This is a genomic window from Paenibacillus sp. V4I5, assembly GCF_030817255.1.
Classification (GTDB): domain Bacteria; phylum Bacillota; class Bacilli; order Paenibacillales; family NBRC-103111; genus Paenibacillus_E.
The window spans coordinates 230,686-346,028 of record NZ_JAUSZB010000001.1; the positions used below are offsets into that span (position 1 = coordinate 230,686).

The 115,343-nt window shown below is 40.8% G+C and carries 113 protein-coding genes and 2 pseudogenes (1 of these 115 running past the window's edge); 104 read left to right on the forward strand and 11 right to left on the reverse strand.

Annotated features, from left to right (window positions below):
- The first annotated feature begins 203 nt into the window (after positions 1 to 203).
- The 4 genes from QFZ78_RS01135 (at position 204) to QFZ78_RS01150 (ending at position 10,519) form a co-directional block, all read left to right on the forward strand.
- Entirely contained in the window at positions 204 to 1,409 is a 1,206-nt protein-coding gene (locus tag QFZ78_RS01135; RefSeq protein WP_307544650.1) for an S-layer homology domain-containing protein, read from the forward strand.
- A gap of 30 nt (positions 1,410 to 1,439) precedes the next feature.
- On the forward strand, positions 1,440 to 8,774 hold the full coding sequence (locus tag QFZ78_RS01140; protein ID WP_307544652.1) for a CARDB domain-containing protein: 7,335 nt from the start codon (positions 1,440 to 1,442) through the stop codon (positions 8,772 to 8,774).
- Between the two features lie 323 nt (positions 8,775 to 9,097).
- Entirely contained in the window at positions 9,098 to 9,799 is a 702-nt protein-coding gene (locus QFZ78_RS01145; protein WP_307544654.1) for a metallophosphoesterase family protein, read from the forward strand.
- A gap of 237 nt (positions 9,800 to 10,036) precedes the next feature.
- Complete coding sequence (locus QFZ78_RS01150; RefSeq protein WP_307544656.1) at positions 10,037 to 10,519, forward strand: GNAT family N-acetyltransferase; 483 nt, start codon at positions 10,037 to 10,039, stop codon at positions 10,517 to 10,519.
- A gap of 103 nt (positions 10,520 to 10,622) precedes the next feature.
- On the opposite strand, the gene QFZ78_RS01155 is transcribed toward QFZ78_RS01150, so the two are convergent.
- Entirely contained in the window at positions 10,623 to 11,840 is a 1,218-nt protein-coding gene (locus QFZ78_RS01155) for an IS110 family RNA-guided transposase (protein WP_307544658.1), read from the reverse strand.
- A gap of 418 nt (positions 11,841 to 12,258) precedes the next feature.
- Here QFZ78_RS01155 and QFZ78_RS01160 point away from each other — a divergent pair, with 418 nt between their 5' ends.
- From QFZ78_RS01160 to QFZ78_RS01220, 13 genes are all read left to right on the forward strand, one after another.
- The gene (locus QFZ78_RS01160) at positions 12,259 to 12,543 is read left to right on the forward strand and encodes a hypothetical protein (RefSeq protein ID WP_307544660.1); all 285 of its coding nucleotides are present in this window, start codon (positions 12,259 to 12,261) and stop codon (positions 12,541 to 12,543) included.
- 64 nt (positions 12,544 to 12,607) lie between these two features.
- Entirely contained in the window at positions 12,608 to 13,153 is a 546-nt protein-coding gene (locus QFZ78_RS01165; RefSeq protein ID WP_307544662.1) for a GNAT family N-acetyltransferase, read from the forward strand.
- A 250-nt stretch (positions 13,154 to 13,403) separates the two neighbouring features.
- On the forward strand, positions 13,404 to 13,895 hold the full coding sequence (locus QFZ78_RS01170) for a hypothetical protein (protein ID WP_307544664.1): 492 nt from the start codon (positions 13,404 to 13,406) through the stop codon (positions 13,893 to 13,895).
- A gap of 187 nt (positions 13,896 to 14,082) precedes the next feature.
- Complete coding sequence (locus QFZ78_RS01175) at positions 14,083 to 14,715, forward strand: stalk domain-containing protein (RefSeq protein ID WP_307544666.1); 633 nt, start codon at positions 14,083 to 14,085, stop codon at positions 14,713 to 14,715.
- A 191-nt stretch (positions 14,716 to 14,906) separates the two neighbouring features.
- Entirely contained in the window at positions 14,907 to 15,302 is a 396-nt protein-coding gene (locus QFZ78_RS01180) for a hypothetical protein (RefSeq protein WP_307448668.1), read from the forward strand.
- 174 nt (positions 15,303 to 15,476) lie between these two features.
- Positions 15,477 to 16,004, forward strand: coding sequence for a hypothetical protein (locus QFZ78_RS01185; protein ID WP_307544668.1), 528 nt, complete (start codon positions 15,477 to 15,479; stop codon positions 16,002 to 16,004).
- Between the two features lie 266 nt (positions 16,005 to 16,270).
- Entirely contained in the window at positions 16,271 to 17,035 is a 765-nt protein-coding gene (locus QFZ78_RS01190; RefSeq protein ID WP_307544670.1) for a hypothetical protein, read from the forward strand.
- Positions 17,036 to 17,374: 339 nt separating this feature from the next.
- Positions 17,375 to 17,779: a hypothetical protein gene (locus QFZ78_RS01195; RefSeq protein WP_307544672.1), complete on the forward strand. Its 405-nt coding sequence runs from the start codon at positions 17,375 to 17,377 to the stop codon at positions 17,777 to 17,779.
- 108 nt (positions 17,780 to 17,887) lie between these two features.
- Positions 17,888 to 18,385, forward strand: coding sequence for a 2,4'-dihydroxyacetophenone dioxygenase family protein (locus QFZ78_RS01200; RefSeq protein WP_307544674.1), 498 nt, complete (start codon positions 17,888 to 17,890; stop codon positions 18,383 to 18,385).
- Positions 18,386 to 18,523: 138 nt separating this feature from the next.
- Positions 18,524 to 19,333: a phosphotransferase family protein gene (locus QFZ78_RS01205; protein ID WP_307544676.1), complete on the forward strand. Its 810-nt coding sequence runs from the start codon at positions 18,524 to 18,526 to the stop codon at positions 19,331 to 19,333.
- A gap of 327 nt (positions 19,334 to 19,660) precedes the next feature.
- Positions 19,661 to 20,410 (forward strand): class I SAM-dependent methyltransferase, encoded by a 750-nt coding sequence (locus tag QFZ78_RS01210; protein ID WP_307544678.1) that lies wholly within the window; start codon positions 19,661 to 19,663, stop codon positions 20,408 to 20,410.
- Between the two features lie 207 nt (positions 20,411 to 20,617).
- Complete coding sequence (locus QFZ78_RS01215) at positions 20,618 to 20,977, forward strand: hypothetical protein (RefSeq protein WP_307544679.1); 360 nt, start codon at positions 20,618 to 20,620, stop codon at positions 20,975 to 20,977.
- 268 nt (positions 20,978 to 21,245) lie between these two features.
- Positions 21,246 to 21,743 (forward strand): GNAT family N-acetyltransferase, encoded by a 498-nt coding sequence (locus QFZ78_RS01220; RefSeq protein ID WP_307544681.1) that lies wholly within the window; start codon positions 21,246 to 21,248, stop codon positions 21,741 to 21,743.
- Between the two features lie 247 nt (positions 21,744 to 21,990).
- On the opposite strand, the gene QFZ78_RS01225 is transcribed toward QFZ78_RS01220, so the two are convergent.
- On the reverse strand, positions 21,991 to 23,517 hold the full coding sequence (locus QFZ78_RS01225) for an FAD-dependent oxidoreductase (protein WP_307544684.1): 1,527 nt from the start codon (positions 23,515 to 23,517) through the stop codon (positions 21,991 to 21,993).
- 330 nt (positions 23,518 to 23,847) lie between these two features.
- On the opposite strand from QFZ78_RS01225, the gene QFZ78_RS01230 reads away from it, so the two are divergent.
- From QFZ78_RS01230 to QFZ78_RS01265, 8 genes and pseudogenes are all read left to right on the forward strand, one after another.
- Positions 23,848 to 24,654 (forward strand): stalk domain-containing protein, encoded by an 807-nt coding sequence (locus QFZ78_RS01230; protein WP_307544686.1) that lies wholly within the window; start codon positions 23,848 to 23,850, stop codon positions 24,652 to 24,654.
- Positions 24,655 to 24,828: 174 nt separating this feature from the next.
- Positions 24,829 to 25,380 (forward strand): hypothetical protein, encoded by a 552-nt coding sequence (locus QFZ78_RS01235; protein ID WP_307544688.1) that lies wholly within the window; start codon positions 24,829 to 24,831, stop codon positions 25,378 to 25,380.
- 166 nt (positions 25,381 to 25,546) lie between these two features.
- Positions 25,547 to 26,092 (forward strand): GrpB family protein, encoded by a 546-nt coding sequence (locus tag QFZ78_RS01240; RefSeq protein ID WP_307544690.1) that lies wholly within the window; start codon positions 25,547 to 25,549, stop codon positions 26,090 to 26,092.
- Between the two features lie 33 nt (positions 26,093 to 26,125).
- Entirely contained in the window at positions 26,126 to 26,704 is a 579-nt protein-coding gene (locus QFZ78_RS01245; protein ID WP_307544692.1) for a GDSL-type esterase/lipase family protein, read from the forward strand.
- Positions 26,705 to 26,880: 176 nt separating this feature from the next.
- The gene (locus tag QFZ78_RS01250) at positions 26,881 to 27,444 is read left to right on the forward strand and encodes a hypothetical protein (RefSeq protein ID WP_307544694.1); all 564 of its coding nucleotides are present in this window, start codon (positions 26,881 to 26,883) and stop codon (positions 27,442 to 27,444) included.
- Between the two features lie 168 nt (positions 27,445 to 27,612).
- A pseudogene (locus QFZ78_RS01255) lies at positions 27,613 to 28,050 on the forward strand (IS1595 family transposase); the annotation flags it as partial.
- Between the two features lie 21 nt (positions 28,051 to 28,071).
- Positions 28,072 to 28,422 carry a hypothetical protein gene (locus QFZ78_RS01260; RefSeq protein WP_307544696.1) on the forward strand — a complete coding sequence of 117 codons (351 nt, stop codon included), beginning with the start codon at positions 28,072 to 28,074 and terminating at the stop codon, positions 28,420 to 28,422.
- Positions 28,423 to 28,758: 336 nt separating this feature from the next.
- Positions 28,759 to 29,226 carry a hypothetical protein gene (locus QFZ78_RS01265; protein WP_307544698.1) on the forward strand — a complete coding sequence of 156 codons (468 nt, stop codon included), beginning with the start codon at positions 28,759 to 28,761 and terminating at the stop codon, positions 29,224 to 29,226.
- A 208-nt stretch (positions 29,227 to 29,434) separates the two neighbouring features.
- Here the strand turns inward: QFZ78_RS01265 and QFZ78_RS01270 are convergent, their stop codons facing one another.
- A complete protein-coding gene (locus QFZ78_RS01270) occupies positions 29,435 to 29,836 on the reverse strand; it encodes a hypothetical protein (protein ID WP_307544701.1) in 402 nt (133 codons plus the stop codon).
- A 210-nt stretch (positions 29,837 to 30,046) separates the two neighbouring features.
- On the reverse strand, positions 30,047 to 30,439 hold the full coding sequence (locus QFZ78_RS01275; protein ID WP_307544703.1) for a hypothetical protein: 393 nt from the start codon (positions 30,437 to 30,439) through the stop codon (positions 30,047 to 30,049).
- A 300-nt stretch (positions 30,440 to 30,739) separates the two neighbouring features.
- Between QFZ78_RS01275 and QFZ78_RS01280 the strand changes: the two genes are divergently transcribed.
- From QFZ78_RS01280 to QFZ78_RS01325, 10 genes are all read left to right on the forward strand, one after another.
- Complete coding sequence (locus tag QFZ78_RS01280; protein ID WP_307544705.1) at positions 30,740 to 31,381, forward strand: hypothetical protein; 642 nt, start codon at positions 30,740 to 30,742, stop codon at positions 31,379 to 31,381.
- 303 nt (positions 31,382 to 31,684) lie between these two features.
- Complete coding sequence (locus QFZ78_RS01285; protein WP_307544707.1) at positions 31,685 to 32,122, forward strand: HIT family protein; 438 nt, start codon at positions 31,685 to 31,687, stop codon at positions 32,120 to 32,122.
- A gap of 173 nt (positions 32,123 to 32,295) precedes the next feature.
- Complete coding sequence (locus QFZ78_RS01290) at positions 32,296 to 32,715, forward strand: hypothetical protein (RefSeq protein ID WP_307544709.1); 420 nt, start codon at positions 32,296 to 32,298, stop codon at positions 32,713 to 32,715.
- Positions 32,716 to 32,992: 277 nt separating this feature from the next.
- Positions 32,993 to 34,066, forward strand: coding sequence for an S-layer homology domain-containing protein (locus QFZ78_RS01295; RefSeq protein ID WP_307544711.1), 1,074 nt, complete (start codon positions 32,993 to 32,995; stop codon positions 34,064 to 34,066).
- An 833-nt stretch (positions 34,067 to 34,899) separates the two neighbouring features.
- Positions 34,900 to 35,490 (forward strand): RNA polymerase sigma factor, encoded by a 591-nt coding sequence (locus tag QFZ78_RS01300; protein WP_307544713.1) that lies wholly within the window; start codon positions 34,900 to 34,902, stop codon positions 35,488 to 35,490.
- The gene (locus QFZ78_RS01305) at positions 35,468 to 37,168 is read left to right on the forward strand and encodes a DUF4179 domain-containing protein (RefSeq protein WP_307544715.1); all 1,701 of its coding nucleotides are present in this window, start codon (positions 35,468 to 35,470) and stop codon (positions 37,166 to 37,168) included. The genes QFZ78_RS01300 and QFZ78_RS01305 overlap by 23 nt, the downstream gene beginning before the upstream one ends.
- A gap of 261 nt (positions 37,169 to 37,429) precedes the next feature.
- The gene (locus QFZ78_RS01310) at positions 37,430 to 38,368 is read left to right on the forward strand and encodes a DUF3221 domain-containing protein (protein ID WP_307544716.1); all 939 of its coding nucleotides are present in this window, start codon (positions 37,430 to 37,432) and stop codon (positions 38,366 to 38,368) included.
- A 176-nt stretch (positions 38,369 to 38,544) separates the two neighbouring features.
- Complete coding sequence (locus QFZ78_RS01315; protein WP_307544718.1) at positions 38,545 to 39,084, forward strand: hypothetical protein; 540 nt, start codon at positions 38,545 to 38,547, stop codon at positions 39,082 to 39,084.
- Between the two features lie 222 nt (positions 39,085 to 39,306).
- Positions 39,307 to 40,677 (forward strand): UDP-N-acetylmuramoyl-tripeptide--D-alanyl-D-alanine ligase, encoded by a 1,371-nt coding sequence (locus tag QFZ78_RS01320; RefSeq protein ID WP_307544913.1) that lies wholly within the window; start codon positions 39,307 to 39,309, stop codon positions 40,675 to 40,677.
- 131 nt (positions 40,678 to 40,808) lie between these two features.
- Complete coding sequence (locus QFZ78_RS01325) at positions 40,809 to 41,222, forward strand: DUF3888 domain-containing protein (RefSeq protein WP_307544720.1); 414 nt, start codon at positions 40,809 to 40,811, stop codon at positions 41,220 to 41,222.
- 145 nt (positions 41,223 to 41,367) lie between these two features.
- Here QFZ78_RS01325 and QFZ78_RS01330 read toward each other — a convergent pair whose 3' ends face one another.
- Both QFZ78_RS01330 and QFZ78_RS01335 read right to left on the reverse strand, forming a co-directional pair.
- Entirely contained in the window at positions 41,368 to 41,769 is a 402-nt protein-coding gene (locus QFZ78_RS01330; protein WP_307544722.1) for a hypothetical protein, read from the reverse strand.
- A gap of 210 nt (positions 41,770 to 41,979) precedes the next feature.
- Positions 41,980 to 42,372 (reverse strand): hypothetical protein, encoded by a 393-nt coding sequence (locus tag QFZ78_RS01335; protein ID WP_307544723.1) that lies wholly within the window; start codon positions 42,370 to 42,372, stop codon positions 41,980 to 41,982.
- 184 nt (positions 42,373 to 42,556) lie between these two features.
- Here QFZ78_RS01335 and QFZ78_RS01340 point away from each other — a divergent pair, with 184 nt between their 5' ends.
- From QFZ78_RS01340 to QFZ78_RS01440, 21 genes are all read left to right on the forward strand, one after another.
- Positions 42,557 to 42,952 carry a hypothetical protein gene (locus QFZ78_RS01340; RefSeq protein ID WP_307443021.1) on the forward strand — a complete coding sequence of 132 codons (396 nt, stop codon included), beginning with the start codon at positions 42,557 to 42,559 and terminating at the stop codon, positions 42,950 to 42,952.
- 304 nt (positions 42,953 to 43,256) lie between these two features.
- Positions 43,257 to 43,808 carry a hypothetical protein gene (locus QFZ78_RS01345; protein ID WP_307544725.1) on the forward strand — a complete coding sequence of 184 codons (552 nt, stop codon included), beginning with the start codon at positions 43,257 to 43,259 and terminating at the stop codon, positions 43,806 to 43,808.
- 262 nt (positions 43,809 to 44,070) lie between these two features.
- On the forward strand, positions 44,071 to 44,712 hold the full coding sequence (locus QFZ78_RS01350) for a stalk domain-containing protein (RefSeq protein WP_307544727.1): 642 nt from the start codon (positions 44,071 to 44,073) through the stop codon (positions 44,710 to 44,712).
- A 382-nt stretch (positions 44,713 to 45,094) separates the two neighbouring features.
- Positions 45,095 to 45,859 (forward strand): hypothetical protein, encoded by a 765-nt coding sequence (locus QFZ78_RS01355; RefSeq protein WP_307544729.1) that lies wholly within the window; start codon positions 45,095 to 45,097, stop codon positions 45,857 to 45,859.
- A gap of 202 nt (positions 45,860 to 46,061) precedes the next feature.
- The gene (locus QFZ78_RS01360; protein ID WP_307544731.1) at positions 46,062 to 46,682 is read left to right on the forward strand and encodes a stalk domain-containing protein; all 621 of its coding nucleotides are present in this window, start codon (positions 46,062 to 46,064) and stop codon (positions 46,680 to 46,682) included.
- A gap of 313 nt (positions 46,683 to 46,995) precedes the next feature.
- Entirely contained in the window at positions 46,996 to 47,481 is a 486-nt protein-coding gene (locus tag QFZ78_RS01365) for a hypothetical protein (protein ID WP_307544733.1), read from the forward strand.
- 131 nt (positions 47,482 to 47,612) lie between these two features.
- Complete coding sequence (locus tag QFZ78_RS01370) at positions 47,613 to 48,455, forward strand: tyrosine-type recombinase/integrase (protein WP_307544735.1); 843 nt, start codon at positions 47,613 to 47,615, stop codon at positions 48,453 to 48,455.
- A gap of 570 nt (positions 48,456 to 49,025) precedes the next feature.
- Positions 49,026 to 49,661: a stalk domain-containing protein gene (locus QFZ78_RS01375; RefSeq protein ID WP_307544738.1), complete on the forward strand. Its 636-nt coding sequence runs from the start codon at positions 49,026 to 49,028 to the stop codon at positions 49,659 to 49,661.
- A 393-nt stretch (positions 49,662 to 50,054) separates the two neighbouring features.
- Positions 50,055 to 50,825 (forward strand): hypothetical protein, encoded by a 771-nt coding sequence (locus QFZ78_RS01380; protein ID WP_307544740.1) that lies wholly within the window; start codon positions 50,055 to 50,057, stop codon positions 50,823 to 50,825.
- Between the two features lie 174 nt (positions 50,826 to 50,999).
- Entirely contained in the window at positions 51,000 to 52,451 is a 1,452-nt protein-coding gene (locus QFZ78_RS01385) for an IS1182 family transposase (RefSeq protein ID WP_307544742.1), read from the forward strand.
- 201 nt (positions 52,452 to 52,652) lie between these two features.
- The gene (locus QFZ78_RS01390; RefSeq protein WP_307544744.1) at positions 52,653 to 53,153 is read left to right on the forward strand and encodes a DUF4367 domain-containing protein; all 501 of its coding nucleotides are present in this window, start codon (positions 52,653 to 52,655) and stop codon (positions 53,151 to 53,153) included.
- A 573-nt stretch (positions 53,154 to 53,726) separates the two neighbouring features.
- A complete protein-coding gene (locus QFZ78_RS01395; RefSeq protein ID WP_307544746.1) occupies positions 53,727 to 54,374 on the forward strand; it encodes a stalk domain-containing protein in 648 nt (215 codons plus the stop codon).
- Positions 54,375 to 54,848: 474 nt separating this feature from the next.
- Entirely contained in the window at positions 54,849 to 55,082 is a 234-nt protein-coding gene (locus QFZ78_RS01400) for a hypothetical protein (protein ID WP_307544748.1), read from the forward strand.
- Positions 55,070 to 56,110, forward strand: coding sequence for a DUF6094 domain-containing protein (locus QFZ78_RS01405; protein WP_307544750.1), 1,041 nt, complete (start codon positions 55,070 to 55,072; stop codon positions 56,108 to 56,110). Before QFZ78_RS01400 ends, QFZ78_RS01405 begins: the two co-directional genes overlap by 13 nt.
- Before the next feature lie 104 nt (positions 56,111 to 56,214).
- Positions 56,215 to 56,361 carry a hypothetical protein gene (locus QFZ78_RS01410; protein ID WP_307544753.1) on the forward strand — a complete coding sequence of 49 codons (147 nt, stop codon included), beginning with the start codon at positions 56,215 to 56,217 and terminating at the stop codon, positions 56,359 to 56,361.
- On the forward strand, positions 56,348 to 59,623 hold the full coding sequence (locus QFZ78_RS01415) for a DEAD/DEAH box helicase (protein WP_307544755.1): 3,276 nt from the start codon (positions 56,348 to 56,350) through the stop codon (positions 59,621 to 59,623). Before QFZ78_RS01410 ends, QFZ78_RS01415 begins: the two co-directional genes overlap by 14 nt.
- 75 nt (positions 59,624 to 59,698) lie before the next feature.
- Positions 59,699 to 60,535, forward strand: coding sequence for a phosphoadenosine phosphosulfate reductase domain-containing protein (locus QFZ78_RS01420; protein ID WP_307544757.1), 837 nt, complete (start codon positions 59,699 to 59,701; stop codon positions 60,533 to 60,535).
- A 494-nt stretch (positions 60,536 to 61,029) separates the two neighbouring features.
- The gene (locus QFZ78_RS01425) at positions 61,030 to 62,085 is read left to right on the forward strand and encodes a toll/interleukin-1 receptor domain-containing protein (protein WP_307544759.1); all 1,056 of its coding nucleotides are present in this window, start codon (positions 61,030 to 61,032) and stop codon (positions 62,083 to 62,085) included.
- A gap of 576 nt (positions 62,086 to 62,661) precedes the next feature.
- Entirely contained in the window at positions 62,662 to 62,925 is a 264-nt protein-coding gene (locus tag QFZ78_RS01430; protein ID WP_307544761.1) for a hypothetical protein, read from the forward strand.
- A 187-nt stretch (positions 62,926 to 63,112) separates the two neighbouring features.
- On the forward strand, positions 63,113 to 63,334 hold the full coding sequence (locus tag QFZ78_RS01435) for a hypothetical protein (protein ID WP_307544763.1): 222 nt from the start codon (positions 63,113 to 63,115) through the stop codon (positions 63,332 to 63,334).
- 5 nt (positions 63,335 to 63,339) lie between these two features.
- Positions 63,340 to 63,648, forward strand: a complete 309-nt coding sequence (locus tag QFZ78_RS01440; protein WP_307544765.1) for a hypothetical protein — start codon at positions 63,340 to 63,342, stop codon at positions 63,646 to 63,648.
- A 737-nt stretch (positions 63,649 to 64,385) separates the two neighbouring features.
- On the opposite strand, the gene QFZ78_RS01445 is transcribed toward QFZ78_RS01440, so the two are convergent.
- Entirely contained in the window at positions 64,386 to 64,649 is a 264-nt protein-coding gene (locus tag QFZ78_RS01445) for a hypothetical protein (protein WP_307544767.1), read from the reverse strand.
- A gap of 371 nt (positions 64,650 to 65,020) precedes the next feature.
- Here QFZ78_RS01445 and QFZ78_RS01450 point away from each other — a divergent pair, with 371 nt between their 5' ends.
- The 9 genes from QFZ78_RS01450 to QFZ78_RS01490 all read left to right on the forward strand — a co-directional run bounded on the left by QFZ78_RS01450 (position 65,021) and on the right by QFZ78_RS01490 (position 72,525).
- On the forward strand, positions 65,021 to 65,365 hold the full coding sequence (locus QFZ78_RS01450) for a hypothetical protein (RefSeq protein WP_307544769.1): 345 nt from the start codon (positions 65,021 to 65,023) through the stop codon (positions 65,363 to 65,365).
- On the forward strand, positions 65,365 to 65,892 hold the full coding sequence (locus QFZ78_RS01455; protein ID WP_307544770.1) for a hypothetical protein: 528 nt from the start codon (positions 65,365 to 65,367) through the stop codon (positions 65,890 to 65,892). The genes QFZ78_RS01450 and QFZ78_RS01455 overlap by 1 nt, the downstream gene beginning before the upstream one ends.
- A 31-nt stretch (positions 65,893 to 65,923) precedes the next feature.
- Complete coding sequence (locus QFZ78_RS01460) at positions 65,924 to 67,054, forward strand: hypothetical protein (protein ID WP_307544772.1); 1,131 nt, start codon at positions 65,924 to 65,926, stop codon at positions 67,052 to 67,054.
- Between the two features lie 116 nt (positions 67,055 to 67,170).
- The gene (locus QFZ78_RS01465; protein ID WP_307544774.1) at positions 67,171 to 68,508 is read left to right on the forward strand and encodes a Mov34/MPN/PAD-1 family protein; all 1,338 of its coding nucleotides are present in this window, start codon (positions 67,171 to 67,173) and stop codon (positions 68,506 to 68,508) included.
- A 62-nt stretch (positions 68,509 to 68,570) separates the two neighbouring features.
- Positions 68,571 to 69,596 carry a ThiF family adenylyltransferase gene (locus QFZ78_RS01470; protein WP_307544776.1) on the forward strand — a complete coding sequence of 342 codons (1,026 nt, stop codon included), beginning with the start codon at positions 68,571 to 68,573 and terminating at the stop codon, positions 69,594 to 69,596.
- On the forward strand, positions 69,593 to 69,937 hold the full coding sequence (locus QFZ78_RS01475; protein WP_307544778.1) for a hypothetical protein: 345 nt from the start codon (positions 69,593 to 69,595) through the stop codon (positions 69,935 to 69,937). The genes QFZ78_RS01470 and QFZ78_RS01475 overlap by 4 nt, the downstream gene beginning before the upstream one ends.
- Before the next feature lie 413 nt (positions 69,938 to 70,350).
- Positions 70,351 to 71,190: a hypothetical protein gene (locus QFZ78_RS01480; protein WP_307544780.1), complete on the forward strand. Its 840-nt coding sequence runs from the start codon at positions 70,351 to 70,353 to the stop codon at positions 71,188 to 71,190.
- 32 nt (positions 71,191 to 71,222) lie between these two features.
- Positions 71,223 to 72,362 (forward strand): GAF domain-containing protein, encoded by a 1,140-nt coding sequence (locus tag QFZ78_RS01485; RefSeq protein WP_307544782.1) that lies wholly within the window; start codon positions 71,223 to 71,225, stop codon positions 72,360 to 72,362.
- The gene (locus QFZ78_RS01490; RefSeq protein WP_307544784.1) at positions 72,319 to 72,525 is read left to right on the forward strand and encodes a hypothetical protein; all 207 of its coding nucleotides are present in this window, start codon (positions 72,319 to 72,321) and stop codon (positions 72,523 to 72,525) included. Before QFZ78_RS01485 ends, QFZ78_RS01490 begins: the two co-directional genes overlap by 44 nt.
- A 42-nt stretch (positions 72,526 to 72,567) precedes the next feature.
- On the opposite strand, the gene QFZ78_RS01495 is transcribed toward QFZ78_RS01490, so the two are convergent.
- Entirely contained in the window at positions 72,568 to 73,167 is a 600-nt protein-coding gene (locus QFZ78_RS01495; protein WP_307544786.1) for an AbrB/MazE/SpoVT family DNA-binding domain-containing protein, read from the reverse strand.
- Positions 73,168 to 73,297: 130 nt separating this feature from the next.
- On the opposite strand from QFZ78_RS01495, the gene QFZ78_RS01500 reads away from it, so the two are divergent.
- The 20 genes from QFZ78_RS01500 to QFZ78_RS01595 all read left to right on the forward strand — a co-directional run bounded on the left by QFZ78_RS01500 (position 73,298) and on the right by QFZ78_RS01595 (position 88,763).
- Positions 73,298 to 73,438 carry a hypothetical protein gene (locus tag QFZ78_RS01500; RefSeq protein WP_307544788.1) on the forward strand — a complete coding sequence of 47 codons (141 nt, stop codon included), beginning with the start codon at positions 73,298 to 73,300 and terminating at the stop codon, positions 73,436 to 73,438.
- A gap of 215 nt (positions 73,439 to 73,653) precedes the next feature.
- Positions 73,654 to 74,232 (forward strand): hypothetical protein, encoded by a 579-nt coding sequence (locus QFZ78_RS01505; protein WP_307544790.1) that lies wholly within the window; start codon positions 73,654 to 73,656, stop codon positions 74,230 to 74,232.
- A 33-nt stretch (positions 74,233 to 74,265) separates the two neighbouring features.
- Positions 74,266 to 74,571 (forward strand): hypothetical protein, encoded by a 306-nt coding sequence (locus QFZ78_RS01510; protein WP_307544792.1) that lies wholly within the window; start codon positions 74,266 to 74,268, stop codon positions 74,569 to 74,571.
- A 36-nt stretch (positions 74,572 to 74,607) separates the two neighbouring features.
- Positions 74,608 to 75,120 carry a hypothetical protein gene (locus QFZ78_RS01515; protein ID WP_307544795.1) on the forward strand — a complete coding sequence of 171 codons (513 nt, stop codon included), beginning with the start codon at positions 74,608 to 74,610 and terminating at the stop codon, positions 75,118 to 75,120.
- A gap of 635 nt (positions 75,121 to 75,755) precedes the next feature.
- Positions 75,756 to 77,156 carry an MFS transporter gene (locus tag QFZ78_RS01520; RefSeq protein ID WP_307544797.1) on the forward strand — a complete coding sequence of 467 codons (1,401 nt, stop codon included), beginning with the start codon at positions 75,756 to 75,758 and terminating at the stop codon, positions 77,154 to 77,156.
- A gap of 61 nt (positions 77,157 to 77,217) precedes the next feature.
- Positions 77,218 to 78,018 carry an SDR family NAD(P)-dependent oxidoreductase gene (locus tag QFZ78_RS01525; protein WP_307544799.1) on the forward strand — a complete coding sequence of 267 codons (801 nt, stop codon included), beginning with the start codon at positions 77,218 to 77,220 and terminating at the stop codon, positions 78,016 to 78,018.
- A 216-nt stretch (positions 78,019 to 78,234) separates the two neighbouring features.
- Positions 78,235 to 78,897: a TetR/AcrR family transcriptional regulator gene (locus QFZ78_RS01530; protein ID WP_307544801.1), complete on the forward strand. Its 663-nt coding sequence runs from the start codon at positions 78,235 to 78,237 to the stop codon at positions 78,895 to 78,897.
- Between the two features lie 385 nt (positions 78,898 to 79,282).
- Positions 79,283 to 79,585: a helix-turn-helix domain-containing protein gene (locus tag QFZ78_RS01535; RefSeq protein ID WP_307544803.1), complete on the forward strand. Its 303-nt coding sequence runs from the start codon at positions 79,283 to 79,285 to the stop codon at positions 79,583 to 79,585.
- 420 nt (positions 79,586 to 80,005) lie between these two features.
- Complete coding sequence (locus QFZ78_RS01540; RefSeq protein WP_307544805.1) at positions 80,006 to 80,464, forward strand: hypothetical protein; 459 nt, start codon at positions 80,006 to 80,008, stop codon at positions 80,462 to 80,464.
- Between the two features lie 279 nt (positions 80,465 to 80,743).
- Positions 80,744 to 81,871 (forward strand): hypothetical protein, encoded by a 1,128-nt coding sequence (locus tag QFZ78_RS01545; RefSeq protein ID WP_307544807.1) that lies wholly within the window; start codon positions 80,744 to 80,746, stop codon positions 81,869 to 81,871.
- A 34-nt stretch (positions 81,872 to 81,905) separates the two neighbouring features.
- Positions 81,906 to 82,862, forward strand: a complete 957-nt coding sequence (locus tag QFZ78_RS01550) for a hypothetical protein (RefSeq protein WP_307544809.1) — start codon at positions 81,906 to 81,908, stop codon at positions 82,860 to 82,862.
- Between the two features lie 210 nt (positions 82,863 to 83,072).
- A complete protein-coding gene (locus QFZ78_RS01555; RefSeq protein WP_307544811.1) occupies positions 83,073 to 83,351 on the forward strand; it encodes a hypothetical protein in 279 nt (92 codons plus the stop codon).
- Positions 83,352 to 83,372: 21 nt separating this feature from the next.
- Positions 83,373 to 83,918, forward strand: coding sequence for a hypothetical protein (locus QFZ78_RS01560; RefSeq protein WP_307544813.1), 546 nt, complete (start codon positions 83,373 to 83,375; stop codon positions 83,916 to 83,918).
- On the forward strand, positions 83,915 to 84,460 hold the full coding sequence (locus QFZ78_RS01565; RefSeq protein ID WP_307544815.1) for a DUF5381 family protein: 546 nt from the start codon (positions 83,915 to 83,917) through the stop codon (positions 84,458 to 84,460). The genes QFZ78_RS01560 and QFZ78_RS01565 overlap by 4 nt, the downstream gene beginning before the upstream one ends.
- A gap of 27 nt (positions 84,461 to 84,487) precedes the next feature.
- The gene (locus tag QFZ78_RS01570) at positions 84,488 to 85,366 is read left to right on the forward strand and encodes a hypothetical protein (RefSeq protein WP_307544817.1); all 879 of its coding nucleotides are present in this window, start codon (positions 84,488 to 84,490) and stop codon (positions 85,364 to 85,366) included.
- 21 nt (positions 85,367 to 85,387) lie between these two features.
- Positions 85,388 to 86,209: a stalk domain-containing protein gene (locus QFZ78_RS01575; RefSeq protein WP_307544819.1), complete on the forward strand. Its 822-nt coding sequence runs from the start codon at positions 85,388 to 85,390 to the stop codon at positions 86,207 to 86,209.
- A gap of 143 nt (positions 86,210 to 86,352) precedes the next feature.
- Entirely contained in the window at positions 86,353 to 86,568 is a 216-nt protein-coding gene (locus tag QFZ78_RS01580; protein WP_307544821.1) for a hypothetical protein, read from the forward strand.
- A 365-nt stretch (positions 86,569 to 86,933) separates the two neighbouring features.
- A complete protein-coding gene (locus QFZ78_RS01585) occupies positions 86,934 to 87,398 on the forward strand; it encodes a YiaA/YiaB family inner membrane protein (protein WP_307544823.1) in 465 nt (154 codons plus the stop codon).
- Between the two features lie 221 nt (positions 87,399 to 87,619).
- Complete coding sequence (locus QFZ78_RS01590; RefSeq protein WP_307544825.1) at positions 87,620 to 87,775, forward strand: hypothetical protein; 156 nt, start codon at positions 87,620 to 87,622, stop codon at positions 87,773 to 87,775.
- Positions 87,776 to 88,403: 628 nt separating this feature from the next.
- Positions 88,404 to 88,763, forward strand: coding sequence for a helix-turn-helix domain-containing protein (locus QFZ78_RS01595; RefSeq protein ID WP_307544915.1), 360 nt, complete (start codon positions 88,404 to 88,406; stop codon positions 88,761 to 88,763).
- A 259-nt stretch (positions 88,764 to 89,022) separates the two neighbouring features.
- Here the strand turns inward: QFZ78_RS01595 and QFZ78_RS01600 are convergent, their stop codons facing one another.
- Both QFZ78_RS01600 and QFZ78_RS01605 read right to left on the reverse strand, forming a co-directional pair.
- On the reverse strand, positions 89,023 to 90,597 hold the full coding sequence (locus QFZ78_RS01600) for a hypothetical protein (protein WP_307544827.1): 1,575 nt from the start codon (positions 90,595 to 90,597) through the stop codon (positions 89,023 to 89,025).
- A 393-nt stretch (positions 90,598 to 90,990) separates the two neighbouring features.
- A complete protein-coding gene (locus tag QFZ78_RS01605; RefSeq protein WP_307544829.1) occupies positions 90,991 to 91,869 on the reverse strand; it encodes a stalk domain-containing protein in 879 nt (292 codons plus the stop codon).
- A gap of 104 nt (positions 91,870 to 91,973) precedes the next feature.
- Between QFZ78_RS01605 and QFZ78_RS01610 the strand changes: the two genes are divergently transcribed.
- On the forward strand, positions 91,974 to 92,123 hold the full coding sequence (locus QFZ78_RS01610; RefSeq protein WP_307544831.1) for a hypothetical protein: 150 nt from the start codon (positions 91,974 to 91,976) through the stop codon (positions 92,121 to 92,123).
- Positions 92,124 to 92,193: 70 nt separating this feature from the next.
- On the opposite strand, the gene QFZ78_RS01615 is transcribed toward QFZ78_RS01610, so the two are convergent.
- Positions 92,194 to 92,643 carry an RDD family protein gene (locus QFZ78_RS01615; RefSeq protein ID WP_307544833.1) on the reverse strand — a complete coding sequence of 150 codons (450 nt, stop codon included), beginning with the start codon at positions 92,641 to 92,643 and terminating at the stop codon, positions 92,194 to 92,196.
- Positions 92,644 to 94,494: 1,851 nt separating this feature from the next.
- On the opposite strand from QFZ78_RS01615, the gene QFZ78_RS01620 reads away from it, so the two are divergent.
- From QFZ78_RS01620 to QFZ78_RS01705, 18 genes and pseudogenes are all read left to right on the forward strand, one after another.
- A complete protein-coding gene (locus QFZ78_RS01620; protein ID WP_307544834.1) occupies positions 94,495 to 97,200 on the forward strand; it encodes a DUF6603 domain-containing protein in 2,706 nt (901 codons plus the stop codon).
- Positions 97,197 to 99,335 (forward strand): NADPH-dependent FMN reductase family protein, encoded by a 2,139-nt coding sequence (locus QFZ78_RS01625; protein ID WP_307544836.1) that lies wholly within the window; start codon positions 97,197 to 97,199, stop codon positions 99,333 to 99,335. Before QFZ78_RS01620 ends, QFZ78_RS01625 begins: the two co-directional genes overlap by 4 nt.
- Positions 99,336 to 99,370: 35 nt before the next feature.
- Positions 99,371 to 102,583, forward strand: coding sequence for a hypothetical protein (locus QFZ78_RS01630; protein WP_307544838.1), 3,213 nt, complete (start codon positions 99,371 to 99,373; stop codon positions 102,581 to 102,583).
- 1,010 nt (positions 102,584 to 103,593) lie between these two features.
- Positions 103,594 to 104,154, forward strand: a complete 561-nt coding sequence (locus QFZ78_RS01635; RefSeq protein ID WP_307544840.1) for a hypothetical protein — start codon at positions 103,594 to 103,596, stop codon at positions 104,152 to 104,154.
- 12 nt (positions 104,155 to 104,166) lie between these two features.
- Positions 104,167 to 104,379 carry a hypothetical protein gene (locus QFZ78_RS01640; RefSeq protein ID WP_307544842.1) on the forward strand — a complete coding sequence of 71 codons (213 nt, stop codon included), beginning with the start codon at positions 104,167 to 104,169 and terminating at the stop codon, positions 104,377 to 104,379.
- Positions 104,380 to 104,391: 12 nt separating this feature from the next.
- Entirely contained in the window at positions 104,392 to 104,898 is a 507-nt protein-coding gene (locus QFZ78_RS01645) for a hypothetical protein (protein ID WP_307544845.1), read from the forward strand.
- 17 nt (positions 104,899 to 104,915) lie between these two features.
- A pseudogene (locus QFZ78_RS01650) lies at positions 104,916 to 106,425 on the forward strand (AAA family ATPase).
- A complete protein-coding gene (locus QFZ78_RS01655; RefSeq protein WP_307544847.1) occupies positions 106,412 to 106,825 on the forward strand; it encodes a PadR family transcriptional regulator in 414 nt (137 codons plus the stop codon). The pseudogene QFZ78_RS01650 and the gene QFZ78_RS01655 overlap by 14 nt, the downstream one beginning before the upstream one ends.
- Positions 106,826 to 106,861: 36 nt before the next feature.
- Positions 106,862 to 107,077 carry a hypothetical protein gene (locus QFZ78_RS01660; RefSeq protein WP_307544849.1) on the forward strand — a complete coding sequence of 72 codons (216 nt, stop codon included), beginning with the start codon at positions 106,862 to 106,864 and terminating at the stop codon, positions 107,075 to 107,077.
- A 71-nt stretch (positions 107,078 to 107,148) separates the two neighbouring features.
- Positions 107,149 to 107,658 carry a hypothetical protein gene (locus tag QFZ78_RS01665; protein ID WP_307544851.1) on the forward strand — a complete coding sequence of 170 codons (510 nt, stop codon included), beginning with the start codon at positions 107,149 to 107,151 and terminating at the stop codon, positions 107,656 to 107,658.
- A gap of 375 nt (positions 107,659 to 108,033) precedes the next feature.
- Positions 108,034 to 108,864, forward strand: a complete 831-nt coding sequence (locus tag QFZ78_RS01670; RefSeq protein WP_307544853.1) for a hypothetical protein — start codon at positions 108,034 to 108,036, stop codon at positions 108,862 to 108,864.
- Positions 108,865 to 109,193: 329 nt separating this feature from the next.
- Positions 109,194 to 109,862 (forward strand): Sak single strand annealing protein, encoded by a 669-nt coding sequence (locus QFZ78_RS01675; RefSeq protein ID WP_307544855.1) that lies wholly within the window; start codon positions 109,194 to 109,196, stop codon positions 109,860 to 109,862.
- Positions 109,863 to 109,919: 57 nt separating this feature from the next.
- On the forward strand, positions 109,920 to 110,627 hold the full coding sequence (locus tag QFZ78_RS01680) for a single-stranded DNA-binding protein (protein ID WP_307544857.1): 708 nt from the start codon (positions 109,920 to 109,922) through the stop codon (positions 110,625 to 110,627).
- A gap of 88 nt (positions 110,628 to 110,715) precedes the next feature.
- Positions 110,716 to 111,648 (forward strand): hypothetical protein, encoded by a 933-nt coding sequence (locus QFZ78_RS01685; protein ID WP_307544859.1) that lies wholly within the window; start codon positions 110,716 to 110,718, stop codon positions 111,646 to 111,648.
- Positions 111,645 to 112,472 (forward strand): hypothetical protein, encoded by an 828-nt coding sequence (locus QFZ78_RS01690; protein WP_307544862.1) that lies wholly within the window; start codon positions 111,645 to 111,647, stop codon positions 112,470 to 112,472. The genes QFZ78_RS01685 and QFZ78_RS01690 overlap by 4 nt, the downstream gene beginning before the upstream one ends.
- 65 nt (positions 112,473 to 112,537) lie before the next feature.
- Positions 112,538 to 113,053, forward strand: a complete 516-nt coding sequence (locus QFZ78_RS01695; protein ID WP_307544864.1) for a hypothetical protein — start codon at positions 112,538 to 112,540, stop codon at positions 113,051 to 113,053.
- An 87-nt stretch (positions 113,054 to 113,140) separates the two neighbouring features.
- The gene (locus tag QFZ78_RS01700) at positions 113,141 to 114,298 is read left to right on the forward strand and encodes a hypothetical protein (protein ID WP_307544866.1); all 1,158 of its coding nucleotides are present in this window, start codon (positions 113,141 to 113,143) and stop codon (positions 114,296 to 114,298) included.
- A gap of 218 nt (positions 114,299 to 114,516) precedes the next feature.
- Positions 114,517 to 115,343: the 5' portion of a hypothetical protein gene (locus tag QFZ78_RS01705; protein WP_307544868.1), read on the forward strand. Its footprint extends 505 nt past the window's final position; the window shows 827 of its 1,332 coding nt (coding positions 1-827); it begins with the start codon at positions 114,517 to 114,519; its stop codon lies beyond the right edge, outside the window.

Consider the following 115,343-nt stretch of genomic DNA (forward strand, 5'->3'; position numbering starts at 1 on the left):
TGGTAGGCAGATCAGAACTACCTTCCGCAAGCAAGCGACCCTATGGGTGCAGCGTATGACATGACAGTGTTTTTTTCTGTCATGTCGGTGACGTGCCTCATAGGGTTTTTTTCTTTTCCGGAAGACGATCACCTCTCAGTAACCCTTTATGCCTCAAGAGGTATGGTTTGAACTATCTTATCTTAAAAAAAGGAGAAATGATCATGGGAAAACTCATTTTGAAAAGGAAACTTGCTCTATCTGCTTCGTTAATGCTTTTATCTTTGATGAATGCAGTGCCTACAATGGCAGATGATAACCCAACTGGATTTGCAGACATGCGAGATCATTGGGCTAAAAAAGCCGTAGCAACGGCTATTGCTAAAAAATATGTTGATGGTTACAGTGATGGCTCGTTTCGTCCAGAGAACTATGTGACGGGCGCCGAGTTCATTAAAATGATTGTAACCGCAAGTGAGCTGAAAGTGTCTGGCTCAACTGAAGGAAGTCAATGGTTCGTGCCTTACATCAAGGCAGCTGTTGAAAAAGGTTTGGTTCGTGAAGAAGCAATTACGGCCTCTTTCTTGGAAAACCCGATCACGCGGCTTGAAATGTCTAAAGTTGCCGTTCGTTCAACTGACCCATCTTTGCAACAAAAGCATGTTAGTCTTAATGATCAAGGTGTGATGTATACTGCAGTAAACAAAGGTCTTATCCAAGGTTTATCTGGTGGGGAACTAGCGCCTGAAGGTAAAACAACACGTGCTCAGTCTGTTACAATCGTTGAACGTGTTCTTACACTAAACAATGGTGAAAAACTTCCTGTTGACAAGGTGGCTATTGGACAAGCTGAGTTGCAACTCAAACGCACTAATATGTTCTCTATGATTCCTATGTTTACAGCACAACAAAACGAGGGTCTAACTTGGTTGCCTGAGAAGTTAACTTACGCAACACCAGATGGTAAGTACAAAGGTGAAATTGATCAAGTCGTTGCTATTGACATGGAAGATGCAAATGACCCTAACCGTCATCTGCTGGGTGATATCAATGAGTTACATTGGTTCGATCAAACAGAGCGTTCTGGTAAGGAAATGCCGTTAGTAAAAGACTACCCTAAAAGCTATGTAATTTTGGTTAAGTCACATACTGTGTTTAATAATGACACCGAGTCTTACCCAGGTCGCTATGGTTTGGGGATGAGTTTTACTGGATTTAAGATACCGGATGAAAAAGCATTTCATAACGGAACTTTAAATACCTTGACTTCGGTATTTAAAAACAGATTCGGAGACATGGGGGCTTTTATTTTACCAAAAGATGGTGCTGAAGCTCCTAGAGGGATCGACATTCAAATTTTTGTTCCGGCCAAACCACCTGTTAAGGATATGACTCACACAATAACATCGTTGCAAACATATCAACCGTAATGGTGCTTATCGTGAGAGGGGTGGTCTAACTTGAATTTAGGATTATTAAAGAAACGTGTTAGGATGGTCAGCATTGCGCTTCTCGCTATGATGGCTTTGGAATCAAACATTACGCAGTATTTGGGCGAGGAGCTAAGAGCATTGGCCGCCTCGCCCGGCACTGTGACCTCATCTATAGCTTTCACTGCTGGTGGTGCTGAGAAGATTGGTACCAAGTACTATGCCTCCAGCAACTACTTATCGGGTGGCACTGTCAACATTACAAATGTGCCTGCAGGTAATGTCATCAAGAGGATTCTACATAATGGGGAAGACATAACACCACCTGCTGCCATTGGGGTGAAAGATTATTCTGGGGCAGTAAATGATACTCATAGCGGGACGCAGATCACTGTAGCTTCAACAGATAATAGTTCCGCGAAAGGGTATTATGCTTGGTATCGTTACATCCCAGGAGGTTCACAAGGCTCTAACTGGTATGCCGACGTTTTCGATAAGAGTGGGAATTCGGTTAAGATAAGTTGTGGTCCCTCCAACTTTGGTCCTGCAACACACCATAGGGGGTCTTCCGCACCAACGGAGTCAATTGGTGGTTATTTTATGCCAAAATTCCCAGGCTGTGATTCCACGGACTTTCCGGAGCTACAAACGCTTAGTTTGAGCGCCACAAGGGATTCTTCCAAACCGTATAAGACAGATGCAGGGGTTTCGATTGTTGATTCCGTTGTGTCAAACGTTACTGCAACTAAAGCAACTGTAAACACTGCTGTTACCCCAATTATCGGGCCAAATGGGCAGACAGGGCTACCGAGATCCTCAGCCATAACAGTAGTTGATGTTACATCAAATGCTAGTGATGCTGGCGAATACCGTGTCCTGTTCCAGCAGAAATTCACCAACTTTGTGGATGGTTTTGATTCTGAGTATGAGATCAACTCTCCAGCAAATGGTGCGAAAGTTGTTACCTACTACACCGCATTTCTCGTGGATCTACAAGGTTTCACCTATGAGTACGATGGTAATGTAACAGTTGAGTATGAAACACCACCTAATGCACCTAACATCAGCAGTGTTTCCATTACCGCACCTTCTTGTGTGCAAGCAGGCAGCTCAACATCGTTCAGTTTCAGTTTCTCTAATACGGGTGGCACAGACATCACCACAGCTTTCTCTGCCAGGGTTGTTATTGATGGCGCAACTTACCAAACATTCAACTATACAGGGTTAGCTTCGGGCACGCCTAAAACAGAAACATTCACCAAGAACTTTGCAGGTACTTCCATGTATAACGTGGCTATATTTGTAGATACCGTTTCAGGTGAGAGTAATACTGGTGACAACAGCAAGTCCGTTACCGTTACACCAGTTTTAAGTTGTGCTGCCTTACCTGTGCCAGAATCAATCACCGGTACATTCACCTTGGATAAAACAAGTATGACTTACGGTGACGACAACTGGGCAACACCTGTTGGTGTGGCTGTCACAGGAACTGACGGTAGTGGTAATGCTTGTGTCATGAACAAGTTCGGATTCATCTTCGAACAAAATGGTTTGATTGCTGATGGTGTCAGCAACACAAGTTCACCGTCTACTGGTAGCTTTGCTGGACCGCCCTATCCTAGAGGTATGGGTGAGGGTGTGGTCAATGTTACTATGAAGATTTTTTCAAGTTGCGGAGGTTCCAAAGTAGTCGGGCCACAGACCTTTACGATCAGCATTGACACTGATAACGCTGCACCATTCTTTACTCCTGGTTGGTTCGCCAACAGAAACACCAACAACTACCCAACAATTGATGAAATCGTTGTAGGCAACTTTGTTGACTTAGGTGTCGTGCTAGACAAATCCAGAACACCTAATGAGCCATACGATCCTGATGGCGATGGATTCTATTTCAACTGGGATTTCAAGGGAAGTACTGACCCTTGGATTAAAAGTTTCGCGGACACTTCTACAGGATACGGGTTTAGTGAGTTGGCATACGATGGTGACACCTATCGTAACATCAAAGCTGATGTGCTAGGTTACCACACTGTTTATGCCACAGCAACAGATAATCGCGGGGCAAAATCAGGCAGACGCTCAGCGACAATCAATGTCGTAAAACCGAATCCAATTGCTGCATGTACTGCGCCTTCTGAGGTGAAAGCAAATCACCCACTAGCTGCTAATGCAATCAATGCTGACAAGAGCCGAAGCCCAATGGGTCGTACAATCGATCATTCTAGAGATGTCTGGACTAATAAGTTACCTGTTTATTCCAACAATACCATGTCGGATATCACTGTCGCAGTTACATTGGAAAGGGTTTACGATTCATCCGGATTGGAGTCCGAGAACATCAGTTCATGTAATATTATCGTCCACCCTGATTACCCACCAATTGCCAAAATCAATGCACCTTCACTGGGTATTCGTGGTGATGGCTATGATATTTTAAATGAGTCCTACAGCACTGATGGTGACAACATCACGCAAGTGTTGTGGTATATCAAGTATGATGCTGACAATGATGGCAATCTGGATGAAGAATCTTGGACATCAATCACTGGTGATCTTAATAAGTATTCATTCAGTCCAACCAAAGTCGGTAAATACAAATTCAAACTTCGTGCAGTAGAAGAATTTGGTGCTTTTGCTGAAGCCGAGTCAGGTATCATGGATGTTATCAACCAAGCGCCTGAAGTATCGTTCGATCTTTCAGGCAATGGTCCGAACCCAGACCCGAATCCACCAACAGTTTACAAAGCTTCTGACATCCTTGCTACTTGGCCATTGGTTGCGACCAACACCAACAGTGTGTTAAGCAAGCTACCGACTTACAATTGGCAGAATGATAATGAAACTTTGGCAACTGGGGCAGGTAAAGGTAAAGAATCTCAGATATTCGGTGTCAATCGAATAAGTACTCCGGCAGGTCTCGGAGATGTTGATTCTTTCAGTGCTCCATTGAATGACAATGGTTTGGGCCGGAATGGGTTATCCATCTACAAAGCCATGACCTCCCCAACTTTTGGGTACTCACAACCTTTGTTCTATCCTGGACCAGATGGGCAACCAGCTGGTTGGGTAAGCGGAGCAACACCCGTTTCGTCCGACAAAGTGCATCTTTACTTCACAGGGTCTTCCAGTTATTCGGACCCGTCTTATAAATTCTATGCGTTAAACAAAAACAAAATTGGTCGTTATGAGGGCAAGTATGTTCAGGACACCACTTCTTGCACTTCCTGCTTCGCAACCTTTTCGTACAAGCATTACTGGTTAGATGGTAACCCATACGATTACACCTTAGACATTAATAATGTGCCGAGAAGTCAGTTGACTTCTATGAAGGATGTCCCGTACTACGTCAATTCCTCTAACACAGGAACAACTAGACAGGTGTCAGAATCAATCAGTAATGCTGCTGCGCCGTACCTTGCTGAGAAAACGGTATATCTGATATTCACAAAGATAACACCGGTCAAGTATACTCGCGACACGTCAGGCGATAGCGATCAAGATTATATCACTAGTGTTAACAGCACCATGGCGTGTAGTTTCAAGGCTTTGGATGGCACTAGAATAGCTTGTTTCGATATCCCAGGTTCTACAGGGCAATGGGGAAGTGCAACCGTTAAGGCTACACTAACTAGTGGTGACCACCTCCTAATCCTTATGGATTCTGCTGGCTATTACAGCCCTAACGGATATTTCGGAGACAGTTATTATGAGGTTGACCTTTATGGTAATATCCTAAAAGCTGGGACGATTCCTAATAACAACCCACCTGTACCAACTGTATACGAGAAAAAGTATGCACAATGGCCTTATACCGACACACCAAGAAGCTATACACCTGCTCAGTACGACACTGCATCTTGTTCTTACGCACAATATCAACAGCCTTTCCGCGATAACATGGGCAATACCTATTTCTACGAAACCAAAACATGTGTTGATTCTGCTGGTAATGCCATCAACAGCTCTGACCGAAATCTTAGGTTCTTTCCAGAACTCGGTCTTGGTGTTTATGTTGCTAAGTATGACAAGAATTTCAAAGTTGTTTGGCGCGCTAGAACTGGTGGTAACAATCTTTATTTCAGTGCTGCTTGGACTTATGACTGGCGTGACAACCTCAACACCATGATCGTCAATCCAGCCAATAACACCATCATATCAAAAACGTTGTATACTGTTGGTGGTTCATGGGGCGATAGCCGTTCCATTGTCAATAATGTGATTGACATGACAACGGGTGGCGTCTGGGGATGGGGTGGTCCGCAGGTCTCAGGTATGTCTGCTAATCTTCACGTAGACGCTTGGGGTAATTACCAAGGTGGTAAATGTGCTGCCAATATCTTCAATCAGTGCAGTAACATCAGCACAGGTGGGAATAGCGCTACATTACAAGGTAGTCTAGGATTCATGTCCAGTGCAACCCAAACAGTCAGCAAAATGTCCTTTAGCGAATATATGGGCGACGGATTACTTCTGTCAGCTTACATGTATCATTCGTGGGTCACCGGCTACAACAGCCCACCATATGGCGACACTGTGTACTGGATTGATAAGGGTCCGATAGCTGAAGCTGCTGCTGTAAACATTCAGCGGTACCAATATGGTCAATTCATCTCACCAAATGTTTTGAATGACGCGGATATCGCCTACAACTTCAAAACAGAACAAAACAAAATAGACACTAACTTATTCGGATATTCATTCCGTATGCAAGACGGTGCAAATCGCTATGCTTTGGAGTTTGATGGCACAAGCATGTATCTGTCTAAATATGTGAGCGGTGGCAGGACAGTTCTCGCTTCCGCACCATATAACATTCAGGACAGTAAAAGCTACAGCGTCAAAATCAGAACATCTGGAAATGTATTGAATGTGTGGGTCAACAAGGTTAATTACTTTAGCGATATTGTCGATAACAGTTTCCCAACCAGTGGTAAGTTCGGTGCGTTCTCTGATAAGTCATTTGTACAATACAGTGCCATGACCTCTAAGCCATACGCTGAAGCTGATTTATGGTCAGCCGACTATGCCATCTTGGACGAGGATTCCGGTAAGGCTGAGTTGAAGTATGACAACATCAAGTTCGAAGATCCTGAACTTGACCCAATTGCTGGTTCATTCGCTTGGACCTACACCCACATACCAATGTTTAGGAACAATGGGGGATTGTCTCCATTGAGCGGTCAAAGCTTTGCGTCAGGGCAACCTACTTTCGATCGAGTTGGTAAATGGGATATAGCCTTGCGAGCAAAAGATGATCCTTATCCAGCGGCGATCTTCAAGTATCCAAACATGCTATTCGACTCTTACCGGAAGAACTCCAACACCTTCAAGAAGAGTATCACAGTGCATCGTAGACCGGTAGCTGTATTCACTGCTGCTATGCAACCAAACGGTGTGGTTAACTATACCGCTAATAGCTACGACCCAGACCGTTACGATATAGGTACTGGAGGCATGGACGCAGGCTACGAAGCAAATCATGGTATCTTCGAAGAAAAATGGTATTACATCACCCCTGATGGTAATGTCATCAATTCAAAACTGGACCGCGTACAAGATTCAGGAACCTACACAATTGTCTTGCAAGTTAAAGATGAGTATGGTGCCTGGTCATGGCCAGCCACTGAAATAATTGATGTGGGTCTTCGTCCTAATAATCCACCTACGGTAATATTAACTTATCCTGGTGGTTCTGTGGATAAACCAGACTTCTTTTGTGTCGGTTGTAACCCAACCATTTCGTGGAGCCAGAATGATATAGACCCTGATACAACGTTCACCGCTTATGAGGTGTACATTGGCCAAATAACTACAGATTGGATGGGTCGTCCTGTTGAATATGACTACTACAGTACGGGAGTAAAATCTTTTACATCCAAAGCCGCTGCATACAGTTACATTGCTACCAATGTGGTTGGATCTACTAATGCAAAATGGCATATCAAGGTTCGTGTTAAGGATGAAACAACATGGTCTCAGTGGAGTAATGATGGCTATCTTGGAAGTGTGCTTCCTCCTACTGTCAGCCTGACATATCCGACTGGTACGTATGAAAATCCTTCTTCAATGGCTTCATTAAAACCAACAATTACATGGAACCAGCTGGACCCACAAAATGGCTCCATCGTGTACCAACAAGTGCGTGTGTGGAACGAATCTGGAACACTGCTCTCTAGTGGAGATACCAGCGTCCCCGTTGCGGATCGCCCAAAAACTCAGGCGTCATGGACCATGACTGCTGATGCTCCTTTGGGTGCCAAGTTAAAGGTACAGGTTAGAGTGCAGGCTGTAAGTGGTGTGTGGTCTGATTGGTCAACTGTTGGCTGGATGACTTCAAATAGTCCACCAAGTGCAAACATGACCAACCCATCAGGCACACAAGCTGCGCCTACCATATTCACAACAACCAAGCCAACCTTTGAGTGGAACCAGACTGACCCTGATGTTGGAACAGTGTTCTCCCATTTCCAAATCGAAGTAACTAACGAAGACAATACTGTAATGGTGTTGGATAGCGGTGTGACGGTTCAAGACTCCACCTCCAATACAGGAAGCTGGACAGTGCCATCTGATTTGCCTACTGGACAGAAGCTGCGTGTTAGGGTGAGAGTATTTGACGGGTATGTGTGGTCCAATTTTTCACCGCAAACGTGGTTCTTAATCAACCGACCACCGACAGGTAATATTACCTTTATTACTCCGATCTATCAGCATGACACACCAACATTTACGGTGAATGTTTCAGACCCAGATAACAATGCAATAAACGTGATTGTGGATGTCAGCTTCAATGCGGGAGCTTACACCAGTATCATGTCATGGAGCAATGTGGCATCGGGCTCAACAAGGACTTTCACGTATGGACCGCTGAATCAAGGAGTCTATACCTTGAGACTGAATTTGGACGATGGCTTGGGCGGTACCTATGTGCAGACGTATACCTTTACTGCATTACCACTAAGCATAACCGGACAAGTCACACACACTCCTCAGTGGGAAGCGTACCGACAGTCATGGAATGTGATGTTTCCTTCAAAGAGCAGAACTGCGAATGTTTTCTGGGCAGGAGAAGCCTTTGAATTATCTGCTCAGGTTACTGACACGGGCACTTCGTCGACAAAGCCAGTAAGCGTAAATGCGACGCTAGTACAGACCAATGATACGGCTGCTATGTCCTCTTCAGATCTCATTAACTACACTGGTGAAATGCTGAATACGAATTTCGATACTACGCTTTCAAATGGGCCGTATACGATGCGGTTTACTGTTAATTGGAGCAACGGACTTGTTCAGACCACCGATGTACCGATCACTATAGCGGGAGATATCTGGGATGTCATTGTGAATCAGCTTAGAAATTAGAAGAAGGAGCAAATCCTTCTTCTTTTCTTTGTTGGATGACAAATTGGTTTTGAAATGGACAATAAAGTTTAGAAATGACAAATAAAGTATTGAAATAAAAAAACGTTCGCTCATTAGCTCTGGGTGAACGTTTTTTTACTGAGTGGTTTAGAGTTAGAGCATATGATTAACAATTTAGTTGCAGCGGGGGGGGGGGGGGGGGGGGGGGGGGGGGGGGGGATTAAGCTAACGGGCAGTTTAGTTACAAATAAAGGAAACCCGTGTTGAGTGGAGAATAAACTGTTAGTTATTAAATTGAGATTTCTCCAAGGAAGTGAATTACGTTGTACGTAACTGGTGATCTTCATGGGTATATAGATATTGGTAAATTGAATTCCAAGCGATTTCCCATTAATAGAGATTTAAGTAAAGATGACTACGTAATAATTGCTGGAGATTTTGGACTTGTATGGGACAATAAAAATGATGAATTATATTGGAGGAAATGGCTAGCTCGAAAAAACTTTAGTACTTTATTTATTGACGGAAATCATGAGAATTTCCAGTTGCTTAATTCTTACCCTGTAGAGAATTGGAATGGTGGAAACGTACATCGAATAAGCGAAAGCATTATACATTTAATGCGAGGTCAGATTTTTACTATTAAGGGATACAAGATATTTACTTTTGGTGGAGCTCAATCTCACGACAAAGAGTATCGAAAAGAGAATGTTAATTGGTGGCCAGAAGAGATGCCATCACTAGAAGAGTACCATGAAGGAATTAAGAATCTAGAGCGGCATAAATGGGAGGTTGACTTCGTAATCACGCATATGTGTCCTACATCGACCTTGCTGATACTAAATGAATCTAATAATACTGGTATTCATGAGGATCAGTTAAGTGATTACCTTGAGCAAATAAAAGAACGCTTATCTTATAAAAAGTGGTATTTTGGTCACTTTCATAGAGATATGGAATTACCAAATAAACAAAAACTTATCTACAAGTCAATAGAAGAGCTTCCCAACAATGATTCACGATAAAAAATGCCAATGAGGTGTGTATGAAAATTCGGATTTCAATCAAGAGCATCTGACGCTCCTGGAATGAATTTATTTCTTTGACCTAACGGAAAACGATAGCTAAACAGTGAAGGGCCGCGTGGCAGCCCTTCACCCCGCTAACGGGCAGTTTAACGCAATGATTCTCTTCTTGGATATGTGTTACAATGTCACATGAAATGATAACGATTTTTTGTGAGAAGAGGGGGATTGCAAAAGATGGATTTTTCAATAAATCTATACGAGAGACCTACTAGATTTGGTGACCCTATTACGCAAAAGATTAATCAATTAATAAATTCATTGACTGGTATTTGGTTTACAGAGGATGTTGCAGAAGACACATGTAAAGATTTAATGTTTCAAGATTTATTGTGTGCTGAGAGTGATGGACAAGTTACATCTTTTATAGTCTTTAAGAGTGCAGAAGGCTCAATTTCTATTTCATTAATGGGTACTGACCCGAGATACCATCGCAAAGGGATCGGTTCCAAATTGTTATTGCATTTGTTGGAACACGTAAAGAAGATGGGCTTTAATAAAATTGTTGCTTTAACGGTGCCGCCAAGCTCGAAGCCAGTGTATCAGCAAACTGTTCAATTCTATGAAAAGCATGGATTTAAAATCGAAAAGGAATACACTGAGCTATGGCAGAGTGGAACAATTCAGTTGGTGAAAATCCTGAACTCCCATGAAAATTAAAACTACAGTCACTGAAAAAGACAATAGTAAAGAAGACGCAGCTCATTCATTTTTTTAAAAGGGTGAAGCGCCCGGAATAAAACATATTGGTATCTTTGAGTAATTAAGAGACTTCTGAAATGGTCACAGAATAACCTAAGCTTTCTAGTCGTCGAACCGCGTACTTTACAATAGATTGTTGCTTCTGTTTGTCAAAGTATTCTTCACCTAAGTCAACATAAATTTCCTTACGAGTTAAGAGATAGTAGGCAATTCTTAACATTGCATGAGCCACATTGATGGCTGCTCGTTTTTTTCCTTTTCGCGCTGCTGTACGTCTATACATGGCGCCGAGGTAGTTTCTTGACGCTGCAACAGAATGGGCTGCTTCAACTAAGGCAGATTTCAGATATTTGTTTCCATTTTTGGCTTTGACAGATTTTCTCTTTCCTGCACTTTCGTTATGTCCAGGTACGAGTCCTGCCCAGGAGCAGAAATGCGCAGCGCTCGGAAACTGCTTTTTTATATTCGTCCCGATTTCCGCTAAGATTTGTTCCGCCATTCGAGTGGCTATACCAGGAATCGAATCTAAACGTTCGACGTCGTCATGGAATGGGGTTACCCTTGTAGCGACTTCTTGATCTAGCATCTCGATCTGTTCACTTAAGAAATCAATGTGAGTTAAAATGGTTTTTATCATTAGGCGTTGGTGAGGGTGCACATAACCCTGAAGAGCAAGTTCAAGATCATCCTTTTTTCGCTTCATGGTGCGTCTAGCGAAGTTCGCTAGTTTTTCAGGATCATCTTCACCATCTGCAATTGCACGCAGCATATCACGAGAAGAAACGCCCATAATATCGGACACAACTGAGCCAAGCTTAATATTTGCTCCTTCTAGCACTTTTTGAATTCGGTTGTTTTGTCTAGCTCTTTCTTCAATGATACTGCGACGGTACCGAACAAGTTCTCGAAGCTCCCGTTGATTTCGATCTGGAATGAAACTTGCTTTGAGGAGTCCATGACGAAGAAGCTTGGCAATCCATTCCGAATCTTTGACATCTGTTTTACGTCCAGGCAGTGCTTTCATATGCTGAGCATTCACCACTAAAAATTCAATTCCTTCAGCTTCAAGTAAATTGACAATAGGCTTCCAAAATACCCCTGTGCTTTCCATCGCAACATGAGTACATTCATGTTGTTTAATCCAATCGATGAGCTGTAATAGAAATACAGTTTTCGTTGAAAACGTTTGAATCTCCTTTCCCTTCGAAGTGAGAATACATGCTGTAATGTTGTCCTTATGAATATCCATACCGCATGCTCGTTCAATGACAACTTCCATCTTAAAAACATCCTCTCTTTGGCTAAATCAGAGTAGAGGCTGGTGCAACAATCAGAGTAGGATTAATCTCCCATGAGTGCTTCCCAAAAGGGAGCGACAATCTGTGATGCACCGTGATCGTTGGAGTCAGACTAACGGATGGGCTCTAAGGCACCATAGTTCATCGACCTTCCTCTCCCAGCCATAGTAGCAGTATTGACAGATTTTTCACCCCATTTTCATCATCTGTGGTGCGGCGCTTACGCTGCATGGATGGCTAACGGGAGAGAGAACAATAGTGGAATAACCAGGGAGCAGATTGCCGCAACATCTGCTTCCTATTTTCATTGAAGTAACAGAAGGATACTTAAATCAATTCACGAATACCAAAGGTAAGTATTTTCAATGTTACGGATAATACTTTTGAGGAGGATTCCGAATGGACATTGAATGGATTAATGAGAAATACAAGGAAGCAAGTAGAATATTTGACTCTACTTGGGAAGTTTATGAATGGGCTGATTCACTTTATCCTGACTTTGCAGGAGGTCTAAGAGTTAACGTAGGATATGCAACTCCAGATGATAAAGTTTTCGCGCATTTAGCCGAGCACCTTCCAAAATGGGCTAGCAACAACAATGTAAGGATTAGTGTTAATACTTCAAAGGATTTAGTGGATGGGAAGATGATATATAGGATTTGGATAACACCGTTTAACGAGTAATCAAGAAATTAATTCTTATGTTTCGAATCTTTAAGCGAGCGCAGAACGATAGCGGGGTGAACGAATGCTAAACATACGAAAATCTAATAAAACTGACCAGGAGTTTTTAGTTCTAATTGATTTAAAAAATGATGGGTACACACTTTCGGATGTAGTTGATATGACAGAACAAAATAAAGAGGAACATAGTAAGAAAATAGAAGGATTTCTCACTGACTCAGATAAAGGTGTGTTTGTTATTGAGGATTCTGCTTCCAACAAACCAATTGCAATGATAATGTATTCCATAGCAAATAGGGATTCCGTGTATCCGTGGAAAACAATTTACAACGAATTAGACAGAAACCTATTTCAAATTGATGGGCGGTTTATCGAGATATTTCAATTATGGGTTCATCCAAGTTATCGAAGATTAGGATTAGCGACTAAGCTAAAGCTCAAGTTGGAGGAAGAAGCTCAAAATCATAAAGTTAATTTAATTTATACACATACAGAAGAAACAAATAATCATGTCATCGAGCTAAATAAAAAAATTGGTTATCAAGAGGTTCGCCGTGGGCCAATTTGGGATGAAGTAATCCGAGTAAGCCTGATTAAGCAATTAAGCTAACGGGGAACTATAGTTGAACAAACGTAAAATGGCTGCCGCGTGCAAGCCTATTGTGCTAACGGGCAGTAAAGTGTAATTTGTAAAATGATGGAACTTTTGTGAGCATTGAACGTCTAATTGAGTAGTTAAAACTTACTGGAAGGAGACAAAACAAAGACAAAGACAAAGAGGTATTGAGAAAATATAAATACAAAGGATAAAAGGGCCATGGTGTTTGTGAAAAATTAAATTAACAAAAAGGAGTTTTTATATGAGACAAAGTTCTAAATTTGCTTCTATCCTGACAGTTCTTTTTTTAGTTACTTGTGCTGGGATAGTCAGTGCAGCTGGGTTACAAGATAATAGGTCGCTTGAAGAGAAAACGAGCAGACCAATACAGAAGGTGCAACAACAAAATCTTGAAGAATCTGCTAAGGGCATCGTTACAGATTATTTTAATGCCATTATTAAGGAAGGTGACGCTGGTGGAGTAACCCCGTTAATAGCTTTTTCATTGGGAAAAGTGGACATTTCAGATTCAGCAAATATCAAAGTATCGGTGGATTTGAAGTATAAAGATGATAATATGGAATTGCCTTCAGTAGATTATTCAGTTGTTCGAGTTGATGATAAGTATCAAGTACAGAAACAAGTTTGTATATTTGATGCAATTCCAGGTTCTCCTACAAAAGGCACAGCGTCTTGCAGCAAGATTTTTATTGAGCATGAAAATGGATTGATGACCGTTCCTGGTAGAAAATAACTAATGACATTCACTTTTAAAAACCACGCACGATAGTTGAATAATGGCTGCTTCGGCAGCTATTTTATTTGCCCTACTAACAGGGCAGATTATTGAAATAGCTTGCGTATAAGAAAGTTATAAATGGAAAATTTTCACTTGTTCCCTTCGTCTTATTTTTTAGAACTGAATGTTGGGAGTGATGAGTATGAAAAAGTTTGTTTTAGGTCTAATTTGCGGCATTGGTTTAACCGCAACAACCGCTGTTTATGCGTCTGACATGATACAAGCGTACTTATTTCCAGCTAAACTTGAAATCAATGGACAAAGCAAGGAATTAGATAGCGAGTACAAAATTTTGAATTATAATGGTCATGCCTATTTTCCTATTCGATTTATTGCAGAAAACTTAGAATTAGGTGTTAAGTATTCGTCCATGGATAACATTATTTCTATTATGAAAGAACCAACTCAGATCGATGAATATGCTCATAAGGTATGGCTAATTCAATATAAATTAAATGTGGGACAGAATCAAAATTATGTGAAAAATATTTTAGGAGAACCATCAGTAGTCATTATGGATGACTTACAGCAGGAAGTATGGTGGAGATATGATATTTCTGCAAAACCTAATTATAAATACAATCAAGTGCAAGATTTTGATATCAAAGGTTTGGAGAATGGGGACCTTAATGCCCAGTTGTATATTAAATGGTTAAAACAAGAAAAAATAGAAGATATTTCTTTGGGGTATACAAAGGGAAAAGACGCACAAAGACGAATTTACTTCCATTATGTTCTTCCTGATGGATCGACTCCTGGTGGATTGTACGAGTAATGTCGACAAAAATGATTAGGCAGCTTTCTCAACTAAAGAGCAGTTCCTTTTTTTATTTTCATTGAAGTAAAGGGCAGTATAGTTAAATAATTCATCTTTGAAGAAAGTGAATATTCCATGCAAATGTGTTAAATGTAGTGTCCTGTCCATACATATAGAAAAGTGAAAGTGTATGGAAAGGGATGAACTAAATGAAAATTGCGTTGTATATTATTACTGTTATTAGCTTATTTGTATCAGCAGCTTGCAGTAACTCGTTTAGTGAATCGGATGCCGTAAAATATACTTTAGCCAAGATACATGAGTTAAATGACCCACATTTATTTGTTGATTTTCCAAAACGAAATGGAAGCAGAAATATGAAGGTCACGATAGGTGGTATGTATGGAAATACAACCAATTTAAAGTTAACAACGAGTGTTAAATTGATTGATAAAGAAACATACGAAGTTACCCTTATCAAAGATTGGAACTATAAGGTGAATGATATAAGAGTGAGTAGCTTATGGAAATTTAGGGTTACACAAAGCAATGTGACTCTTTTGAAAAAAGACGACAAGGATGATTTACTGGCTGCAATAGGTTGATGATTAGAAGATAGTGTCCTCATCCAAACCAAGTACATTACGCTAACGAGAAACGCTAGCACAACAATATTCATTGTATGTGAGGATACCTGTCTAACAAGGCTATTATACGTATTCCGCAAAAAAGACGTTATCTGAATCTGAAATAACCTTGAATCATGGAGGGGAGGGAACATGAGAGGTTTTAGAATTATTTTAATCCTATTATTTATTTCACTTGTTATTTCTGGATGTAAAAGCAAGACAATTGAAGAAGAGTTTTATAAAACACATAAAAAAGAAGGACAGGAAATAATTTATCAAGGTTTCGTAATGAAAAGACCGTTCATTTTATATAAAGCCCCTTTTGATAATGGAAATATTGGTGTTGGCTTGGCAATATTTGAGGGTGATGAGGCTAAAGGATGGAAACTGAGTTCATCAAATGCAATGTATAGTGATAATAAATTATTAATAGATCAATCAAGAATTAACTTTAATGACAATGTTAGACGGCATTTAATATATGGTTTTATTAATGATCCAGAAATAAACAAAATTGAAATAATCGATAAGAACAATCAAGCTATTGAGGCTAATATTATTCAGACTAATTGGAAGAGAGTATATTTCGGATTAGTTGAAATGAATGAATTGAGAATTAATGCTTATGACAAGAACAATAAAATCCTGTTTGAAGTGCCGTACAAGAGCAAGAATTAGATTGTTACTCAAAGATGCCAGGTTACTTCAGATAAAACCGTATTCACGCTACGGGGCTAAAGCCACACTGGTCTGCCCGAGGCATTTCGTGTTGAACTAACGAAGAACGATAGCACAATAATAATACTATGTTATAATTTCATAGAGGATTTTATGTCATAATACATAGGCTGGCGCTTTTTCATAAAAGTGAGAAGTTAAATTCTATCTATTTGTCAACAAGGTTTGAACGTAACGAATGAAAATAAGAGGGGATGTTTAACAGCATGAAAATTATAAAGAAGATTTTGATTTTTAGTTGTCTTGTTTGTTTAATCGCTGGATGTCAAAGAGTAGAAAGCAAAATGGAGAATTCCAATAAATCTAATGTTGAAATAACTTCAACACCGTCTCCTTCTGCGATTTTAAAACCAGAAAAAATACTAGAACCTAGAGACAGAGCAGCATTGAAAGTGATCCAACTACTCATCGATGGTGATATTAAAACCTTAGAGAGATATAACAGAATTAAGAAAATTTGGGTTACCAATGATTCACTTGCTAAGGTTAAAGATATCGATGTTAGTAAGCTTGATTTCCTTTGGAAACAAGCAGAAGATGGTGATAAATCTGGCGATCATAAGAATTGGATTGTAGACATTCAATATGACGGTAAACATTTTGATACGTTTTATTTTGCAGTCACGACTCCTGGGGGCAACTACATACCATCTCAACTTGTATTTGCTGATGCCATTAAATCAGAGTTAGCTACTCCTGAGAAAACCGCAAACTTTGTGTTGACACTTATTAAAGAGAATAAAATAGACATGCTAGATCAACTAGCTGGTTTTAAAACAAATATTCAAAGTACAGCTGTTCAAGAATTAGCTTCGCAAGATTTTAGTAAGTACACATTTGTTTCAGAGAAGATTTCTGTACAAAACCGAATGGAAGAATACTGGGAAGTGAAAGTGTTTTATGAGGGGAAGCAGACGGATACACTTCGTGTAGTCCATCAATTCGATATTTATCTGCCATATTTTCAATAAAGGATTAAAGAATTGCAAAGTAACGCGGCAGCGGCAAACCAGAGCTATTTGGTTTGCCGCTTCTATTTTTGCAAGATTGGCAAGTTCCTTTAATGGTGTAACATACAAAACAAGGCATTTAGGCCTCGTGATGCATGCTGTTCAGTGAAAATAAAGTATTTTAGACTGAAAATAAAGTTGTAGACTTAGAAAATAAACTATTAGACTCACAGGGCAGCGCTCAACTAACGGGCAGTAAAGTGTGGTGTCATCGGAATGTTTTTGTGGAATTATTAGGAAAAATAACGCAACGATATAGAATGTATATACGTCTAATATGTAAAGAAACGGGGTGTATACATGATACGAACAAGTTTTATGAATCGGGCTGCGTTGTCCTATTTCTTATTAACGCTCCTTGTAATTGGCTGTAATAACGATGACACTTATTCGAAATTCATAGAGGGTCAAATAAGTGAAGTTTTGCCGAACGGTGTAGTTGTCGATTGTTCCGACGAGGTAAATAAAGGGGTAAGTGGAAAAATTAATTCTATCGGATATAACTGTTTCATCCAGTTCAAAGATGATACGAAATTCATAGATGATAAAGGGGAAATACTAACGAAGAATGATTACACTAGGTCTCAAACGGTAAAAGTTACCCTTGATACACCTGAAAATATAAGGAGATGGCACTCTACCGAAGCATCAAAACGTTCCGTTATTAAGGCGAGTTCGATTGTATTAGTTCCCTCCAAGCGTTAAGCTAACGGGCAGTTTAGCATGGCGACAGGTGGATGAAAATAAAGGAAAAATTGGGGCAGATTTCGAATACTAATTATATCCTAACCACATTTGAATGAAGGTGCCTCTATGAATTCCCTTATTGAAGAAGCAGTAATAAAACTCGCAGAAAAATTTCAGTTGCCAGAACGTATAGTTAACATTGAAGAATTGCCTTGGATACCGTTCACTGATAATCACTCTTGTTATTTCAAGCCTTTACGCTTTGATCTAAACACCGGAACATGGATTTATTTATTTAAAATTAAGAGCAATCAGGTTTTGGGAAGACACAGACACACTGGTGGATCGGTAATTGGCTATAATATTCAAGGTAAATGGAGATACGAAGGGCGCGAATGGGTGGCTGTTCCGGGTACCTTTATATTTGAACCACCAGGCGACATTCATACCCTGATTACAGAAGACGAAGAAGTAGTCACTCTTTTCATATTGGGGGGTTCTCTTCAATATTTTGATGAGAACGATCACATTATCGGACAAGACGACATTTATACCGTCCTAAATAAATATAGAGTTTTTTGCGAATTACATGGGATTCAAACTAGAGATGACCTTATTTTTTGAGACTCAGTACATAAGCCTTGTTCAGCTATCGGGAACTATACCAAAATATATTCAGGTGAAGACCGCAGACAGCTATGTATCGGCGGCTTTCTCAATGAGATCATAAGTACGAGCAGATTTCCAATAGGAGATGATAAAATGATAAAGCTTAGCGAGGGTCGAACAGCTGAAATTTTCGAGCAAGGACTGGGGAAAATTTTAAAGCTTTATCGGAACGAATTTCCTGTGGAAGCAATCAGATATGAATATGAGGTAAATCAGATTGTCGCCTTCCTTGGAATCCCTTCGCCCAGAGTGTACGATTTAATCGACTTTGAACATAGGAAAGGTATCGTGTTTGAACGGATCGAGGGCTCAACTATGCTTCGTATGATTGTTCAACATCCTAACGAACTATATCGTTTAACAAAAGAGTTTGCTGAACTACATTATCATATTCATAAATATGAACTAGATGTAGAGAGAAATGGAAGATCGCCCGTCCTAAAACAGAAAGTGGTATTAGCCCGTAATATACAGAACGCAGCACAACTCTCGAATGATGTGAAGAAAGAGATAATTGATTATTTGGAACAACTACCAGACGGAAACTGTCTATGCCATGGTGATTTTCACCCGGAGAATGCCATGATCGGTGAGCTTAATTGGGTAATCGATTGGATGACTGGAATGGTCGGTAATCCTGCCGGTGATGTCGCACGCACTCTACTCTTATTCCGTTTTGGTACGTTGCCTGATGATGCCCCAAAGAGCGTTAAAGATGCACTTCAACTGATGAGGGATAAGATAAATGAAATATATTTGGAACATTATCTTACATTTTCTGATCTGCAGTTCAGCGACATTGATGAGTGGATGTTGCCGATTGCAGCGGCTAGACTATCGGAATGGATTCCTGATCAGGAGAAAGCACTGCTGTTAAACTTAATTGAAGAACGATTAAGCTAACGGAAAACAGATAGCATAATGACAAAAGGCTGCCAGAATTGACGGCCTTTTCAACTCACTGGCAGTTATCTAATAAACATTGATTTGTCATTTACTTTAGACTTATAATTGGAATATCTTTCAAAATGAGGTGAAGCGGATGTCATTCCGTATCGTTCGAGGTATTTAGTTTTCGGGCTGGAAAAAACGCGTACCAGCCATCAAGGGGGTTCTCTGCCCTTTTGATCAATGAAAACTAAACTTTGAACGGTGTCGGCTGTCATCCTTACGTTAAAGCCAAGGGACACCCTTTGGCTTTTTATTATCTCATTGGAGGATTGAGAATAAATGAACGAATTAGTGTACAAGAACTTTTACGATCGCTGTGGAAACTTAAATGGATGGGACTTTAGCAAAGTCAGGTCTGCATCCGAGGGAGCAAAATGGGATTTTTATCATGAAGTTTCCCAAAGATGCAAGAAATCGGACATATTGTTGGACATAGGTACTGCTGGTGGGGAAGCTTTGTTGTCAATCGCTGAGGTAGCTTTGCTATTAGTGGGAATTGACATTTCGGTTGGAATGCTTGATGCCGCAAGTGTTAACTTGGAATCCTCAAGGATTTCCAATGTACGTATTTTGCAAATGGATTCTGACAAAATAGATTTCCCCAATGGTTTTTTTAACATTGTATCTTCTCGTCATGCACCAATTAATGCGGAGGAAGTGGCTAGAGTCTTAGTAGATGACGGCATATTTCTAACGCAGCAAGTAAGCGAAGATGATAAAATCAACATCAAACAGGCTTTTGAAAGAGGTCAGTTATTTGGTATTCAGGACGGGACGTTAAAAAATAAATATATTACAGAATTACGTGAAGCAGGGTTTCATGATATTCAAGGTTTTGATTATGACGTAACGGAATGGTACAAATCTTACGAAGATTTAATATTCTTACTGAAGCACACTCCGATCATTCCGAACTTTGGGCAAAGTGAAAATGACTTTGCTTTACTTGAAAAATTCATCGGGAAACATCAAACGAATAAGGGGATCATGACCAATTCAAAACGCTTCATGATCATTGCAAGAAAATAAGGTGAAATAGTGCGGGTGCTTCGGCATCCGTTTTTTATTCTCCACTAATGAAGAACTATAGTTTAACAATTAGAACGAGGCTGCTGGCAATGGAATGGCAACCTCGTTGAGCTAACGGGCAGACTAGTTTAACAATTTCCCGAAAAAGCTTTTGTAACTTTTGGCTAATAGATTTCGTTCATATATTAATACAGGAGGTGGGATTTAATGGGTAGATCGATTTTAATTTTGATCTTTTCAATGATGCTTATATGTGTAGGCTGCCAAAGCAAACAGCAGATAAACAATGACAAGTTGGTAGTTCTCAAACGCTCCGGAACAGAAAACAAACACGAAAAACACAAAGAGGTTACAGATAAGAATACAGTTCTAGCCATCAAATCGGTGTTAAAAAAAGGGGATTGGAAAAAATCGAAGATTAGCATGACTATACCGCCCGTAATAAAATTTATTTCGAACCTACTGATGGTAGTGAAGCATTATCTGTTTGGTATGATGTTTGGTTTACGAATGAATTCGCGGAAGTTTATATTGAGGCTCAAAATTTGTACAGAAAGCTTTCAGTAGAAGATTCTCTTGCACTCCGTGACGTAATTCAATAACTGGAGGAATTAAGCTAACGGAAGACGATAGTTCAGAGCTTGCCACGAGGCAGCTCCTTTTTCATTTAATGAAGTAACGAACAGCTTTTTTGGTGGAAGATAGAGATGCTTACGCTGAGATTTTTAGATTGGTAAAGAATGATTAAATATAAATTTAAGCTTCCAACGAACTGAACTTTATTGCATCATTATTAGGTAAGAAAGCTTGATTGGAGACTGGTGGGGGTAGAATAATGGAGTTACTCATAGATAAAGTAGATTCGGATCGAAAAGAAATATTAAGAAATTTAATGACGTTGTTTTTACACGACTTATCCGAATTCATTGAAGGCATAAATTTAAATTCGGATAATGGGCTTTTCGAATTCGATGTTCTTGACATGTTTTTTGATAAAGAGGGACTATCACCATTTTTTATTAATTTAAATGGTAAACCAATAGGCTTTATTCTATTGCAAAGTGGTCCATATTCAAATCAAGAATATGCAGATTATGTGTTGAATTCCTTCTTTATTCTCAGAAACCAGAGAAGGAAAGGGATTGGAAAATTAGCTTGTAACAAGTTTTTTGAAATGTATCCTGGCAGATATGCAATTAGCCAGGCACAAACCAACACTCCAGCCTTAAAATTTTGGAAAAGTGTCTATGAATCAAATGGGGTAATGCCTTATGAAAAAGAAGAGATTGAGGATGGAATAAGCGTAGTTTATCAATACTTCAAAACTCATTAATTATTAAACTAACGGAAACGATAGTGAAGGAGCCTTGCCTCGCGGCAGCTCTTTTTTCTTATATGAAGATTTACAAAAAGTGATTGACGGAAAGGCAAATCTGACTAAATCGAGGATCGATCGTTACGAACAGGCAGGTTAACGGAAGGAAACATAACCCATTTAAACAATAAAAAAACCTCCGTTAAGAGGTTTTTCGTTAATCTCCCTTGTTTAGTTCAAATAAGCGAAATAAGCGAAATAAGCGTTACTTTATCTGAGACGATTCCCGATCGTACAGCACCCGAATACCATCGTCCACATCATTTTGTTTATTTCTTCCTTCCACGCCGGTAACAGTGATGCCTCTTGATTTCAGTGTTTTCTGGAACTCCGCCATCTGAATATCGGTAAGTCTTGTGAGAGGAAGCAAGCCTTCCTCTACATAGCCGAGCAGATAACCGATAACCTCACCGGCGATCGACGTATTCGGCTGAATTCGAGCGCTTCCGTATGCAATTCCGGCGGCACCTACATTTTTGCCGGCCACGATGACGTTTGCGTATCCCTTCGAAAGGAAAGAGCGCAGTGGCATGCCATATTTGTCAGGACGGCCCATTTCTTTTCCCCATACTGAGTTTTGCGTACCCTGCAGGTCCAGCTTGTAGCCGGCAATGCTCACATTGTCCGCGAACATTCGACCGCTCATCAGATCGGATGCCCGAAGCACATACTCTGTTTCGTAACGGTCATAATCCCGGACGTACAGGTAGTTCGGGTAGCCATTCAACTCCGCGTTCTCCCATCCTGGCAACTCTTTACGAAGATGCTGCAAAATAAGTTCGGTTTCGTGCCGGCCCAGTTCCAGTGCCTTACGGATAGATTCTGGATTAGAAGGATCGACGTTATACACCAATAATGCGTTGATTAGAGCTTCGCCGTTCAGCTGATTGACCGTATTCAAACCACGGAGAAACACTTGTGAGCTTGTAGGCTTATACCTGCCTCCAACATTTCCAAAGCCCCATGTAAACATATCCGTCACGGTGGTTGCCTTCCCGTAATTCTCTTCGCGCTCCTTATTGCTAAGCTTGTTCACTTCTTGCTTGAATTTCGACCAGTCAACGTTCTTAAACTTCATCATTAGCGAAGAGGCCATGTAGTCCTTGTCGCCGCCAAATACCACTTCAACGCCGGGAAGGCGATTCAGGCCGAGCTTGCTCGACAAAGTGGCGAAATCGCTATTTTCTACCCAGTACTTGGCGGAAATCGCTTTGTCCAGTCCGTTTTTGGTTCGATATTTGAGAGACTGAATCCGTTTCTTCAAGGTAACAGAGTCTGTGCCAAACTCCACCGATGTGATTGTAATGCCTGACTCAATCGGAACACCATCCAACAGCTTTTGGAAGTAGCTCTGAAACTCCGGGCCCTTGCGGATCGAACCCAGTTTATAAGCTTCAAATAATTCCTTGACCTTGCCCTGCAGCAGCGTTTTGCCGTCGCCACCCTGCGTTTCGTCCAGGTAGTGCATTTCTCCCTGGATGAGTTGGCCTCCCGGCTCGTCTCGAGGATCTAGTATTACGACGGACAAGCCGACTTCCCTGGCTGCGTCAGCCAAATAAATGCCTTCAATTTCAGAGCCTATGAGCACGATGTCTGGGCGGCTCGGGTCGGTGGGAATCGCCTTTTCGACCGATTTAGGCTCACTTTCGTCCATGCATCCGGCCAGCAACAGCAGAGCACACAGGAGAATAAGCAGCGAGGCCTGCCAGGGTCCTCTTGTAAACCGAATCATAATGCTTTCTCTCCTCTGGTTAATGGATTAATATTAAATTTCGCCATAGGAACCCGATAAACCTTCAGAAATGTAATAAAAATGGAAATCAAATGCTGTTTATATCGAGTTGGGGTCAAGTAGTTTATTTAACAGAGAAGTTAAGCGTGGTGGTAAACGGTTATTTCTGGTTTCTGCAATATGGTGTACTTAAAAATTCGTTCATAATGCACCCATTAGTTATATAAGGGTGAATAACAATTGTTAAAAGTTAAAAATTTCCAAAATTCGAAACTTTCTACTTACGCCAAGCGTCTGTAATTATAAGAGAAACAATGGGAGTTGATAAAGGTGAAGAGGTTGGTTGTTGGTTTGACATGTGTTGTTGCTTTAATAACTACTACTGCTGTTTATGCCGCACAGTTCTCCGAATACAAAATAGAAGCTAAGGTTGTTCCATTTGCTTATCACCTTGCCGATGAAAACAGAGGCACACTGCATGGCGATAATTACTATGGTGCGAGTGATAAAGTAGGTCTTCCTCAAAGTATTAATTTTCAAGGAACTCAATACGTACCAATACGTGAAATTGCCAATATTCTAAACCTTAATATTGATTGGGATAATTCTAAAAAGGTAGCTATCTTGCAGCCGACAACTGGTACAGATGCTAAACCTCAAAACCTCGATGCACTTATTGAACTTTATTCAAAACAATTAGAAATACTTAGAGGTATGAAAGCACAATCGCAAAACGGTACGACCCCATCTGCCGAACCTGAGAAAACACCTGCTGAAAATGAAATAGGCGGTAATGATGTAAGAAATCCATTGGCATATCAATTAACCAAAGAGCAGATTAAGGTTATGTTTGGTACTCAGTATACAGAAGTCACAGATGCTATGAACGGCGAATGGAAAATATGGCGTTTTGATATTGAACCTAAAGATGGATATAAATCTGACTACGATATTTATAAGAATGGAATAATCGACATAGATAATTTGAAATCCCAAGTCATTAAAGGGCAGGTATTTATTACATGGAACACAGATGGAAAATTAATAGGTGTAGATTGTTATTACCTCGAGAATGGAGTAGTTTCTCAATTTGGCTTTGATGAAAACACATTGAAAAAAGCATATTCAACTAATTAATTAAAACCATATTAGAACCGGCGAACGTTAGTTCAATAACAAACAAGCATGATGAGGCTGCTGGCAAGATCGGCGGCCTCATTACGCTAACGGGCAGGATAGTGAAAAACACCTGGTACAAATTGTTAGAATTCATGGGCATACTAATCCTAAGAAAATGTGGGGGATGCCTAAGTGCAAAAACTTAAAATTTCGTTATTACTTTTACTATGGCTGAACATGCTAACGGCAAATTTAGCATTCGCAAGAGATGGATTAGATGAAAACTTAATTTCAATTTACATCAACTCAATAAACGAAAAAGAATGGTCTGACATACCTGATTTGTGGGTTAAGGGTCAACGTGACATACTTATTAACTTTTTCAACAATATGCAAAATAAAGGCCAGAAGGTTGGGTTATTCAATATCAATAAAGCCCAAACTGTTGCTTCTAAGCAAATACCCTACGAATACGGAAAAATTTATATACCTACACGTTATATTGAGACATTTATCGACCCTCATATTTTTTATGTGGCTGTTAACTATGAGGTATTTAAGGAGGACAAATATCACATAAACGGAGTAAATTACTTCTTTATCGTTACCGTATTAGAGGGTGGTAAAAGAAAAATTGTCCTAACCCCACATGTTCCCGTTAACCAAATTATCAGAGACGGTTATGGATATGGAACAGCAGACGAAAAGACATTTGACGAGAGGAGAATAAAATACGTTCAATAATGCCTAGTCCATTGAACTAACGGAAACGATAGTTTAGGGGCTTGCCACGCGGCAGCTCTTTTTTTGTTCATTCAAGTAACGGCAGTTTTGTTCAGGAGAAGGACTATAAACTCCAATATGGAATTTACTTACTTAGGATTTCGTACCAATAAGGAGTGAGTTCGTTATGAATAAAGATGAACTTGGAAAATTATATCCAATAACAGTTGTCCCTTACGATGGAAATTGGACTTTATTGTTTAAAAATGAAAAACAATTTTTAACCAATCTTCTTGGCTCAGAAATAGCTCTAAGAATAGAACATATCGGAAGCACCGCTGTACCAAATTTATCAGCCAAGCCAACAATTGATATTTTAGTGGAGATTCCAAATGAAAGTGGAATTTGTGAACTGATAATGAGCAAGATGAATGAAAATAACTATATACACATGAAAGAACAGAAAAATCATTTGATGTTTATTAAAGGCTATTCTCCGACAGGATTGGAAAAGGAATCCTTCCATATTCATATGGGGTCAAAAGATTTGGACTTTCTATGGGATAGAGTGTATTTTAGGGACTACCTACGTGAGAACCCTACTGTTGCCAAACAGTATGAAGAACTAAAGCATAAATTAGCGGAAACTTATAAGTATGATAGGGAAGCCTACACTGACAATAAAACAGAATTCATTAGACAAATAACCAGATTAGCAAAAGAGAGGCAATAAATTTTACGCATTGGGCAAAAGGAGACCAAATAAATGAAACTGGTCTGTTTTGGGGACAGCATAACCGCAAGGACAGAAGGTCATGACCGCTCTTTATTAACAATAAAACTTAAATCTAAACTGAGCGAGGAATGGGAAGTCATTAACGCTGGCGTACCTGGTAATAATACTTTCGATGCAATTGAGAGAATTCAGAAAGATGTCTTAATTCATAATCCAGATATAGTGACGGTTCTATTCGGTGCGAATGATGCTGCATTTCACAAGATGGTTCAACTGTTAGACTATAAAAGGAATCTCACTGATATTGTTACGATTCTTTCTCCAAAGAGGGTCATACTTATTAGCCCTGCACCAGTTGATGAGAGGTTACAACATGCTCGAACTAATGTCGTACTTAAGCAATATGCAGAGGTCGTTAGAGAAGTGAGTTTAGCAACAGGAAGCCAATATGTTGACTTTTTCTCAAGTATGATGGGGTTTCATAATTTAACTGAAATATTAAGAGGTCATAGAAACGATGGACTGCATTTCGGTGAACTGGGTTATGATTATTTATCCGATGAGATAAGTAAAAAAATACTGATTTTGCGTGGGAATTCGTTCAACTAACGGAAACTTTAGCTCAGGATCTGCATTGAAGCACCTCTTTTTGATTCCATTAAAGTAACGGGCAGGATGCTTATACACTTTTCCACTATTTGGAGTATGTAATTACGCAACATATTGATTCGTTTTGAGTTTAATATCGATTGATAGGTATTTGGATGGAATGAGGTAAGATAAAATTGACGTTTAAAAGAACGATATGGATATTCTTGTTGGTGTTGATGCTAACCGCTTGTAGGGGAGAAATTGATACAGAATCTTCTGTGTATCAGGAGAGTCCAATGGGAGCATTCCAAAGAGAGATTACGCCAATATTGGAAGCTGCTATAAACAAACAATTTCCGAATAATGAGAATGGAGATGCGCTTGCCGAGCAGGCAGTGATTTATTACGAAGATGAAGACGAAAATAACCCCAGAATTGTCTTCCTTGCTTATAATGAAGATACAAAAGAAATGATAGAAATTCGCAAAGAGCTAGAAGAAAAATTCGGTAAAAAAGTAGTTTTTAAGAAAGCAAAATATAAACCGAAATTTCTTCGTGATATGGCAACAGAAATAAGTGTTTACTTATTCTCTATACGGAACAATAAGGATATAAACGGTGCTTATTGGAATGCAAAAGAGGAAGTAATCGTGATTGAAGGCAAACTATCAAATGATCAAATGAATGCCTTGAACAATAGGTTTGATCCTAAGTTATTGAAGATCAAAAATAATGAGTTGCATCCTGCGGCATTTTAGAAAAGCAGATCACATCAATCGCTTCTCAGATTCAGCTATTGGAAAACGAGACATAAAGGATCATGGCTACATCGCAGTCGATAATCCCTTTTTACTAATCATTAACAATGTATTTTGTTCTCGCTTGAATGTTAATTCATTAAGAAAAGTTTCAAATTGTACTTTGTGCTTATCGTTGCGTATGACCGTAACGGAAACATTATTTGTCAAATGGGCGGTCGCGGGCGTATCAAAGCCGAAGCCATAGATACAGTCATTGGAGGACACATCGCTGCCTCGTCTTTGCTTTGTACGGATAGTGCGACAAACTATAAAAAGTTTGCCAAAATGAAGGGTCTAACGCACGAAATCCTGCCTAGAGGAACGCATGTTTCTAAAGCCATTTATCATATCCAGCATGTCAATTCATTTCATTCACGCTTGAAACAGTGGATGAACAGGTTCCAGGGCGTTTCAACCAAGTACATTGACAACTACATGTTCTGGTTCCGATTTTTGGAGCTACACAAGAAGCTCGAACATACCGATAAGCAAAAGAAAATGCTGTTGGACTCTTGCAAACGAGTGAATTTTACGACCGTTCAGCATTTTAGAACGAGTGCGTGAATTAGGGGGGGTAGGCTGAGAATGAAGTTAAAAAAATATGGAACAAACGTACTAGGTCTCCTTAGTTTATACATTTACTACATCCTGCTGATTTTGTTTGTTACTGTTTCGCTAGTAGACACCCCAGAATCAATAGCGTTAAATAGAGAACATGGGATTGGTCCTTCTTCAGCCTTTGCTTTCATGTTTTTAATGCTTTCTGGTATAGGTCCAGTTTTGGTTATTTTTCTACCTCTTCTGTCATTTTGGTTATGTAAAAAAGCCAAACAAAAAAGCAATCGTTTATTTCTTATTTCAATAGTCATTCATGTTATTTTGTTATGCGTATTTGGGTTGAGGTTTAGCCAACTTTCCTCTCATATAGGCGGTTAATAATCGAACACTTTAAATAGCAACAATATTTACGAAAACAGCGTAATAAATACAGCAATCAAATCGTTCATTTCAAGGGGCCTATCTCATGAAGAATAGAAAGAAAATTAGGGATTTGATATATGTAAGCAGCAGACGAATTGTTTTTATTCGTATGGAATCGAATTCCATGAATTTATGAACTGTGTATATAATAGACCAGAAAACCTTTTGCTTCTTAAACATAATTTTGGTAATGCACAATGGAATCAACATTCTAGATTTGATTATGTTACGAAGCAAGAAATAAATGAATTAATTGAGAATAATGTTTATGGCTACGGAGATTTTTGTTGGGTGGATTTCTCGGAAGAGGAGGACCTGGACACCTTAAGCAACAATCAAATTGCAGAATTATTGTTTTTTGGTCACCTTGCAAAGCCATTACATAATGTACCAAAGAAACGATTTGCCTATTTTGCACATGATGATGGCTGGTTTAACAAGCTCTATATTACAGACCTACATGATTATGAAATTCTTTTAGCCAGGGTTATTACTTTGAAACTTCATAAGTTAACTGGAAGAAAATTTTTCGATATCCCAAAAGACATTTCATCGGTACTTTTAGAATGCACGAAAGATGGATTATTCATTGACTTATCAAGAGTTATAAAGAGTAAAGTTGAATTTAAAATACCAATAACCGCTATTGGTCATTACAGAGATATGGACAAAGTATACGACTTTAGGGAAGAAATAAGTGATTATAAGGTTTGGTTAGTATATTCTAAAAAGTTATGGAAGCTAATAAAGGAAGACTAAATCCATCGTATAATGCAAAGCCTGCCGTGTCCATGTGGATTCGGTTTCTACATCATCAGTCGTTTTTCGTTTAACTAAACGGAAAATGATAGCGCAATAAAACATACCATGACGAGGCTACCGCGATGATCGGCAGCCTCGTTAAGCTATTGGGCAGAAGAGCGTGGTGAAATATTCAAAAAAAAGGAGCTGTAAAAGCAGCTCGTAATTAAAGTATTTGTTTGGCTGATGAAATCTTTCGACCAGTCTCTGCATCAAAAACAGCATATTGAGAAAAAAGTTTTTTATTTACGTATTTGGCGGAAAAAAAGACGTACACTTGTCTTTTGGGATTATATCCAACACCGTCACCTACTCCAGATGTTGTATTCAATTGTTTAGGGACATTGGAGAACACTTTGTTAATATCCTTGTACAAAACCTTCTCCCTGAGTTTAAATACGGAATCTGGATATTCAGTATATTCACTACGATTCACTTGCTGATAATAATCGTCAGCTCCAAGGAAATTTTTTTCCGCATTACTAGGATACTTTTCAAGTTCGTTCGCCTGAGCAAATGGCATCGTAAACGCTAGTATTAGAAAGCTCATTATTATTACTTTTTTCACCTTTCCACCTCCTGCCAATTATTATATCCAATGTTAGTTTCAGCATTCATGGGTAAGGTGTTTAAAATGTGCCCAAAAGTTTTTGGTATTTAAATAAAGACAATTGAACTAACGCAGAATGATAGTTCAAACAACTAACAAGACGCGGCTGCCGATATTTAACGGCAGCCGCGTTAAGCTAAGGGCAGAAGAACGCAATCAGTCAAAACTTTATTGAGGATGATTTTTAGAATGTCTACGAGTGACATTGATACTATCTTGGATACGCCAATCTTCACCAAATACTTCAACTACAAAATGGTCGTGTATTGTATCGTCTTTATCATATTTCCAAACACAAATCCAATCAGTTTTGAAGCCTGATTCTTCACAAATGAGTTTTCGATTTACCCATTGTTGCGTTCCAGTTGGAACTCTCCACACTTTTATTTTCTTTGCATAAGAGGTTGTAACATGAATTTTCATTTCCCCGCTACCCTCTGGAATATATGTCCAGTTACCTTCAGGAACAGGTGTGGTTTCAATTTTCATTAATGGTGACGCTTGTGCAAATGTTGTAAAAAAACAAAACAGGATAAGTAAGCTGAGTATCTTTCCAAACATGTAATTTTCACCCCCAAATAATATGCCCCATGACGATGTTTTTCTTCACAGCATTTTGCCTTGTCCAAAAGTTGAAAAAGGTATTACGCTAACGGGCAGTAAAGCGTGGTGGATGCTTGCAATGAATAAGCCGTTAAGTGGTTGACTTAACTTCCTACGGAAGTAGCACTGAAAATATAAAACCACACACGTATTGAATGTACATTCCAAGTCATAAGTATAAATCAATAGGATTATGTGGAAACAGTTTTATACCGAGCTTTAATAAAGTCCGTATAGAAAGGAAATGAGACGGTGTAGATGAGCAATAAATTTAAACAAGGACTGAATACAATTGAAATTCCATATGAAAAAAGTAAAATAGGGGTAACCGAAGCAAAATTAGAGATGAGAAATTTTAAACGTAGGTGGTTATTTGTTATTGTCACTATAATAGCTGCTTCTTTTGCTTTAGCGATTTTTGCACCTAACTACTTTACAAACAATCACCCGGAAAATCCTGTTGTCAGAACAATCGCATCATCCAACTCTTTTGATGTAACCGATACACGCAGACTTGTCGGGTGGGCAGATAATGTATTTGTCGGTAAAGTTATAAAAAAGGATGGTACTAAATCATTAGATAGAGCTCCTGAAACTCAATTTAAAGTGGAAGTTTCTGATAATGTAAAAGGTATATTTAACGGTACAGTAATCGTAAATCAACAAGGTGGATTCAAAAGAAATGAATTAATACTAATTGAAAATGACCAATTACTTCACGAGGGACAATCATATTTATTTGTAACGAAACATTTGAAGGAAGAGAATTGGAATACCTTAGTACCTGTATACGGCGACATTCTAATTGCCAATGAAGAAGCAAAAAAAGAACTAATTAAGAAATACACAAAAGCTTATAAAAATGAAATCCCATTTAATATGAGCAAGTCATTAAACTAACGGAACTTTTAGCTGAATAAAACACCCTCGAGGCTGCCACGTGAATGATAGGGCAGTCTCGTTACGCTATCGGGCAGAATTGCACAATAAGAGCAATTGCATTATATTACATAAAAAGGAAATTCAATATTTCTCACGAATTAGTACTTTAACAAGTTGGGTTTTTGCTGTGTTCGCAAACAATACGTTTATATACAATTTGCCTTAGACCCGTATTAAAAAGCAATTTTTATGGGGAATTTGAGAGATGTAAAACTTCATTACTGAATTACCAATTACCAATTAAATGAGGCGGTGATTCAAATGTCATGTTTTATATGTGACAAGCATTTAGGTAATATAAACCAACCACCTGGTGGGTACATTTACGAAGATGAGCACTGGATGGTTTGCCATTTTCCTGCACAACAATCTGTTTTAGGGCGAATAGTTTTAGAATCCAAGCGTCACTTTCTCGACTTTTCCGATATGTCAGAAGAAGAAGCTGGATCGTACGGAGTATTGATTAAGAAGTTGTATTCTGCCCTCAAACAAGTCACTGAAGCAGAACGTGTGTACTCACTAGTAACGATTGATGGTGTCCCACATTTTCATGTACATTTTATTCCTCGAAGAAGCGATAGCCCAACAAAAGGGATGGATTTCATTAAACAAGATTGGTCTTGCAGTGAAATAGATGCCTTTAATGTCGCACGGAAACTGTATCTTATTCTCAACTCGACCGATAAGATAAAGATTTAGACTGATGGGTGTGCCCATTGAGCTAACGGGACACGATAGTTAAACGCAGGGACCCCTAACACTATGGCGGATGTCGAAGTGCTAGCGACTATCTAATTGTTTGCGCCAGTTGTTCCCTGTTTTTTACATACTTATTCGTATTGCTGGAGAAACTATCTCTGAGGTGATGTCGGTTGAGTTCGTTTAAGATTAATTTAATTATCTTAACTAGTTCACTATTTGTTCTTGGGGCAGCTACCGTATATGCTGAGCCGCGAGAAGAATCTCTTGAGCAAGCTTTATTACAGCAATTGCATCCAGTTGTGTATTCTTCTCTGCAAAGCATTTATCACGAACAATACACGCAGTACAAATGCATACGTATTGTCTCGATTAATGAACGAGTAACCGCTTCGAGAAAGCGAGCAAAAGAGCTGCCAGTCGATGCCATACATGGTCAAAAGTATTTTGAGATAACGGTTGGAATCCTTAGAAGCACTGGTGAGTACGTTGAGTTAAATTTAAAAAACGATACGGTGTCAGCTCTATATTATCTTGTAAATTACAAGAAGGATGTACGCCCGGCTGATTTTAAATGCATCCCAAGTTTATGAAAAACCAATTGAAGGGGCGCTAAATGGCGTCTTCTTTTTTCGTTTCGCGAAGAATTTCCTTATTAAGCTAAAGGGCAGGATAATGTAGGGACTGTCTTGAATAAATTATGTATAAAAAACTAAAACAAATTCAATAGGTATTCAGATTATGAAGAAAAAGACAAGAAAAATTATTATAGGTGAAAAGGAATACTTATATGTGATTAACCAAGAGTATAAACAAAATTTAAGCATTATTTCACTAAAGATATCTTTAATGGGCTAAAGGAGTGATAATATGAAAAAATTACTGAACATGAAGAAGAAATTTTTAACTGTTTCTGCAGGTGTATTACTTCTCTCTGCATTGAATGCAGTCCCCACATTGGCTGATAAAGTAGGAGCTTCAAAAGTTACTCTGACGGATATTGGAAATCACTGGGGGAAAACAGCAATTGAAACAGCGATATCAAAGGGCTATGTGGAGGGTTACGAAGATAACTCTTTTCGGCCTGAACGTCAAGTAAGCCGCGCTGAATTCATCAAAATGATTTCAGTCGCAATCGGTCTTAAGAGCGATCCTGTTAAAAGTGATAATTGGTATGATGTTTATATCAAGAACATGAAGGACGCAGGAATCTTATGGGGTAGCTTCAATACTAACAAGATGAATGATGCTATCACACGTTCAGAAATGGCTTCCATTTCAGTTCATGCGGTAGATATCAATTCACCAAGAGCAACAATGTTAGAGGCTACAACCATGGGATTGATTCAAGGTAGGTCTGACGGTGCTTTGGATGAGGATGGTACAACTACTAGGGCTGAATCGGTGACGATTGTAGAACGTGTCCTGACGAAGCGTAGCGGTAATCCATTGCCAATAGACAAGGATGCTGTTGCTAAAGCAGAGGTCATGTCTACGGGAACAAACATTAAGTCGGTGTTGGGTCTCAAACCGATGGGTTTAGGAGAGAGGGTTGCTATTGCTCAGGGTGTGAGCGCAAAAATTGAGAAGGTTATTATTATTGACCCTTCTAATTTAGCCGACCCTTATATGAATTTGATTGATCTTGCTATTAAACCACCATTCAGTAAGTTAGAAGACAATTATGTTGTATCAGTTCAATTAAGAGTTCTGGTGGATTCGACTGCAAATAAGGATTCATCTATATCTGTTATGCAGAATTTCAGTCTTCAAGATGCTAGTGGATTGGTTGTGTCAACCAACCCTTTACGTAGCCCTATACTTTTTAAACAATCGGCTGAGTATATAGGATGGGTTTCAGCTTACTATCCCAAAAATAATATCAAAAATGGGATAGGTTTCGATATATCTGGTCATCAAGTAATTTTGGGGTCGCCTAACTAAAAAGGGGGCAATGCCTTGAAAAAGAAACATAGCGTGTTTCTTACTAGGTTCCTCTTGTGCTTAATGATCTTTGAGTTAGTAGTTCCGTTCTTATCTGACGAAGTAGATGCTTCCACCCAAACTACGACGAGGGTATATGTAGATTTCTCCAACCCTTCTAATGCGGGTAGCACAACGACTGTTTCGCCTCAGTATTCATCTTCTAGTACAAAATCATTGGACGTAGATTTATCTAGATATGAGGGACAATAACATACTGCTTATCATAGATTCCGCCACATCAACTATGAGTTCATACGGAAAACCAGAAGGCACAGCCAACATATATCCGCTTGGGACAAATCGCTGGATCGACGCCATGCATGTGCTCGTTTATCTGGACGATGACACGACTTGGATCGCAAAAATAAGAGAATGAATTAGAGGCTGTTTTTGAGATGATATGTTAGGCAGGAATGTGAAAACAGATATAATAGAGAAAAAACTAAAAATTACCCAAATTTAACGGATACTATAGTTGAACAAAACAAGGAGCAGATCTGCTGGTGCAGCTGATTCTTGTTTTTATTGAGGGACGGGCAGTTTAATGCAACTTTGTATATGGTGGACCGATGGTCCACCATCGGTTTGTTTCAGGAAAAAGTCCAGTCCGCAAGGGATAACTTGAAAGCGATAGTCGTTCAACTAACGGATAACTATACCTACATAACTTAAAGCTGGCCATTGCGAAAGCCGGCTTTTTCTTATTACAAAAAAAATGTTTCGTCTCCCGAGTGAGAGTTTTCGCTAATATTGCTCGTCTATATAGTATAGAACTCCAAGGAGGCTTAGCAGTGGAGGAATGTTTAGAGCGAAATGAGAAAAATAGTGAAATACAATGGATTAGCAGTGTACTTGATGGCCGTAAAGAGGATTACGCCTTTGTGGTGAACCGATACAGAAATAAAATATACGGCCTACTGAGGGGAATGGGGGCGGATCACCAGGATGCCCAAGACCTGACTCAGGAGACCTTTATTAAGGCATACCGAAAACTGGCTTCGCACAACACAAATAAAAGTTTTGCTGCATGGTTATATACCATAGCGGCTAACCTGCTGAAAGACATGCGGAGAAGATCACATCACACGGAGTGGCTAGCGGATCCACCTCCCGATCATCCGCCTTGTGAAAATCCGGAAATGGTTCTGCTTCAGGAGGAGCAGCGCACGGAGGTTCAGGTCTTGATCCAGCAGTTGCCACTCAATTACCGGATCGTGCTACTGCTACGCTATACGAACGATTTGAGTTACGTGGAAATGAGTGAAGTTCTGGATGTACCAATAAACAAAGTCCAAAATGATCTTTATCGGGCCAAAAAGAGATTAAAACAAATGATGACTGTCGAGGAGGTGAGGACCGATGGAATGCTTAAGCCCCGTTGAGATGGAAGAATACGTCCTGGAAGATCCTTCGTCCCATAAACAACAAATGGCCGAGCATATCGCCACCTGCCCGAGGTGCCGTTCCCTTTACCATGACAAACTCGAACAGCAAGCAAGATGGTCACAAAGGTTGTTCTCGGAAGCCTTACCTGATTCGTTTACTACCAAAGTGATGGCAGCGCTGGAGCAAGTAGATCTGGAGACATATACAATGAAAGAATCGCTGCCAGCAACAATGACGACGATCGTAGGCTCACATGAGCCCGAGACCATCAACGAAACTCCACCTACAGATGCTGGAAAAAGCTTGTTCAAGCAAAGAGGCGCAAACTTTTGGAAGCTATCGATCGGAGTGGCTTCGCTATTGATTCTTTTTAGTACCGTAATTTTGTATTCCGGTCCAACACTGGCGGAGACGCTCCGTTCCCTATTTACGCGTGATAACGTCGACATCGGGCTACTTCGGGCGCAAGAGTTTGGTCTGGTGGAGCATCCGAACATTAAGGTTAAAGATAAAGGTTACACTTTCAAAATTGATGAAGCGGTAGCAGACCCTACCAGAGTTATCCTGGCACTACAGTTGTTCGGGCCAGATGGAAAACATGACAGAGAAAGGCTTGTTTTGACTCCGGAAAACAGCATTAAGATTAGGGACGATAAGGGACAAATCGTTGGAAATATGTATGACATGGGAATGACGAATGATTATTACTATCTGGTCGCCAACTTTCCAAAACCTCTTCAAACAGAAAGGATTACGATAGAAGGTCGTATTACCCAGTTAGGCAACGAAATCCAAAATGTCCCTTATCTTAAAGGACAATGGAACTTCAATTTTTCAATCGATATGAAAGAAGCTAATAAAAAAACGACCGTTACTCCATTGAAGGGAAGTTATACAGCTCCGGGCGGTATGACGGTTCGCTTGAAGAGCTTGACCCGGATGGTGCAGGGTATCCGGTTAGAGCTCGATACCGAACTCGATGAGGAAGCACGAGTCCGCTCACCTGGTGAATTATGGAAGCAACAAGGCTTGAAGTTTCATTTCGAGGATATGCAGGGAGCCGAGATTCATAGTGTCAACACGAGAAAGGGGTGGCATAGAGACAGTTTGATGACGGAGTCCCACCTCCCCGGCGACAAGCCTGGATTGATGCATTGGAGCTATACGTTCAAATATTTGCCGCAAGACACCCCCTATACTTTCGTGTTAGATGGTTATTTTGTCTCAGAACGTGATGGTGCATCGGTCCAGTTTGAACCTACCAATTTAAAAGATCAACCAGTTCCTTTCCGATTTGACGGTGATAATCTCATGTTAGTAGATTTCACAGTAGAGTCCCCACCGAATACAAATGGAAAAGAAGCCGAGGGTGCCTTACATCTGAGCGGAAGATTACGGAATGAAGATAGCTACAGCCAATGGATATTAAGACTTCCTAATAACAACAAAGATTATATGATCACTAAACGCGGTGCCTCGACCACGGAAGCATCAGGGTGGAAAAATGGTTATATAATACTGGGCGGAGCACAACTAGGAGGGGCATTCGATTTCCGTGCCGAAGGCCTAACCGCAATACCAGATCGGCTCCAGCTGATTCGCACGGTAGTGGATCGACTTTATACCAACGTAGATTGGTCCATAACGATGAAGGAAGAAGTCAAGCGACAGTAAATGCACTTTTGGGGTAACTAAATTCAATCACGACATAACGGCAGCCGGCACACGATCGGCTGCCGTTGTCTGTTGAAGTAGAGGGCAGAATACTTACAATAAATTCCCACAGGATAAACAAAGGATTTTCTATTTTCCAACCGAATAAGTGATGAATTGCAACTAAGAAGAGGGTATGATTGCATGAAAGTAAAATTTGGAATACTTTTTTTGTAATTCTAATTACTCTATAATCTATCGACAGCTTAGAGGGGAAACAATATGAATAAACTAATAAAATGGATTTTACCGATAGTTTTTGTATTTTTAACTGCTGATTGTGGTGAGAAAGCGGTAGTTAATGAACAATTAGCTGAAAAGGTAAGTGAAAAACCAGTTAATTTTTTGAAATTGGACGACTTTAAACAAGTAATGCAAGAAGAAGGTACATTTCTTGCATCAAAAGGAGAGGGGACTCACGAGATGTTTATTCTCTCGGGGGTAAAGCCTTCAATATTTACAGCATCATTAATGTTCCATGAAGAAGTGAACCCAAAGAAAAACCTCTACGTTTATGAATTTAAATCAGATGAGGAACGGAAAATAGGACTCGAAGCTTTTGATCAAATTAAGGATATAGTCAAGTTCTCTGCGCAACCTCAAGTCACTTTTCAAAAGAATTTGGCGGTTATATATTGGAGCGATGCACAAGACTTAGAGCCTAATGATAATGTAACCGATCCTGTTGGGGAAAATGTCCTCTATGCAATGGATCGGTTGGGTGAACCTGGAATTGAAGGTTATATTGTTGATAAGAAAGCAGGAGAAATACTTGTTGTAAGTAGTGTAGCTGTTGATTACAGTCACGGCAAGGGTCAAGAGTTTTACAATGCAATCTGGTTCTCAAATGTTTCAGATACACTAGTCATTGGCGATAAAGTTAAAGTATGGGCAGAGCGTGGAAATTACACACTGCCTTACCCAGGCAGGGAAATTGCCCACAAAGTGATAGAACAAACAACGGTTCGTCCTAAAGAAGCCGATCGTACAGAGGAATATATGCTACAAAAGGCACTTCAAGAAGAAAAATTAAAGACGGACATGCACAAGATTATTGCAGTGAAATCTGTTAATTATAATGCGAAGGAAGACACGTGGTATTTACATTTTAAAGATACGATAATGCTAGAAGACTTTTACTTTAAGTTAGATGATAAATAAGAACTTATGTTATCTCATTAAGCTAACGCAGAACTATAGTTAAGGGGCTTGCTTCGCGGCAGTTCTTCTTTTGTTTTTATTAAAGTAACAGGTTAATGCAACTATGATAATTCCTATTGCGTCTAATATTCTATACTGGTTAAGTTAAATTAGATGATAGGAGTGACAAGATAACATTGAAATATAAAATTGGGGCTATCTTATGTGTGATATTTCTCGCATTGATCTTAGGGCTTGCATTATTTCAAGATGGTCAAAAAAGAAAGCAAAACACGGTAGAGTTCCCTACTATTGAAGATGTTATTTCGGCAGAAATAGATATTGGTGGACCACCAGGTCCAAATAAAGAACCAATTCAGATGGACTTAAATAATAACATGCAAAAGATAACAGTTGCCAAAATTACTTATTGGCTTTCACATGCTGAATTTGTAAGTTCTGCACGTAATCAATCTGTATCCTTTGGCGGCGGACCAAATCAGTTTGTAATGAAGACACGAGATGGAAAATCAATAGGGATTGTAGATGCTTTTGATTCCATTTCGATAGAAGTCCCAAACGGGTGGATGGCAACAGAAGTATCAGTAAGTGATCAGGTGACCATTTCATTTGAAAATAAAGTCTTTAGATTAAGATCGCCCGATTTAAAGCGATGGATCGAAACTGATATGAATAAAATAATTAATGATCGTTTAAAAGAACCACAGAAGCAATGACATTTATAAATATCATTTTGCTTATTAGATTAAGCTAACGGAAACGTTAGTTAAAGACTTGGGACAGTTCGCCGCGGCTAGCAACTGTTCCTTTTTTGTTGAAGTAACGGGATTATCTTGAATTAATAAAATAATTTTGTTTAGTATTAACATGGAAAGAATATGCTTATTGTAAGAGAACTTAATAATTCGGTAAGTAAAAAATTGATTGGCGGTGGTTCTGTGATTTGCCATAAATTAAAAGTTATTGAAACGATGTCCGAAGGGAATGGACTATCTAATGTATATGATGACCTCATAATTCAAGGTGTTTCCATTGATTCTAGAACAATACAGAAACATAATTTATTTATTCCAATTATAAGACAATTGGACGGTCACGATTACGTGGAGGAAGCAATATCTAAAGGAGCGATAGCCTCTTTATGGCAAAAGGATCATCCCAACCCACCTGTTCATGTACCGCTAATTTATGTTGATGATTGTTTGAAAGCACTTCAAATTCTGGCTGCTAATTATCGAAGGGAATTATCAATAAAAGTAATTGGTGTTACTGGTAGCAATGGTAAGACAACCACAAAAGATATGATAAATTCCGTGGTGCAGACAAAATACCGAGTTCATAAAACTGTGGGGAATTTAAATAGCCAAATTGGAGTTCCCTTGACCATATTAGATATAGATAAGAACGCAGAAGTTGCAGTAATTGAAATGGGGATGAGTGAGAGTGGTCAAATCGATCGACTCTCCCGAATAGCTCAGCCAGATGTTGCTGTCATAACTATGATTGGTGTGTCTCACTTATCGAGTCTTGGATCAAGGGAAGAAATTGCTGCCGCAAAATTAGAGATTGTCAATGGCTTGCAAGATAATGGAGTTCTAATCTACAACGGAGATGAGCCATTGTTAACCAATGGACTTAATATAATTAGAGTCAAGAAACCGATCTCTGCTATTTGCTTTGGTGAAGGCGACACTAATGACTACTGTGTCGGAACCACTCTAACAAACTCAGAAGGATCCTTTTTTACAGTCGGTGACGATAAGTTTTACATACCTCTGCTGGGTACACATAATGTGTCAAACGCACTAGCGACAATTGCTGTCGCGTCAATACTAGGTATAGGTCCCGCCGAAATGGATGCGGGTTTTAGAAATTTGAAAATAACTGGTATGAGAATGGAGAAGGTAGTCTCACCCTTTGGATTTACCATAATTAATGATGCATGGAATGCTAGCCCCAATTCTATGACCGCTGCAATAAAAACCTTTGAAGAATTAACCGGTTATGCAAGAAAGTTTTTAGTCTTAGGAGACATGCTTGAACTAGGTGAACAAGAGCAAGAATTTCATCGGGACATAGGGAGGAATATTGATCCGACTAAAATTGATTTTATTTATACGGTCGGCACTCTCGGTAAGCATATCGCATTAGAAGCAGAAAAAAGATTTCACAACGGTTGTGTCCAGGCATTTCCGGACAAAAAAGAGTTAACTAAGAAATTAAGGAACATGGTAAAGCAAGACGATGTAATCCTGCTGAAGGGATCGAGGGGTATGCAATTGGAGACGATATTGCAGAATTTATTATAATACAAAGCGAGTGCTTTATTGTGCTAACGGTTAACGATAGTTCAGTATTGGAGGGCGCCATCGATCAGGCAAAAACTTAATAGTATTCTGTTCAATGGGGATAATAATCAAAAAAGGTAGGTGTTGTTCTAATGAAAAAATGGATAATCTTCCTTCTTCTCTTTTTTGCATTTTCATCATCAATACAAGCTGATACAGAATCGCCAAATGCTAAGGGGCTACAAAAAGAGATCCTTCATGATGCACTTATTCATGAACTGTTACCAAGTATATCTCAAGTCCTTGATAAACAATTTGGCGTAGGTCATGGTTTGGGGATTCAATGCCAAAAAATTTTAGAAATTAAGAGATTAGAGCAAGGTCAATTTTACTTTGAGGTAACATTGGAAGCGATGACTTTCAAAGGTGCACATAACCCGCCTAACGACATTGTCACAGTAAAAATATCCAATTATCCCACGGGAAATTGGGTTATTAAAGAGTACTCAATCAACGAAGACAAACCAGCAAATTACGTATGTGGAAACCCAGACTATAGGAGGTAGCAGGCGCGTCGAGGATTACTATGGAATTGAAGGGCGCTCAATGGCGCCCTCTTTTTCGTTTCGTGAAGAATTTCCTTTTTAAGCTAACAGGCAGAAGAGCGTGGTGAAATATTCAAAAAAAAGGAGCTGCAAAAGCAGCTCGTAATTAAAGTATTTGTTTGGCTGATGAAATCTTTCGACCAGTCTCTGCATCATAAACAGCATATTGAGAAAAAAGTTTTTTATTTACGTATTTGGCAGAAAAAAAGACGTACACTTGTCTTTTGGGATTATATCCAACACCGTCACCTACTCCAGATGTTGTATTGAATTGTTTAGGGACATTGGAGAACACTTTGTTAATATCCTTGTACAAAACCTTCTCCCTGAGTTTAAATACGGAATCTGGATATTCAGTATATTCACTACGATTCACTTGATGATAATAATCGTCAGCTCCAAGGAAATTTTTTTCCGCATTACTAGGATACTTTTCAAGTTCGTTCGCCTGAGCAAATGGCATCGTAAACGCTAGTATTAGAAAGCTCATTATTATTACTTTTTTCACCTTTCCACCTCCTGCCAATTATTATATCCAATGTTAGTTTCAGCATTCATGGGTAAGGTGTTTAAAATGTGCCCAAAAGTTTTTGGTATTTAAATAAAGACAATTGAACTAACGCAGAATGATAGCTCAAACAACTAACAAGACGCGGCTGCCGATATTTAACGGCAGCCGCGTTAAGCTAAGGGCAGAAGAACGCAATCAGTCAAAACTTTATTGAGGATGATTTTTAGAATGTCTACGAGTGACATTGATACTATCTTGGATACGCCAATCTTCACCAAATACTTCAACTACAAAATGGTCGTGTATTGTATCGTCTTTATCATATTTCCAAACACAAATCCAATCAGTTTTGAAGCCTGATTCTTCACAAATGAGTTTTCGATTTACCCATTGTTGCGTTCCAGTTGGAACTCTCCACACTTTTATTTTCTTTGCATAAGAGGTTGTAACATGAATTTTCATTTCCCCGCTACCATCTGGAATATATGTCCAGTTACCTTCAGGAACAGGTATGGTTTCAATTTTCATTAATGGTGACGCTTGTGCAAATGTTGTAAAAAAACAAAACAGGATAAGTAAGCTGAGTATCTTTCCAAACATGTAATTTTCACCCCCAAATAATATGCCCCATGACGATGTTTTTCTTCACAGCATTTTGCCTTGTCCAAAAGTTGAAAAAGGTATTACGCTAACGGTCAGACTAGTTTAACAATTTCCCGAAAAAGCTTTTGTAACTTTTGGCTAATAGATTTCGTTCATATATTAATACAGGAGGTGGGATTTAATGGGTAGATCGATTTTAATTTTGATCTTTTCAATGATGCTTATATGTGTAGGCTGCCAAAGCAAACAGCAGATAAACAATGACAAGTTGGTAGTTCTCAAACGCTCCGGAACAGAAAACAAACACGAAAAACACAAAGAGGTTACAGATAAGAATACAGTTCTAGCCATCAAATCGGTGTTAAAAAAAGGGGATTGGAAAAAATCGAAGATTAGCATGACTATACCGCCCGATTATAAAATTTATTTCGAACCTACTGATGGTAGTGAAGCATTATCTGTTTGGTATGATGTTTGGTTTACGAATGAATTCGCGGAAGTTTATATTGAGGCTCAAAATTTGTACAGAAAGCTTTCAGTAGAAGATTCTCTTGCACTCCGTGACGTAATTCAATAACTGGAGGAATTAAGCTAACGAGGAACTATAGTTAAGGGGCTTGCTTCGCGGCAGCTCCCTTTTGCACGAGTAAGCGGAAGACTTTGAAAGAAGGGTTGTTTTCTATGAAAAAATGGAAGTCATTTGAGGGTGACTAACATCGATACATATGGCGACTTACTTATTTTCCTGTTCATTGGGATTGCTGGTGTTTAAAAAAAGCATGACAACAAAACACCTGCAATATTATTTGGCTTAGTTTCATATATTGATAGGAATATGAATACACCTAGCATAATAATACTTGTTTTGGGGTGATAGTTTAATGAAGTATCTTATTCAAACATTGCTTACTTGTTTGTCATTTTCAGTCATTACTGCTTGCACATCGCAATCTCCAGTAGCTTTAAAAACCACTGAAAATCCAGTGACAGTTCAATTAGTAGTAAGCACTAATGAGAGGCCAAAACCAATTCAACAATTTTTAAATGCGGGTGATGTTAATTCGTTACAAGTAGCAGGTGGTTTACCGAGTAATGAGAAGCCGAACCCATTTTGGAATGAGGAAGCGAAAGGAACAAAGGTTATATCCAAAGTTATGGGTTGGCTAAATTCATCAGAGATAGTTAATGGAGAAACTAATTGGGGAAAACACGGTTATCCCAATATTTTGAATTTCTATTTGAATAGTGGGCAAATAGCTGTTGTTGAGCCTGCATACAATTGTGACACGACAAAGGATGCTAAAGGTTATGTTACAAAAAGATGCACAACTGCTAATGGCGAGATTGTCTTCAACTATGAGTCAAAGCATATTCGTTTAAAGTCTCCAGAACTTTATGATTGGCTTCAAGGTGGTTGGAAGAATGAAAATTAACATATTATTATGGAAATTAAAAAGTTCAGCTTTAATGATTCTTTGCTACCTTTTGTGGAATTTGTAATTCTTGAAGGTTGAAACATATAGCAAACTAGGATCGAGAGTTCAATGATCAGGGACAGTTTGCCGCGATAGCAGCTCCTTGGTTCATTAAACTAATGGGCAGTTTAGTGATATTACTTGAGTGTAAGAACGGTATAAATGGAAACTTTTTACTTGTTAGCTTCGTCTAATTCATTAGAAATTAATATCGGGAGTGATGAATTTGAAGAAGTTCGTTTTAGGTCTAATTTGCGGAATTGGTTTAACAGCGACAACTGCCGTGTATGCCTCTGACACAATTCAAGCGTACTTATTTCCAGTTAGATACGAGTTTAACGGTCAAACTAAACAATTAGACAGTGAATACACCACATTAAATTATAATGGTCATGCTTATGTACCTATTCGATTTGTTGCCGAGAGTCTTGGGGTAGGTATAAGGTATCTAGATAAAGATAAGGTTATTTCCATCATGAATGAACCTACAAACATCGACGGATTTGCAAAAAAGGTATGGCTAATCCATTTTCGTTTGAATGTAGGTAATGATCAAAGATATGTTAAAGAACTTATTGGTGAGCCAGTAGTAGAAAGAACAAATGAAGATAATCAGCAAGCAGTATGGAGATATGATTACATGGCAACTCAAGACTATCAATATGGTGATTTAAGTAATATTGATTTTGAAGGTCTCGGTCAAGGAAAGATACGGGGACAATTATTGATTAATTGGTCTAACGAAGGCAAATTAGAAAAGATTCAATTCTGGTACACTAGTTCGGTTACTGATGTAGATAGGAAAACTTATTCGTACATTCTTAATCAAGATGGTTCGACATCTGAAGCCATGTATGAATAATCAGCAGTAAACATATGAACGGGGACCGTCTGTGAAGGAGATTATTATACTTGATACTTCCCTTATGTTTATTAAGCTCCCTAGGAAAACTATAGTTCTGAGCTGCATTGAAGCGGCTCCTTTTTGATTTCTTTGAATTAAAAGGCAGTAGAACGTGTTGGAAACTTGAGTTCAAGCTACTGTATGAGAGGTTAACGCAACTATCAATATATTTGCATCGTCTAAACAATTGGTATTATTTGTTATTTAAGCAGGAGGAGTGATGATTTATGCTCATTGAAGAAGAGAACATTTTTTCCCGATGGTTACTTTTTGCCTTCTACTAAGTGAGGATGTTGAGAAGATCAGATATAGACATATTGATATGGGGAGGGAAGTTCAATTGAAGCATAGGTGGTCTTTACTCACAATAATAATTTTTTTATTGGTGGTAGGTTGCAATGTAAAGAATAATGATACGGCTACACAAGACGGACCTATAATAAAAGAGTCAAATCCAAATTTATTGACCTATGCTGAACCCAATAATCCGGGTCAAATCGGTGAGACAAAAGAACGAGTTAGTGATATCTCAGCAATTATCAATAAACTCCTGGATGTGAATCATAAATACTCAGCTTTAGAAGGAAAGATCATAAAAACATTTGAGCCTACTGGAGAAAAGGAGCTAATTGAACTTGCTATCGAACAGCCTAGCCGATTCTACGTGAAGCACATATTAGATTCTAAAACTCCGGATCTATTTGAAGAGTCAATATTTGATGGAACAAATTTTCAAATTAAAGGATCTGATGGTGAAATAAGTCAATTATCCCCAGCAGATATTAATGGACTTGGAGTACTTCTACCTATCGGTGGTGTAAACGAATTATTGTATCCAAAAATGTTTATTCACAATGCCATTAGTAGTGGTCAATCCACGTTAAAGGTTGAAGAAAAGTTCCTTGATCGTGATTCTACAGTTATAGTTATAGACCGTAAAGAGGGGAAACTGGGAAATAGGCTAACTATTTGGTTTGATAACCAAGCTGGAATTATCCTAAAGATTATTTCTTCAGATGGTGATAAGCCTGTACAAACTATTGCATTTGATCAGATAAAATTTACCGACAAAGCTAATGAGGAAAAATTTAAGAAAATAAAGTGAAAAGCGCGTTCAACTAACGGCGAACTTTAGCTGAGGAGCTTGCTACGTTGTAGCTGCTCCTTTTTCGGTTATTGAAGTAACGGGCAGGAATGTGGAATACCTGCGTGCAAGTGGATTGAATAAAAATTGAATAAATGGTGATACTTACCACTTGTTCGCTCCGTCTATAAATTATAGTAGTAAACAAGGGGAGTGATGAATTTTGAAAAAGTTTGTTTTAGGTCTGATTTGCGGAGTTGGTTTAACAGCTACGACTGCTGTATATGGCGCAGACACTATTCGAGCATACTTGTTTCCTGCGAAATTCGAAGTGAATGGACAAAACAAAGAAATCGGCAGTGAATATACGGTATTGAACTATAACGGTCATGCTTATGTACCTGTACGTTTTGTAGCAGAAAGCTTGGGGCTTGGAATAAGGTATGCAGACAAAGATAATGTGATTTCGATTATGAATGAGCCAACTAACGTTGATGAAGTAACAAAAAAGGTTTGGCTGGTCCAATACCGCATAACTAACGGAGTGGACAGAAATTATGTAAAAGGTCTTTTAGGCGAACCGAGCGTAGAACGAACGAATGATGATTCAGAACAAGCGGTTTGGAGATATGATATATCGCCGATTCAAGGATATAAATACGATGATTTAAACAAAATTGACGTTAAGGGTCTTGAACAAGGAGATATTAAAGCTCAGATTTTCATTCATTGGTCTAATGAAGGCAAAGTTGAAAGAATTGCATTGTGGTACACAAAAGATAAATGGATTCACGTGAACTATTTATACGAAGACGGCTCAATCACAGATGCTATATACGAATAAAGCTGAAAAAGCATCATTAAAGATGGGGCTTTATCACTACGCTAACGGGTAACGAGAGTTAAGTAATTGTAACAAAAATGATATCTTATATTCATGTGGCATTAATGAATCAAGCCTATAATTAAACTCGACCCCCTTTTAAATACACATACTCAGACCCTCAGCCCGTTGCTGTGGGTCTCTATTTTAATGTTCAATTAAAAGGCTGAATAATGGAACTTACCTGAGCTTTACTTCGTCTATTGAAATATGTCATTAGCTATAAAGAAATTGGCCGTGCAGTGAAAGAAAACGTGTATTGAAGGGGGAGCTAATGAGAAAAATCGTTGTTGTTCCATTTATCGTTTTGATTACAATTGTCATGTCTGCTTGTAACCCTAATTTAAATGCTTCAAATAGGCAGTTGCTTAAGGCAGAAGATATATCGTCAATACAGGTTGTCGGGGGCTTGCCAGGAACGAAACATTCCCCTTTATTTCAAAACACTGATGGAGCTGGGAAAACCACCATTTCAAAAATTATTGGGTGGATAAACACTTCAAAACCTATCAGTGGTCAAACGGAATATGGAAAGCATGGCTACCCAATGGTAATAAGCATAAAGACGGATGATGGCAAGATGATAACTGTTGAACCTGCGTATGACTGTGTTTCACAAACAAATGTTGACGGCAGTGGTTCAAAGACCTGCACCCCAGCTAAAAGTGAAATCGTACTAAGAAATGATTCGAACAAGATTCGAGCCGAATCACCTGAACTGTATAAATGGATAAATGAAGGTTGGGAAGAAGAAAAATAAGAACATCTAGATGCTCGCCTGCAACATTGTCTACGCTAACAGGTAACGCTAGCATAAAAATAAGCATTAAGATTAAACCCTCCAAATTCTAGCAAAGCTAGAGATAACTTATACTTGGGAGGGTTTTTATTATGACATTGAAGGAGTTATGGATGCTGTATGAAGCTGACAAACGTATCCTGGGGTTCAGCTCACATACAATGAAAGCATACTTTCTACAACTCAACATGTTGATTCGTGAACTGGGTAATATGGAGATTGAAGAAATATCTTTAAATTTGTTAAAAGATTACTTTGCAAGGGTATCAGAGCGATTAAAACCGAGTAGCTTAGGTCATCGAATTCGATTTGTACGATCTCTTTTTCGCTTTGCATTTGAAGAAGGTCATATGACACGGAATCCTTCTCTCAAGCTGAGAGAGCCTAAGATGGACAAACGTATTCCGAAATTCCTAGTTGAGGAGGATGTTATTCATCTTAAGATTACCTGTCATTCTCACCGTGAGCATGCTCTGTTGGAATTTTTGTACTGCACAGGCTGCCGCGTAGGAGAAGTTCAGAAAATAAACATTGAAGACGTTAACTGGGAGAACTGTTCAGCAATTGTGAATGGTAAGGGTTCTAAACAAAGAGAGGTTTATTTTACTACCGAGTGTAAGGTTTGGTTAAAAAGATACTTAGAGAGCCGTGGAGATACTTGTAAAGCATTGTTTGTTACCGAAACGAATCCAACCCGACGATTGACGATTCCAACAATACGTTGGTCATTAAAAAAGCTGGCAAAACGCGGAAAAATTAATGCCAATGTATATCCTCATCGATTCCGTCACACATATGCCTGTCAATTGCTAGATAACGGTGCACCGCTAGAATTTATTCAGGGTATGCTTGGGCATGAAAAAGCGTCTACTACACAGATTTATGCTCAGCTGCGCGGAGAGCGTAGGAGAGAATTATATCGTCGATACTTTTAGGTATTTCATCGGTTACCCCCTAGAGGTTTACTTGACCTCATAATACGATAGGGCAGATTAGCACAATAAATGTTATTCTTGCAAATACCAGTTTATGGTATAATCTGCATAACTGAAGACAGTTATAACAAAATACTTAAGAAAAGGTGTGATCAAATGACCTTTGGTTATTTCATACTTTCAGTATTTGTTTCAATTATTCTCTTCTTTATAATTGGTATTACAATTAAGCCAAGTGCCAATGATGGAGGTATGGTTTTTATAATTGGAATTGTTCTTTCACTACAGCTTTCATTAATAACAGCAATTTTACTAAATAAAAAAACGGAAAGCTAAATACGAATCTTCGTTCAATAAGGGCTGTAAGAAAAAGGTGGTTACCTTTTTCTTACGCTCTAATGGGAAACTATTAGATCAATAACAACAGGCTGCCAGCCAGGTTACTTGGTAGTCTGTTGAAGTAACGGGCAGTTTAGTGATATTGCTTGAGAGTAAGAAAGATATAAATGGAAACTTTTTACTTGTTCGCTTCGTCTAATTCATTAGAAATTAATATCGGGAGTGATGAATTTGAAAAAGTTCTTTTTAGGTCTAATTTGCGGAATTGGTTTAACAGCGACAACTGCCGTGTATGCCTCTGACACAATTCAAGCGTACTTATTTCCAGTTAGATACGAGTTTAACGGTCAAACTAAACAATTAGACAGTGAATACACCACATTAAATTATAATGGTCATGCTTATGTACCTATTCGATTTGTTGCTGAGAGTCTTGGGGTAGGTATAAGGTATCTAGATAAAGATAAGGTTGTTTCCATCATGAATGAACCTACAAACATCGACGAATTTGCAAAAAAGGTATGGCTAATCCATTTTCGTTTGAATGTAGGTAATGATCAAAGATATGTTAAAGAACTTATTGGTGAGCCAGTAGTAGAAAGACCAAATGAAGATAATCAGCAAGCAGTATGGAGATATGATTACATGGCAACTCAAGACTATCAATATGGTGATTTAAGTAATATTGATTTTGAAAGTCTCGGACAAGGAAAGATACGGGGACAATTATTGATTAATTGGTCTAACGAAGGCAAATTAGAAAAGATTCAATTCTGGTACACTAGTTCGGTTACTGATGTAGATAGGAAAACTTATTCGTACATTCTTAATCAAGATGGTTCGACATCTGAAGCCATGTATGAATAATCAGCAGTAAACATATGAACGGGGACCATCTGTGAAGGAGATTATTATACTTGATACTTCCCTTATGTTTATTAAGCTCCCTAGGAAAACTATAGTTCTGAGCTGCATTGAAGCGGCTCCTTTTTGATTTCTTTGAACTAAAAGGCAGTAGAACGTGTTGGAAACTTGAGTTTAAGCTACCACTTTTTTCAACTGTATGGGAGGTTAACGCAACTATCAGTGTATTTGCATCGTCTAAACAATTGGTATTATTTGTTATTTAAGCAGGGGGTGATGATTTATGCTCATTGAAGAAGAGAACATTTTTTCCCGATGGTTACTTTTTGCCTTCTACTAAGTGAGGATGTTGAGAAGATCAGATATAGACATATTGATATGGGGAGGGAAGTTCAATTGAAGCATAGGTGGTCTTTACTCACAATAATAATTTTTTTATTGGTGGTAGGTTGCAATGTAAAGAATAATGATACGGCTACACAAGACGGACCTATAATACAAGAGTCAAATCCAAATTTATTGACTTCTGCTGAACCCAATAATTCGGGTCAAATTGGTGAAACAAAAGAACAAGTTAGTGATATCTCAGCAATTATCAATAAACTCCTGGATGTGAATCATAAATACTCAGCTTTAGAAGGAAAGATTATAAAAACACTTGAGTCTACTGGAGAAAAGGAACTAGTTGAACTTGTTATCGAACAACCAAGCCGATTCTACGTGAAGCACATATTAGATTCTAAAACACCGGATCGATTTGAAGAGTCAATAAATGACGGAACAAATGTTCAAATTAAAGGATCTGATGGTGAAATAAGTAAATTAACCCCAGCAGATATTAATGGACTTGGAGTACTTCTACCTATCGGTGGTGTAAACGAATTATTGTATCCAAAAATGTTTATTCACAATGCCATTAGTAGTGGTCAATCCACGTTAAAGGTTGAAGAAAAGTTCCTTGATCGTGATTCTACAGTTATAGTTATAAACCGTAAAGTGGGGATTGAGAAACTAGGGAATAAGCTAACTATTTGGTTTGATAACCAAGCTGGAATTATCCTGAAGATTGTTTCTTCGGATGGTGATAAGCCTGTACAAACTATTGCTTTTGATCAGATAAAATTTACTGAAAAAGCTAATGAAGAAAAATTTAAGAACATAAAGTGAAAAGCGTGTTCAACTAACGAAGAACGATAGCACAGAAATAAAACAGGCTGCCTGCATACTGGAGGCCACTGAAAAAGTTCAAATCATATAAATAGGGTACCTTATAACAATTCTGAGGAAAGGTACCCTGTTTTCCTGTATAATTTAGTTAACTAATTTCAGGTGGTGTCTCGGATGATTTCAAACCAACAATCCCTTATTCTTAGTCCATTTATGGCCATTTACGATATCGTAGTACCTAACGATAATATGTTACGTCAAATTAATGACCTCGTAGACTTTTCATTTGTCCATGAAGAATTACAGAATAAATACTGCCTCGACAATGGCCGAAATGCTGTTCCACCTATTCGAATGTTCAAGTATTTACTACTAAAATCAATCTTCGATTTATCAGATATAGATGTCGTGGAACGTTCGAAATATGACATGTCTCTCAAGTATTTCTTAGATATGGCACCAGAAGACAGGGTTATCGATCCCAGTTCACTTACGAAGTTTCGCAAACTTCGCTTGAAAGATATGAACCTTCTCGACATGCTGATTCAAAAAACAGTGGCAATAGCTTTGGAAAAAGAAATCATTAAGAGCCGCTCAATAATTGTGGATGCTACTCACACGAAATCACGATTCAATCAGCAATCACCAATAGAGATATTGAAGGAGAAGTCCAAACTGTTACGGAAATCAGTGTACCAGATCGATGAAAACATGAAGTACAAGTTCCCGCCAAAAACAACGTCTAACGAATTAGCAGATGAACTGGACTATTGTCAAAAAGTAATTGATTCCGTTGAAAAAGAAGAAGCTCTCCGCGAATATCCAAAGGTAAAAGAAAAGCTGAATTACTTGAAAGAAATGGTGGAAGATCACATAGAGCACCTTCAACTCTCGAATGATCCTGACGCACGTGTGGGTCACAAGACGGCAGACTCCTCTTTCTTTGGCTATAAAACACATATTGCCATGAATGAAGAACGTATTATTACAGCTGCCATCATTACAACAGGAGAGAAAAGTGATGGGAAACAATTACAATCCTTGATCGAGAAAAGTCGCAAAACAGGCATGGAAATCGATACGGTCATTGGAGATACTGCCTATTCTGAGAAAGAGAATATCCAATATGCCAATGAAAATGAATTGCAATTAGTATCAAAATTACATCCCTTAATTACACAAGGAAATCGTAAAAAAGAAGATGAATTTGAGTTTAATAAAGATGCAGGGCTGTACGTTTGCAAAGCGGGACATATGGCGATTCGCAGGGCGCGCACGGGAACAAAAAATATGGGTGAAAACCAAAGAGACTCCTATTACTTTGATATCGAAAAATGTAAAAAATGCCCTTTAAAAGAAGGTTGTTATAAAGAAGGGGCGAAAACAAAAGCCTATTCGATCAGCATCAAATCAGCGGAGCATAGCGAACAGCTAGCCTTCCAGGAAGGTGAACATTTCAAAGAGAAAGCAAAAGAGCGCTACAAAATTGAAGTGAAAAATAGTGAACTAAAACACAGACACGGGTATGATGTGGCATCTTCCTCGGGTCTCATTGGCATGCACATACAAGGAGCAATGGCTATATTCACTGTCAATCTCAAAAGAATATTGACGCTACTAAAGTAAAAAGCATGAAGAAAACCATAATAAAGGCGAATTCTCATTAAGATATTGAATGGAAATTCGCCTTTATCTATTTAGGTCCTCTTCACAAAATTAAAAACAGATGTTTTTCAGCGGCCTCTGCATACTGGGTAGCCTGTTCAAAAAATGGGCAGGATTACATAATAATTGGCGTTAAAGGAAAACTAAGTATGGGTGAATATAATGAAAACAAAGCTTATACTGATTTTAGTTCTTTTCTTTGGAGTTTCAATCCCTTCGGCGATTGCAAAATCAAATTATCCAAAGATAGATTTTCGTACACTAACCAAAATTAAGAACAAGGCGAATTTTAAAATGTTCGTCCCACATGAATTACCACCAAAGTGGACTCTAGAAGTCAAAATTCCTTATCCGTTGGATATCACAAAACCAATAAACGATATCAGACTACATTATTTTAGTCAAGATGATGAGTATATGGTAGGTATCCAACAGTTTAAAGAAACAAGAAACACCATTCTTGAGAAAGAATCAGTGAGTCCTGATTACATTGTAGAAAAGATTTTTGTCAATAATCATGAGGGGCGATTTAGTCCATGGTGGAAAACTAGAGGAGAGAATGGTGGGTACTTATCTTGGGTGCAAGACGGTACTTATATCACGATGGATAGCTTTAATTTAACAAAAGATGAAATGATGAAATTAGCTAAATTAATGGAGTGAGATTGCAACTGACTTTTCCATGTGAGTCAATGTTAATTGTTACGCTAACGAAAAGAGAAGTTCTATAAAGAAACCACTCCAATGTTAGGAGTGGTTTTGTCTTATATGGAATCATAAATTTTGTGGTTAAATGATACTTTGTGTTTAGATACACTACGGTGAACCGTACCATAGACGACAGGTCAGGTCATTAAGCTCCCTCGATATGATTTAATTTTCTCACGAAAGCTCGTGAATTCGCAGGATTTCATCCCATTTAGAATAGGTTGACGAATGAAAAGAGTAAGGATTGCTAGGCTAATCTGTTAGAAGGCGTGCGGGAACAGAGGTGGAAGTAGCCTCACCCAAATTGTTCCAAATACTGCACGTATTCTCCACGTAGCCCTTAGTGGTTGTCGCTCCCATGTCTCAACGGGTCAAAGCCCTTTCCTCTTCTTTTTTTCTAGTCTTCGGTTGTTGAGTTGGAACAAGCTATTCGTATTTTATGGTAGAAAGGATAATATCCAATCCTATATTTCTCAATAAATAGATGATTCAGAAATAGTACAAAATTAATTTTTGGAGGAATTCCCGGTGCATAAAAAAAAAATTATTTCATCAACATTGGTAACAACTACTATTGTCGTGTTATCTACTTCGTTAGGGGTTTTTGCAGGGAGTAATTTACAAGAGATCAAGGCATATTTAAACGGAGATATTAAGTTTGAAGTAAAAGGTTCTGCATGGGCACCAAAAGATTTGGAAGGAAATATGATATTGCCAATCACTTATAATGGTACTACCTATGTTCCTCTCCGAGCAATATCTGATGCATTAAATACTTCTATTGAGTATGATTCAAATCGGAATATGGTTATCGTTGGTGATAACGAAAAAAAGAATCCAACTAATGTTAATACTACTACCAAAACAAATGAGATAAATAAAATTGATGTTGTATTAAAAGCATTCCGTGACGATGGGTTTACTGTAGGTGAGAAAGAGGAACAATTTTATCAATTGATTGGAGCTGTGGACGGAGTAGGGGTAAATATTAATGGAATAGGAATAGAATTATATCTATACGATTCTAAAGATATTGAGAAGGTAGAAGAGGAAATGTTGAATGAATCGGCAATATTAAATGGCAACGTCATGCTTGTATTTCCAACACCTATCGAACATCCTGATAAAAATCGTATTATAGAGGTTTTTAAATCAGTTAAAGGAACTGGAAATTAAATGCCCCGTTTGTCCATTTGCACTTTATAGGCTAAAGGTAGAAATCCGTTAGAAGGTATGGATAAATATAAGGTGTTTCTGCTTTGCTGCATTTATAGTCTCTTATCATTGTATTTAATGTGGAGCTAATGCAGTATAATTGATCGTCGTTAAACACGTTGACGATAAATAGCTCCTTAACGTATAATGGGAACAAGACATTTCGGCACAAAGCCAGTTTACGCAAGCACGAGCTCCCTATGGGATGCTATTATCCCTTTTCTTGGGTGAGGTGCGCGCGTAACTGGCTTTTTTTGTTTTTTTACGCCGAAATTTTATGTTTGGAAGAAGCGCTTGTTAAGCAGAAATACTGCTTACAGGCGTTTTTTTATACAATCCGCCTCCCACTAGGGCGAACAAATGTCAGTGGCACGAGACAATAAACGATCGTGCCATTGGCACCCGTTTGTTTTCTCGTGGAAGAAGGAGGTCCATATGGACTTGAATGTACTTAATGAAAAAGTGGGAACTTGGTACGACACAATTCCCGGAGGTAGGTTAACCGTATTTTTGGTGCTTGTTGTATGTATTGTGAGCTTTATGATGACCGTTTACTTTGTAGATCGGCGCATCGAGAAGGCAAGGGCAGGACGTGCTAAACGATTCCAGGAGCAAAAGCAACTAAAACCCGCTCCGTATGAGATGGTGATCCGCAAATGGCAAGATTAGCATCGGAATCCAAAGCAGGTTACTATGCCACTCCGCCTGAAGAGATGGAACTGCTTCTAAGAGCGCTGCATGTTCCAGAAGTTGCAGCAGCTGAGAAGCCAATCTATATTTATGATCCGTGTTGCGGCGAAGGGGAGGCCCTCTCGATGCTTACTCAAGCATTCCATGAGAAGGGTGCAGTCAATACCCGCTCCTATGGAAGCGAAATCGAAGATGGTCGCTATGAGGTGGCTGCAGAAGTTCTTGACCATGTATTGCATGAAGGATATCAATTCGTTCGGACGGAACCGAAGTTTAGCTTATTATGGCTGAACCCACCGTATCAAGACGGTTTTTCCGAAAGAACAGAGCTGACGTTCCTTCGTGCCCTCACTGGTTCGAAGCAAGGTGTCCTTCAAAAAGGAGGCATCCTGCTATTTTGCATTCCACAATATGTGGTCAAGGATACGGCTGGCGTTTTGAGCGGCCGCTTCCTTGATCTGAAGGTCTTCAGGTTCACAGATGCGAACTATGACGTCTTTAAGCAAGTAGTCGTCGTAGGGAGGCTCGGTAAAGCGCCTGCAGCGGATCAGAAGAAGGCTTACAAAACTCTTGTCGCTATTGGCGAAGGGGAGCGGGATATGTTGCCCACCCTGGAGGATATGGAGCCTTTTGATATCCCTCCGTGTGATACGGACGGGGAGCCACTGTTTCGTGCAGGCCCGCTTCATCCCGAGGAAATGGCAAAAGATTTCGAAAGTTCTGCCGTTTTGGGGGATATACGAAGTCGATTAGCGCAGCTAAGCAGTGCGGCCACTATGAAGCGGCCCATGCTTCCCTTGAAGCCTGGCCACCTCGGCATTTCGATCGCATCTGGAGCCGTAGGCGGTAATATGGGAAACCATATTATTGCTGGCGTCACCAAAAAGCGAACGGATGACGAAGCCATGCACGATGATGATGGAAACTATGTAGGAACTCGCAGAATTCATCATTTCGCGAGCATCATTCGGGTTTTTACCCCGGATGGTGTGATCGATTTGAAGTAATGCAGTTTCAAGGTAAGCAGGTTGGGGCGTATGCTTCGGCCTGCTTTTTATTATGTTAAGGGAGGGAGCCCGATAGGCAGGATATACCTGCAGGGCGAACATATATGTCTATTAGGTATAAGTGGAGCATTATTGGTCTTGAGATGGAAAAAACAGTGAACTTGGATGAACTTCGGAAGTATCTTCGTTGGGAGTTCGAAGGGCGCATCGAGTTTTTAGCCATCGGAGGTCGATCAAATGAGAAGAAGTGAACAAGTCCTGCGCGTTCAAGCTGCAGACCGATCGTTTAGTGTGGTTCCCCATATTTTAATATGGGATCATGGGAAGGGCCGTAACCGGGAACTATTGTTTGCTTCATATGTAGGCGTTCCGGAAGAAGTCAAAGCGGTATCAGCGAGCATCTTAGAAGGTAGGGAAGTCTCCTATAACTCTCGTTCTTATGTACGCAGCATTATGGACACCTACCGACGAGTTGAGAAGGAAATCGGCACCGACGGTAGGTTAGCGCATGGTGTCGTGTATAACTCACTCTTTGAGATCGCAGAGACTCAGCAGGACAGCCAAGAGGAGAAGAACAATCGGGCTTACATCTTTGCTCCGGATGGCGATCTTCATGGAGCTATCGTTGAGCATGCGATGTCCCGATTTGGTTTACCGCAGGAGTGGAGACATGAATACATCCGAATTTTGGATGACTTCTTCACATCATTAGCTGTGGAAGTAAACCCTGAACTCCCTGAGTGGCAAAATGCGAAAGCTGCCTTCTTTTATGGAACGGAGGAAGGCATTCTAAGCGCGATCTCCGATGCTCTCCAGGCTGGGAAGCTACGGATACCTACAAGCTCCGTAGAAGGTACATTCGATCCTTCATGGAGCATGTCCGAGTATCTTCGAAATAATGCTTCACAGTTAGCAAAGCAACTCGAAGAAAAGCAGCCACAGCATACCTTTGATGATATGGTTGACCCGTCCATTGCTGACTTGAAGCGGATACCATTTCCGGTTCAAGCGCATATGGCACAGGCAATCGTTAACACGCTTGAGAATAGAGAACGAGTGTTCTGTGGAGGGGACATGGGCAGCGGTAAGTCAATCATTGCCTGTGCCGTTTCACACATTTTGCACTCTCGAAAGCGGAGGAGAAATGCCAAACATCAAGGCATGCCAGTTTTATTATCCGCACCGGGAATTACATTGCCCAAATGGAAAGCCAAAGAAATCGAAGGCACCATTGCGGGAGCAAAAGTAAACATCATCCGGAGTGGAATTGAAGCACTGCAGCTGCTTAGGAAAGTTCGGAGCGGGTACAAACCGACGGGTTTAGAATTTACACTCGTTGGGATTGACCGAGCAAAGCTTGGCTCGGAGACGTACTTCGGGGGCATATGGAAGCCAATCTTTGGTGAGAAGGATCATGGCGGTGAGTCCGTATATGCGTGGCATTGCTGTGATTGCGGCAAGCCGATCATGGTATTTCCTGATGGAAAGAGTAAAGGAGACAAAGTGCCGGCGACTTGGGACGTTTTCGCGGAAGGATTACCTCCGACACCGGATTCGATCCAAGAAGCCAAAACGAAGCGCGAACTGCTCCCAAATGGAATTCCGAAGAGATACCCGCTCAAGTGGGTGCGTAAAGCGGGACTTCTAACGAAATGTGATAATGTTGTTTCCCTCGTTGGGTGCCGTACTGATGATGGTATGGATGAAAAACAGCGAAAGGCAGCATTGAAGGAGCGACAGCACAACTTTCCTGATAGGGAGTGCGGCAATTGCTTCTACCGACCTGCATTAAAGTCACGCGGAGAGACGAAGAACAAGCCACGGGTAAATATCTCCCAGGTGCTAAAGCGTACAAAGCGGTACTTTGATCTGTATATTTGTGATGAAGCCCATCAGTGCAAGGCTGGTGACTCAGGGCGTGGAGATGCATTTGCTCAAATGGTGAAGTCGGCTCGTAGGACTCTAATGTTGACTGGGACCCCTACGAACGGTAAGAGTACTTCGATAAAGGAGCTTCTCTGGCGGACCGATCCGAAGTCACTTCTGGATGCGGGCATTAACTTCGACAGCGGTGATGTTGAGTGGGCTAAACGGTATGGGAAGATTGAGGAAATTATCCGCGATGAGGGTGGTGATGAGGGTGTCGTTACGAGACGGAAGAAAAAGTCTGTCACGACAAAGGAAGCTCCCGGCATAGCGCCACAGCTCACTGCCCAATTCCTACTTCATAAGGCCGCTTTCATAGAATTGCCTGACATGGGCCTTCCTTTAGTTAAATTGGAAGAATTACCCATTTTCATCAATATGGATTCGGAGCATAGGACCAGTTACTCAGCTTTCCATGATAACCTATATGAGGTATGTGCTAGAGCATCATCTGTAAGTGGTAGCGCCGGCGTATGGAGTAAGTTTAATCCTGCGACGCTCGTCTACGCGGACCGGCCTGATCTTGGTATGTCGGTAACGATCGGAGATGAAACTGTTTTTGCGGAACCGATTGGTGATGGCAGCGAGCTTCACGCGAAGGAACGCTGGCTGGTGGAAACTGTAAAGCAGGAAATCGCCGAAAATAGGCGTGTAACGATCTATAACTCGTATACCGGCCGATATGGAATGAATGAGAGACTTCGGGATATTTTGTCTCGAAACGGGATAAGGTGTCAGATCCTTGATGAGCCGAATACGGAGTTAAGGTCTGAACGGATTGCTGAATATGAAGAAAATGGAATACCTGTAATTATATGTAATCAGAAACTAGTGGAAGTAGGATTGGACCTCTTATTCTGGCCAACGATCATTTTCTATCAACTCTCTAATGAAGTTCCGACGGTACGTCAGAGTTCTCGTCGAGCATGGCGTGTAGGTCAAGACAGGCTCTGTAAAGTATACTACCCGGTCTACCAGGGTACACAAGCGATGCAACAATTCATTCGAATTATGAACGCAAGGGGACATTCCCTTCAAACTGAGGGTAGAATCGACAAGAGCGAGCTTGCTCAGTATTCACGAGACACGCAGTCGTCCCTAGCGAGGGATTTGGCTTCCTGTTTCGCATCTGCGGATGTGGCGCAGGCTTGGCAAAAACTTGCGGCGAAGGAGCTCGAGGGCATCGAAATGATTGCCGAGGATAACTTCAAAGAAGTGCTGAAGCAGCGTATGAAGGAACTTGCGGATGACACCATACGTCTTTGCGGGATGGATCCGGAAGTATGGCGTGCGGCTCGTGAGAATGCACAGCAGCAGGAAGAGGAACAAGTCCTTACTCCGGCTGCGGCTTATCAGAGCGAGGATGAGGTTATGGATGTCGATGTGGAGGTTCTGGATCTTTTCGATATTTTCGGGACCAAAACTGCAGAGACAGTCATTACCGAAGTGGCTACGTCAAAGCAGAAGCAGGAGATCGAAACGATTCAGCTTCTTACATTTGCGGAGCTCGCAACTGCTTCTGGAAAGAAAAAAGTCAAGCGGCCAGCGAAGATTATGGAAAATCAATTGCTGCTCTCGTTTGGATAACACTATGTACAAAGAAGAGGCTTGCAAAACGTGCGGCCTCTTTTTCTATTTATTCTAAAAGAGGAGTGTTATAATATGAATAACGTACTTCAGCAAGCACCGGTTAAGATTGATCGTTTTCTTCCCTATCCAAAGGAATTACCACCATTGGATTCGTTCGATGAAATTCATTGTAATGTCAGTGGTGGGAACGACTCAACGGCAGCGCTGCTCTATATGCTTTACGGTTACAATGTCCCGAAGGAGAAGGTAATACTTTTCCACAGTAGGGTCGACGGTCCTCCAGAGAACGAAGTATTTTTTGATTGGCCGGAGTTCACCGAATCACATCTCGATTACCTAAGTCGACACTTCGATTTACCGTTAGTAACTGCTTGGGATGAAAAAGGGTTCTTAAGGCGAATTGAGGATCGTGGGATGTTTCCGGACAGTTCAGCGAGATTTTGCACTTCGTACCTCAAGAGGGATGTGTACTTAAAATATGCTAGAACCAGAAGCGGGAACATCTTGTGCGTCACGGGTGAGAGGCACGAAGAGAGCTCCCGTCGCGCGGGGTACCCTTCCTGGTCAATAAGTAGCGCGACTGCCGAAACAAAGGGTAGGTATGTGTACAATTTCCGCCCGATCTTGCACCTTAAGAAATTTGAAGTTAGGGCATTGTTAAAAGAGGCTGGAGTAAAGGAACATATGGCTTATAATTATGTTTCTAGGGTAAGCTGTCGGTGGTGTATCTTTGCTTCACCGGACGAGATGAAAGCTGTAGCTGAACTTTATCCTGCCGCTTGGCAGAAGCTCAAAACCTTAGAAGCATCACTTGGCGGACACACCATGAAGTATCAAAAAGGGAAGCGAATACCCCTTTGTGATTTTATCCATGAAGATTCTGAGTTTGAACAATTATTGTTAAGATAAATTATAGGGCAGAGCAGCGGGTTAGTCCCACTTCTCTGCCTTTTTCGTTTGTCAGGAGCTCGCACGATCACTATCCCACAGATGCTTAATATGGCAGTAATAATCCTCAAGTTGCTTGAAATGAAGCAGGAAATAGCTACGTCAAAGAGAAACCTTATAACTTCATCAACAGTTTATGTCATTTCATATTACAAAAAATACGGAAAGTGTCATTCTAAATTACAGACAATCGGGTTTGTGTCATTTTTAGTTACAGAAATTAAGCTGATTTGGATTTCATTTTGACACCGGTTGTAACTTCATTTGTCACTGATTTTGAAGCTGCTCTGTCACTACTTTCACATACTCATAAGAGAGAGGTTTGATCATTTATTATATTCACACATGTGTTAAAATGGAAGGATATGGGGCGAACATCCCTTTACTGGACTTGTACAGCTGAGATTAGTTGAAGTACATGACCGCTATACTTTCTACTATGGAGATGATACATTTTGACAAAGATTTTTATTAGCCACGCTACAGCCGATAACAAAATGGTAACAAAACTTATGGATATGCTTCAAACCCAATTCAATCTAACTAGGGATAACTTCTTCTATACTTCCGATGAAGAACTTACATTCGGAGGTAACTGGATCGAAGAAATCCGAAAAGGGATGATAGATGCAACTTTGATTCTGCCGATAATTACTCCACGGTATTTGGAAAGCCAATTTTGCCTCTGCGAGTTAGGTGCTGCGTGGGTAAACCAGCAAGCTTTGGTACCAATTATTATTCCTCCATTAGATCATAATGCATTGTCTGCAACCCCATACCGTACTTGGGTGCAGGCTCTTACCTTAACTACGACAACTGATCTTCAGCGCTTGGGTGATGCCTTCACCAAAAGACAAATAGGAACAGCTGCTCAAATGGTTCGTTTTACAAGCAGAGCACAGGATTTCTATAATGAAACACTCACTCCGTTTATAGAAGAAATGAAAAAGAGAGAGACAATTACGCCAGCCATAGTGAAAACGTTACGCGATCAAAATGCTGCGCTGAACGAGGCATTTAAGATGACCGAGGACGAAGTGAGGGCGCTACAATCAGAAAACGAGAAGCTCCGTAGTATGAAAGATGCCGAGCAAGTGAAAGCGATGGATCATTCCCAAATGAGCGAATGGGATACGTTTTTGCAGGCTGTAGAAACCGCTAAGAAAACCTTATCCAACTTCAACCGTCTAGCAACAAGTGTTCTTTATCATAACTACAAAGGATCGCCTTATGGTGGATTTGTAGGTGCTGACGAAGACAGATATCAACTTAATGTTCTGGAGAACGAAGGCCTAATCGTATTTGATGAGGGGTGGCAACCAGACTTTAAGCACCCTCTAGTGGATCAGGCTCAACAAGCATTATCCAAATTGGATAATGTAATACGGACATATGGAGATATTATTCAGGATCGTTTTTTTAAAGATTTTGGCACTGTTCGACTTGGACTTGCTTTTTCACCTTTCTGGGAAAGAGTTCTTGAACAAAGAATTGATCACTCCACGAGATGATTTCATATCTACGATAGCGGGTGTTTGCTTTTTTGAAGCTTCGGCTGCGATTAAGGAGCTTCCTGCAAAACCTTTGATTTGCTGGTTTCTTGCACTTCAAAACTTATTTGTCACCCTAAAATTAAATTTATTATTATATATAATTTAAATAAACTCAAAGGACACAACATTCTTACTATCTGTAGTCAGTAATTACTCCACCCGGATTCCCCCCTATGCAGGCAAATTTACGAGAAGAATTATAAGAGTCGTAACCAGTAAAAAGAGTCGTGAACCAGTAAAAAGAATCATGAACCAGTAAAAAATGTCATGAACCAATGTACATAGGCGATAACCATTTGTAAGGGATGAAAAATGTAAGGACGGTAGTGTGGAAGTTATTTACATCCCATATTTTAATATGATAGTATGTAAGTAATCTTCAATCTTTAACCTTGTTCAAGTCTACCGCCCTATGGGTTGGATCTATGCTCCTAGAATACGTCTATCCATTTTTGGATATTTGTTATTCTAGAAGAATGAGACCATCCTATGGGCGGTTTTTTGCATTTCTAAAATATGTCAGGAGGAATGAGTATGTTTTTTATGTTTAAGACGAAGAAACCCCAAAAAGTTGCAATTATCCAGGAAGGAACCCTTTTATATAAAGCTCACTGCTTATATTCAAAGATTCTTCGCATGGAGGCAACAACGGGTAAAAGGATTATTCCAAGTCTGCACAAGAACTTCATAGCTGCGCACCATGATTATTTCTATGACGAGCACTACGCTGCAGCTGTTCTAAAAGTGCTGAAATGGAATAAGAAGAAAGTCATTAATGCGGGATTCATTCTGCCCTAATGACGCTTATGTACAAATGATACGTATCTATTTATGAAATAAGAAGGTGTTACCTCCAACAACGGGGTAACACCTTTTTATTTGAAAGGAGGTGGTGCCATTGCAGGTAACGGGTTAGTCAATTACTGGGAACATGGCAATCAGACAATGCATCAAACTATGTACATTTAGTAGGAGGGAACTACCTATGATCAAAGCCAGTGCTATGGAACCCAAAGGCAGCTTGCCAGCCGAGGTTCAAGAGTTGTGTCGCAAATTAAATATGAACCCCGAGGAAACGATTTCTCATGCGTTGTCGCTGCTTAATGTAAGCCTTCAATTGCAAGAGCAGGGATACCAAATTCAGGCACGCCGAAAAATCGGATTCTGGATACGGGAGGTTAGAAACATTTTATTAATTAGGAGGTGAGCTCTATGACTGAAATCAAATGGGATGAAGTCAAAGTAGAACAGTTGAGCTCCGACCAAAAGGGCAAAATGAAAGTGGGTGACCAAGAAAAAATAGTCATCGATGAAGTAAAGACGGAACGTTCGTTTTTGCTAAAAACGATGCTATGTTTCTTTGGTATTATGGTCACTTTTATCCTCTTGGTCGTTATATATCAACTGCTTGTCAAAGGAGATGTCGATAAATCGATCGAGGTTCTGAAGTTAATCTTTGGTGCTATCAGTCCACTTATTGGCACGTTCCTTGGATTTTATTTTGGCAAGCAAAGTAAATAATATGATTGAAGTTCCCAGAATTAATTGGATATCATTTGCTGTGGCAAAAAGATCAATTAATAAACGGATAAGGTCAAGAACGATCTTACTAACAAAGGGATTTCAAAAAAGGAGAGTATAATACATGAAGATTGATATATTATTGGGAATTCTTTTAGCACTGTCAGTGTATTTTTTGGTAAAGAGGAAAATCCCGATGACTTACAGTTTTTCAGCTATTATCTTATTTGCAATTTTTATATTCATTAATCACGTAGAGATACCGTTTTACAAAACTATTTTTGGTCAATAAACAATTAGTAGCAAAAGCAAATAAAAAGCCGGCAATTAGAATTCTAATTGCCGGCTTTTTTATGCGAATATGGTCAATGTGTCTCCTATTCAAGGATAATGTAAATCCATTGAATCACTTTGGACTATTATGATTAAAGACATTAAATTGCATTTCTTAAATACGAACTAAACATCTCTTCGTCCAGTAACGGTATATTCTTACTAAACCGACTCTTGCAATAGGACAACGAATTTTTTTGAGAATTCCTTCGCTTCAGTCTCGGTATCAAACAAATCAATAAAATGGCGAAGAGGAGTGTTCACATCTTCAAATAGTTTATAGACCAAATATACGTAGAATTTTCCGTCTTGATTTTGAACAACCATATTAGCTTCCAGTCCAATAACCTCCTTTAGTAGGTCAATTGTCTAATTTCTTAAAGCAGATGTTTTTCTCATTTCACCTAACGAATCAAATTCAAAGAGATCATTCGATATTCCCGCTCTCCAAAGATCCCCTTTTCCTTGTATCCGCCAATTTCATATCCTTTTTCCTGCAGCTCTATGCACATATGGAGCAAAGAAAGAGAGACGGAGACCAAGTCAGTATCCGTAGAAATGTTAAGCTTTTCTTTCATCCATTCCATCTTTTGTAAAGTATCCTGATTTTTAATCGTAGCACGCTTTGGGGGGATTGTTTCAGGAACAGATTGATCGTGGTCAGTCATAGGTATGCCCCTTCCAGTTTTTTCTTTTAATGATAACACATTGGTCGATTCGTGGTCAATTTATGGATGTATTATGTACATAATTAGATCATTAAATGCACTTTGAAAATGGAGGAAGGAATATATGTAAATACGATATAGACAGGGTATAAACACGATGGTAAAATATGAATATGAATTTTTTGCCTTAAGTGGCCTTTACGCAAGTTCTCAAGCCCTATGTTGGCTGTTGTCTATCACAGGAAAATTTCTGTTTTCTTGTGTAAAGAGCAGTTAGTATGGGGTTTTTCTGTTGCAAAGAAAGCGGTGTTCGAGCGATATATTTCGCTTGTACAGCGCTTTTTTTCATATAAAACAAAGGAGGCAAGAATGTGGGTACTATGGTGATCAACGAAATGTTTTGGGCTGGTATTAAATCCGATGCTTTAAATTCGGAGTATGTTAAGCGATTTGAAATGGAACAGATACTGCTTCATGCCATTGCTTACCGACCCGGTGCAATTGTGAAGGATGTTCTCGATGTTCTGAAGTCAATGGATGTACAAAAACTAAAGAACTTGTACGAGGAGCTCTACCATTATGTAGCAGCCGACTATGGTTCCGAAGACTTCGACCAGGAGAATTCACATCAAACCATTATGGAAATCAATCGAACCGTGGGGATCAGCGATATGATTAGGGCTCTGCCAATTGATCGAAGAAGGAGGTTGCTCTAATGAGCCACTTTCTCGGTCTTACAACAGATGTCCAATCGGAATATTTGCAAGGTCTCAATATGTTAGTCACGGTTCGTATGATGATGGAAAAAGGGTTGCCGATTTATGAAGACTGGAAAATCGGCGAAAATATCCTGGAGCAAGTGCTTACGACACTCTTTGGTTGGGAACGCATTGAGGAAATAGAGAATGAAGGCTATTTTATCAAAGTGGAGCTTTCCGAAGATAACATCGATCGTGTGAACGGCTGCCTTGGGGAGCTTGGAGATGAGAATGAGAGCCTGCCTTACGAAGTGCATGAGGAAGGTATATCGCTTGAGTTCTTTAATTGCAGTGTCCCATTGTTTGAGATATTTGATGAGCTACTTAGCCTTTCTGAGCTAATCGTCAGTATAGCGAACAGCACAATGTCGGCAGAAGCCCTCACCGAGCGTGTTACAGAATCGCCAACTCTTTCGAAAAGGAGGATTAGGCGCGGTGTCACAGCTCGTAAAGCGCGTATGAGTCAAAAGATTATGCGGAATTAGCACCGCACTATGTGAAATGGAGGAATGAACTATGGAAACGTTGGTAAAGCCTACACTGATGCAAACTCGTATTACCATCGATGAGGAAGGTATCCAGAAGCCAATCGTTGAGCGAATAATGGGTGGTGTTGTCGTTCAGGAAGTCAGGGTGAATGCTGTGGATCTACAAAAGCACATGATCCATAGCGCAGATACGTGGATGCTATATACCGCCATTCTTGACGACCCTAAAGCGTTTATTAGTGAACTTTTCCGCTACGAGGCTGAAGTTGGGGCGAGCGGTGATCGCGACGATATCCTAAATGCGATTATCGAAGAACTCTCAGACGGTTATAGGAAATCGGATGATGAACTCATGCGTAAACTTCTGGCAGTATTGCTGGAGAATGCGAATATCCCAAAAGTGGATAACGCTGCCTATAACAATCTCGTGAAAGCAATGACGGAAAAGCTATCTAAGATCGAAGACCCAAATGATCTGCGGCGGATGTTTGAGCTGCTGCTTGATAAGGCTCATGTCTTCGACACACCAGATCGTGAAACGATCAAAACCATCTTGGATGCAACTGTGAGGCATGTGAAGGAATTTGAGTCAGAAGACGCTATAAACGACCTGTGGGCTCACCTTGCAAAAAGAGTCAAGAAAGACGTCGTACTCGAATTTGCTAAGGAGCATCTCGATGATTTGGAGCTAACGACCCCGATTCTTCCACGAAATTGCTTGTATTTTAAGCAGTCGAAGAAACGGACGGTTATTGCTTTAGAGGTGGAGCGGGCACGCTGGGACGTGAATTTGAGAGGGCAAATGATCGAGCAGGTTGGGCATCCGAAACTCATTTTCATCTTTGAATTAAGCGATCGGCGAATCAATGCAAAGGTTGCGGCAGTCAAAGATGAGGTAGTTACAGAAAAATCCAAATTGTATCGGTATCCATTCTCTCATGTTAGCGGAAATATGGTTTGCTGCTGGAATTACTTCCCGGCACTTAAGGAATTCAGAAATATCGAGTCGTATCCGTATATTTTCCTTCAAGGGGAACGGAACTTCGACTTATATGTAGGGGAAAAGAACTATCGCGAGCTTCTGGCTGAATTAGCCGGCCAAGACTTTGACGATAAGCATCTCGTTGAAACCGACAAGGTTTTGGCAGACATTCTATGATATCGTCGGGTGTGACGACCCGTTCGAATAAAAGGTCCATCACATTTGCTGTGATGAAATAACTTATGTACAAGGGAGGAAGTTCCGCGGACGAATGAGCTGCGGGGCGATTAAACATGGACTTACTTACGATGCTTGGTATTGACGCAGGGGCTGCAGCACCAGTTGTAGAAACGGGCAAGAATGCTTCTAAGAAGAAGCAGCAGACGAATGATAAGGGAACAGCTAAAAGTGATACCAAAGGTGCTAAATCTAAGGTAAAGCCGAAGCCGACCATTAGGCGGTACGAAACACAAGCCGATATCCGTAAAATGCTTGTCGGGCTTGATTGGACCGTACATTACGCTATGCATTCATTCTCTGTTTCCGACCTTAGTAGGCGCCTTGTGGAAATGAATGATCAGGATATCGAAGAAGTGAAGACTGCTCTATGGGGTATGGTTCCTCAGGAAGTAAAGGAAGACCTCGATAAAGCTCGTCAGGCCAAAGCGGAAGCTGAAGCAGCCATTGCTGCAGGCGGTAATGTGGAAGGCACTGGCGAAGGGGCGAGAGATTCCGAAATGGAAGACGAGGAAGAAGATGATCTGGAAGTTGATGAGGATAATGACGAAGTTGTTGTAAAGAAACCACAACCTCAGACATCAACAGAAACGAAAATCCCGGAAGTCCAAGAGGGCGAACTAACCGTTGATATGCTACGACTTGCGCTAGCGCTTGACTATTTCGAGTTTGCTAACGAAGAAGCCGTTGCGTGGCGCGTCGATAAAGAAAACAAGCGACTGACTCCTTCCATCAGTGCTGGCAAAATGGGCAATAGTTTTCCCGCTTATCAAGCATTTCACTGGAAGCTTAGCGAGTTTGAAAAGGCTCCATCAAAGCCTATCAATTACGTCGCGGGAAGAGACGGCCGTCTCTATGAAGTTCGGGAGAACAAGCACCTTAAGGTTACGGTAGCCGCACAAGTTGTTCCAACGCTGGAGAATGTCACTGAAGGGGTTTCGTTTAAAATGAACAAGATCCCGGGAGTTTTTCTGAAACAGACGCTTGATTTCTTCAAGCACTTTGTTCTAGAGAAACGTGAGGCACTCGTCTATGTGGCCTGGAACCGAACGACCGAAGCTTATGAGCTGCATTGTCCCGAGCAATGGGCAAATGTTGTTAATGTTGAAGCTGATTATCCTGATGATCCGGAGCGAGATATTGTTCTGATCATGCACTCGCATCATGTGATGCCGGCTGTTTTTTCCGCAGTAGATGACCGTAACGATAAAGCACTTTGCGTCTACGGTGTCTTCGGGAACTTAGATAAGCAGACGATTGATCACAGATTTCGTGCAGGGTTCAATGGGCAGCATCTATATGTGAACATAGCAGATGTTTTTGACGTTGAATCTACCTATTCGGCATGCACGTTCCCGCCTGAATGGGTTGATCGCGTACATCAGTATGTATAAAAGTAGGAGGCACCCGCAAAAGCGGAGGCCTCTATTTTTTAATATGAAGAGGAGGAGATTCCATGCCAGGAATCATTCAATTTGATAAACGCATTAATCTTCAGATTGTAATTATCGGATTAGGGGCGAACGGCTCCCATTTCTACAGGGGGCTCTGCCAAGATCTTCGAACACATTTTAATGCTTTCCAGCATAATCGATATAAACGACCATTTTTCTTGGAACATATTATGCTGGTTGATGGAGACCGGGTTGAAAAGAAGAATTTGGGTAATCAAATTTTTGAGCCGGAAGAGGTCGACCAATTTAAGGTACAAGCGCTTGCCGAGCGTTACGGTGATTTTTACGGAATTGAAACGTTCCGCCGTACCGAGTATATTGCGGATGTGTCTGATCTAGGCAGTCTGCTGGCAGATCCAGGAAAGGATAGCAGCACCATTTTTCTTCCCGTTCTTATTGGCATGGTGGACAACCATGCGACGAGGCAGATCATGGATGCCTATTTCCGATCCGAGGAAGCGCGCACACTGCTGTATATCGATGCGGGAGTTCACGGTGTAACACTCAATCGGTTGAATGAGGCTAAGCCTGAGACTGGCAACGGCGGTCAAATTGTGGTTGGGCTAAAGTATAACGGACGGAAAATTTTAGAGCCGGCTGGTAGCCTATATCCGGAGATTTTAACGGATACCGAGTCTCGGATTCCGGGATGCGGTGAAGTAATCCAATCAGCACCACAGCGCTGCGCAACAAATAAAATGGCTGCACAGCTCGCAAACAATATCATAAACACCTTGCTCACAGAGAAAGCGATCCTTGTTCATCAAGCCATCTTCGACTCTCGGATGTCTGGGGTACGGCCAGAATTTGTAAGTATGGCCCAGCAGGAACTGTTTAAGGATACGCTGAAAGAAATGGCGTCCCTTAAACAAACTGTTGATAGGCCAAGCGTTGCAAAGCGACCTGCAAAACAGGATGATGGCTCTAATCCCGATCCTGATGAACACGAATTGGATGATGAGGAATTCGATGAAGATGAACTAGATATTGATGACTGGGACGATGAGTGCGAGGAGGAAGACCAATGACTTCCATTCACGCAAGCTGGTTATCTCGCGAGGAACGAGTTGAGGTTGTCAAATGCCCGGTAACTACGCGGCCTAAGACATTACACTCTTCTGCCTATCGTGCTAAACGTCAAGATGGTAGTGTCGTATTTATTGAGCGCAAGGATATCCTTTTAGAAGACGAGGAAACACTTATTGAAGAATTAGCTCGTATTTTAAAGACTTATAACAACCCACAGCGTTCCGACAGGTACAGTCTTATTCTGAGGCAGCTTATGAAGAATGAAGTTCCTTTCTATCGGCCGCTTGAACAAAGAATGTCCGAATCAAATAATGAACAATTGCTTTTACGCTTAAAGTAGGCAGGGATTCGTTTTAAGAATGGATAGAGTTTTCAGATTACATCTGAGGCTCTATCCATTTTTATGTTCTTTTACAATAACGTTATGACTTGGTAAAAAAAGTATTAGTGAATTGAACTATCGTTCTGCGTTTGTTTAATGTATGAACGTAAGTACTGTATTAATAAGAGGATTGGTATTTATACTGACACATTTGCAGTCTTTAGTTTGCTCATCCTTTTTTATTCCCAAAATCTTCATCCTATGCTATGATCATTACCAGAAACGTTCTTTTCATTTACGCAAGCCTGAAGCCCTAGTGGCAGAATCTATCAAGGCAGAGGTATGTCCTCAGCTTAAAGGATTCTCCACTCTGGGCTTTTTTTCGTGGAATTTGAATCGTTTACTATGATGTTTAAAGGAGGTTTGTGCATATGCACGAACAAATGATGATTGATGAGACTCTGGAGCGGGAAAAGCGAATTCTTGTGGAAACAGAAGAGAGCAGAAGGCAACTGATGTCGGAAGTCATTGTAAATAGGTCCCTTGAATCCGAGATTTCCCTTTGCAGGGAGATTCAAAATGGTGTTTTCAAATCGGTATTTACAGTTGAACGTTTGCAAGGGTTGGATTTTCAGTTTGACCAGCGACTTCAACGGATCAGCGGATTTGAAGAGGAACCGGTTAGTAAAAAGCTCTTCACTAATGGACTGATTGATGTAGTCTTTAATGTAGAGGATGACGGAACCGCAAAGTTTTTGTTCATCAAAGAATCGATTATGAATGAGATGTCGATTGATCTATTGTACAGGGAAGGATTTCGCCTTCGGCAGGATATTGCTGACAGCTATGCCGAATTACATGAGGGATGGGAAACTATCTTTGAGTGTGGTGATGTTTTCTCGCGCTTTTATCGACGTCCGAATGAGCGCTTTATGTATGTCGGTCCTTACCTCCATAGCGAAGTAGAACGACAAAAGTATGAACGATTCGTTCAGGCAGCGAACCTCATGGAAAGTGAATGTCCTCCGGAGGGTACAGTTATCGAATCGTTGAAGAATTATGTTTGGATACTTGAGGATAATGTCCTGCAATTAGCCAATCAGAAAAATGCCATAATCTACACAGTCCTAGAAGAGCCCCCAAAGCTTCGGATAAGAAAGGGGTTTTGGGTCTTACGGGCATGGGGTTATTTGATGGCTAAAGAGCCGGTGGACATCGGAGATGGTTTCCTGGTGCATTCTCCAGAGGTTTGCACACTAGACCGAAAATGAATCATCCTTATTGAGCAAAGGAGAAAAAGAAGATGCAAACTCAACCAAATATGGAACAAGTGACAGAACAAGGATACTACCCGTCGTATAATCCTAAAAAGGGATACAAACGAAGGATGGTAATCGCTGGAATTATGGCATTGGTTCTTACATGTGTAACACTGTATGGTATTGACGCAGCGGTAGACGGAGCTGTGCCCCAAATAATTGTGTTGATTTATAATGGAATTAACACCGTTTGTACCTTCCTGTTTGTTTCAAACGGGACATTCAATAATAAGACCCTTTTTATTGTTTTAATGTTTTTGGTTTTCGCGTGGATCGGAATGTACAGAGTGCTCGGTGGTTGGGCCTTATGGCTTTGTAGCCGGGATAAAGAGCGAGGGCAATTATATTCCTGGTTTCCTAATCTCTTACATCATGAATATGCGGTAGAACAGTATAAGCAAGTTGGGAAAGATGAAGAAATTAAGAAGTTGCAACAAAGAATAACTGAGTTGGAAGCACTAAACGCAGCTCATACTATTGTGTTTGATGAACTCAATGTGACAGTGAAAGATACATTGCGTGAACGTAGACTTGTAATGAACCTTGATCATTTAATAGGAAAATGTTACAACTTGGCTGCAAAATCGTTTACTTTGAGAGACAAGGAACCGTATCGTCTAAACTTATTTCTGAGTTCAATTTGTGCCGAAATCTGTAGCACTACAATTGACAGCACAAACAACAAACATGCTTACATTTTTTTGAGGAATATCCCCGAAGAGAGCATGGTACTTGTTGGGGAATGCAGAAGTGGAAGTTCTATTGACGGAAGTTTGAAGTTTTCAAAGGGAGAAGGATTTGTGGGTCAAGTGTGGGAAGAGAACCGAAGGATTCTCTATACTGACATTTCTTCACAGGCAGCACATATCATTGTCAAGCAAGGCGAAAGAAGATATAATAGTATTGTAGGGCTCCCGATTATGCACCATGGGGAAATGATTGGTGTCGTAGTAGTAGCCTCTCAATCTAAGGATGAGGTAAGTGAAGCAGATTTTGACAACATTGAGCGATATCTAAATATCATTCAATTGAGTCTATTAATTGAGCTATCTTATCAAGTTCGGTTAGGTGGTGACGAGCATGCAATTCTTTTGGAGCTTCTTTCGCAAAAAGTCTCTTTCTGAAGCGGATCAACTGTTGGCGCTAGCTATGCAGCTGAGACAGATTAATAATAATCGTAATATGGATACAGATGATCGTCTTCGTATGGTTAGTTCTATTGCAGATCAAGCTTCAGCTGTTATGAAGAACAGCAAGAAGGAGTCTGCCGTCTTATTGCATAACTAAATTGATAAGTATTTAGCCGTCGTGATGCGACGGCTTTTATTTTTAATCAGCCTGACTAATTTCCAGTAGATTGATAAACCATCTTCTAGATTCTTCTTTTGCGGCTTCGCTTTTCAATAATGCAAGGATTTCATCCAAGATAATTTCAGTTAGGTTCATAAATTTTTCAGGTTCAAATTGATTTCGAGGGGCGTACTCCACTATATATTTCATTTGAAGATAGTCGTGTGCAATATCAAGTAATTCCTCAGAGTATTTTTTGCTGTAGAGTTTAACTTTAGGGATTAAACTCTGAATAAACTCTCCATTGGAACCTTTCTCGTGTTGAATAACAGAAACTGATACACCATATTTTATTGATTTAATCATTCCTATTTGTTGCCATGCTGAAATCTTTGCATTAACATACTTTGTTTGATCACATAAAAAGCAAGATCCATAGTTTGCATTAAAATAGAAAGGGTCAAACCCTTTACAAATAGGACATTCTATAACTTCTTCATCTTTTTCAAACGTAACAACTATATTTCTCGCATCATTAACCTTAAAAACAACACCATCTCCTGTATTAAGGTTGAGAAGTTCACGAATTTCTTTTGGAACGGTTAGTTGACCTTTACTTGTTATTGTGGATTTAAACATCAATATTACCTCCTTACATATCCTTACTTCACACAGTTAGGAAGTGTAAGGAAAATGTCAAGGTGAGTTTGGAGAAACGAAATAGCATATTTTTTATAATGACAGTATCATTCTTTGAAGGAGGGTAGAGATGAAAGGAAATGTTCTTTCATTTATACGGAAACCGCAAAAAGTAGAAATGCGATCGATAGAGCAGTTGATGAAGGAACGGAAAACGAAGAGAGCTGAAATGCTTCGGAAATTGAATGAAAAAATGGATCGACTAACGTAAACTGACTACACAATATCTTCCAAACGGAATATATTTATGATATAATTCCCCTAAAGATATGTTACACCTTGCTCAAGTCGAAAGCCCTATGTGGCGGAATTTTGTTTAGCCTTATTTTTTTATGGCTATCAAAGTCCATCTGCATAGGGCTTTCTTTTTTTTGCAGGTAAACACATCTATGAAAACAAAGGAGGGATTCCCTAAGAGGGATGAACATGAGAAAATTACAAGATTTGCTTGATGTTGTGAAAGAACGAGGGATTTCAGAGAATGCGGAATATATCGAGTCTTCTGGAGAACGAACCCGCTTCTCGGTAATTGGACATCTATTAGTACTGCTGGGTATGGATTCATCCGAACTAATGCAATTAAGCGGTAGTCTAAGTAGGATGCTTACTAATCCTCAAAACAAGTACGAAGTAAAGGCTGTTTGGCTATTACTTGAGGCTGGCTACTCGATGCTGGATCTCCGACAACTTGAACGATCGGGAAAAAATGGTGCTGACAAAGTGATGGCTGATCTTTACGAACTCATTGATGACATCATGGACATTAATCTTGTGACAATGAGTGAGTACGGATTGCTCGTTAGAAAACTGGTTAAGTATCGCAGAATGGGCGTCCCAGCTAGTATGATGACCTTTTTTTATGTAGGGAAATATCCAGTAAAAACTATCCTCGACTCAACGGGGAGGTCCGAAGAGGATCTAAGGAATGATGTCGACTTTGTACTTACTTGCGGCATTCTTGAAGATCCTGAGGACCAACTCGTATGTGAAGGTAGTTTCGGATAAAAGGTTTACATATGAAAGAGGAGGTAGAGGCACATGAAATTTTGCCTGTATGAAGCTATAAATGAACGGATCGTACATGTAGAGAATGATATCATGGCTGCCGTATCGGCTAGAAATGCGCGAGGGTACTCAAAAGATATATCTATTCTTCCTCTACTGTTGATGGAAGAATATGATGCTTTCCCCGCTTCATATCGCGGAGAGGTTAGCGGTCGATTCTATTTATTGTACGAGGTTCCAGGTGTGTTCGAACAGAGGTATGATCAAGTCATTGTCGTAGAGCGATATGATGATGCTGTAAAGGAAAAGAAATATCATATGGAGATAAAAGGTGCCTAATCTAGGCGCCTTATTTATTTAAGGAGGGTAACGTCCATGGAATTCCAGGATGAACTTCGTTTAACGGGGCAGCAAAAGCAAAGGATTTATAAGAAATTTATGAAAGTCGTCAAAGCACGTGATTCCCAGTTGATTGATAAGGCGCTATATGATTTTTTGTATCTGCGTAGCGGTTTCATAGCACATTACGACCGCCATGGCTTCATAGATTACTATGATGGACGTAAAGGAATGATCGAACTGCTTGAGGAGCTCCTCCAACATCATTACGAGTGGGGCGTCGGTTCCTACACTGACATCGGCAATGCGTTAAAGGCAATCGCGCGAGAGTTGCTGCCAGTCATTCGATTCGAAGTAGAGGAAGAGAAGAGACAACGAGAGCTGTCAACACTTGAGAAACTTGCAGTAAAGCATGGATATCATGTAGGGCCAGCTAAGGATACTTTGACTTCTTCTCAACTTCCACTTCAACTAGCTATGGCTTCTTCAGAGGGCAAGAAGCAGAAGCGCGATGCACATTGTGAGGGGCAACTGCTCTTGATGATATGAGAAGTAGATGACTGATAAGAGGAATGATCAATTTATTTGAATGGAGAATTATATATGATGTACAAGGGATTTCTGACAAATTACAATAAAGTATTGTTCTAAACAATAAAGTGTTGTTCTGAAGCGGACAAACATACTGAAGAGCTAATTGCCCCTAAAATGTCCCGATGATTGTTGCCATCGGGACATTTTTAAAGGAGGGATAGCTACAAAGGAAAACAATAATAAACTTAATTGAGTTCCCGATATTTTTGCAGAAGACTCCATTCCTATTCTCCTTCGGAAGCATTTAGCCCAGTTATTCCCTCTTTTTCATTTGCACATACCCTAGTTTGGTCCCGCTCAACTCCATGGAAAAATCCTCTCTATAGGTAGCAATCAGCCAGCTGACCCGATGCAGCCGGGTATAATCCATACGTATCGCAGACCGTCCGCGCGTCTCATTGGCGATCCGTTCAGCAGGAACATTCTACGATAGGTAAACATTATAGACAAAATGAACATAAATTGTTTACAAAGTTTTTAAACGGTGTTATGATAAAGCTGTGCTCAGGAAGGAAGCGAATAATAAATAAAAGAGAGCAGACCAATAAAGTAAAAAAATTTCTCAGTTCATTGTGAGAGGAGTGTGTTTCTTGAAAAGCTCAAAAAGCGTAGCATTGTTAACCATAATTGCATGTCAGCTCATGATTGTTTTGGATGCATCCATCATGATTACAGCCTTACCTGAAATCGGACGCACCTTACAGCTTTCGACTACGACTTTAACTTGGGTCCAAAATGCTTATATCTTGGCATTTGGTGGTCTGTTACTTTTGGGGGCAAGAGCAGGGGATATATTTGGCAGAAAGAACGTTTTTATGATTGGGATAGCGTTGTTTTCGGTTGCGTCTTTGCTTGTTGGACTAGCCAATTCCACCGAATTCCTATTAATTTCTCGTTCCCTTCAAGGAGTAGCTGCAGCATTAGCAACACCATCTACATTGGCATTACTATCAGTAATCTTTGTTGAACAAAAAGAAAGAGCAAAGGCCATCGCACTATATAGCGCAATTTCTGGAATTGGGGGAAGTGTGGGACTTGTGCTTGGCGGTCTTCTAACGGATTTGATTTCTTGGCGTGTAGGTATGTTTATCAATGTTCCGATTGGAATGATATTACTCTTGTTAGCGCCAAAATATTTACCTCATACAGAGAAGGTATCAGGTCGATTTGATTTCGTTGGTGCATTTACTTCTGTTGTTGGGATGACGGCATTGGTTTACGGGTTCATTCAAGCAGCAGATAAGGGATGGGGAAACCTAGTGACCATCATTTCCCTGATGATTGGTATCGTCTTAGTGATAAGTTTTGTATTTATTGAGTCACGTGCAAAACAACCAATCACGCCGTTACGTTTATTTATTAATCGTGAACGAACCGCTGGCTATTTAGGGAGGTTCCTTTTCGTTGGTGGCATGTTTTCAATGATATATTTCCTTTCGCAGTTTTTACAGATTGTGTGTGGGTTTAATTCATTTCAAGCCGGCTTGGCATTCGTTCCTATGACAGCAGTTCAGTTTGCGATGATGTATGTCGTGCCGAAATTGTTAGCCAAATTTGGTACGTCAAAACTATTAATTTCAGGAATATTCGTCGCTATCGTAGGTATGAGCTGGTTAAGCAGAATCTCTCTCGAGACAAACTTTTATATAGGTATCTTAATTCCAATGGTTATATTAGGAATTGGAGCAGGAATTGTTTTCATTCCATTTACTACACTAGGTCTGTCTAAAGTTGAACCAGGTGATGCTGGAGCAGCATCTGGAATTGTTAATGTAGCCCATCAAATCGGTGGATCTGTGGGGTTAGCTATTTTGGCTACAGTCTTTGGAGCATACAATTCTTCAGGCAATGCTTCAAAAATTGAGTTCGCAAACGCCATTTCAGCAACGATTACAGGATCAGCATTCCTCTTTGTTGCTTCATTAGCAGCGGTAACTATCCTGTTGCTTCTCCGAAGTCGCAACCCGGAGCTACACAAGATGCCGGCATAAATCATTACTAGTGTTAAACAAGAAAAACACCAACAATATTATCTAGAGGAGAATGATATATATGCAATTAGAATTAAAAGGGAAACGCGCATTAGTTACTGGTTCCAGCAGTGGGTTGGGTATGGCTATGGCGAAGATGCTGGCAGCAGAAGGTGCAAGTGTCATTGTACACGGAAGAGATGAAGCTCGTACCCATGCAGTTGTTGAAGCCATTCGCGCAGATGGAGGTTCAGCATTACCGGCACTTGGCGAACTCACTACAGACGCCGGTGCAGATGCAGTAGCAAAAGCAGCTTTAGCCGACGGCCCTGTGCACATACTGGTCAATAATGCCGGCTTCTATCGCCATCTTTCCTGGACGGATGCAACCGCAGATGAATGGTCTGAAACCTATAATGTCAATGTGGTATCAGGAGTTCGTATGATTCAAAGGCTTGTCCCTCAGATGCGTGATCTGAACTGGGGACGAATTATTACAATTGGTGGAGGTCTAGCGCTTCAACCGATGAACACCCATCCGCAGTACAATGCAACACTCGCAGCGCGCCATAATCTTGCGGTGTCGTTAGCTCGTGAGCTTAAAAATACTGGTATCACATCGAATGTTGTCTCACCCGGAGCGATACTGGTAGACGCGGTTAAGGAATTAGTCGAAAGCATTGGTCCATCCAGGGGCTGGGGCGAAACATGGGAAGAGATTCAACCCAATGCAGTGAATTCTTTAATACCGAATGACCAAGGACGGTTTGGCTATCCAGATGAGATTGCGGCTGCTGTTGTCTATTTATGCAGTAATTATGCCCAATATATAAGTGGTGCCACGATACGTGTTGATGGAGGTTTGATTAAGGGGGCTTTCTAAAAAAGCGAAGGTTGATATTGTATCTGAAATGAAAAGGGGGCGTCCCAAAGTCATTGTAATGGACTTATGGGACACCCCCATTTGCTGGAAACAGTCAAACCCAAGCTCGGGCAATATACAAAATCAGTGAAAAACATCTTTTTTGCTTTCAATGTTTATAGAGTTGGTAATGTCATGTATAATAAAAGGATAGCTTGCTCGAAAGGAGGAACATCATTGACTACCGGGATTCAGCTGGACGAAACGAAAGTAAAGCTGCTTAAAAAGCTGATTTCATCTGTCATGAAGGATGGTTTTCAAAGTTTAAGGATGGATGATATTGCAAAACATATGGATATTAGCAGAGCTACGATGTACAAACATTTTTCTTCTAAGGAAGATGTTATCAAAGGCGTTGTTCGCGTATTTGTTGATTATATAAATAAACTTGAAGACCCTGCGTTAGACAACGATGACAAATTTTTTGGCATTTGGTTCCAGCAAATGTTTGAACAATCCGTGTCTCTTGTGGGAAAAATAACGGATGTATTTCTAAAAGACCTTCAATCCGCATTCCCCGATTTGTTTGATTTGTTAAAGAACACTTTAAATAAACGCGAACAGCAAGCTCAGAATTTCTATCAATTTGGAAAAGATAAAGGGATCTTCAACCCAATTAATGAGAAATTCATTATCCTCCAAGACGATTTGTTGCTTCGTGAGATTATTAATATTAAGTACTTGGTTTATAATCAAATGTCTATTCAGCAAGTTTTACACGACTATTATCAATTTAAAAAGTTTCAATTATTCAAACCTGAAAAGATGTCGGTCATCGATGACTCCAACATCATTCCTATCATAGACCACATTGTTGAAAAGTTTAATAGGACATTGTAACAATTCATGTTTGACTCTATAGAGAACCGAAGCTGAGTAGATGCCGAGTTATTACCCGACATGTGCTCGGCTTTCTCTCATGTAGCTAGCCCCGCAGGTGCCTATGAATAGTACTGCTAACGCATAGTCAACTACCTTGGGAACAAAACTTTAATGTAATGGACAAACAACGAGATGAAGGTCAAAACGAAAATGCAATTAAGAACCAAACTTTATTGTAATTTTGAATGATTCATATCGATGAAAATCCCTTTAAAGATAAGGTGTTAGAGGACAATACTTTATTGTAATTTATCAATTTCGTCATAGACTTAACGAACTAATCAAAGCTGAATCTCAAAAACGAAAGAGTAATAAAGAAAGTAAAGCATCAATTATAGGGGTTATGCAGGACTTAGCGGATTATTGCAAGATAACTGTAGAAGCAATAATTAACTATCGCAAAAACAAGGCTATTCCCTTTATGGCTATTGCATACAGAATGGCAAATTTCTTCGATTTAAAGGTGGAAGAACTATATCAACTAGAAGACTATGATTTAGCATTAGGCTTGAGAAATGCTTCAAATAAAAGAGGTAGAAAGAAAGAAAAGTATAACTTAGAATGTACTGTTTGTGGGGGCCTTGGGTACGCAAAAGGTTTTTGTCAAAAACATTACAATCAAAAGCGCAAAACAGGTCTAAAATAAAAGTGAGGATTGGTTTAAATCATACAATCGATGTATGAGAATGTTCAAAGGAGTGGGGTATTCCCCTCTCCTTTGCTGATTAAGTGAAATTCTATGTGGCTCTTCTTATTCCATCTCCGGATGTATTGTGGTATAGTTATATTAGAATTTTGTATTACCTTACGTGAAGCCTAATGCCCTAGCGGCGGAATTTATGAGAACAGGTGTAGTCTGCTTGTTTCTAAGGATTCCTGCAGTTGGGCATTTTTTGCGTTGGAAAACATATGTGAGGAGGAGATTCTAATGAATCCAATGTGTACTCAGCGGACAAGTAGGTAAACGTAAGTTATCTATATGCTGCAGTAAACGTAAGTCCATATTGTATGAACAAGGAGCGGGTATTTTATCGGCTCTATTTTTTATGTCCAGGAGGAATGCCAGATGGCAGAACGTTTGATTGAGACCACATGTGAGAAGTGCGGAAACCCTGTCACTATAGACTTGGAGAACGCTACATTCGATGAAGCCATGAAGTGGGCTGCAGAGATCGACAAGAAAGCAATGTCTTGTCCTAGCGGATATCATGTTGAAGTTAGCGGATGGCGTAGATGGTGGAATCTAGATAAGATCATCCCCAAGGCTTTCACCGCTGACGAGATAAAGACTGTCAATCTGATCGTAAGTAAGATTAGGATCACGGTTGGAAAAAGTACCTTTCATTTTATAAATTCCGAAGGTGTTTGTCAGTTTTTATCTGGGTATGCAGATGGATTGAAGCAGCAAAATCGTTCCCTTAATGTCATTGTAAAAATGGAGAAGCTTAACTACAGCGGAAACATACTTCACTCCATTGAGGAAACGATTGGCGATCTTCTCACGCCAGGGCTTATCATCGGTTAATCGACAAATCTTTGCTTTAACTCCTAGGTGGGAGTATTTTATGACCCCCACCTATTGGAGGCGGGGGCAAGGAGGATGTTGTATATGTTGAAAAAGGTAACACAATTATTTCGGTCTCTGTTTATTGAATTGGAGGACGAGGATGTGGAACTTCTAAATTATCGTCGCAGTAGGTTAGTCATGATAGATGAGGATTTAGAATTTAATGTATAAGGGTGCGTGGGCCGTGGCGATCTGTCGTCATGGCTCTTTATGTTTAAAGGAGAGGGATGATTCAACTTGATCGACTATCAAACGGAGGCAAGCAGGCGAGTCCGCAGTTTTTTGAAGAAGGCGCGACGCCGACAGTACATTCAAACGGTAACAGGATCACGGAGTCAGGTAATCCAGCAGCATGATGATAACTTGTGGCTGAATCCGAAGAGGGCAAGTTCTCCTAACCAAATTTCGCGGAAGCGATTGGTGAAGGCTGCAGCGTATGTCTACTACACGCGAACTTGCGTAATCAAAGACGTGGAACGTTTCTGTAGAATGAGCTCCGCACTTTTTGGTTGTCTTGTCGAGATGTTTTCAGATATTTCACGGGTCACAGAAACCAGGACAGGCTTGCACCGGCTGACGATCTTAGGAATTCGCGTTTGGCTCTCCGGAACAGAATCACATCCAAGGGACCTCGCTATAGCTGCATCACGAGGCGCGCGGTGGGCTATGTTCAATTATTTGTACCTTCGAAAACAAGGTAAAGATAATTGGCGAAGGTATAAGGCGGAAAACGGAATTGAAAAGCTCTTTATAGACAGCGGGGGCTTTCAGTTGATGAACAGTTTTAACTTTGCCAAGGTGAAGGCATGGGAGCTGCATGAATGCCCGATCAATATCGAGGAGTATGCTGCCTTCTTAAGACTTTACCGCAAGGAATTCTTTACATGGTCTAATCTTGATGTCCGTGGAAATGATGCGTTATCTGCAGCACATTTTGAATTTCTTTGTGATGAAGGTGTATGCCCGATGCCAATTTGGCACATTGACTCATCACCGTTCTCCTTTCTGGACGAGATTCTTACAAAGGTCGATCCTCCTTGCGTCGGTATAGGCGGAATCTTAACCATTAGTTCGTGGAAAAAAAGGTACGAGCTGCTAAGCGAAGTTTTTGAACGATATTCGGATGTGAACTTTCACGGGTTCGGTGTATGCGATCAAAACTTGCTCAGGTTTCCTTGGCATAGCGTGGACCTAACGTCTGCCATTGTCGCACCACGTAGATTTGGTAAAATGATGACCTATCAAGGACAAATCTCGAAGGATCCAAGATGGGATTCCTCTCGTGCAATCCACGAAAGCCTAGATTTCGTAGTCGGGCTGGAAACCAATTATTATGGAGAGTTTCAAGGTCAGCTATTTGATTAAATATGGCGCAAGTGCGCAGAAGAGGGATAAGACTATGTTTCATATAGAAATACCTGCTGCCTATTTAATATTAGGTGGAGTGGCTATGATCATCGCGCTTCCACTTGTTGTCGCAGGACTTTTTAGGTTGTATTTTCGTGGGGCTGGACGGCACTCGGATATGGAATCTACCATTGCCGATCTTGAAATGCGTCTATCTTGGTATAGGGATAAAAGTCAGGCTTATCGTATATCGACAACCCTTAAACCTGAATTACGTATATCGACTGAAGAAGTTGAAAAGGTTGATGTTTCGGAATCATTCATTAGTCAGGTAGAGGTTGACGAACCGATAACAGCCCAAGCCGAAACTATCATTGTAACCGTACACTCCAATGAAGTGGCAAATAATGAAGCGAAAGTTGATTACGAACAGAACTCGCAAGCCTATCTCGATGCAATCTCAGAAGAACAAGAGAAGCAAAGCGATAGTATTGAGCAGCAACAATTGGAATTCGATATCGATGAGCAAAATACAGGAACAGGATCTCATTATTTCACGCCTCCCAAGATTACCGAAATGCAGTTTGCAGCTGAAGCAGACCCTGAATTTTTGAAGAAGCTTGGCATCTTTACTAATCCGCCAGTACCGCAATATTCGGATAACGTCATTCGTTTTCCATTAGCTGCGAAAACACCAGAAGAAAAGCTGGAGCAAGCGGAATTCGATTTACAATTGGAAGATGGCGGTAGTGACCAACGAAAGGGTACGCATTGGGGTCATTATCGGATTGCAGAACGATACGACGATGGACTCGCTAGTTGCATAAATATTGAAACCGGTGATCGAGGCGTGTTCGATCATATTACGCTCGCAAAAATCGAATCGAATGAGGTATTTACTGCGCTCGTACAATACCAGAACAATTCTCGTTATGTCTTAGGTTTATGGCCGGGACAGCATGATATTTCACGTCATTACGAAGATTACCAGGAAGCTATGGGAGGGTGAGCGATACTCGCCTCTCCTCTTTTCAAATGACAGCTGTGAAGGCATCATCAAAAGCTTAATAGGACAAAAGTCAGGCATTTTATAGGTATGAAGTCTTGACAGGTGTCATTTGGAAATATATAGTGATCTCATAGTCGTACGTGTGTACGGTAAACACATAGCTAATGTATATAATGTAGAAAATTGACAGATATAAGGATGTGAGTTTTGATGTTTAATCATTTTTTATTGGCTTCAACTAGCGATGATGCAATAAATAAAACTGTTGAGCATTATGTCTTGCTATCTCTCTCCGTTGGCCAGAAGTGGGGGGTATTGGCCACGGTTATGGCAGCACTAATGCTTTGGGGAATTAGTCATATTTTTAAAGTAAGAAAAAACGTGAAGATGAAGCAAACATTTAATTTCTGGTCAATTGGTATGGGATTCTTGGCGGTTGTCTTCACAATCGCACCCTATTTCGTGATGCATTTTATGGAGCAGAAATAATAGAAGGGGAGAGTGTATAGAATGGGCGAAGTCGTAGATTTTATAGGAAGACGAGAGCAACAACAAGTAGGCGAAGTCGTAGATTATTTAAAAAGACGAATACAACAACAATCTGTTCCGGTGCCGTCTGTGGAACCGGCATGGAGCAAGAACAATGATCGATCGGAAGTTGATACATTTCACGAGTATGTATTGAGCTCGGAAGCTTGGTTAAATGATGGTTACTGGGAGACGCTTTACGAGGGGTATCCTTTCCTGCCTCCAGCAGCGCCACCCCGGAAAGATGCTGTTTGGTATGTTGGTGGCGAACATAAGCACTTCGGAGTTTGGCTGTTGAATCAGAGCGAAAAATCCGTAGTAAAAGTTGACGGTCATTTTGGTTGGAACCCACTGGTGCGAAAATCGGTAGCTCCCCCATTTGAACCAGTTAATATCAGCGACGCTTCAAAACGAAAAAATATAGCTTGGATCGTTGATGAGAACGGGTACGGTCAGTATGGAATGCTCATGGAAAATGGCTATGCTTGGGTTCCCGCTCCTAGACCGAAAGATTGGATAGAACAATGAATAACATCAAGGTTACCCCAAAGGGGGTTCAGGTTGTATACACAGATTATGGTGCAGGATGTATGGTTATTGGAATGGGTTTTATGACTCTTTCTTCTCTATTTGTATTAGGTATTGTACCGTCAGTAAGTATTATAAAAGGTTTTTTTGGTATCATTATTGGCTTATGTGGAACTCTTTTTTTTGGTGCGGTACTACTAAGGATTGTAACGGTACTATTAAAAGGACGAGTATTATTAGAGATTGAAGATGGCAACTTAAAAAACCGTAAGCATAGCATTCCAATTAAGAACATTAAACAACTACAATTCGGATGGCATTCAAAAAAGTTGAGTGGTATGATTTTTGAAGATTTGATTGTTAGTACAATTGACAATAAAGAGTACTTTTTAAGGTACTATAACCTGTTATCTGATACGGCGATTAAGTATTTGGTTGAGCATTATATTATTCCTGAGGCTGATACAGCGTGCAGAATGAAATGGGAAGCCATGTACTCAAAAGTAAGCCTTAGCAATGATGAAAATAATATAACTATGTGAGCTATTAAGTTGAGAGGAGGAATCCCGGTGTTAACAGCTCTACTTCCAAACGGAAAAGTGATCCATGCTTCGGAATATTCGGATGAGAAGCATGGATTCACGCTATTTTGTATAGATCCTCAATGCAAGGCACCTGTCATATATGTCGGTGCTTCTTCTTCATCCGAAACGAAGAGATCTGCATATTTCAAAACTATAGGCAAGGATATTGATAGTAAACATAAGGAGAACTGCGGGTTTTATGAACCACTCGACGTAGTTGGGGCGATCCAAAAGACTGCACTCTATCAGCAACAGATTTTGGAATCAGAAGGGGTTCCGAAACAAATAATTAATTTAAATTTGAAAAGGCTTGACCCGGACTACATTCCGAAAGAGCCAATCGATCGTAAAGAAAAGAAAGAAGAAAAAGAAGACAAGGTTAAAGTGAAAGATGACAAGGAGGCACCTGGAACCATTGGGTCACTTAAAAGCATAGTGAAGCTGTTAACGTCGTATGAACCGGACATGCTAGCTACCATCTATTTTAATGTGGGTGGTGGAAGAAAACTACCACTGTCTCATGTGGTGATGAGTCCGGATCGGGCTTATGATTTACTGTGGCAAGACATGACGCTCCCACGTATGCAGTATTTCGTGTATGGCCGAGTTAGCGAGGTTACGAAGTTAGAAAAGGTAACTATGATTGATATGGATATCGATGATGAAGAAAAGCCTTTCACGATCGTCATATTCGCGGAATACTATAAGCATTTTCTATATGATAAGAAAGACCTCATAGGTAAAGAATTTCTTGTGTTTGGGGATCTGAGAAAGAATACTTACAAAGACATAAATAAGGCACAAATAGTTATTAAGTCATCAGATTATCTTGAGTTGATACGAACGAAGAAACGCAATCTATGAACTATGGAGGATAACAACATTATGAAATTACCAATACGCATTGGTCTAGTTTCTTTTTTATTATTAGGTTTAGGTGTTGGTGCATATGCAGACACGACACTTAAAGAGATTGATGGAGCCTATCAAAATGCTGCCCTTCAGTTATATGTAGATGGAAAATCTATCGATCTATCCAGCGAGGATGGTATCATGTACCCGATTGTATATGGCGGTCATTCCTATGTATCAGCAAGGGCATTGGCTGAAGCTTTGGGGGCCGATGTTCAATGGGACGAAGAGAACAAGAGGGTCATTATCATAACCAAAAAGTCCTCAGATGACCGAGTAGTAAACATTGATCCAAACCCAGATCAGGACCGAAGCGTTACATCGGATGATATTAAAAGCGTCTACCCAGGAAATTATGATACCGATCAGTTGATAACAGATTACAAGGCTGCAGCACAGAGATTGCTAATTTCCTTTTCGTTAACACTTCAAACCGGAAATGGAGAAGATATTAAGAATACCATGTCCCGATATATTGATCAGGGTTTTGCGCCAACTGCTCTAAGTAAGTCAGCCGGCAGATCCTTAAAACTATCGGATTCTCTTCGTTCGTCTATGCCCAAGGAGTCTCTTGATGAATTTCTGGGTGCACTAAATTCTGCTGTATCCACTGGCAGTACATCATTGGATGCAGGCTCGGTTAAGAAGGAAGGGAAACAACTAAACTTCCAATACATAATTGGACAGGATTCAAAGCAGTCTCCTGTATCGGTCAGTATCACCTATATAAAAGGTGATGACAATTTACTCCATTGTACCGATATCAGTTTTGCTACAATGATGGGTAATAACTAAATGATTATCCGATCTAACATGCAAGTTTGGGGTTGATGAGATGATTAGAGGAAATTATTACGAGGTTCATTATTCTTGTCATCATTTCAAATATACAGAAAATTAAAGATAGTCGTTGGACGGCTTAAATTGGAGGAAATAACATGCTTTCAACAGTTGTTGCGGCTTTTTCATTTGCCGTATGGTTAATAGCTTCAACAATATTTTTCATTGTAGGTAAGCGTAATGGTGATGTAGTAGATATGTGGATTGGTGCATTGATTTTCTTTGTCCCAATATTAGCCGCACTCATCATAGGAATTATCACAGGATATAAAGAACGTCGACTGAATGTTTTTATTTCAAGGAAGGGGCGCTAATATGTGTTAAATATTTTTGATTCAAATCTCCTATCATCGCCAATTCTATATGTGATTATTGTGGTTCTAGCTCTGGGTTTCCTTGCCTGGAAGGTTATTTCAAGAACATTACGCAAGATACTTAGTTTTGTATTTGCAGCTGCTACTATTATTAAGTTTTTTAATATACTTGCAGTTTTTCAAAATCACCAATAATAGATAATGGTTTAATTAACCCTATGAATTATTCAGCACATTTACCATGTAATGATTACATAGATAGGTACTACATGAAAATAGGCCTGTTATCATGCTGCTCGGCAAGTTAATATATGTAAAAGAGAACCAATTACCAAACTAATACAACTATAAGGGGATGACCTCCAATGTACCCAAAGTATCAAAGACGTAACACACCAGCTTTCACAGCCGCTTCTTACTTCGCGCTTGCCGCTGGATTATTCTTATATTGCTTCGGTATCTACAATGCTGAGTGGCAATTAAACGTCAAAGGTTATTATTTGTTATGCATGTTCCTAATTACCATCACAAGCATTGTCACCCAAAAGGTGATAAGGGACAATGCTGAGGACAAAGATTTAAAAATCGATAATCCTAAGCATCGTATGCGTAACACTCCCGCTTTCACCGGAATGGCGATAGTTGGGTTAATAATCGGATTCGTCATGTTTTTCATTGGATTATTTAACGCGTCATTCGAATTAAATGTAAAGGGATACTACATTGCCGTTATGCTTTTGATCTCCTACAGCTCTATCGGGGTTCAAAAAGTTGTTCGCGATAACGTTGAGGACAAAGAGATCTTGGAAAATCAAAATCTGAACGGCTAATAATGTATTCTTTCTTTTAAATAATTTTATTTTAAACCCGCCTGTATAATTGGCGGGTTTTTCTGGATTTTAGCACTTTGTTTTTGAACATCTATATTATCAGTCAACAGCTATTTATATTTATCCTTAGTGGATACTGACTTTTTTAACAATAGTAGGATATAATATTTTCAGAGATAAGATAAAAGGGGAAATGGGAAGGTGATCGGATGGAGGCTTGTATGGGTCGCAAACCAATTGATCCAGATGAAAAACTCATGACCATTTCGATCAATTTGAAACAAAAGGTAATTAAAGCAATAGAGCGCGATGGAACAGCCAAGAACGTGATAGAAAATCTAGTAAACAAAAAATATAATCCAGATGACAAAAACTAGAATTCACCTTCCTTATTGACAGATCCCCTTATTTTTTTTAAGATAAAGGGGAACATAAATTCTAATCAAAAAATAAAATGAGTCCTGATCCCAAAAACGAGGGGGTCAAGGACTTTTTGTGGTTTTATCCTTGTAAAAAGAGTGGAAAGCACGTAGAATAAAGATAGTTTTTCTTGGTGATTTAGTTACACCGTTTCCACTTTATGTGGCAAGTCTACCTCCCTATGGGCTGGCATTTATGACGACGGATGTTTTTCTTTTTAAGAATCGTCCATCGGAAAGTTATGATGTTTTACCTATGCGCAAGGAAAGATTATCTTTAACATTATGTCCAAAGTAGCTCTTGTTACACCTATTTACAAAGAAGGTTTTTAACACTTATGTACAAAGAAACTCTTGTTACTCCTATTTACAAGAAGTTTTAACACTTATGCACAAAGAAGCTTTGCTCTTATTCACAATTGTGGTTAATTCTTTTTGAATTAATCTCATATTCCGCAAGTGGCCATCTGTCAGTGTTAATTCACCGATAGATGGTCTTTTTCATTTTCAGAGATGATAGAAGCCGGAAAATCTAAAGGAACGGTGTAAGAATTTTAATCAATCACGGAAGTATAATACACAAGCTATTAAGAGTATAAGAATTTCTCAGGACATGACGCTAGTTGATTTGTCAGAAAGGACAGGAATTAGTGAAAGTTACTTATCTAAACTTGAACGTGATTTAGTCACTTTTCCACGTAATTCAACAATCTCCAGAATTGCGAATGCTTTAAATGTTCCGGAAGAGGATTTAATCGTTGGTCCCCAGTATAGTCACGATGATTTGATGCGAATGGTCATTGAACAGCATATCTCTGAATTTATCGATGAAAATCGGGAAGTGATAGCTAAGGCAGTAGCAGAGGTTTTGATAAATGATAAGCAGGTTATAAAGTTGAATAAATTATTGAAGACGATTTTAAAAACTGCAAGTGAAACAATTTGATTTTTATAGAGGTCAATTAGCGCAGCGTTAGTCTAGGACATTATTTCTCGTCCGAGGCTGCCGCTGTCTCTTTTTTGGAGTAAGTCACTTCTTATTAAAGTAAGGCCCGCTTCTGTTAAAGAGCGGACCTCACTAACGGGACGAGACAACTGCATCTGCTGTAGAATAGTAGATAAGTTCTAGTCGTGAACGAAAGAGAAGAACTTGTCCTGTCTATCGATGGGCGACAAAGACTTGACCCTTTTATTCAACAGAGAGATCATTCCAACGTCCATTTAGATTTATTTTTAGTAAACGTCCCTAGCACTTTGAAATTGTGATCGACTATAACGATCCTATCCAAGTTAATCACTCTGGCCTCGATCGACCTCGGATTGCTATTCAACGACTGCAGCAGCTCTTTTAGCACGTCTTCAACCGTGGTTCTGGGGGCAACTCCCTTTGTCATGGCGATCGTGCCGCCAATCTTATAGTTTTTATGCTGATCTTTGTCTTCTCTTAACACCTTCTCGGCAATGTGCCTGACGCCAGCGTGCAAATCTTCCGACGAGCGAACAGGCTGCTCCACATGTGTAACTTCGTGCTTGGCCACGGTTTCCTGCATAGACATCACTAGACCGGGATATTTTTTTTCGCGGGTCGCTTTATAGTCGAAGCTTTTCCCGGATGATTGCTTGTCGTTGTCCAAATGATAGACACGGTCCATTTCTTGATTTGTGTTTATTTCCCTTTGGACATCCAGCAACTCGTAAAGCATGTCTTTTACCATACTTTCGTCATTAGCGCGCTGAATCATGTCTGAGTACCAGGTTTTAAAACCGGCGATCATGGGGGAAGTGCTTGCCCATTGCAGCAATTCCATAATGTTGCTTGCTCTATCGGGAAAAAGGTTGTTGACGATTGGCTCGATCTGTTGAAATGCGTAACCCGTTTGATTCGTGACGTTCGTTGGATTGCTTTGCGGATATGTACTTTGCGGATACATGCCGTAGACCGGTTGCTCATGGACGTAGTGGGAGCCGTGTCCAGAATGTTGCTGATTATAAGAGTCGTATCCAGATTGCGTTTGCCCGTAATATCCGCTGTATAGGTAGCCTGTTTGCTGCAGTTGAGAAGCGAATGGGTCGTATCCAGATTGCGTTTGCCCGTAATATGCGCTGTATGGGTAACCTGTTTGCGGTTGTTGAGAAGCGTATGGGTCGAATCCGAATTGCGATTGTCCGTAATTTCCATTGTTTGGGTTGCCTGAATGCGGTTGTTGAGAAACGTCTGTGCTTGGGTAAGTGTTTTGCGGGTACGAGTCATTTTGCCTCGGGAATTGTTGCTCATGGTTGGAGGATTCTAAGGAAGGTGTGTTCACTTTTGTTTGCGTATGCGGAGCCTGCAACGCGACTTCTGTCGCCTGCTTATTGCTTGACTCTTCTATATCCATACCGATATCTTCGTCTTTGTCCTCCTCCTTAGATACCCCCTTTATCTCGGAGAACGCTTGGCTGAAAGCATTGTCGATATCTTGTATCGCTCCGGCAACGGAGTTATGCCGCTTCTGCAATATGCTGAGCGTGCGATCAACGATGTTCTTAGAGCACCCGAGAGCCATGGCATAATTATTTACAGTATACTCCAATTCGTCCATTTGATCTTCGTTTAGCTGTCTTTGGATCGTTTCATGACTCGTATTCGTGAGATGCTGCTGGATCATCCTTTGTACCATTCGGTTTCCGATAGAACGATGAGCGGATTGCAACGCATTTACAGACGGCGGACGTCCCCGACGGACGTCGTCTTGCTTCCCCGAATCGGCTTTGCTTTCAGTTTGGCGTATTAATACCATACTTCCCCCCAAATGGACGGCTGTTATATCCGCTATCATTTCCATTATTTCCCTTAATTATAGCAGGGATGCCCTAAAGCGTCATTACCTTTGCAAACGCTAAAAGAATGCTGTATAAACACTTCCGATAGAACTACGAATACCATAACAGAGATGCTAAGGGTAGTCGATTTTTCGGCACCACGGCAAAAAGAGTGACTTTCTTTCCACATTAAATGGAAAAGGGTGTCATTCTTTTTTTGCCTGTACGTACTCCCGTGTTGTTTGTTTGTTGTAATAGCTGCTTTTATTGAGCAAACATCCCTGAAAGAAAAAGGCTAGTCGACATCCGTGATATACAGATTTACGACTAGCCAATTCATATGTTAACTTTTTAAATGAAGTTGAGGTTGCCTAGCTAACATAAACTTGCTCAAGAAGGAAGTTGTTACTATCGTAATGATCCGCAGAGAACTCAAACTCCACATATACAGTACTGAAAGCCGACCAGCCTTTCGGAAGGAAGCTGTACTTGAATGATTGACCGAACTCTGTTTTAGTACTCACATGATCAAGTTTAATGTCGGCAGAAGTTACCGACTTCAATGCCTTTGCATATGCAGCGACTTGATCCGCTTCATTAGCCGCAATCGCACCCTTTACCTTATTGCTGAACTCATCTTTGTAATACTGACGCCCTAAAGAAATTGGGGAATGGTCTCGCTTATCCGCCGTGAATGCATCAACATAGGCATCATATTTAGCTGTGCTGCCTGTTTCCAGAGCCTCACCGAATATTTTAATGATAACAACCGCTTGCTCTTGCATTTTCTGTGTTGTAGCATCTTTATCCCCAAGAACCATTACCCCATTGCCCGATGGGACTTCTACAGGAGTTTGAGCTTGTGGCGGCGTTTGAGCAGGTTTTGAAGGTACCGGCGCGGAACCCTGACCGTCTTTGTAAGGTATGCCTTCGTTGGACTTGCCGTTAGGTGTTGTCAATCGAATGGTTTGGCTGTCGCCGTCCCAAGTAACCGAACCGCCGAGTTTCTCAGTCACCGCTTTTGCAGGAACATAAGAAGAACCATCATAAATGATCGGAGTCAATTGGTTGCCTTCACTGTCTTTCGGCGTCCAAGACTTACCGTCAACCGTGAATTTAATATCGTGGTTTAAATACGCTTGAATCTTTTCCAGACCACTTGAAGCAAATACCCCTACGGAGCCGAAAATCAAGCTTGCGGCTGCGATGGTTGAAACAAATACAGACTTTTTCATTTGAATCGTTTTCATAAAGTAATAACCTCCTGATGGATATGTATACATTGCGAAACGGCAATGAACCGCCGCAAGAGCTACCAGTATAAAAATAATTGCGTTTATGTGGTGATTCCAAAATGAACAATACCGTTGTGCGATCGGATAGAATATCCGGCACGGAACAAATTTTCTCTAAGCTCTCCCACTCAGTTAAAATTTCTGGATTGATTGGCATTGTTACGCATGGCATTAGTGTGTCGTTCAATGAGCTTCTTGCTCGTGATTGAATGAACTCGTCCAAACTATAAAGTGCCAGATCATTCTGGGACTTTAGAGAGGGGACGAACCCTCGTCTGATTATTGTGGTAGACCTATTTGATGCTTCATGTTTTTCTTTACCACTAGGCACCCAGACATAATGTCATGCAGTCCTTGTTTACGTTCAGTGAAGGCTACCATTATGTATCCTATGCAAAGTATGGAAGAGATTATTTTACTGAAATATCTTCCTACAACTTTTCCCATTGGTACAGGAGTGCCATCTAATTTAACGACTTGTATCCCGACAGCTAGTTTACCTAGAGTAGCGCCATACTTGGTTTCCATTCCAATCAAGTACACCATACTAGCCACTAGCATAACTAGATTAACAATTATTGGAATATACGCAGCATAATCTGACCAAGCGCCGATTAGACTAGCTGCAAAACCTATTATTACTGTTACTACAAATACTAGAACAGCGTCTATTACATAAGCACCTGTTCTCAACCAAAATCCAGCATATACTTCTTTGTTGTTATTCATATGAAACCCCCTATAGTTATTATGATAGCTTAGATAATTCCCAACATTATTGCAAACCAAAATTGTTAAGTTTTATGTAAACTTAAGACGTGGGTTGTTGAGCACAACCCGCCGATTAAATCCACATATTATTAAAAGTTTTTACTTTCAGATTCGCTTATCGGAACTAATGACTCGGCATGGCTATTATTCTGGATCTATGTCACTTTGCTGATGTTTAAAGTCATAGGTCCAAAGTCTTATTAACATTTTCTTCTGCAATACTTACGCTATTACCTGCTGACAATTTCTAAAATTTTCTTTATCTGGTGTTCGACAGTGTTCGACATTAAAATATGGATAACCATAATCTATTCATTGCTTACGTACTTCTGTTCCAAAATAAAGCTTCAAGCAGGCAAATATCAGCTATTCCTTAACCAGATAATACAACGGTAAGATTTGAAGGAACGTCATCAAGCAGTATCGTAACCTCTAAGCTACCACTAAACTAATTGCTACAGAAAGGAAGAAAGCCCGCAAATCGCAATTTGTATCTAAGGCTTTATTTTCTGTAGACAATTATCAAGCAACAAACTATCCGGGGCAGGGGGGGAAATATTATCTTCCCCATAACACTGAATGGTTTTTTAAGATACCACGTTTGCCAATCTTGCATTTTGCTCTTTAAAGGCGAATCGGCATTTCCATCCATCTTCCAAGACGTTTCATCTACAATCTTCCACGCTGCCATAAGAGAACCTGTTAGATAAAGGTGAACCGGGAATAGCAGAAGCATACTAAGAACAATTATTTGCAGTTTACGCATAGCTTCACCTCTGATAATAGAATCTCTTTTCTCCGTTGATCTTATTGGAGATAAATGGATATCCGTAGATATTCATTTATGTCCATGATTTAAAAATATGAATACAGATTAACGAATTTTCGAAATAGATCTCGTAGTTTTGAATAGCTTTTTTATTGTCGGGCGACAAAAACATAGCCGATTCAAACCTGCGAAAATCGCGGGTTTTTATTTTTTTTCGGACAAGTTCTTGTCGTTTTCGAACGAAAAGAACTTAACCCCTTTGTTGGGAAGCGACAAGAACTTGACCCGATTGTTGGGGGAGGGGAAAACAAACTGGTAATCCGGCGAATAATAAACGAAGCGGAGATTGAACTAACGAGGCATTATGCATAGTGGGTATCTTTTCCAAACGATTTGGGATGTTACCTCCATGACCGATGTGGAGGTGCCTTTTCAGTGAAGCTTTTTCGTCTTCTACTTGTAGTTGGGGTAATTGTTTTCTCATCTTCTCAAACAGTTGGTGTTTGGCGGCATTTGTTGGGACAGTCGTCACTGCATTCCTTGACGGTAAAACCGATGCTTCTGAGGATGAAGAATAGATGTAGTTTTTAAGGATTTTCAGTGGTAGCATATTGAGACTTTAGGCATTAGTTAAGTTTAAGCAAGAATTTTGACCATTTGTAAATATGGGAACAAATGCTCCGCGACATTTTCCTGTCCTGAGGAGTTTTGATAAATTAGTACTGTCTCTATAAAAACCCAACATCTTTTAGCTAGATAATCATTATTTTGTAACCTTTTCGGCAATAACCTCCAAACAAATGATTGGAGGTTATTGCATTTTTTGCTTCAATAAATCACTATTTTGTAACCTTTAATAGTGAAACACCGCCGTCAGTTAAATGACGGTGGTTTCTTTTTCCTGCATCGTAATATCCATTGTGACAATTTAGGTCATCCTTTAAATTAAATCTTTCATTTTTGTGAATATTTGGGAATAAATATTCAAACAATTAGAAAGAACATATAACGAAATTCAGAACTAAAAATCGAGGTGAAACATGGAACCGTTTATACCGATACTCGTCCAAAATATCAAACTAAAAGACTTGCTTAGCGAATTAGGAATTCGAATCCCAGTTGGTTTCCCAATTCTAGAACCGTATGACTTGGAATTAAGGGATGTAAGTATGCCCAACCCCTCTAACCCTCCTCCATATGTCGTAACAGGCAATCTTCAGGACTATCCGCAACTGCGGTTTGGATTGATCAAACCGGACCAAGAAGAAGAACATTTTGCTTTTGCAGTCAATTTTAGAAGAAGTATGAATTTATCGCAAATGAAGCTGTTCGGCAAATCCATCCCTGCATTGCAAAGCATAGGAGTGCATTTGGAAGGGATGGCGTATGTTCATCTTGGTTTGACAACCGTTCTGAAATCAACTGTGGACAGTTGGAATACCCTTCTTCGCGAGAACATATTCCCGGCACGTGTATTGCAGCCTGGACTTCGGATATACGGAAGAACGGAGCTATTCGGACAAACGAAACCATGGGATATCTTGTTATATGATCCTAATCGAGTCGAATCGGGTTTAGCACCAGATGAAACAGAAATCCATTACCGGACGGACATATGGTTTCCGGTCCAACAAACATTGGGGCCGCTTACAATCCGTAGAATTGGGATTGGAATGTCCGGCACGGATTTTCGCTTTGATACTAGAATTGATGGTCTTGTATCGTTGTTTGGCGTTGAATTGGAATTATTGGATTTACATGCATCTGTTCCGTTTATATCCGGGCCAGATGTTGCTACCCTTCTGCAGGGAATGGACTTAACCTATGACTTGGATCCGATGAAGATCAGCGGCGGTCTCCTGATGGAGTCAGAGAACAAGTTTGGGGGATCGGCTTCGATCGAAACATTGAAGCGCAGCATTGATGCAATCGGGCAGTATGAACAAATAGATGGTGAAGATTCATTATTCGTATATGCAAGTTTGGATCAACACCTCGGCGGCCCACCTTACATGTACGTCACAGGGATCAGTTTAGGATTTGGGATCAATCGAAGATTCAAGGAACCGACAGTAGAGGAAGTAAATGTTGTACCGCTCATGGACCGCGACGATCAAATGAATCGGGTCTTAACGAAGCTTAAGCAATGGATCGTCGCGGAGACCGGTTCTAACTGGCTCGCGGTAGGTTTAGATTTTAATACATTTGAGTTAATCGAATCCAAAATGCTTCTAATCGGCCAAATGAGCAAGGAATTAGAGTTGATCCTCCTTGGAAAGTCTACGCTGGATTTGCCGAAAAAGTCTGGGCATGACAACAAGTTCGTACATGTAGAAGCACTATTGAAAGGGGTATGGAAGCCCTCCCAGGGTTTCGCGGGCATATCTTCAACTCTGACAGAAGATTCGTTTCTGTTCAGCAAGAACTGCAAACTTGGCGGCGATTTCGCCGCTTGGTTCTGGTACGGGGAAAACTTCAATGGCGATTTTGCCATTTCACTCGGAGGATATCATCCGAAGTTCCAAGTTCCCAGCCATTATCCACGATTGGATCGGTTGTCTCTGAACTGGGATATAGGCGGGTTCGTGTTGAAAGGCAGCTCGTATTTTGCGATTACTCCAGCATGCACGATGGGCGGGGGCAGTTTCGAGCTGGCATACGACAAGAACAACGTTTATCTCGGATTTATAGCTTATGCGGATTTTCTGCTGGAATGGAAGCCTTTCTATGTAGATGCCGCTGTAGGAGTTACCGTCCGCGGTCAAGTAAAAACCAAAGTCAAAGGTGTCTTAAAATGGTTCGAGCGTTTTCTCAAAATCGAATTTGGCACTACATTTGAACTATGGGGTCCTCCTACAGGAGGAAAAGTGCTGCTGGATTGCTTCGCTTGCACAATACCCATATCTTTTGGGGAACGAAAGAAGCAGCAGCATCAGCTTCTGGATGAGAAAAGCGAAACTGAATTTATGAAGATGCTGCCGGATCCTGATCACCCTTTACGAATACATGCGTCCAGCGGACTCATTGGCAAAATGCCAACGACATCTATCGATGATCCTGATACATGGAAAATTGGTGCCGATCAGTTTTCCTTTGCTATTGAGTCGGAATTTCCATTTAAGTATTGCAAAGTACTTGACCTAAACGGTAACCAAGAGGAATGGAACGTGTTGCTTGATGAAGATGAAAGCGAGTATCGCGGATTAAGTATCCGTCTATTGGGTGAAAAAATTACTTATGCTGCTCTTTCATTGTCATTGAGGCACAATGAGATGGGGGCGGTCAAACTTGATGCAGAGCTCGTGCGTAAAGGAATTCCAAAAGCAATGTGGTGGATAGAGCCTACCTTGTTCAGACCCAGCGCCCCGCATGAAGAGACGATTCCGGAGTGCGTGGGTATTGACGCCTCACCGGTGAAACCAACGTCAACTTATCGTGGAGATATTGAGTTCGACTCCAAGTACAAGCGCGAGAGAGTTGAGTTAATGGATGTCCCCCCAACCGAAGGCTCCAAAATACAAGGTAATTCTCAAACTAGTCCAAATGCCCGTAATATTATTATGAATACAATTAATGAGGCTGGTGTCTTGCGAGAGCGAGACAATCTCATCCGTTATTTGACGGAAGCAGGATTATACAGCGGGGACAACGATTCGATGTTTCAACTAAGCCAGAATGCAGACTGGTTGTATATTGAACCGCCGCTCATATGGGAAGCGGTTCCGATCGGTGGAGGGACCATATGAAACGTAAACATGCAATCGATGCAAGCACCGTTTCGATTCACGACAGCATGTCTCCATCGTTAAAAGGCGGAGATTATACCATTCACGTGAATCAAGAAGTAATGTGGGATGGACGCATGGAGGATGGACACGAGGAACCCAAAATAATGGAGGCTGTACAAAAATTTACTGTCGATGCACCTCGATTCGTCCTTGACCCGAAACACTTAGGCGCTCAACATCCGCTTCAGGAAGGTCAATTCGAGGACACCATTCCTCATCTCATCTTAACAAATCAATCATTGCCGTGGTCACGCTGGATCGAGGGAGATGCTGAGCTTCCTTGGATGGCGTTGCTTCTATTGAGGGAGGATGAGTGGGTCGGTAACGGAAAACCTGTAACCATGACCGTAGCAGACTGCTTCCATGCGCATCCGACGACAGTAGAGGTTCCTTGTAATATTCCTCCTGAAGCTACGAGAGGGAATTTATCCAAATGCCGATCCATCGATATTCCGACGGATATTCTACGTAAAGTATTATTAAAGGAAAACGAAGCGGCTTGGCTCGCTAATGTTAGAGCATCCGTACCGTACCCGGAACAAAGCGCTTCCATTATTCTGAGCAATCGTATTCCGAAGGTAAAGGATGGACTTCAACAACGTTTCCACGTCTATTTCGTCTCACTTGAAGGACATGAGGAGCGTCTAAAGGGGACATTTCCGGATAAACCATTAGTTAGATTCATAGTGCTCGATGATTGGTCGTTTACATGCTCCCCATCAGGTGAGAAAAGCTTCAGAGCCATCGTCAAGAACCTGTGGCAAGATATGAGATCGAACGGACCCTGGCTAAGACACAAGAGCCCTGAAATTTCGAACCCGCCGGCCGTTGTGGAGCAGCGCATTTCCGACGGTTTCTCTCCTTTGTCATACCATACGATTTCCGGGGAATCAACGATGGCATGGATCAGGGGAGCCGGGATGCCTGTTGCCGAAGCGAAACCAAGAAACGTCCCGAACATTTGGAATGCATTCCAGCTACTGCAGTACGATCAGAAATACGGTGTTTTCGATGCCTCCTGGGCCGTCGCATATCAATTCGGAAAGGCAGCTGCCCTTGCAAACCGGAAGTTCGCTGAACAGTTGTGCATACTTCGACGTCAATACGCGGCTCGATTTATGAATGAGAAACTGGCCTCGTATTCGCTGGCAGCGAATCCTGATGACATATGGACGAAACTGGAACAAGCGCTTGGTTCGCCTTGGGCTAATCGTGTACATGAGGCGATGTCGGAGAATACGGAGTTTCCGATAAAATATAATCGGAAATGGCGTAAGGTAAGAAAACAGAAGAAGAAAGATCCATTCGGACAGATTCGCGAAGTGATAAGCGATCCATTTCGTCTCGCATCACATTTTCTTCCCAGTATAGGAACACAAGAAGAAATTGAAGTGGTTCAATTTTTGGATTTACTTCAAGACATGAATCAAATATCCTTTCCATACTTGGTGCCCCAAATACAAATGCTTGCTGCCGAGCAAATGCGACTGTTCAGGCTGGACAGCAGCTGGATGGAAAGTATGGTAGACGGAGCACTTAGCATCGGTGTTCATTCGGATTGGGATCAAGCCATGAATGCCGGAATCCGCAGATTACTCAAGGATCATGATGACGGACGTATTGGCTTGATCATTCGTTCATCGCTTCTGTCCGACTATCCGGGTGTAAGGATTCAAGGAGTAGTGAATGGAGCTGCGGTGAACCATAAAAAAGTGGAGATTCAAGACCAAATAGCCGTTTACCTTTTTGATGAAGAACCAACAAGCATTACAATCGCAGAGCACCACGAGAAGCAGCGTTTCGGATATGACGTCCTACCAGACAAGTCTTTCTCCATCGATCTTAGAAGCACTGAAAACTTCAGCGCCAATCTTGGCTGTGAACTCGGTGATAATTATATATTCCATGATACGGACTCAGATTTAGACCCAGATTCGGATTGGCGGAATAAGGAACTAGGGGTTTTAAACATAGAACAACTCCAGCGGCATCTACACTCCCAAATTGGTCGAGCCAATGAATGGTGGGGTTCTTCCACGTTTGCATTACAATTGCTTGACGCACCTGACTACGCTCAATTGACAATGCAATGAATTAAAGTGAATGAAAAAAGGAGTTTGTTGTACAAATGGCACTTAAGAATATTTGTCTTGTACCTATGGCAGTAGAGGCACTGCCGGTAAATGTAGCTGCACAGCAGCAAACCTTCAGACGTTTTACAATGGACTATGAGAAATTATCGCCAGAACCAGATCCATTCATTACAACTGAAATAAGTCCGAACGATTTGGGGATGTACCTGCATTGGACATTGCCCAAAGCATTTCGCACTGGCGTTGAATCAGACGGAGATTACGAATTTCGAACCGTACCAAACCGCTGGCTTGTCGTTCGGAAGATCCTTGGATCTGACAACCCTGGAACCAGTTATTGGATCGTTGAGAGCAATGCAATTCATCGTTTTGAAGACGCAGGGAGTCCTTGGTCCGAACACGCGCGAATAGGACTCACTATCCCCTCTACGGAATGGGGCGATGGCCGCTGGGGGGTTAACTACCTTAATGAATTAACTATAATGGGACCGGGAGATCACACCTTTGCTATATTCCAACCGAACTGTAAAGATGTATTCTCTATGGTGGACCCGCTGGACAGGATAAACGAAGCAGAAATCAATTATTTAATTATAGGGTGGTATGCCAATTCGGATCAAGATCCATTGAACGAAATCCGAACAGTAAACGAACTGAAAAACAGATTAAGTGAATTAGACTGGGAGGTGGGAGACAATCCGCCTTTGACGAATCAGACCTTTGTCTACGGACAAGTGAAGGGAATTGCCTGGAACAGGAACAATACATCCTCTTCGAATCCACTGCAGATCCCGCATTTGGTTTCGATTGGTTTGACTTCAGCTGATGCTTTGAATGAGCTTTTGGGAGCATTCACTGAAGATGATGATATATTGGCACCTTCAAATCTGTTGGAATCCCACATGTACAATCTACTGCGTTCTTTCGAAGATCCGGATGGAGCAGACTCTTTGGATGATCATATTCATCAAACCGGATTCGAAGGCATACCGGGTGGATGGATTTGGAGTTGGAGTTATAGAGAAAATGAAAATGGTACTGGAAACGGTATGAATGTTTTGCCTGACCCGTCACGCGACAGTGCTGACCGCGCGGTGTCTGAATTGAACAAAGCAAAAATGAAACTGGACCAAAAAGGAAGATACGTCAGGAACATGAGGCAAGAAGTGTATGATGTCTGGTGGAAATGGGATGGAGATATAAGCCATGATGGTGAATTGCTTTCTTACGGAGCTCGGTTAAGGGGGGAGTTAGATACCTATCCTGGACAGTCTAGAACGGTTTGGGGGATGTATCAGCAATTTCACTCCCAGTACCCGGACAAACAATTGATACCCGTCAACCTTTCTCGGTTTTGGCGGCCACAAGATCCTGCTGTCCTAATTACCGGAATTAAGCAGACCTTGCCTACTCGAGAAGCCGCCCTGCCTCCATGTAGAATCGCACAATACAGGAGGGAAAATCGGTTTCCTAGAGAATACAGGGGATTGCCTCACGGTTTATATGAAGCGGTGCAAGATTTGCTCGACATGGGTGAGACGGTTCCATGGAGTGAGCCTTGGGAGCCTATTTTTTTGGAGTGGGAAATCAAGTGGTTTCCTATGCCGTTCGACGCCAGTCATTGGAAATTCAACGGGGAAGATTATACATGCATAGCAAAACCGATGTCAGGCCATTCACAGAAAATACGGGGAAGAATATGTCTAGGTGCACAGGCTGTTGGTTACCTCAAGGATCGGATCAATCAGTTCAAAAAAGACTTGGCCCTATCGACCAATCATGCCATCTCGTTTGAAGATCGTTTAAGTAAATGGAAAGTGCTGTCACAACCATTGGAAGGGTTAATTGAGCAGTTCATACTCAGAGATTTGAAGGCTCATCCACTATCAGCAAGACTGGAAGAAATTCTGGGCGAAGAAGCAATTAGAATGAAGCCGGCAGATTACGCGTTTTCTGGTCAAGCACCTGACTTTCAACCCGTGATTGCAGGGCATTTAAAGATAGAGAAGTTGGATATCATCGACCGGTTCGGACAAGTGGAAACAGTCAATTTAGCAGCAAAAGAACCTTTAGTAGCCGAGTCGTTAATGACTGAGCCGGATCTAGTTGGCGTTGTAGAACTAAAGCCGAGACTCGCTCAAGCGATGCGCATGAATTTCAACTGGGTATCGGCACAGAATGACTTGATGGAAGTTCATATCGATGATCAAGTAAACCCGGTGTGCGGATGGATATTGCCAAATCACTTGGATCGCGGACTTCTGATATATTCTCCCGAGGGAAAAGTTCTCGGCGAGATCAGAATTTCAGGGAGCGGTCAAGAGATGTCGGCTAGGTGGGAACTAGCCCCTGATGTGTTTTATAGAGACCTCAATCATCTGAAAGATACTTATCGGGTATTAGGCGACTACCTGATCGGTATTACATCCGCGGGCGGCTCAGCTCTGCTTGCTTTTATGCAGACAATTGACGAGACCTTGTGGATGATCGACCCAAAAGGCCGATCATTCAGCCAGACGGTTGCAGTCTATTTAGGGAGACCTTTAGCGTTAGTTCGATCGAAGGTATTCTGGGAATTGGACACTCCTGACCTGCCGGTAATTGATCCCAAGAATGACTTTAACGCCGATAGGGATCGTCATCCGTATTATCGTTTGGAGCTGCCTATGGGGATTGGAAATGCCGAAATGACTGAAGACGGGGTGCTAGGTTATTACGAAGGGGAGGATTATTCCAAGTTCTATGCAGTACACGCCTATACTGGACCGGATCGCGAGTCAAGTCCTTATATTCAAGTGATCGGGCAGCCTGATCCGCAGGACAGCAATGTGGAATCTTATCTTCGGATAGGACTATATCAACAAAAGAAATACATCACGATGCTTTTAGACCCGTGTGCGAAAGCACATATATACTCAGGATTGCTTCCGGTCAAAAGACTAGAACTGCCTGACAAGTTCCGAAACGATAACAAGGGAAATTTGGAAGTACTGTTCCAAGGAGGGCCAATACTAACGAATATCATAACGGAAGATCGCTTGGAAAAAATTTATTATCCAAAGCCCAATGATACGCTTGGAGAGTGGAATTGGGTTGAAAGATTCGTGACTTCAACTGGAGATTGGAAAACGAGGTCATTCCCAATTAAACCAATTGATGCAAAAGAATTCCCGGTAGATAAACCTGTGAGTATACGTGAAGGTTGGCTGCAGTTAAAGGTAAGTCACAACGACAACGATAATAACTAACTATATGATGGATGAGGAAACATATTCAGCAGAAAAGCAGCTTAGCGGTTGTTTTCTGCTGTTCGTTTTTTTAAAAACGCATGAAATCCAATTTTATGATTTCATTACTAGGGACATGGATGGAATACATTCTGGGTAGCCACTAAGCTGGTGGATCTGCGCACAATCGGACAAGGTTCTTGTCGTCCGACATTTATCAAGTTAGTTTATGGATAGTTGATTTTGATCAAGTCAAATTATTAAAGATGAGTGTCTTATTACAACCCCTTGCTACGCTTAGCTTCTACGTCCTTACCTTCGACACCATCCCTTATCCTGCCACCCGCTTCCAGACTCCTTCCGTCGATAATTCCGCCACCCTTGATACCGTTTTTTATGTTTTGTCTCTTCCGACTTCTCCTTATATCCTTTCTTTCCGCTCATCTAGATACGATGGACCTAACCGGGTATATCTCACGTATCTGGATACGAAAGTCAGGCAGGGCGGCAGGGCGGCGGCGCGAGTCGGAAAATCGTTTTAAAAGAAAAAAGCAAGGGAAATGAAAAATGCACTAATAAGGAGGATAGAACAAAGCAGCATCGATTAAAAGTGAATAGAACGTGGGAGGAGTTAAATGTAGGTTATCTGGAATAGGATATGGGGAGGAAAGAGGGGACGGGATCAAGCAGGTAGGGAGGAAAAAGGAGATTGAATAAAAGCATGAGCAGGGGAGAGACCCGAACGGCCGAGCAGGCGAACGGACGCGGGAAGAAGACACAAAGAAAACCCTTGCTACACATGGCGTTGTAATAAGACACTCATATGCAAGTATAGACAAAGCGATTCCTTTTTAGTAGAATGGAACAAAGGTTCCCGTAGGTATTATTTGGTCGTTAAATGAATGGGGGCTGTTCCAGTCGCCGTAATATCTCTAGCGTTGTGTGGCAGACATTGCTTTTTACACCTCAGTGCCACACCCTAGGCTACCTCAATTATGGCTACCTGAAAATAATAGGAAGGATGACCTATCTTGATGAACGAAGAAGTCTTAATACAATTTATCCGCTCGGTCCTTGAAGGGAAAGCATCTGAAATATTCCCGATTGTTAAGGAGGCCTTCGGCGTTCGTGCTGCAGCTGAAGCAGTGTCTATGGTCCTTCCCGATGAGCAGACCTACCGCTACCTCTCCGAAGCTCTTGGTGATGATGCCGAAGTGGAGTGGGTACTATTATCTTTCTGGGATGAAGATCGCTTCTCCAAAGTACGAAGCGGGTCGCCAGAGTTCTTTCTCTATATTTCTCTTGTGTCCTATCTCCCTGGCGAAGAGCAGGCTCACCAGTACCGAATTGGAACTTCTGTGCGATTGTCGCAAGGAAAACCGATTGTATGGTTTCATCACATCTTATCTCATGAACGAATGAAAGATCCTGCAGATTGCGTCACATGGGACAAGTTGAGCTCAGAAGAACATGCACTCTGGTCGCTTCTCGTCTCAAAGATATTATCCCTTTCAGAATCCTGGTACATAGACGCGGTTAAAACATCAAACGAAGCACTCCTTGTCCCATATGATTTGAGTACTTACGAATAGGAGGACATCCGTATGCCTGATTTTCCCTCTGCTTACGCAAAAGGCAAACAACTTCAAACAGATGCTGACTTTCAAAATGCAATCTGGTTCCGTTTATGGACTGATATTCATAGACATGGGGAACTCATCGAATATGGTGGCTTTATTGAAAAATTTGATGCTGATGCAGTTTGGATCAATGGCGGTTATTTCCTCCGGAAGAATTGGCAACTAGTCGTACGGTAAAAGGAGCTGCTTATGATTTCGATTCGCTTTTGGCCAACCATAATTAGTTTTGCTTGCACGTCACTCCTTTTAGGAGCTGCGCATCTAACATATCAACACTTTACCTACGAAGTGCCAATCGAACGCAGCCTGAGCCAGCTGGCAGGCATTGAGTCGTATACTTACAAAGTAGGAAATCAATCAATAGTCATTCGAGCCAAGTTCAGCCCAGCGGCAAGCATGAAGGATATCTACGCAAAGATCAATAAGGATTTAAATTCGGTCGTCCGTGGGCGTACACTTTATGTATTGCCAACAAACGAGCCCGACGATGCACTAAATGCATACTGGACTTCGGCAAGTTTGCCGGTTACACAGGCAATTGATAGCAATAATTACTCGGATATCCCAAAACTTCTACAAAGCATCCATCAGGATGGGAGTATTCACACTGGAACCGAAGTAGACGAAAGATTTATTTATATTACATTGTCCAACTCAAGCAACGCGAAATTCATTCAGTTTGTTCGGAATCCGTAATACATTGGGGTGCTCAGATGATCAAAAAAAATTGGAAAGAACTTATGGTCGGCGCCTTTGGTTCTTTGTTACTATATCTTATCGTTGTGGTCGAAGTAGATCCGCTGGCCATGATAATGGTACTGACATCTATCTTCATTGCCTCCGTGCTTTATAATGTATTCCATGGGCGCGGAATGATCGGCGCAGCAGGGGTCGCCAAGATGCCTGAGCTATTATCATTTGATGAAATCGGCGGACAAGAAATAGCAAAACGGGAGCTGATGGAGGCTCTCGATTTTCTCGTTCATGGGGACGATCTGAGTCGTTACGGCATTCGCCCGTTAAAAGGGATTTTGTTAGCCGGTCCGCCTGGCACAGGGAAAACACTTCTTGCAAAAGCAGCTGCGCATTACACTGATTCAGTATTTTTATATGCAGCTGGAAGTGACTTTGTTGAAATGTATGTTGGGGTTGGCGCGCGCCGCGTCCGGGGCCTTTTTAAAGAAGCCCGTCAGTTAACTATTAAGCAGAAAAGCGATCATCTTTATCGACGAAATCGATGTTCTTGGCGGGAAACGTGATTCAACAACTCATGCAAAAGAAGCAGATCAGACATTGAATCAGCTGCTAACCGAGATGGATGGGCTCTTCAGCCAAGATCTTCCTCGCATTTTCATGATAGCCGCAACGAACCGAAAGGATATGCTTGATGATGCATTATTGCGACCAGGACGTTTTGATCGGCAAATTCAAATTGATTTACCCGATAAGCAAGGTCGGTTGCAAATTCTTGGTATCCATGCGCTCAATAAACCCCTCTCGGTGGATGTAATACTTGATTTGATTGCGGACCAAACGTTTGGTTTTTCCGGCGCTCAACTCGAGAGTCTCATGAATGAAGCCGCGGTCTATGCTTTCCGTGAACAGAAAGAACTAATTGAGCAGTGCCACTTAACCCAAGCCATCGATAAGGTCTTGCTCGGGGAAACGAGCGATCGGAGAACCAACGAAGAAGAACGTCGACGCATTGCTATTCATGAACTCGGTCACGCAATCGCTGCAGAGACTTTTCGTCCCGGATCCGTTAATCAGGTTTCTCTTTCCCCTCGAGGAATGACCATGGGTTACGTTCGCCAAAATCCGAAGGAAAATACTAACGTATATAGTAAGTCAGACTTGGAAGAACAGATTAAGATATCTCTTGCCGGGGCTGCAGCGGAAGAAATATTCTATGGAGAACGAAGCACAGGTTCACGTCAGGACTTTGATCATGCTCTGCAGATTGTAGAAACCATGATTAGATCTGGACTAACTCGTCTTGGAATTGTCAAAATGGAGATGCTTACTCATGAAGCTGCCATGACGGAATGCCAAAACATCCTTAATGATCTGATGGAGCAAACCCGCTCCTGTTTGGACGAAAGACGGAATTGTGTTGAATCGTTATTGCCTATCCTTCTGCAGGAGGAAATCTTAACTAGCAGTGCCCTACAACATGCAATCAGTGAATCCAAGAAAGGAACGTGTACAAATGGTGTTGCATAGAAAACGACCATTCGAATCTGTAAATAAGACGAACAAAGTCAGTCGTATTTTGAAAGTTCAGGAGTTCATTGACTTTTTCGTACTCGCGGAAATTTCCCAACAGCCCAGGTACGTTCGTGAGCTCGATGAGTTGATGGTTAAGAAACTACAAGGAGTCGGTGTCAACGTTTCGTATATGTCAAAGCGATTAGACTTTATGGAGCAAGAAGGATATATAACACGCTATTGGGACAACGAAGATAAGCGCCATAACCATTATTGCAAGATAACCGATACCGGTACTGAATATTTTAAAAAGTTACTACAAAGCGTTCCTGATAAAGTCAATGAGGCGCTTACATTTTATAAATCATTACACAACTACATCGATAAATACGGCAAAATTAACTTTATTAAATAAACAGTGTTAATAGAATCACCCAAGGGGATGGAAGAAGTGGATTCGGCAAGAATCAAAATAAAAGAAAACGTTCGTCACCGAGTAAAAGTAATCAAGTTGAATGATAAAGAAGGTAAGCTAGTAGACGCCAAGCATTCCGCTGGCTGCGGTCAGTTAAAAGTGTTGACCGAATACCACACTGATGCAAAGGGAGTTGGCGGAAGAAAGGCTTACTGCAAGTATTGTAGAGTTCAAACGAAGAAAATGGATTAGAGTATCTGCAGGTGCGCGTCTATTTTATCGGTGCGTTAGCGCTCCAAGATACGGAGAAGGAGGACGTCCACATGTGGAACTGGCAGGATATGTGGCCAAAGCTAAAGGCGAAGTTTGAACGTCCGCCTGCGGCTCAACGTGAAAATAGCAATAAACTATTCATCCCGGTAGAGTGGTATGAAAATCGGGCCAATACTATTGCCGGCGAACATTATAAAAAAGAGATTCGTGAGTACCAGGTAACTGATACCTTTGCTAAAGTCGTCATTCGTATCTATTTCGGGGATACGTTTCGTGATGGGTACGGTTTTTGTGCTATTGATAACCTCGGTGCTGCCAATGCCGTGGATCGGGCCTTTGCAGAGGCAGCCCGGAATGGGTTTGATTCCTACGAAATGGGTTGGGAAGACCTCGGTATCTACGAGAAAAAAGGGATCCGTGGCAAAGCAGAAGTGGTTCTGTGTAAGAAATGCAACTTGCCTATGGAATCGGAAGATTTGGAAGCAATGAAAAGATTTCCCCGATTAATTGTACCTTATCACGTACCTTCATGCGCGCCAGCACATTTGCTTAAGGAATAAATACAGCGAACAAACGAAGTAGTACGTACTGGTGATCCAATAACTTAGCATCCACGCAGCCGTAGTACTTCAAGTAGGAATAGTGGAGAATCCTACGCCGGGTTGCGCGTTAGTGAGTTGTTCGCTTAAATATCTCAGACTTCAAAATAGGATCCCCATTAAGCATACTTGGCAAAGGTGAGAAGTGGCGGTATACATGCATGTGTCTCAAGTCCCTATAGAGGCGTGAGCAAAAACGGCGCGTTGTCTACGACGAATATTTTGAACCAGGATACGCAAAAACACGTTTTGTGGGGAGAAAAGAATCTAAGCTGCTGTCTCAAATGGGAGACGGCAGCTCTAACCTGTCTCAGACACAACTTATAGGAGGGACGTATGAATATATTCAATCACTATAAGCAGAAAGAGAATCACTACAGCAATATACTGATGACTTTACTCTCACTCGACAATTCACGATTGCTCAAACAGTTTTCTCAGAAGTTTCTTCCGCAGGCTGATAAATTGAATTTTGGGGAGCCACAATACGTCCTTTTCTCAGAGAGTGCAGGGGTTACACCGAGGGATTTTGAGTACCTGCTCGCGATAGCACCTTTTCCCAGAAAAAAGAATGAGCTGAGGAACAATTCCGACTCTATTCCGGATGCTTGGGTTGTGGGGGAGAACGTAACTATTCTCTTTGAATTCAAAGTGACCGGCACAATTGACGAGGCACAATTTTCAGCTCATCGACGAAAGCTTTCAACAAGTTGCCAAGAAATCGAGGTCTCATGGAAGGAGATCGCTCGGTTCTTGGAAGAGGCAGAGGTAGACTCAACGTTAGCTTTTTTGATCGAACAATTTGCGGCGATCATTATGGACCTTAAGTCTCCGCGCCCCTCTAGCGGCATGCCAAAGTATAGAACAAGCGGGCGGAAGGCTAGACATGATGAGCCTTACTTTGTCATCACAAAGAACGCTAACATAGAAAAAAACTACCAGATTCATATAGTACTTCCCGGTAAGCAGCAAGAGAGCTTGTCTGAAGACCAAACAGGTATTATGGATGCACGTAGATGGATAGTACGCTATATTAAGCAGGCAGATGATCCTTCCGTCTATTTGACTTTGGATAACGAATTTATCGACAAATGCATCAAGCCAGAACGGATCGATCCATCGTGGAACCGCTGGGAATTTGGAAAGTTAGTGGCAAGAGAGAAGTAAATATAATACTTAAATCATCGATCATGGGAATATTTAAGAGGTTGTTTCATGTAGAATACATCGTGTTTCAAATCATATAATTGGTTGTCTTTCCCAATCTTATATGCTATCATTTACACATGATTATCTAAGCACCTTTTGTTCAAGTCTTAGCGCCCTACGGGTTGCTCTTATGTCAAGACATTTCTTTGTCTTGGAAAGGAGGAAAACGTAGGGCTTTTTTGCGTTCTCGATAGGTGAAGCCAAGGGAATTCAGTGACCAAGTGTCTCTGCTTTTTCTTGGCTTTTTCTATATATTTGACTGCAATATGCAGAAAGGAGGAAGTAACTTGGATTCTGTATTCAAGCATCTTTCAACCGTGGATGTAGGTGCCTTTATCGAGCAGAAGCATGACTCATTGAACTATGTTCCTTGGGTTCATGCCTACTCAGAACTTAGGCGACAATACCCAGACTCCACTTATGAGGTCGTCCGTTTTCCAGATGAGCGCGGTAACTTCGTTTTGCCATACCTGAGAACTGAGGTCGGATACTTCGTTGAAATGGCCGTCACAGTGAAAGGGGATAGGCGTTCCAGTTTGTTACCGGTCATGGATGAATTCGGAGGTACACTTTTTGAGCCAACAGCGATGGACATCAACACTTCGATTCAACGCTGCTTAGTGAAGGCGATAGCCCTTCATGGTCTCGGTCTTTATGTGTACGCGGGTGAAGAGTCTCCCATGATGTTTCCTGACGGTAATCATGGAGAGACCAAAGGCGATCCGGAAGAATTTCCGATCCCAATATTTAAGGATCTACGTGCTGAACAGGGTTCCAAAGGTGCTTATTACCTTATGGATATCCAGATTGGTGAGGAGATCATCGAAGTGGCCGTTGTGGGCGAACTGATGGAGCTTATGGATGAGATCGGGCTGAACCAGGGTGACCCTTGTGAAGTTTTTTACGAGGAGAGAGCTGGGAAATTTGTAGCCACGAACATCCGCAAGGCATCGTAATTATGATCCGTAAGGCCTCACCTTTAAGGGAGGCAGGATAAGGAAGAGGTAATTTATATGTTTAAACGTAATGCTGTAGAGCTTGTAGGAAACCTAGTCGATAATCCGGATTTCAAGGATATGGGTGATTTCAAAGTTGCGAATTTCATTCTCGCAGTTGATCGCACCGTGGATCTCAATGATGGGAATACGGCTGATTTCATCCCAATCGTTTGTAAAAATGACCTTGCTGTTTCTGCAGACACGTATCTGCGCAAAGGTAGGAGAATTTTTGTTGACGGACGTATACAGGTTCGCACATACAACGATGATCAAGGAAATCGTCGCTGGGTAACTGAAATCGTGGCAAAGAACATTCAATACCTAGATGCTCCTCCGGAGGGTGTAGCAAACGGCAGCGCTCAAGGCAGCCGAAACAACTACAACCAAGGTGGAAATCAAAGTAATAGTAATGGAAGCGGCCAACGAAACAGCAGCAACCGTGGCAACTACAGTAACGGTGGAGGCAACCGTTCCACTCAAGGACAAGGTAGCGGAAATCGAACTTACGGTAATCGTGGTGGCCAAAGTAGCGGAACCGGCGGTAACGGTAATGGAAATCGAGGTGGAAGCAGTAGCGGTGGTAACAATAACGCGCGTTACGGCAACAATAATTCCGGCAATTATGGCAACCAAGGCGGTACGCGCAGCTATAGTGGCGCGGGTGCCGGCGGTGGAGGCAGAGGTAATTCCAATGGCAATGGCAGCATGCCTTGGGAACAATAAGCATGTAAGCGAAAAGGGTGCGGTATCTCCGCCCCTTTTCTTTTTTGCTCTTATATGACAAAAGGAGGTAGCCGACAGGCGCCATAATATGAAAACAGTATCCCTTTTCCTAATGAAACCAGAATTTATTCAACGGTACGGCGGACGATCATTTGTCTCTCTTCGCGTCGAGTTATCCGAATCATCCTTATACCAGCTGTATGAGCTGGCATGGACAGGATCAACGGTTGTTCTTGGATTGGAGACAGCATCTACAACAGAAGTGCTTCTTGATGGTTTGTATCACTCGTTCAGTCATACCTTTTCTGAGCAGTATCAGGGCCGACCCGCTTCTGTTGAAGACATTATCGTTCTCGATGGCGGGGAAGATCTACTATCTGGTAGGAGGTACTACATTGACTGTGAGCGATTCCAGCCTCTTGAATCATCTATTATCCGATATTTCCGATTGAAAACAGAACTTGCTCATCTTGCTGAAGACCTCAGCGTGGTTGCTAAAAAGGCGACTCTCGAGCATTTCCCCTTTCTATTTGATTGCATTGGGGCTCGAAGCACAGCAGACCTATTTGGATTCGATGACATGACACCATCAACCCATTTATTAATAGCTCGATTAGTATATCAGCCTTCATTGTTGCACTTAAGATCTATGGCTGGTATTGCTATTGAACTCAATGGTGTCCGGAGATTCCTTTTCGATCGGAATGAGAATTGGCTGCGTTTGGAATTCGGTAGGTTGAAACAACCTCAGGTTTATTCCGAAGCGAAAGTTCTCGTACATGATTGGGTGCTGCCTGCTGCACTACGATTGGACGAGTTATCTTACTACACATTAAGGCGTAGTGAAGATACTCCTCACCTTCCATCTGCAATTGAGCCTTATGGAGAAGTAGTCTGGTCAAATTTCTACGGAACTTTGGTATCTGATAAGCAAATCGATCTTGGCACGCAGCGTTGCCTTATCTTAGATGATCCATCACGAGAACGCATTTCAACCTTACTCGGAGGTGTTTACCAATGAGTATTGAGAGGATCAAGCGGTTTATCGAAGAGGGTAACTACCAGGAGCTCAAGATCGCAGAGGCGCGTGTCGATCGTATTCAGGAAATTCTTAGGGAGAGTCAAATGGCGGACGGAAGTTCGCGTATGGAGTGGAAAGATGCCGGTGTCGTTGGAAAGATTATGAGGTACAACGTATACCAGACAAATCACATAGGCTTAAATGAACATTTACTCGACTTAGGCATACTGCCAGTCATCGCCGATGTGGATATAAAAGATTTGGATGAGGTTCAAATTAAGGCACTCAAACGATATCTAGTGCCAGGAGAGCCATACGTGCAATTCCACCCAAAGAAAGCTTCGCGCGTTGATGTATCTTTCGTCGAAAGCGAAGTATCTTGGCTCAGAGATGCCAGTTTTTCAGATCAGGCTAATGCTTGGAGAGCTGCTAAAGGTCGGTTACATGTTGCTGAAAACCTTTATCAGAACGCTCGTGCTGCAGCACTCAAATGCCCCAATCTACAAAAAGAGCGGAAATTACAATACGATTTCGGTTCGTTCTCATATTTGGAGAAAAAGGCTACTTGTGATCCGGAAGCTGTTTTATCTCTGTTTGGAGATGCTGTTTTAATCCAATGTGCGAGAGTTGATTCGGGAAGTCTTGAAGAATGCTGTGCACGAGGATATCTACATCGACCGGAAGTGAATCAATTCCGCAAAATTGTAGATGTTCAGCAGCGCTATGTTGTTATGGAAATCGAGAAGGAGAAGCAGAATCAGGATTTCCTGAATCGGCGACTAAAGAGATTATCCATTCTAAGTCAAAATCAATCTATGGCCTAATACACTATGCGTCCAGCCCCAGTCATAACAGATATCCTGGGCAACTGGCGAAGGGAGAAATAACTATGTCGCAGCTCATTTTTTTGCGAGAAGGTATTGAGAAAAGCTCATGCTGTTCGTGCGGGAATCAAATTAGCACCAACAAGCCATCATATCGGAATCTCGTCCATGACATTGCATTTTGCATGTTGTGCGGCAAAGAAGCAATGAAGGATATCTGGTATCTAAAAGGCATGCAAAATCCCTGGATTCGTGTAGCTAATGACCCGCCATTTACCCGCTCCAGTAGCTTTTACGAATGTTCATCCATAGATGAGCTCATTGAAAAGTTTAGTCAGGGGAATTGGTGCGTCGGAAATGCGTTTACTTTCGAAAACCTTGCGTTAATACAACAAGTGGATGGCGGCAATGAATATCTTGCAATCTTAGATCACGTCGTCTTCGATAGCATTAGTTTTCAGGCAATATTAAGAAAACGCGGTGAGGAGTATACACGAAACTACATTAACAATATATTGCATCAGCCTTTAGATTGTCAGAGTCCAGATCCCGATTATTCGATCGTTGAGCTTTTCGTCTAAAACTTAATGTAATTCCTCCATCCATTGGAGGGGAGCAAAATTTATTAGCCCCCTCCTTTGGGGGCTATTCTCAGGAGGAAACACTATATGTCCAAGTCATGGAATATCATTGTATATTTGAAGAATGAAACTGAATCCGAATATACTTTCGTTGGCAGGTATGAAGAGGCCCGTCAGGACGCCTATTTATCCTTCCCGCAAGGCGATATTCAAAGAGTAAGCATCAAGCCCGAGGTTGAAGAGGAAGAACCGTCAACAGAGGAGCAGCAACAGCTTCCATTACACCCGAATTTGTTCTACCGTCAGGCAACTTTTTGCCTGCATGCGAAAAGTGATGTTAAATTTAGTTGCTTTTCAAATGGAAGTACGTATCCTGTATTCACAAGAGCCCTTATTGAGCAGTTGAATCCCTTTATAGACTCTCAACACACTACTTATCATTATGATGAGGAGATTGATGCATTTCGTTCAAGTGAAGTTGAGATATATTCGGGAATCAATATTAAGGTTAATAATGCTTACGTTAGGGTATATCCTGTCGGAGAGAATTACGCTATTTGGGAAGAGTACAGAACATCTCGTCATTACTTAAATATTGATTCAAATAGTGATGAGTACTTATGGATCTACTTTCACAACCCAGATAAGCACAGTGAAGAAGACACGACAATGGAAGTCTATAATGAGCCTTGTTTCAGTGCAAGGACGATTGATAAGCGATATCTCCTGCAGATAACTGAAACAGAATACGACGATCTTCTAGAGCTTAGTAATGCGCCTGATAATGGGAAATCCTACATAGAGAGAGCAGAGGTAGTCAGAAACCGTGGCTTTATGAAGTTGTCGTTACTGGCAAATGGATTTGTTCCAAAAGCAGGAATTTTTTGGGGTAAACCTTGGAAAGGCTTCTTTATAGATGTAGAGGCTTCCCGGTCAGACCGATTTGTTATTCGCTCATATATGTCGTCTTATGACATCTTTCAGATTTGCAATAACATGGACGATCTGCAGAGATTCTATTCCCACTTACGTGAGAGGGATGAAGATGACTTTGCTGTATTAATGAAAAAGTTTTGGCGTGAAAAACCAAATGATACGGCAATGTTGCAGCATATCTATATAAGTCTTTCGTTGGTCGGAGTGGAAGCCCGCTCCTACCTAGAGCAAATCAAAGAGACAGAACTCGTAGATTACCTGAAACGAGCAGATGACAGAATAAAAGCTTTTTTTTACGAAATACCATAATAAGAATTAGCCATCCAAATTTGGTGGCTTCTTTTATTCCTTCCTATTTTCTAGGCAGCGTGATATAATAAAGGCAGAATTTTTGTCCGACCTTACGCAAGTTAAGCAACCCTAAGGGTGAGCATATGAACATAGGCGAACTATGCCCATGTAAAGCTCCCTTTAGGGTCTTTTTGTCGTTTTCGGACATTAATCAACACCTTAGGAGGATGATGTATATGGTTACTGCAGAGCTTAATCGCGTTGACAGTGTAAGAAAATCGAAGGAAGAATATCTCCAGGAACGTATGAAGCAAAGAAATATTTCCGAGATTTTTAGTGATCTTCGAATCAGAATTTCTAGAGAAGATACCTATGCGGAACAAAAGAAGATAGCAGATCAGGCACTTCGACGTAGGATGAAAAAGATTCCTATTACGGAAGAATTGTTTGCAAAGGTATCTTATGGTCCTATTCAAGTCAGTTTTCAGCCAATTAGGGGCAAAATTGAATCTTACGGCCCTATGGCGATTGTTAGACATCTTTCAAAAGCCTCCGATTCATTCATTGAGAGCAATGGTATCAAGGTCGTAGTTAAAGATGGGTTGCTTGGATATGATGAAGCATACGGAGCGATCGGTGCGGATATTTCACACAAAAAACACGGCTCAAGTCTTGGGTTTACTAAAATCGGTAAATATTACAAGATTATCGATGTCCCTTCATTCTTGGCAGACGTGTTATTGAAGAATTCGCTACTGAATTATGCACAGGCTCATTTGGCCTATGTCCGAAGAGAACTTGCCCGTAAGGTGATTGCAGTTGCGAAACGAAGTTCGCAATCATCTGTTAATTTAGTGGGACCAGAGATGCTTATAACGCTTGTACAGGATCTCTGCACTGATGTGCATGACCCCAATGCAGAAAAAGTCATAGACCTATACAACATTTTCCCGAATGGCGTATGGGATGTGCTATGTGAAGTCACAGGCGCATGGGAGAAGATGCTTACTGAGCCTGATGTCCTTAGATCGATTTACGAGTTAGCTCTCTATCCATTCCTACA

Excerpts from the sequence above, each read along its gene's own strand:
- QFZ78_RS01670 (WP_307544853.1), top strand. The coding sequence starts at position 108,034 with ATGAATATATTCAATCACTATAAGCAGAAAGAGAATCACTACAGCAAT.
- QFZ78_RS01210 (WP_307544678.1), top strand. The coding sequence starts at position 19,661 with ATGAACGAATTAGTGTACAAGAACTTTTACGATCGCTGTGGAAACTTA.
- QFZ78_RS01540 (WP_307544805.1), top strand. The coding sequence starts at position 80,006 with ATGGCAGAACGTTTGATTGAGACCACATGTGAGAAGTGCGGAAACCCT.
- QFZ78_RS01180 (WP_307448668.1), top strand. The coding sequence starts at position 14,907 with ATGAAAATTGCGTTGTATATTATTACTGTTATTAGCTTATTTGTATCA.
- QFZ78_RS01430 (WP_307544761.1), top strand. The coding sequence starts at position 62,662 with ATGTTTTTTATGTTTAAGACGAAGAAACCCCAAAAAGTTGCAATTATC.
- QFZ78_RS01405 (WP_307544750.1), top strand. The coding sequence starts at position 55,070 with ATGGCAAGATTAGCATCGGAATCCAAAGCAGGTTACTATGCCACTCCG.
- QFZ78_RS01280 (WP_307544705.1), top strand. The coding sequence starts at position 30,740 with ATGAGCAATAAATTTAAACAAGGACTGAATACAATTGAAATTCCATAT.
- QFZ78_RS01385 (WP_307544742.1), top strand. The coding sequence starts at position 51,000 with ATGATTTCAAACCAACAATCCCTTATTCTTAGTCCATTTATGGCCATT.
- QFZ78_RS01340 (WP_307443021.1), top strand. The coding sequence starts at position 42,557 with ATGGGTAGATCGATTTTAATTTTGATCTTTTCAATGATGCTTATATGT.
- QFZ78_RS01630 (WP_307544838.1), top strand. The coding sequence starts at position 99,371 with ATGGCACTTAAGAATATTTGTCTTGTACCTATGGCAGTAGAGGCACTG.
- QFZ78_RS01460 (WP_307544772.1), top strand. The coding sequence starts at position 65,924 with ATGGAAACGTTGGTAAAGCCTACACTGATGCAAACTCGTATTACCATC.
- QFZ78_RS01550 (WP_307544809.1), top strand. The coding sequence starts at position 81,906 with ATGTTTCATATAGAAATACCTGCTGCCTATTTAATATTAGGTGGAGTG.
- QFZ78_RS01170 (WP_307544664.1), top strand. The coding sequence starts at position 13,404 with ATGAGACAAAGTTCTAAATTTGCTTCTATCCTGACAGTTCTTTTTTTA.
- QFZ78_RS01645 (WP_307544845.1), top strand. The coding sequence starts at position 104,392 with ATGATTTCGATTCGCTTTTGGCCAACCATAATTAGTTTTGCTTGCACG.
- QFZ78_RS01655 (WP_307544847.1), top strand. The coding sequence starts at position 106,412 with ATGGTGTTGCATAGAAAACGACCATTCGAATCTGTAAATAAGACGAAC.
- QFZ78_RS01420 (WP_307544757.1), top strand. The coding sequence starts at position 59,699 with ATGAATAACGTACTTCAGCAAGCACCGGTTAAGATTGATCGTTTTCTT.
- QFZ78_RS01285 (WP_307544707.1), top strand. The coding sequence starts at position 31,685 with ATGTCATGTTTTATATGTGACAAGCATTTAGGTAATATAAACCAACCA.
- QFZ78_RS01135 (WP_307544650.1), top strand. The coding sequence starts at position 204 with ATGGGAAAACTCATTTTGAAAAGGAAACTTGCTCTATCTGCTTCGTTA.
- QFZ78_RS01155 (WP_307544658.1), bottom strand. The coding sequence starts at position 11,840 with ATGGAAGTTGTCATTGAACGAGCATGCGGTATGGATATTCATAAGGAC.
- QFZ78_RS01370 (WP_307544735.1), top strand. The coding sequence starts at position 47,613 with ATGACATTGAAGGAGTTATGGATGCTGTATGAAGCTGACAAACGTATC.
- QFZ78_RS01260 (WP_307544696.1), top strand. The coding sequence starts at position 28,072 with ATGAAGTTAAAAAAATATGGAACAAACGTACTAGGTCTCCTTAGTTTA.
- QFZ78_RS01590 (WP_307544825.1), top strand. The coding sequence starts at position 87,620 with ATGGGTCGCAAACCAATTGATCCAGATGAAAAACTCATGACCATTTCG.
- QFZ78_RS01640 (WP_307544842.1), top strand. The coding sequence starts at position 104,167 with ATGCCTGATTTTCCCTCTGCTTACGCAAAAGGCAAACAACTTCAAACA.
- QFZ78_RS01365 (WP_307544733.1), top strand. The coding sequence starts at position 46,996 with ATGAGAAAAATCGTTGTTGTTCCATTTATCGTTTTGATTACAATTGTC.
- QFZ78_RS01535 (WP_307544803.1), top strand. The coding sequence starts at position 79,283 with ATGCAGGACTTAGCGGATTATTGCAAGATAACTGTAGAAGCAATAATT.
- QFZ78_RS01415 (WP_307544755.1), top strand. The coding sequence starts at position 56,348 with ATGAGAAGAAGTGAACAAGTCCTGCGCGTTCAAGCTGCAGACCGATCG.
- QFZ78_RS01305 (WP_307544715.1), top strand. The coding sequence starts at position 35,468 with ATGGAATGCTTAAGCCCCGTTGAGATGGAAGAATACGTCCTGGAAGAT.
- QFZ78_RS01295 (WP_307544711.1), top strand. The coding sequence starts at position 32,993 with ATGAAAAAATTACTGAACATGAAGAAGAAATTTTTAACTGTTTCTGCA.
- QFZ78_RS01410 (WP_307544753.1), top strand. The coding sequence starts at position 56,215 with ATGTCTATTAGGTATAAGTGGAGCATTATTGGTCTTGAGATGGAAAAA.
- QFZ78_RS01480 (WP_307544780.1), top strand. The coding sequence starts at position 70,351 with ATGCACGAACAAATGATGATTGATGAGACTCTGGAGCGGGAAAAGCGA.
- QFZ78_RS01150 (WP_307544656.1), top strand. The coding sequence starts at position 10,037 with ATGGATTTTTCAATAAATCTATACGAGAGACCTACTAGATTTGGTGAC.
- QFZ78_RS01215 (WP_307544679.1), top strand. The coding sequence starts at position 20,618 with ATGGGTAGATCGATTTTAATTTTGATCTTTTCAATGATGCTTATATGT.
- QFZ78_RS01400 (WP_307544748.1), top strand. The coding sequence starts at position 54,849 with ATGGACTTGAATGTACTTAATGAAAAAGTGGGAACTTGGTACGACACA.
- QFZ78_RS01165 (WP_307544662.1), top strand. The coding sequence starts at position 12,608 with ATGCTAAACATACGAAAATCTAATAAAACTGACCAGGAGTTTTTAGTT.
- QFZ78_RS01465 (WP_307544774.1), top strand. The coding sequence starts at position 67,171 with ATGGACTTACTTACGATGCTTGGTATTGACGCAGGGGCTGCAGCACCA.
- QFZ78_RS01585 (WP_307544823.1), top strand. The coding sequence starts at position 86,934 with ATGTACCCAAAGTATCAAAGACGTAACACACCAGCTTTCACAGCCGCT.
- QFZ78_RS01185 (WP_307544668.1), top strand. The coding sequence starts at position 15,477 with ATGAGAGGTTTTAGAATTATTTTAATCCTATTATTTATTTCACTTGTT.
- QFZ78_RS01495 (WP_307544786.1), bottom strand. The coding sequence starts at position 73,167 with ATGTTTAAATCCACAATAACAAGTAAAGGTCAACTAACCGTTCCAAAA.
- QFZ78_RS01700 (WP_307544866.1), top strand. The coding sequence starts at position 113,141 with ATGTCCAAGTCATGGAATATCATTGTATATTTGAAGAATGAAACTGAA.
- QFZ78_RS01515 (WP_307544795.1), top strand. The coding sequence starts at position 74,608 with ATGGAATTCCAGGATGAACTTCGTTTAACGGGGCAGCAAAAGCAAAGG.
- QFZ78_RS01175 (WP_307544666.1), top strand. The coding sequence starts at position 14,083 with ATGAAAAAGTTTGTTTTAGGTCTAATTTGCGGCATTGGTTTAACCGCA.
- QFZ78_RS01275 (WP_307544703.1), bottom strand. The coding sequence starts at position 30,439 with ATGTTTGGAAAGATACTCAGCTTACTTATCCTGTTTTGTTTTTTTACA.
- QFZ78_RS01500 (WP_307544788.1), top strand. The coding sequence starts at position 73,298 with ATGAAAGGAAATGTTCTTTCATTTATACGGAAACCGCAAAAAGTAGAA.
- QFZ78_RS01575 (WP_307544819.1), top strand. The coding sequence starts at position 85,388 with ATGAAATTACCAATACGCATTGGTCTAGTTTCTTTTTTATTATTAGGT.
- QFZ78_RS01220 (WP_307544681.1), top strand. The coding sequence starts at position 21,246 with ATGGAGTTACTCATAGATAAAGTAGATTCGGATCGAAAAGAAATATTA.
- QFZ78_RS01560 (WP_307544813.1), top strand. The coding sequence starts at position 83,373 with ATGGGCGAAGTCGTAGATTTTATAGGAAGACGAGAGCAACAACAAGTA.
- QFZ78_RS01245 (WP_307544692.1), top strand. The coding sequence starts at position 26,126 with ATGAAACTGGTCTGTTTTGGGGACAGCATAACCGCAAGGACAGAAGGT.
- QFZ78_RS01225 (WP_307544684.1), bottom strand. The coding sequence starts at position 23,517 with ATGATTCGGTTTACAAGAGGACCCTGGCAGGCCTCGCTGCTTATTCTC.
- QFZ78_RS01310 (WP_307544716.1), top strand. The coding sequence starts at position 37,430 with ATGAATAAACTAATAAAATGGATTTTACCGATAGTTTTTGTATTTTTA.
- QFZ78_RS01615 (WP_307544833.1), bottom strand. The coding sequence starts at position 92,643 with ATGAATAACAACAAAGAAGTATATGCTGGATTTTGGTTGAGAACAGGT.
- QFZ78_RS01565 (WP_307544815.1), top strand. The coding sequence starts at position 83,915 with ATGAATAACATCAAGGTTACCCCAAAGGGGGTTCAGGTTGTATACACA.
- QFZ78_RS01190 (WP_307544670.1), top strand. The coding sequence starts at position 16,271 with ATGAAAATTATAAAGAAGATTTTGATTTTTAGTTGTCTTGTTTGTTTA.
- QFZ78_RS01485 (WP_307544782.1), top strand. The coding sequence starts at position 71,223 with ATGCAAACTCAACCAAATATGGAACAAGTGACAGAACAAGGATACTAC.
- QFZ78_RS01555 (WP_307544811.1), top strand. The coding sequence starts at position 83,073 with ATGTTTAATCATTTTTTATTGGCTTCAACTAGCGATGATGCAATAAAT.
- QFZ78_RS01505 (WP_307544790.1), top strand. The coding sequence starts at position 73,654 with ATGAGAAAATTACAAGATTTGCTTGATGTTGTGAAAGAACGAGGGATT.
- QFZ78_RS01510 (WP_307544792.1), top strand. The coding sequence starts at position 74,266 with ATGAAATTTTGCCTGTATGAAGCTATAAATGAACGGATCGTACATGTA.
- QFZ78_RS01470 (WP_307544776.1), top strand. The coding sequence starts at position 68,571 with ATGCCAGGAATCATTCAATTTGATAAACGCATTAATCTTCAGATTGTA.
- QFZ78_RS01195 (WP_307544672.1), top strand. The coding sequence starts at position 17,375 with ATGATACGAACAAGTTTTATGAATCGGGCTGCGTTGTCCTATTTCTTA.
- QFZ78_RS01695 (WP_307544864.1), top strand. The coding sequence starts at position 112,538 with ATGTCGCAGCTCATTTTTTTGCGAGAAGGTATTGAGAAAAGCTCATGC.
- QFZ78_RS01605 (WP_307544829.1), bottom strand. The coding sequence starts at position 91,869 with ATGAAAACGATTCAAATGAAAAAGTCTGTATTTGTTTCAACCATCGCA.
- QFZ78_RS01240 (WP_307544690.1), top strand. The coding sequence starts at position 25,547 with ATGAATAAAGATGAACTTGGAAAATTATATCCAATAACAGTTGTCCCT.
- QFZ78_RS01335 (WP_307544723.1), bottom strand. The coding sequence starts at position 42,372 with ATGTTTGGAAAGATACTCAGCTTACTTATCCTGTTTTGTTTTTTTACA.
- QFZ78_RS01435 (WP_307544763.1), top strand. The coding sequence starts at position 63,113 with ATGATCAAAGCCAGTGCTATGGAACCCAAAGGCAGCTTGCCAGCCGAG.
- QFZ78_RS01620 (WP_307544834.1), top strand. The coding sequence starts at position 94,495 with ATGGAACCGTTTATACCGATACTCGTCCAAAATATCAAACTAAAAGAC.
- QFZ78_RS01690 (WP_307544862.1), top strand. The coding sequence starts at position 111,645 with ATGAGTATTGAGAGGATCAAGCGGTTTATCGAAGAGGGTAACTACCAG.
- QFZ78_RS01350 (WP_307544727.1), top strand. The coding sequence starts at position 44,071 with ATGAATTTGAAGAAGTTCGTTTTAGGTCTAATTTGCGGAATTGGTTTA.
- QFZ78_RS01200 (WP_307544674.1), top strand. The coding sequence starts at position 17,888 with ATGAATTCCCTTATTGAAGAAGCAGTAATAAAACTCGCAGAAAAATTT.
- QFZ78_RS01525 (WP_307544799.1), top strand. The coding sequence starts at position 77,218 with ATGCAATTAGAATTAAAAGGGAAACGCGCATTAGTTACTGGTTCCAGC.
- QFZ78_RS01665 (WP_307544851.1), top strand. The coding sequence starts at position 107,149 with ATGTGGAACTGGCAGGATATGTGGCCAAAGCTAAAGGCGAAGTTTGAA.
- QFZ78_RS01580 (WP_307544821.1), top strand. The coding sequence starts at position 86,353 with ATGCTTTCAACAGTTGTTGCGGCTTTTTCATTTGCCGTATGGTTAATA.
- QFZ78_RS01205 (WP_307544676.1), top strand. The coding sequence starts at position 18,524 with ATGATAAAGCTTAGCGAGGGTCGAACAGCTGAAATTTTCGAGCAAGGA.
- QFZ78_RS01475 (WP_307544778.1), top strand. The coding sequence starts at position 69,593 with ATGACTTCCATTCACGCAAGCTGGTTATCTCGCGAGGAACGAGTTGAG.
- QFZ78_RS01345 (WP_307544725.1), top strand. The coding sequence starts at position 43,257 with ATGAAGTATCTTATTCAAACATTGCTTACTTGTTTGTCATTTTCAGTC.
- QFZ78_RS01625 (WP_307544836.1), top strand. The coding sequence starts at position 97,197 with ATGAAACGTAAACATGCAATCGATGCAAGCACCGTTTCGATTCACGAC.
- QFZ78_RS01610 (WP_307544831.1), top strand. The coding sequence starts at position 91,974 with ATGAACAATACCGTTGTGCGATCGGATAGAATATCCGGCACGGAACAA.
- QFZ78_RS01445 (WP_307544767.1), bottom strand. The coding sequence starts at position 64,649 with ATGACTGACCACGATCAATCTGTTCCTGAAACAATCCCCCCAAAGCGT.
- QFZ78_RS01685 (WP_307544859.1), top strand. The coding sequence starts at position 110,716 with ATGAAAACAGTATCCCTTTTCCTAATGAAACCAGAATTTATTCAACGG.
- QFZ78_RS01390 (WP_307544744.1), top strand. The coding sequence starts at position 52,653 with ATGAAAACAAAGCTTATACTGATTTTAGTTCTTTTCTTTGGAGTTTCA.
- QFZ78_RS01680 (WP_307544857.1), top strand. The coding sequence starts at position 109,920 with ATGTTTAAACGTAATGCTGTAGAGCTTGTAGGAAACCTAGTCGATAAT.
- QFZ78_RS01160 (WP_307544660.1), top strand. The coding sequence starts at position 12,259 with ATGGACATTGAATGGATTAATGAGAAATACAAGGAAGCAAGTAGAATA.
- QFZ78_RS01440 (WP_307544765.1), top strand. The coding sequence starts at position 63,340 with ATGACTGAAATCAAATGGGATGAAGTCAAAGTAGAACAGTTGAGCTCC.
- QFZ78_RS01455 (WP_307544770.1), top strand. The coding sequence starts at position 65,365 with ATGAGCCACTTTCTCGGTCTTACAACAGATGTCCAATCGGAATATTTG.
- QFZ78_RS01600 (WP_307544827.1), bottom strand. The coding sequence starts at position 90,597 with ATGGTATTAATACGCCAAACTGAAAGCAAAGCCGATTCGGGGAAGCAA.
- QFZ78_RS01325 (WP_307544720.1), top strand. The coding sequence starts at position 40,809 with ATGAAAAAATGGATAATCTTCCTTCTTCTCTTTTTTGCATTTTCATCA.
- QFZ78_RS01490 (WP_307544784.1), top strand. The coding sequence starts at position 72,319 with ATGCAATTCTTTTGGAGCTTCTTTCGCAAAAAGTCTCTTTCTGAAGCG.